The 115,343-nt window shown below is 66.6% G+C and carries 108 protein-coding genes and 1 pseudogene (2 of these 109 cut by a window edge); 64 read left to right on the plus strand and 45 right to left on the minus strand.

Annotation, left to right across the window (positions count from 1 at the left end):
* The 3 genes from OG874_RS00830 to OG874_RS00840 all read left to right on the plus strand — a co-directional run.
* Positions 1–525 carry the 3' portion of an ATP-dependent Clp protease proteolytic subunit gene (locus OG874_RS00830; protein WP_330253195.1) on the plus strand. The gene continues 144 nt to the left of window position 1, outside the view, so only the last 525 of its 669 coding nucleotides appear in the window; its start codon lies beyond the left edge, outside the window; the stop codon is at positions 523–525.
* Between the two features lie 432 nt (positions 526–957).
* Positions 958–2,238 (plus strand): ATP-dependent Clp protease ATP-binding subunit ClpX, encoded by a 1,281-nt coding sequence (gene clpX / locus OG874_RS00835; RefSeq protein ID WP_330253196.1) that lies wholly within the window; start codon positions 958–960, stop codon positions 2,236–2,238.
* A 194-nt stretch (positions 2,239–2,432) separates the two neighbouring features.
* Positions 2,433–2,879 (plus strand): STAS domain-containing protein, encoded by a 447-nt coding sequence (locus OG874_RS00840; RefSeq protein ID WP_330253197.1) that lies wholly within the window; start codon positions 2,433–2,435, stop codon positions 2,877–2,879.
* 60 nt (positions 2,880–2,939) lie between these two features.
* Here OG874_RS00840 and OG874_RS00845 read toward each other — a convergent pair whose 3' ends face one another.
* Positions 2,940–3,317, minus strand: coding sequence for a nuclear transport factor 2 family protein (locus tag OG874_RS00845; protein ID WP_330253198.1), 378 nt, complete (start codon positions 3,315–3,317; stop codon positions 2,940–2,942).
* 427 nt (positions 3,318–3,744) lie between these two features.
* Complete coding sequence (locus tag OG874_RS00850) at positions 3,745–4,041, minus strand: hypothetical protein (RefSeq protein WP_330253199.1); 297 nt, start codon at positions 4,039–4,041, stop codon at positions 3,745–3,747.
* Between the two features lie 112 nt (positions 4,042–4,153).
* On the opposite strand from OG874_RS00850, the gene mihF reads away from it, so the two are divergent.
* Positions 4,154–4,468 (plus strand): integration host factor, actinobacterial type, encoded by a 315-nt coding sequence (mihF, locus tag OG874_RS00855; protein WP_330253200.1) that lies wholly within the window; start codon positions 4,154–4,156, stop codon positions 4,466–4,468.
* A gap of 20 nt (positions 4,469–4,488) precedes the next feature.
* Positions 4,489–4,899, plus strand: a complete 411-nt coding sequence (locus tag OG874_RS00860; RefSeq protein WP_330253201.1) for an NUDIX hydrolase — start codon at positions 4,489–4,491, stop codon at positions 4,897–4,899.
* A 69-nt stretch (positions 4,900–4,968) separates the two neighbouring features.
* On the opposite strand, the gene OG874_RS00865 is transcribed toward OG874_RS00860, so the two are convergent.
* From OG874_RS00865 to OG874_RS00880, 4 genes are all read right to left on the minus strand, one after another.
* Positions 4,969–5,502 carry a hypothetical protein gene (locus OG874_RS00865; RefSeq protein WP_330253202.1) on the minus strand — a complete coding sequence of 178 codons (534 nt, stop codon included), beginning with the start codon at positions 5,500–5,502 and terminating at the stop codon, positions 4,969–4,971.
* Positions 5,503–5,569: 67 nt separating this feature from the next.
* Complete coding sequence (gene fdhD / locus OG874_RS00870) at positions 5,570–6,403, minus strand: formate dehydrogenase accessory sulfurtransferase FdhD (RefSeq protein WP_330253203.1); 834 nt, start codon at positions 6,401–6,403, stop codon at positions 5,570–5,572.
* A 64-nt stretch (positions 6,404–6,467) separates the two neighbouring features.
* Positions 6,468–8,777 (minus strand): FdhF/YdeP family oxidoreductase, encoded by a 2,310-nt coding sequence (locus OG874_RS00875; protein WP_330253204.1) that lies wholly within the window; start codon positions 8,775–8,777, stop codon positions 6,468–6,470.
* A 299-nt stretch (positions 8,778–9,076) separates the two neighbouring features.
* The gene (locus OG874_RS00880) at positions 9,077–9,712 is read right to left on the minus strand and encodes an FHA domain-containing protein (RefSeq protein WP_330253205.1); all 636 of its coding nucleotides are present in this window, start codon (positions 9,710–9,712) and stop codon (positions 9,077–9,079) included.
* A 1,228-nt stretch (positions 9,713–10,940) separates the two neighbouring features.
* On the opposite strand from OG874_RS00880, the gene OG874_RS00885 reads away from it, so the two are divergent.
* Positions 10,941–11,294: a hypothetical protein gene (locus tag OG874_RS00885; RefSeq protein WP_330253206.1), complete on the plus strand. Its 354-nt coding sequence runs from the start codon at positions 10,941–10,943 to the stop codon at positions 11,292–11,294.
* Positions 11,295–11,714: 420 nt separating this feature from the next.
* On the opposite strand, the gene OG874_RS00890 is transcribed toward OG874_RS00885, so the two are convergent.
* The gene (locus OG874_RS00890; protein WP_330253207.1) at positions 11,715–13,130 is read right to left on the minus strand and encodes a DHA2 family efflux MFS transporter permease subunit; all 1,416 of its coding nucleotides are present in this window, start codon (positions 13,128–13,130) and stop codon (positions 11,715–11,717) included.
* 120 nt (positions 13,131–13,250) lie between these two features.
* On the opposite strand from OG874_RS00890, the gene OG874_RS00895 reads away from it, so the two are divergent.
* Together OG874_RS00895 and OG874_RS00900 are read left to right on the plus strand one after the other, a co-directional pair.
* Positions 13,251–13,919 carry a TetR/AcrR family transcriptional regulator gene (locus OG874_RS00895; protein ID WP_330253208.1) on the plus strand — a complete coding sequence of 223 codons (669 nt, stop codon included), beginning with the start codon at positions 13,251–13,253 and terminating at the stop codon, positions 13,917–13,919.
* A gap of 20 nt (positions 13,920–13,939) precedes the next feature.
* A complete protein-coding gene (locus OG874_RS00900) occupies positions 13,940–14,467 on the plus strand; it encodes a GNAT family N-acetyltransferase (RefSeq protein ID WP_330253209.1) in 528 nt (175 codons plus the stop codon).
* Between the two features lie 6 nt (positions 14,468–14,473).
* On the opposite strand, the gene OG874_RS00905 is transcribed toward OG874_RS00900, so the two are convergent.
* Positions 14,474–16,033, minus strand: coding sequence for a glycerol-3-phosphate dehydrogenase/oxidase (locus OG874_RS00905; RefSeq protein WP_330253210.1), 1,560 nt, complete (start codon positions 16,031–16,033; stop codon positions 14,474–14,476).
* A gap of 58 nt (positions 16,034–16,091) precedes the next feature.
* Positions 16,092–16,739 (minus strand): TetR/AcrR family transcriptional regulator, encoded by a 648-nt coding sequence (locus OG874_RS00910; protein ID WP_330253211.1) that lies wholly within the window; start codon positions 16,737–16,739, stop codon positions 16,092–16,094.
* 196 nt (positions 16,740–16,935) lie between these two features.
* Here OG874_RS00910 and OG874_RS00915 point away from each other — a divergent pair, with 196 nt between their 5' ends.
* Entirely contained in the window at positions 16,936–18,513 is a 1,578-nt protein-coding gene (locus OG874_RS00915; RefSeq protein WP_330257680.1) for an FAD-binding oxidoreductase, read from the plus strand.
* Positions 18,510–19,469, plus strand: a complete 960-nt coding sequence (locus OG874_RS00920; protein WP_330253212.1) for a YegS/Rv2252/BmrU family lipid kinase — start codon at positions 18,510–18,512, stop codon at positions 19,467–19,469. The genes OG874_RS00915 and OG874_RS00920 overlap by 4 nt, the downstream gene beginning before the upstream one ends.
* Before the next feature lie 21 nt (positions 19,470–19,490).
* Here OG874_RS00920 and OG874_RS00925 read toward each other — a convergent pair whose 3' ends face one another.
* Positions 19,491–20,174 carry an AAA family ATPase gene (locus tag OG874_RS00925; RefSeq protein WP_330253213.1) on the minus strand — a complete coding sequence of 228 codons (684 nt, stop codon included), beginning with the start codon at positions 20,172–20,174 and terminating at the stop codon, positions 19,491–19,493.
* A 264-nt stretch (positions 20,175–20,438) separates the two neighbouring features.
* Between OG874_RS00925 and OG874_RS00930 the strand changes: the two genes are divergently transcribed.
* The 9 genes from OG874_RS00930 to proB all read left to right on the plus strand — a co-directional run bounded on the left by OG874_RS00930 (position 20,439) and on the right by proB (position 33,047).
* Positions 20,439–23,111 carry a valine--tRNA ligase gene (locus OG874_RS00930; protein WP_330253214.1) on the plus strand — a complete coding sequence of 891 codons (2,673 nt, stop codon included), beginning with the start codon at positions 20,439–20,441 and terminating at the stop codon, positions 23,109–23,111.
* Positions 23,108–24,568 carry a bifunctional tetrahydrofolate synthase/dihydrofolate synthase gene (gene folC, locus OG874_RS00935; RefSeq protein WP_442943253.1) on the plus strand — a complete coding sequence of 487 codons (1,461 nt, stop codon included), beginning with the start codon at positions 23,108–23,110 and terminating at the stop codon, positions 24,566–24,568. The genes OG874_RS00930 and folC overlap by 4 nt, the downstream gene beginning before the upstream one ends.
* 170 nt (positions 24,569–24,738) lie before the next feature.
* Positions 24,739–25,080 carry a DUF4233 domain-containing protein gene (locus OG874_RS00940; RefSeq protein WP_330257682.1) on the plus strand — a complete coding sequence of 114 codons (342 nt, stop codon included), beginning with the start codon at positions 24,739–24,741 and terminating at the stop codon, positions 25,078–25,080.
* Between the two features lie 44 nt (positions 25,081–25,124).
* A complete protein-coding gene (gene ndk / locus OG874_RS00945) occupies positions 25,125–25,541 on the plus strand; it encodes a nucleoside-diphosphate kinase (protein WP_228002254.1) in 417 nt (138 codons plus the stop codon).
* A gap of 485 nt (positions 25,542–26,026) precedes the next feature.
* Positions 26,027–29,188 carry a translation initiation factor IF-2 N-terminal domain-containing protein gene (locus tag OG874_RS00950; RefSeq protein ID WP_330253215.1) on the plus strand — a complete coding sequence of 1,054 codons (3,162 nt, stop codon included), beginning with the start codon at positions 26,027–26,029 and terminating at the stop codon, positions 29,186–29,188.
* A gap of 396 nt (positions 29,189–29,584) precedes the next feature.
* On the plus strand, positions 29,585–29,896 hold the full coding sequence (gene rplU / locus OG874_RS00955) for a 50S ribosomal protein L21 (protein ID WP_330253216.1): 312 nt from the start codon (positions 29,585–29,587) through the stop codon (positions 29,894–29,896).
* A 40-nt stretch (positions 29,897–29,936) separates the two neighbouring features.
* Entirely contained in the window at positions 29,937–30,203 is a 267-nt protein-coding gene (gene rpmA / locus OG874_RS00960) for a 50S ribosomal protein L27 (protein WP_330253217.1), read from the plus strand.
* A gap of 188 nt (positions 30,204–30,391) precedes the next feature.
* The gene (gene obgE / locus OG874_RS00965) at positions 30,392–31,846 is read left to right on the plus strand and encodes a GTPase ObgE (protein WP_330253218.1); all 1,455 of its coding nucleotides are present in this window, start codon (positions 30,392–30,394) and stop codon (positions 31,844–31,846) included.
* An 85-nt stretch (positions 31,847–31,931) separates the two neighbouring features.
* On the plus strand, positions 31,932–33,047 hold the full coding sequence (gene proB, locus OG874_RS00970; protein WP_330257683.1) for a glutamate 5-kinase: 1,116 nt from the start codon (positions 31,932–31,934) through the stop codon (positions 33,045–33,047).
* Positions 33,048–33,410: 363 nt separating this feature from the next.
* On the opposite strand, the gene OG874_RS00975 is transcribed toward proB, so the two are convergent.
* The 3 genes from OG874_RS00975 to OG874_RS00985 form a co-directional block, all read right to left on the minus strand.
* Positions 33,411–34,637 (minus strand): hypothetical protein, encoded by a 1,227-nt coding sequence (locus tag OG874_RS00975; RefSeq protein ID WP_330253219.1) that lies wholly within the window; start codon positions 34,635–34,637, stop codon positions 33,411–33,413.
* Between the two features lie 146 nt (positions 34,638–34,783).
* Positions 34,784–35,158: a hypothetical protein gene (locus OG874_RS00980; protein WP_330253220.1), complete on the minus strand. Its 375-nt coding sequence runs from the start codon at positions 35,156–35,158 to the stop codon at positions 34,784–34,786.
* Between the two features lie 84 nt (positions 35,159–35,242).
* The gene (locus OG874_RS00985) at positions 35,243–35,956 is read right to left on the minus strand and encodes an ESX secretion-associated protein EspG (protein ID WP_330253221.1); all 714 of its coding nucleotides are present in this window, start codon (positions 35,954–35,956) and stop codon (positions 35,243–35,245) included.
* Positions 35,957–36,175: 219 nt separating this feature from the next.
* On the opposite strand from OG874_RS00985, the gene OG874_RS00990 reads away from it, so the two are divergent.
* From OG874_RS00990 to OG874_RS01030, 9 genes are all read left to right on the plus strand, one after another.
* A complete protein-coding gene (locus OG874_RS00990) occupies positions 36,176–38,941 on the plus strand; it encodes a phosphoenolpyruvate synthase (protein WP_330253222.1) in 2,766 nt (921 codons plus the stop codon).
* Positions 38,931–42,410: an AMP-binding protein gene (locus tag OG874_RS00995; RefSeq protein WP_330253223.1), complete on the plus strand. Its 3,480-nt coding sequence runs from the start codon at positions 38,931–38,933 to the stop codon at positions 42,408–42,410. Before OG874_RS00990 ends, OG874_RS00995 begins: the two co-directional genes overlap by 11 nt.
* Positions 42,407–42,739: an acyl carrier protein gene (locus OG874_RS01000; protein WP_330253224.1), complete on the plus strand. Its 333-nt coding sequence runs from the start codon at positions 42,407–42,409 to the stop codon at positions 42,737–42,739. Before OG874_RS00995 ends, OG874_RS01000 begins: the two co-directional genes overlap by 4 nt.
* The gene (locus OG874_RS01005; RefSeq protein WP_330253225.1) at positions 42,736–43,827 is read left to right on the plus strand and encodes an SDR family oxidoreductase; all 1,092 of its coding nucleotides are present in this window, start codon (positions 42,736–42,738) and stop codon (positions 43,825–43,827) included. Before OG874_RS01000 ends, OG874_RS01005 begins: the two co-directional genes overlap by 4 nt.
* Positions 43,824–44,753 (plus strand): nucleoside-diphosphate kinase, encoded by a 930-nt coding sequence (locus OG874_RS01010; RefSeq protein WP_330253226.1) that lies wholly within the window; start codon positions 43,824–43,826, stop codon positions 44,751–44,753. The genes OG874_RS01005 and OG874_RS01010 overlap by 4 nt, the downstream gene beginning before the upstream one ends.
* Positions 44,750–45,739: a ScbA/BarX family gamma-butyrolactone biosynthesis protein gene (locus tag OG874_RS01015; protein WP_330253227.1), complete on the plus strand. Its 990-nt coding sequence runs from the start codon at positions 44,750–44,752 to the stop codon at positions 45,737–45,739. The genes OG874_RS01010 and OG874_RS01015 overlap by 4 nt, the downstream gene beginning before the upstream one ends.
* Positions 45,739–46,371, plus strand: a complete 633-nt coding sequence (locus tag OG874_RS01020) for a nitroreductase family protein (protein ID WP_330253228.1) — start codon at positions 45,739–45,741, stop codon at positions 46,369–46,371. The genes OG874_RS01015 and OG874_RS01020 overlap by 1 nt, the downstream gene beginning before the upstream one ends.
* A 31-nt stretch (positions 46,372–46,402) precedes the next feature.
* The gene (locus OG874_RS01025) at positions 46,403–47,341 is read left to right on the plus strand and encodes a hypothetical protein (protein WP_330253229.1); all 939 of its coding nucleotides are present in this window, start codon (positions 46,403–46,405) and stop codon (positions 47,339–47,341) included.
* A 554-nt stretch (positions 47,342–47,895) separates the two neighbouring features.
* Positions 47,896–48,063: a hypothetical protein gene (locus OG874_RS01030; RefSeq protein WP_330253230.1), complete on the plus strand. Its 168-nt coding sequence runs from the start codon at positions 47,896–47,898 to the stop codon at positions 48,061–48,063.
* A 10-nt stretch (positions 48,064–48,073) separates the two neighbouring features.
* Here the strand turns inward: OG874_RS01030 and OG874_RS01035 are convergent, their stop codons facing one another.
* The 7 genes from OG874_RS01035 to ligD (OG874_RS01065) all read right to left on the minus strand — a co-directional run bounded on the left by OG874_RS01035 (position 48,074) and on the right by ligD (OG874_RS01065) (position 55,386).
* Positions 48,074–48,838: a MerR family transcriptional regulator gene (locus OG874_RS01035; protein ID WP_330253231.1), complete on the minus strand. Its 765-nt coding sequence runs from the start codon at positions 48,836–48,838 to the stop codon at positions 48,074–48,076.
* A gap of 135 nt (positions 48,839–48,973) precedes the next feature.
* Positions 48,974–50,476, minus strand: coding sequence for a flavin-containing monooxygenase (locus OG874_RS01040; RefSeq protein WP_330253232.1), 1,503 nt, complete (start codon positions 50,474–50,476; stop codon positions 48,974–48,976).
* An 11-nt stretch (positions 50,477–50,487) separates the two neighbouring features.
* On the minus strand, positions 50,488–51,414 hold the full coding sequence (locus OG874_RS01045; RefSeq protein ID WP_330253233.1) for a ferritin-like domain-containing protein: 927 nt from the start codon (positions 51,412–51,414) through the stop codon (positions 50,488–50,490).
* Between the two features lies 1 nt (position 51,415).
* Positions 51,416–52,321, minus strand: coding sequence for an SDR family NAD(P)-dependent oxidoreductase (locus OG874_RS01050; protein ID WP_330253234.1), 906 nt, complete (start codon positions 52,319–52,321; stop codon positions 51,416–51,418).
* 1 nt (position 52,322) lies between these two features.
* Positions 52,323–53,312 carry an alpha/beta hydrolase gene (locus tag OG874_RS01055; protein ID WP_330253235.1) on the minus strand — a complete coding sequence of 330 codons (990 nt, stop codon included), beginning with the start codon at positions 53,310–53,312 and terminating at the stop codon, positions 52,323–52,325.
* A 90-nt stretch (positions 53,313–53,402) separates the two neighbouring features.
* Positions 53,403–54,359, minus strand: a complete 957-nt coding sequence (locus OG874_RS01060; RefSeq protein WP_330253236.1) for a D-isomer specific 2-hydroxyacid dehydrogenase family protein — start codon at positions 54,357–54,359, stop codon at positions 53,403–53,405.
* Between the two features lie 70 nt (positions 54,360–54,429).
* Positions 54,430–55,386, minus strand: a complete 957-nt coding sequence (gene ligD / locus OG874_RS01065; protein ID WP_330253237.1) for a non-homologous end-joining DNA ligase — start codon at positions 55,384–55,386, stop codon at positions 54,430–54,432.
* A gap of 113 nt (positions 55,387–55,499) precedes the next feature.
* On the opposite strand from ligD (OG874_RS01065), the gene OG874_RS01070 reads away from it, so the two are divergent.
* From OG874_RS01070 to OG874_RS01085, 4 genes are all read left to right on the plus strand, one after another.
* Positions 55,500–55,940, plus strand: a complete 441-nt coding sequence (locus OG874_RS01070; RefSeq protein WP_330253238.1) for a MarR family winged helix-turn-helix transcriptional regulator — start codon at positions 55,500–55,502, stop codon at positions 55,938–55,940.
* 14 nt (positions 55,941–55,954) lie between these two features.
* Positions 55,955–57,337 (plus strand): MFS transporter, encoded by a 1,383-nt coding sequence (locus tag OG874_RS01075; RefSeq protein WP_330253239.1) that lies wholly within the window; start codon positions 55,955–55,957, stop codon positions 57,335–57,337.
* Between the two features lie 44 nt (positions 57,338–57,381).
* Positions 57,382–57,963, plus strand: coding sequence for a hydrolase (locus OG874_RS01080; RefSeq protein ID WP_330253240.1), 582 nt, complete (start codon positions 57,382–57,384; stop codon positions 57,961–57,963).
* Positions 57,964–58,026: 63 nt separating this feature from the next.
* Positions 58,027–58,236, plus strand: a complete 210-nt coding sequence (locus tag OG874_RS01085) for a hypothetical protein (RefSeq protein WP_330253241.1) — start codon at positions 58,027–58,029, stop codon at positions 58,234–58,236.
* Between the two features lie 28 nt (positions 58,237–58,264).
* On the opposite strand, the gene OG874_RS01090 is transcribed toward OG874_RS01085, so the two are convergent.
* The gene (locus OG874_RS01090; protein ID WP_330253242.1) at positions 58,265–58,423 is read right to left on the minus strand and encodes a hypothetical protein; all 159 of its coding nucleotides are present in this window, start codon (positions 58,421–58,423) and stop codon (positions 58,265–58,267) included.
* 675 nt (positions 58,424–59,098) lie between these two features.
* A complete protein-coding gene (locus OG874_RS01095; protein ID WP_330253243.1) occupies positions 59,099–59,725 on the minus strand; it encodes an isochorismatase family cysteine hydrolase in 627 nt (208 codons plus the stop codon).
* Positions 59,726–60,021: 296 nt separating this feature from the next.
* Between OG874_RS01095 and OG874_RS01100 the strand changes: the two genes are divergently transcribed.
* A complete protein-coding gene (locus OG874_RS01100) occupies positions 60,022–61,038 on the plus strand; it encodes an alcohol dehydrogenase catalytic domain-containing protein (RefSeq protein ID WP_330253244.1) in 1,017 nt (338 codons plus the stop codon).
* Positions 61,039–61,103: 65 nt separating this feature from the next.
* Here the strand turns inward: OG874_RS01100 and OG874_RS01105 are convergent, their stop codons facing one another.
* The 6 genes from OG874_RS01105 to OG874_RS01130 form a co-directional block, all read right to left on the minus strand.
* A complete protein-coding gene (locus tag OG874_RS01105; protein ID WP_330253245.1) occupies positions 61,104–62,363 on the minus strand; it encodes a metallophosphoesterase in 1,260 nt (419 codons plus the stop codon).
* Positions 62,364–62,820: 457 nt separating this feature from the next.
* Complete coding sequence (locus OG874_RS01110; RefSeq protein WP_442943254.1) at positions 62,821–63,423, minus strand: hypothetical protein; 603 nt, start codon at positions 63,421–63,423, stop codon at positions 62,821–62,823.
* 120 nt (positions 63,424–63,543) lie between these two features.
* A complete protein-coding gene (locus tag OG874_RS01115) occupies positions 63,544–63,687 on the minus strand; it encodes a hypothetical protein (protein WP_330253247.1) in 144 nt (47 codons plus the stop codon).
* Between the two features lie 143 nt (positions 63,688–63,830).
* Positions 63,831–64,766 carry a phytanoyl-CoA dioxygenase family protein gene (locus OG874_RS01120; protein WP_330253248.1) on the minus strand — a complete coding sequence of 312 codons (936 nt, stop codon included), beginning with the start codon at positions 64,764–64,766 and terminating at the stop codon, positions 63,831–63,833.
* 463 nt (positions 64,767–65,229) lie between these two features.
* Complete coding sequence (locus OG874_RS01125; protein ID WP_442943482.1) at positions 65,230–66,408, minus strand: IS701 family transposase; 1,179 nt, start codon at positions 66,406–66,408, stop codon at positions 65,230–65,232.
* A 74-nt stretch (positions 66,409–66,482) separates the two neighbouring features.
* On the minus strand, positions 66,483–67,154 hold the full coding sequence (locus OG874_RS01130; RefSeq protein WP_330253249.1) for a DsbA family protein: 672 nt from the start codon (positions 67,152–67,154) through the stop codon (positions 66,483–66,485).
* Between the two features lie 271 nt (positions 67,155–67,425).
* Between OG874_RS01130 and OG874_RS01135 the strand changes: the two genes are divergently transcribed.
* Positions 67,426–68,664, plus strand: a complete 1,239-nt coding sequence (locus tag OG874_RS01135) for an RtcB family protein (protein ID WP_330253250.1) — start codon at positions 67,426–67,428, stop codon at positions 68,662–68,664.
* A 25-nt stretch (positions 68,665–68,689) separates the two neighbouring features.
* Here OG874_RS01135 and OG874_RS01140 read toward each other — a convergent pair whose 3' ends face one another.
* A complete protein-coding gene (locus tag OG874_RS01140) occupies positions 68,690–69,889 on the minus strand; it encodes an RNA-guided endonuclease InsQ/TnpB family protein (RefSeq protein WP_330253251.1) in 1,200 nt (399 codons plus the stop codon).
* Between OG874_RS01140 and OG874_RS44585 the strand changes: the two genes are divergently transcribed.
* The gene (locus OG874_RS44585; RefSeq protein WP_442943256.1) at positions 69,842–70,285 is read left to right on the plus strand and encodes an IS200/IS605 family transposase; all 444 of its coding nucleotides are present in this window, start codon (positions 69,842–69,844) and stop codon (positions 70,283–70,285) included. The two genes, OG874_RS01140 and OG874_RS44585, sit on opposite strands and share 48 nt — an antisense overlap.
* Before the next feature lie 106 nt (positions 70,286–70,391).
* Here OG874_RS44585 and OG874_RS01145 read toward each other — a convergent pair whose 3' ends face one another.
* A complete protein-coding gene (locus tag OG874_RS01145; protein ID WP_330253252.1) occupies positions 70,392–70,874 on the minus strand; it encodes a hypothetical protein in 483 nt (160 codons plus the stop codon).
* A gap of 163 nt (positions 70,875–71,037) precedes the next feature.
* On the opposite strand from OG874_RS01145, the gene OG874_RS01150 reads away from it, so the two are divergent.
* Positions 71,038–73,161 carry a RecQ family ATP-dependent DNA helicase gene (locus OG874_RS01150; RefSeq protein ID WP_330253253.1) on the plus strand — a complete coding sequence of 708 codons (2,124 nt, stop codon included), beginning with the start codon at positions 71,038–71,040 and terminating at the stop codon, positions 73,159–73,161.
* A gap of 7 nt (positions 73,162–73,168) precedes the next feature.
* Here the strand turns inward: OG874_RS01150 and OG874_RS01155 are convergent, their stop codons facing one another.
* Complete coding sequence (locus tag OG874_RS01155) at positions 73,169–73,828, minus strand: TauD/TfdA family dioxygenase (protein ID WP_330253254.1); 660 nt, start codon at positions 73,826–73,828, stop codon at positions 73,169–73,171.
* Entirely contained in the window at positions 73,825–74,034 is a 210-nt protein-coding gene (locus OG874_RS01160; protein WP_330253255.1) for a hypothetical protein, read from the minus strand. The genes OG874_RS01155 and OG874_RS01160 overlap by 4 nt, the downstream gene beginning before the upstream one ends.
* Positions 74,035–74,398: 364 nt before the next feature.
* On the opposite strand from OG874_RS01160, the gene OG874_RS01165 reads away from it, so the two are divergent.
* On the plus strand, positions 74,399–74,683 hold the full coding sequence (locus tag OG874_RS01165; RefSeq protein ID WP_330253256.1) for a DNA gyrase subunit A: 285 nt from the start codon (positions 74,399–74,401) through the stop codon (positions 74,681–74,683).
* Here OG874_RS01165 and OG874_RS01170 read toward each other — a convergent pair.
* Both OG874_RS01170 and OG874_RS01175 read right to left on the minus strand, forming a co-directional pair.
* Positions 74,671–75,726, minus strand: a complete 1,056-nt coding sequence (locus OG874_RS01170; protein ID WP_330253257.1) for an amidohydrolase family protein — start codon at positions 75,724–75,726, stop codon at positions 74,671–74,673. The genes OG874_RS01165 and OG874_RS01170 overlap by 13 nt on opposite strands.
* 1 nt (position 75,727) lies before the next feature.
* A complete protein-coding gene (locus OG874_RS01175) occupies positions 75,728–77,101 on the minus strand; it encodes a glutamine synthetase family protein (protein WP_330253258.1) in 1,374 nt (457 codons plus the stop codon).
* 124 nt (positions 77,102–77,225) lie between these two features.
* Here OG874_RS01175 and OG874_RS01180 point away from each other — a divergent pair, with 124 nt between their 5' ends.
* The 14 genes from OG874_RS01180 to OG874_RS01245 all read left to right on the plus strand — a co-directional run bounded on the left by OG874_RS01180 (position 77,226) and on the right by OG874_RS01245 (position 91,582).
* Positions 77,226–78,491 (plus strand): glutamate-5-semialdehyde dehydrogenase, encoded by a 1,266-nt coding sequence (locus OG874_RS01180; protein WP_330253259.1) that lies wholly within the window; start codon positions 77,226–77,228, stop codon positions 78,489–78,491.
* Between the two features lie 94 nt (positions 78,492–78,585).
* Positions 78,586–79,467 (plus strand): AAA family ATPase, encoded by an 882-nt coding sequence (locus OG874_RS01185; protein WP_330253260.1) that lies wholly within the window; start codon positions 78,586–78,588, stop codon positions 79,465–79,467.
* A gap of 3 nt (positions 79,468–79,470) precedes the next feature.
* Positions 79,471–80,889: a vWA domain-containing protein gene (locus OG874_RS01190; protein ID WP_330253261.1), complete on the plus strand. Its 1,419-nt coding sequence runs from the start codon at positions 79,471–79,473 to the stop codon at positions 80,887–80,889.
* A gap of 10 nt (positions 80,890–80,899) precedes the next feature.
* Positions 80,900–81,241, plus strand: a complete 342-nt coding sequence (locus tag OG874_RS01195; RefSeq protein WP_330253262.1) for an MmcQ/YjbR family DNA-binding protein — start codon at positions 80,900–80,902, stop codon at positions 81,239–81,241.
* 70 nt (positions 81,242–81,311) lie between these two features.
* The gene (locus OG874_RS01200; protein ID WP_330253263.1) at positions 81,312–83,201 is read left to right on the plus strand and encodes an HSP90 family protein; all 1,890 of its coding nucleotides are present in this window, start codon (positions 81,312–81,314) and stop codon (positions 83,199–83,201) included.
* Position 83,202: 1 nt separating this feature from the next.
* Positions 83,203–85,158: a hypothetical protein gene (locus tag OG874_RS01205; RefSeq protein ID WP_330253264.1), complete on the plus strand. Its 1,956-nt coding sequence runs from the start codon at positions 83,203–83,205 to the stop codon at positions 85,156–85,158.
* Between the two features lie 98 nt (positions 85,159–85,256).
* Positions 85,257–86,027 carry an RsiV family protein gene (locus OG874_RS01210; RefSeq protein WP_330253265.1) on the plus strand — a complete coding sequence of 257 codons (771 nt, stop codon included), beginning with the start codon at positions 85,257–85,259 and terminating at the stop codon, positions 86,025–86,027.
* A 52-nt stretch (positions 86,028–86,079) separates the two neighbouring features.
* The gene (locus OG874_RS01215) at positions 86,080–86,760 is read left to right on the plus strand and encodes an RsiV family protein (protein ID WP_330253266.1); all 681 of its coding nucleotides are present in this window, start codon (positions 86,080–86,082) and stop codon (positions 86,758–86,760) included.
* A 60-nt stretch (positions 86,761–86,820) separates the two neighbouring features.
* Positions 86,821–87,462 carry a nicotinate-nucleotide adenylyltransferase gene (nadD, locus tag OG874_RS01220; RefSeq protein WP_330253267.1) on the plus strand — a complete coding sequence of 214 codons (642 nt, stop codon included), beginning with the start codon at positions 86,821–86,823 and terminating at the stop codon, positions 87,460–87,462.
* Positions 87,463–87,906: a ribosome silencing factor gene (rsfS, locus tag OG874_RS01225; protein ID WP_330253268.1), complete on the plus strand. Its 444-nt coding sequence runs from the start codon at positions 87,463–87,465 to the stop codon at positions 87,904–87,906.
* On the plus strand, positions 87,903–88,562 hold the full coding sequence (locus tag OG874_RS01230) for a histidine phosphatase family protein (RefSeq protein ID WP_330253269.1): 660 nt from the start codon (positions 87,903–87,905) through the stop codon (positions 88,560–88,562). Before rsfS ends, OG874_RS01230 begins: the two co-directional genes overlap by 4 nt.
* Before the next feature lie 673 nt (positions 88,563–89,235).
* A complete protein-coding gene (gene octT / locus OG874_RS01235) occupies positions 89,236–89,985 on the plus strand; it encodes a diglucosylglycerate octanoyltransferase (RefSeq protein ID WP_330257684.1) in 750 nt (249 codons plus the stop codon).
* A gap of 3 nt (positions 89,986–89,988) precedes the next feature.
* Positions 89,989–90,831, plus strand: a complete 843-nt coding sequence (locus OG874_RS01240; protein ID WP_330253270.1) for a DegV family protein — start codon at positions 89,989–89,991, stop codon at positions 90,829–90,831.
* Between the two features lie 253 nt (positions 90,832–91,084).
* Positions 91,085–91,582, plus strand: coding sequence for an HIT family protein (locus tag OG874_RS01245; RefSeq protein ID WP_330253271.1), 498 nt, complete (start codon positions 91,085–91,087; stop codon positions 91,580–91,582).
* Positions 91,583–91,588: 6 nt separating this feature from the next.
* On the opposite strand, the gene thrS is transcribed toward OG874_RS01245, so the two are convergent.
* Entirely contained in the window at positions 91,589–92,890 is a 1,302-nt protein-coding gene (gene thrS / locus OG874_RS01250) for a threonine--tRNA ligase (protein WP_330253272.1), read from the minus strand.
* 114 nt (positions 92,891–93,004) lie between these two features.
* Positions 93,005–93,763: an SDR family oxidoreductase gene (locus tag OG874_RS01255; protein WP_330253273.1), complete on the minus strand. Its 759-nt coding sequence runs from the start codon at positions 93,761–93,763 to the stop codon at positions 93,005–93,007.
* A 110-nt stretch (positions 93,764–93,873) separates the two neighbouring features.
* Between OG874_RS01255 and lexA the strand changes: the two genes are divergently transcribed.
* Complete coding sequence (gene lexA / locus OG874_RS01260; RefSeq protein ID WP_330253274.1) at positions 93,874–94,566, plus strand: transcriptional repressor LexA; 693 nt, start codon at positions 93,874–93,876, stop codon at positions 94,564–94,566.
* A 99-nt stretch (positions 94,567–94,665) separates the two neighbouring features.
* Positions 94,666–95,157 (plus strand): FBP domain-containing protein, encoded by a 492-nt coding sequence (locus OG874_RS01265; RefSeq protein ID WP_330253275.1) that lies wholly within the window; start codon positions 94,666–94,668, stop codon positions 95,155–95,157.
* Between the two features lie 265 nt (positions 95,158–95,422).
* On the opposite strand, the gene OG874_RS01270 is transcribed toward OG874_RS01265, so the two are convergent.
* A complete protein-coding gene (locus OG874_RS01270) occupies positions 95,423–95,794 on the minus strand; it encodes a nuclear transport factor 2 family protein (protein WP_330253276.1) in 372 nt (123 codons plus the stop codon).
* 176 nt (positions 95,795–95,970) lie between these two features.
* On the minus strand, positions 95,971–96,897 hold the full coding sequence (locus OG874_RS01275) for a HEAT repeat domain-containing protein (RefSeq protein WP_330253277.1): 927 nt from the start codon (positions 96,895–96,897) through the stop codon (positions 95,971–95,973).
* 545 nt (positions 96,898–97,442) lie between these two features.
* Between OG874_RS01275 and OG874_RS01280 the strand changes: the two genes are divergently transcribed.
* Positions 97,443–97,883, plus strand: a complete 441-nt coding sequence (locus tag OG874_RS01280) for a VOC family protein (RefSeq protein WP_330253278.1) — start codon at positions 97,443–97,445, stop codon at positions 97,881–97,883.
* Between the two features lie 131 nt (positions 97,884–98,014).
* Here the strand turns inward: OG874_RS01280 and ligD (OG874_RS01285) are convergent.
* Both ligD (OG874_RS01285) and OG874_RS01290 read right to left on the minus strand, forming a co-directional pair.
* A pseudogene (gene ligD, locus OG874_RS01285) lies at positions 98,015–98,764 on the minus strand (non-homologous end-joining DNA ligase); the annotation flags it as partial.
* A 33-nt stretch (positions 98,765–98,797) separates the two neighbouring features.
* Positions 98,798–99,361 carry a TetR/AcrR family transcriptional regulator gene (locus tag OG874_RS01290; RefSeq protein WP_330253279.1) on the minus strand — a complete coding sequence of 188 codons (564 nt, stop codon included), beginning with the start codon at positions 99,359–99,361 and terminating at the stop codon, positions 98,798–98,800.
* A 247-nt stretch (positions 99,362–99,608) separates the two neighbouring features.
* Here OG874_RS01290 and OG874_RS01295 point away from each other — a divergent pair, with 247 nt between their 5' ends.
* Genes OG874_RS01295 through OG874_RS01310 form a run of 4 tightly spaced genes read left to right on the plus strand, consistent with a single transcriptional unit; the run spans position 99,609 to position 102,043 of the window.
* A complete protein-coding gene (locus OG874_RS01295) occupies positions 99,609–100,352 on the plus strand; it encodes a hypothetical protein (protein ID WP_330253280.1) in 744 nt (247 codons plus the stop codon).
* Positions 100,349–101,128: a hypothetical protein gene (locus OG874_RS01300; RefSeq protein WP_330253281.1), complete on the plus strand. Its 780-nt coding sequence runs from the start codon at positions 100,349–100,351 to the stop codon at positions 101,126–101,128. Before OG874_RS01295 ends, OG874_RS01300 begins: the two co-directional genes overlap by 4 nt.
* Complete coding sequence (locus OG874_RS01305) at positions 101,125–101,733, plus strand: cytochrome c oxidase subunit 3 (protein ID WP_330253282.1); 609 nt, start codon at positions 101,125–101,127, stop codon at positions 101,731–101,733. The genes OG874_RS01300 and OG874_RS01305 overlap by 4 nt, the downstream gene beginning before the upstream one ends.
* 4 nt (positions 101,734–101,737) lie before the next feature.
* Positions 101,738–102,043 carry a cytochrome C oxidase subunit IV family protein gene (locus tag OG874_RS01310; protein WP_330253283.1) on the plus strand — a complete coding sequence of 102 codons (306 nt, stop codon included), beginning with the start codon at positions 101,738–101,740 and terminating at the stop codon, positions 102,041–102,043.
* Positions 102,044–102,134: 91 nt separating this feature from the next.
* On the opposite strand, the gene OG874_RS01315 is transcribed toward OG874_RS01310, so the two are convergent.
* The 3 genes from OG874_RS01315 to OG874_RS01325 are packed head-to-tail and all read right to left on the minus strand — an operon-like array spanning position 102,135 to position 106,173.
* On the minus strand, positions 102,135–105,395 hold the full coding sequence (locus OG874_RS01315; protein ID WP_330253284.1) for a protein kinase domain-containing protein: 3,261 nt from the start codon (positions 105,393–105,395) through the stop codon (positions 102,135–102,137).
* Positions 105,361–105,561 (minus strand): hypothetical protein, encoded by a 201-nt coding sequence (locus OG874_RS01320; RefSeq protein ID WP_330253285.1) that lies wholly within the window; start codon positions 105,559–105,561, stop codon positions 105,361–105,363. Before OG874_RS01320 ends, OG874_RS01315 begins: the two co-directional genes overlap by 35 nt.
* A 12-nt stretch (positions 105,562–105,573) precedes the next feature.
* Entirely contained in the window at positions 105,574–106,173 is a 600-nt protein-coding gene (locus OG874_RS01325) for a TetR/AcrR family transcriptional regulator (RefSeq protein ID WP_330253286.1), read from the minus strand.
* 62 nt (positions 106,174–106,235) lie between these two features.
* On the opposite strand from OG874_RS01325, the gene OG874_RS01330 reads away from it, so the two are divergent.
* From OG874_RS01330 to holA, 5 genes are all read left to right on the plus strand, one after another.
* Entirely contained in the window at positions 106,236–107,057 is an 822-nt protein-coding gene (locus tag OG874_RS01330; protein WP_330253287.1) for a class I SAM-dependent methyltransferase, read from the plus strand.
* A gap of 571 nt (positions 107,058–107,628) precedes the next feature.
* The gene (locus tag OG874_RS01335; protein WP_442943486.1) at positions 107,629–108,510 is read left to right on the plus strand and encodes a helix-hairpin-helix domain-containing protein; all 882 of its coding nucleotides are present in this window, start codon (positions 107,629–107,631) and stop codon (positions 108,508–108,510) included.
* 27 nt (positions 108,511–108,537) lie between these two features.
* Positions 108,538–108,975 (plus strand): hypothetical protein, encoded by a 438-nt coding sequence (locus OG874_RS01340; RefSeq protein ID WP_330253289.1) that lies wholly within the window; start codon positions 108,538–108,540, stop codon positions 108,973–108,975.
* Positions 108,972–111,425 carry a ComEC/Rec2 family competence protein gene (locus OG874_RS01345; RefSeq protein WP_330253290.1) on the plus strand — a complete coding sequence of 818 codons (2,454 nt, stop codon included), beginning with the start codon at positions 108,972–108,974 and terminating at the stop codon, positions 111,423–111,425. Before OG874_RS01340 ends, OG874_RS01345 begins: the two co-directional genes overlap by 4 nt.
* A gap of 445 nt (positions 111,426–111,870) precedes the next feature.
* Positions 111,871–112,842, plus strand: a complete 972-nt coding sequence (holA, locus tag OG874_RS01350; RefSeq protein ID WP_330253291.1) for a DNA polymerase III subunit delta — start codon at positions 111,871–111,873, stop codon at positions 112,840–112,842.
* Positions 112,843–113,095: 253 nt separating this feature from the next.
* Here holA and OG874_RS01355 read toward each other — a convergent pair whose 3' ends face one another.
* Positions 113,096–114,166, minus strand: coding sequence for an aldo/keto reductase (locus tag OG874_RS01355; RefSeq protein ID WP_330253292.1), 1,071 nt, complete (start codon positions 114,164–114,166; stop codon positions 113,096–113,098).
* Positions 114,167–114,288: 122 nt separating this feature from the next.
* On the opposite strand from OG874_RS01355, the gene OG874_RS01360 reads away from it, so the two are divergent.
* Positions 114,289–115,128 carry a helix-turn-helix domain-containing protein gene (locus tag OG874_RS01360; protein WP_330253293.1) on the plus strand — a complete coding sequence of 280 codons (840 nt, stop codon included), beginning with the start codon at positions 114,289–114,291 and terminating at the stop codon, positions 115,126–115,128.
* Positions 115,129–115,186: 58 nt separating this feature from the next.
* Here the strand turns inward: OG874_RS01360 and OG874_RS01365 are convergent, their stop codons facing one another.
* On the minus strand, positions 115,187–115,343 hold the 3' portion of the coding sequence (locus tag OG874_RS01365; protein WP_330253294.1) for a hypothetical protein. 89 nt of this gene lie beyond the right edge of the window; only the last 157 of its 246 coding nucleotides appear in the window; its start codon lies beyond the right edge, outside the window; its stop codon occupies positions 115,187–115,189.

Here is a 115,343-nt window from a genome sequence, read left to right on the forward strand (position 1 = left end):
CGCATCATCTTCCTCGGCGTGCAGGTGGACGACGCCTCGGCCAACGACATCATGGCGCAGCTGCTGGTGCTGGAGTCGCTGGATCCCGATCGCGACATCACCATGTACATCAACTCGCCCGGTGGCTCGTTCACCTCGCTGATGGCCATCTACGACACCATGCAGTACGTGCGTGCCGATGTGGCCACGGTTTGCCTGGGTCAGGCCGCCTCGGCCGCGGCCGTGCTGCTCGCCGCCGGTAGCCCTGGCAAGCGCGCCTGTCTGCCCAACGCCCGGGTGCTGATCCACCAGCCGTCGCTGGAGGGTGGCATTCAGGGGCAGGTCTCGGACCTGGAGATCCAGGCCGCCGAGATCGAGCGCATGCGTCGCCTGATGGAGACCACGCTGGCCCGCCACACCGGCAAGGATGCGGACACCATCCGCAAGGACACCGACCGCGACAAGATCCTGACGGCCCAGGATGCCAAGGAATACGGGATCATCGACACGGTGTTCGACTACCGCAAGCTCAGCGCGCAGAAGTGATCGCGCCGCGCCGGACGGCGCGGTGCATTGATCGCTCGTAAGTTGCTTAGCGTCAGGAAAACCCGGCCGGGACAGATGCCACTCGGCAGATGGCCCGGCCGGACTGCTTCGGGGAAGCCGACCGGCCGGAAGGGTGTCCGGCGGAAGGATTTCCGGAGCGGGCGGCCAGGGCGTGTCGGATGGCCGTCGATCGGGGTGAACGTGTTCCATAGTGGTAAGAACTCGTGTGACCCCGACGAGAAACATGCTCGAGTTGTCGACCTCCGTCGCGCACACCGGGTACGGTCGACCTAGGGACCATTGCTCCCGGTTGACGGCAGTGCTCGAACCGTCGGAATCGCTCGAGGTGTTCGTGATTACACCCGAGGGTGGCGGATTGCTGGCAACCTGGATAGACGGTTGCACGCGGACAAGGAAGTAGGGACCCACGAGATGGCGCGCATCGGAGATGGCGGCGATCTGCTGAAGTGCTCGTTCTGCGGAAAGAGCCAGAAGCAGGTCAAGAAGCTCATTGCGGGACCAGGGGTGTACATCTGCGACGAGTGCATCGATCTATGCAACGAGATCATCGAGGAAGAGCTGGCCGAGTCCAGCGAGGTCAAACTCGATGAGCTGCCCAAGCCCACCGAGATCCGGGACTTCCTGGAGAACTACGTGATCGGGCAGGACACCGCCAAGCGCACGCTCGCGGTGGCCGTCTACAACCACTACAAGCGGATCCAGGCCGGTGACAAGGGTCGCGACAGCCGCGGCGAGGCCGTTGAGCTGGCCAAGTCGAACATCCTGATGCTCGGCCCCACCGGCTGCGGTAAGACCTACCTGGCACAGACGCTGGCCAAGATGCTCAACGTCCCGTTCGCCATCGCCGACGCGACGGCGCTGACCGAGGCCGGATACGTCGGTGAGGATGTGGAGAACATCCTGCTCAAGCTGATCCAGGCCGCGGACTACGACGTCAAGCGAGCCGAGACCGGCATCATCTACATCGATGAGGTCGACAAGATCGCGCGCAAGAGCGAGAACCCCTCGATCACCCGCGACGTCTCCGGTGAGGGCGTGCAGCAGGCGCTGCTGAAGATCCTGGAGGGCACCCAGGCCAGCGTCCCGCCGCAGGGCGGGCGCAAGCATCCGCACCAGGAGTTCATCCAGATCGACACCACCAACGTGCTGTTCATCGTCGCCGGCGCCTTCGCTGGGCTGGAGAAGATCATCTCCGACCGCACCGGTCACCGCGGCATCGGCTTCGGCGCCGAGGTGCGCTCCAAGGCCGAGATCGACACCGATGACCACTTCGCCGAGGTAATGCCCGAGGATCTGATCAAGTTCGGTCTGATCCCGGAGTTCATCGGTCGTCTCCCGGTCGTCGCCTCGGTGACGAATCTGGACAAGGAGTCGCTGGTCAAGATCCTCTCCGAACCGAAGAACGCGCTGGTGAAGCAGTACGTGCGCCTGTTCGAGATGGACGGCGTCGACCTCGAGTTCACCGATGACGCGCTCGAGGCCATCGCCGATCAGGCGATCCTGCGGGGCACCGGCGCTCGTGGCCTGCGCGCCATCATGGAGGAAGTCCTGCAGCTGGCGATGTTCGACATCCCCAGCCGCGACGACGTCGCCAAGGTGGTCGTCAACGCCGACACTGTCAACGACAACGTGCTCCCGACCATCGTGCCGCGCAAGGCGCAGCGCGCGGAGCGCCGGGAGAAGTCGGCCTAGTAACGACGCATCGCACAAGCTCACGAGCGGGCCGGAGACTATCTCCGGCCCGCTCGATGTGTATCGGCCGCGCCGTTGGGGTACTCGTAGGTCACGGTTGAGTAACCAGCCCAGTCCCGGGCGCTACGGCCCGGGGCGAATCGTGTTCGCAGGCAAGGGTTTCGCTTGCCGTGCGCGACCGGACCGAGGTCCCCATGTCGACAGTTCTCGCTCCTTCGGATCATGTCACCGCTGCCGCCCCGCACACGGGATCCAGGCGGCGCGGGCCCACCGACCGCTTGTATATATCCGTATCGTCACCCCGGGATTCGATCACGCTCTGCACGGTCGCCGGTGAACTGGATTACCGGACCGCCGATATTGTGCGGCAGGCGCTGGTCGGGTCACTGCCCTCTGCTGCCGCGACGGTAGTGGTCGACCTATCGATGGTGACGTTCTTCGGCGTCGCCGGACTGCGCGTGCTGATGGAAGCGCGATCCTGGATCGGGCACACCGGCCGCAGGCTGCAGTTGATCACGGGTCCGCGCTGCGTCGATCGATTGCTCGAGGTCGCGGGGCACGGCGCGGTATTCGAGATCGTGCCGAGTCTGGCCGATGTCGTGGCGAATGAGTCGCGAGTAGCCGTTCGGGTCACCGCCTGATACCGAAAACGTGGGTGCGGCAGTCGAATTCGACTGCCGCACCCACGTTTTGGTCTGGCTTCAGAGTGCTTCGTTGCGCATATCGTCCTGGCTCCAGTACGCGCGCATGCTGACGATCTTGCCCTCGTCGTCGAATTCCATCGCGTCGATGGGCGAGAGCGTGAAGCGCTGCTCGCCGAACTTGGTGACCAGGGTGAACATGAAGGCGGCGTGGTTGCCCGCGATTCGAACCGTCTCGGGCCGCAGCTCGGTCTCCCGATCGAGGTTGGCGATTACGTCGTAGAACTCGCGAATGGCGTCGTGGCCGCGGCGAGGCTCGGTGCCGATGGGATCCTCCACCACCGCATCGGGCGCGTAGAGGTTGACGATCTCTTCGGTCGGCCCGGAGCCGACCAGTTTGACGTACTGCTCGACCACATCGCGGATCTGCTGTGCCATGAAAACCCCTGTTGCTTCGAGCGACCTGCGAGCGGTCACGAATTGGAACATGTTCTAATTCGGAGCGTAGCAGTGCCCGCCGCGAGCAATGCGGGGAATCCCGATCGTCGGGAGGGTGGTGACGTACTGGCGCAGATCGCCCCCCGCGCCAGTACCCGTCGAGCAAATAATGCACCGAACGGGCCGATCTGCGCCCCCTCGGCTATCTTGTGGCGCCCCCGCGCGCTGGGATCCGGTAACGATCGCTTGCCACATCGCCGTGGTGCCCGATCGCGCCCGCTGCCGAGAATCGCCGTTGACTCTCCTGGTTCGCCGTTGAACCTTCTATCCCGCGCAAGTGCGTCTGCTTGTGGTGTCGGTTTCGCGCCTTTCGCTGTTACCGCCCCCTACATCTATTACTTCGCATCGACCCGGTCTGCGGCTTGGTCTACGTCTCGTCGGCGTAGTCGCCGTACTCCGGCGCACCCGCGTTGCGGTAGGTGGCAATGAGCACGCCGCTGGCGGTGGTGCGGGAATCGGTGAGGCGCAAGCCGGTGGGCCCTACATCCGGGGTGAACAGGCGCTTGCTGGGATCCTCCTTCGGCCCGCCGGGGGCCTGGTAGACACCGTCGAGGGTGATGAACTCGGTGAGTGACAGCTCCATGAGCGGGATTCCTTTCGCCCTTTTCGCCCGCTCCGCACGGGCCTGTTGCTCGATAAGACGGCGGCGGTCCAGAAGATTCATCGCTATTTCCCGCTGGTCGACCCCGGTGTGTCGAGCTTGTGTGGTGCGCGTCGTGCTGTTTACTCGGTCCGGTCAACCAGATGTTCGAGTGACGAGTGAAAGCGGAGGAGACATGGCACTGCCTACCATGACCGCGGAACAGCGCACTGAGGCGTTGGCCAAAGCGGCTGCGGTCCGCAAGGCGCGCTCCGAACTGATCGGCAAGGTGAAGGCCGGCAAGGTCAGCGTTGCAGAACTGCTGAAGAAGGCCGACACCGATGACCTGGTCAAGAAGACCAAGGTCGCTGCCGTGATCAAGGCTTTGCCCGGCGTCGGTCCGGTCAAGGCCGCCAAGCTGATGGATACGGCGGAGATCCCCGAGGACCGCCGCATCGGCGGACTCGGCGCGCGCCAGCGTGCGGCGTTGCTCGACGCGCTCAAGGACTGACAACCTAATAGGGTCGGACCATGATCGGGGAACGAACGCTCACGTCGGTGGCGTGGCTGTGCGTCGAGAACGGCCGCTTACTCGCGGTCCGGACCGAAGGACGCGACGCCTTCTATCTACCGGGCGGCAAGCCCGAGCCCGGGGAAACCCTGGCGGGAGCGCTCGTTCGCGAGGTTCGCGAGGAAGTGGGCGTCGAGTTGGCGGCGCACCGGATCACGCCCGTGGTGACGATTACGGCTCCTGCCCACGGGCGTCCCGGAATGCTGGTCGAGATGCACTGCTTCCGCGCACCGGGGCATGGCACACCCGCTCCGGCCGCGGAGATCGCCGAGATGGCATGGCTCGGACCGGACGACGCGCACCGGTGTGCGCCCGCCGTGGTGCGGGCCCTGCACCATCTGACCGAGGTCGGTGGCTGGGACGCGTCCTGAACGTCGGACGCTGCGGATCAGGACAGACCAAACGCCCCACAGCACGCGCTGTGGGGCGTTGACTTTTGGCTAGCGGGGTGTCCGGCGGCGCGGGAACCGGAAGGTGATCGGATCGGGGTCGCGCAACTGCGGCCCACGCGGGGTGACCAGGAGCAGTGCCAGCCCCAGGGCGACGATCAGCGCCGCACCGACGATGCTGAGGGTGAAGCTGCCCGCGCCCATGTCGGCGGGCTTGTGGAAGGCGTGATAGATCAGGTGCGGCACACCGAAGACCAGCCAGCCCAGGCCCGCGACCTGGGCCAGCGCGCTGCCGCCGAGGAACAGCGCGGCCAGCGTCACCGCCGTCAGGGCGAGAAAGAACGAGCCGACATCCGAGGCGAGATGGTGGTTGAAGGGTCCGTCCGCCGAGATCCACCCCATTCCGAAGCCGGGGAAACTGGTGTACCAGGAGTGCGGTGCGAAGACCGCCCAGAGCCCTACGATCGCGCCCTGGAATGCCAATACCCCCAATATGATTCGCACTGCCAGCCAGCGGTTGCGCTGCTGCTCGAACCGCATTCGCACGCGTAGTCCGCCGGACTTGCCATCGACCGTGATCCGCATCGGTCTCTCCGTTCATCGCCGAACTATGGACCTGATGCTGTCACCGTAAGTTGGACATCGGCCGCGATCAATAGGCGGCCACCTCGTCGGTGACGGTCAGGCGGTCGGAGCGGGTGTAGATGTTCATGGTGTCGCCGCGCAGGAAGCCGACCAGGGTGAGGCCGGATTCGTCGGCGAGGTCGACGGCCAGTGAGCTGGGGGCCGAGACTGCCCCGAGTATCGGGATGCCCGCCATGACCGCCTTCTGGACCAGTTCGAAGGAGGCGCGGCCGCTGACGATCAATACGAGATCGTTTGCGGGGATACGGTTTTCGAGCAGAGCCCAGCCGATGACCTTGTCGACGGCATTGTGCCGGCCGATGTCCTCGCGCACCGCGAGTGCGGTGCCGTCGGCGGTGAACAGCCCGGCGGCGTGCAGGCCGCCGGTGGCGTCGAAAACCGTTTGACGGGTGCGCAATTGGTCTGGCATGGCGGCAAGGGTGGCGGTATCGACGGTGATCGAGGTGGCCGGGAGCGGGAATCTGGTGCGGGCGCGGACATCGTCGAGCGCGGTTTTGCCGCAGAGGCCGCAGGCGCTGGTGGTGAGGAAATTGCGACCGCGCACCGGGATCGGGGTGCGCAGCTGGACGTCTAGCACGTTGTAGGTGTTCTGGCCGTTCTCGTCGGTGCCCGCGCAGTAGCGGGCGCTCACCACGTCCTCGGGGTCGCCGATGATGCCCTCGCCCAACAGGAATCCGTGTACCAGCTCGATATCGCTGCCGGGGGTGCGCATGGTGACGGTGAGTGATTGCCCGTCCAGGCGCAGCTCCAGTGGTTCTTCGACGGCGAGCGAATCCGGGCGCTCGACAATGCCATTGGGGGAGATACGGCGCATCCGTCTGCGGGCGGTAACTCTACTCATGCTTGCGCCTCGCTGTCGCTCGGTTCCGGCATGAGCAGAGCACGCTGTGGCATGATTCGCTCGCTCATGTGGGTTGACCCGTATGGATGTGCGGCTGCACCCGGATCGTGACCGCTTTGGAAACCGGTGTATTCGACCGTGCCGCAACGTGATCGAGTGGCACCAGCGGATTGGTTTCGGGGTAGTAGGCGGCGGCGTTGCCGCGCGGGGTCGAGTATTCGACGATGCGGAAGCCGGTCACCTTGCGTTCGGTGCCGTCGGTCCATTCGGAGACCAGATCCACCAGATCGCCGTCCACGAAACCGAATTCGGTGATGTCGTCGATATTCATCAGGATTACTTTGCGGCCGCCGTGTACGCCGCGGTAGCGGTCGTCGAGGCCGTAAATGGTGGTGTTGTACTGGTCGTGGCTGCGCAGTGTCTGCAGGATCAACCGGCCCTCGGGGACCGGGACCCAGGTCAGCTCGTTCGCCGCGAAGTTGGCTTTGCCAGTGGTGGTGCGGAATTCGCGGGAGTCGCGCGGTGGGTGCGGCAGTACGAAGCCGTTGCGGTCGCGCACGCGCTGGTTGTAGTCCGCGCAGCCGGGCACCACGCGGGCGATCGCGTCGCGGATCTTGTCGTAGTCGCGCTGGTACTGTGCCCACGGCACCGGGTGATCGGCGCCGAAGAGGGTCTGGGCGAGTTCGCAGACGATGGCGACCTCGCTGCGCAGCTGATCGCTCACCGGCTCTAGTCGACCGGTGGAGAGATGCACCATCGACATCGAATCCTCTACCGATACCTGCTGTTTCACCCCGGCCTGGGTGTCCTTGTCGGTGCGGCCGAGGGTGGGCAGGATCAGTGCGGTCTGCCCGTGTACGAGGTGGCTGCGGTTGAGTTTGGTCGAGACCTGCACGGTGAGTGCGCAGCCGCGCAGTGCGGCCTCGGTGACCTCGGTGTCGGGGGTGGCGGAGACGAAATTGCCGCCCATGCCGAAGAAGACCTTGGCGGTGCCCGCGCGCATGGCGCGGATCGCGTCGACGGTGTCGTAGCCGTGTTTGCGCGGGCTGGTTATGCCGAATTCGCGGTCCAGTGCGTCGAGGAAGGCATCGGGCATCTTCTCCCAGATACCCATGGTGCGGTCGCCTTGGACGTTGGAGTGGCCGCGCACCGGGCATACGCCGGCGCCGGGCTTGCCGATCATGCCGCGCAGCAACAGCAGGTTGGTGGCCTCCTCGATGGTGGCCACGCCGTGGCGCTGCTGGGTCAGGCCCATCGCCCAGCAGATGATGATGCTCTTGGATTCGGCCATCAGCGTCGCGGTGCGCTGGAGATCGTCGTCGGACAGGCCGGTCGCTTCGCGGACGGTGGCGAGATCGACTGCGCGCACGTTCTTTTCGTATTCGGCGAAGCCAGCGCAGTGGGCGTCGACGAATTCGCGGTCGACCACCGTGCCCGGCGCGCGGTCCTCGGTCTCGAACAGCAGCTTGCCCAGGCCCTGGAACAGCGCCATATCGCCGCCGAGGCGGATCTGCAGGAAGTCGTCGGCGATCGCGACGCCGCTGGTGAAGCCCTGCACGGTCTGCGGGTCGCGGAAGCCGAGCAGTCCGGTCTCGGGCAGCGGGTTGACCGCGATCACCTTGGCGCCGTTGGCCTTCGCGCCCGCCAGTGCGCTGAGCATGCGCGGATGGTTGGTGCCCGGATTCTGGCCCGCGACGATGATCAGGTCGGCAAGGGCGAAGTCGTCGATCGAAACCGAGCCCTTGCCGATGCCGATGGAACCGGTCAGCGCGGTACCGGAGGATTCGTGGCACATATTGGAACAGTCCGGCAGGTTGTTGGTGCCGAAGCTGCGGACCAGCAGTTGATAGAGGAACGCGGTCTCGTTGGCGGTGCGACCCGAGGTGTAGAAGAGGGCCTCGTCGGGGGAAGCCAGCGCGTGCAGGTGGGTGGCGATGAGCTGGTAGGCATCGGCCCATTCGATGGGCGAGTAGTGGGTGTCGCCGGGATGCCGCACCATCGGATGGGTGAGCCTGCCCTGCTGGCCGAGCCAATAGCCGGTTTTGCCCGCGAGTTCCTCGATCGAGTGCGCGGCGAAGAATTCGGGCGTGACGGTGCGCAGCGTCGCCTCCTCGGCGACAGCCTTCGCGCCGTTCTCACAGAACTCGGCGGGGCGGCGATGGCCCGTGGGCTCCGGCCAGGCGCAACCCGGGCAGTCGAACCCGTGCACCTGGTTGACCCGGGCCAGCGTGCGGGTGGTGCGGATGACGCCCATCTCCTCGACCGCGCGTTTCAACGCCACGGCCACGGCGGTGACGCCCGCGGCCTGCTCCTTCGGCGGGGTCACGCTCAGCGCGGACTCGTCGATGTCCTGTGTCGGCCCATTGCGGTGCATGCTGGATATTGTCCTCTTCGCACGAATATTGTCCCCGGGCAGGATCCGGGGTCACCGCGTTGTCGCGTGCCGCGGTCGGGTCGCTCCCGGATGCCGTTCGTTTCGGATCGTAGGCACTCGCGGCGTTGTCGGCAGGGGTTTGCTCACAGCGGGGTGAATGGGCTATGCCACCTGGTAGCCAGCTGTTTTCATCGAGAGTGGGGTAAGCGAGAAGGCTCCGTCGAGTCGGCAAGCGCCACCGCTACCTCCGCCGTCCCCGCCGCGATAACCGCTGACCGCGCTCGCCTTCCGCGAACGGTTCAGGAGCGGCGGCGTTTGCGGCTGGTTTCAGTCGGGTGTTTCGGCTGGTCGTCGGTGCGGTAGGTGAGGATTCGTTGCCCTATTCGGATGCTCCAGCCGGGTGGGAGTTCGGTGCGGGCGTCGCCGATGCGGGTCCATTCGGCGGCGCCGGGCGCGGCGATGAAAGTGCCTGCGGGGGTTGAGGCGTCGCGGATGAAGACCTTGCCGTTGGCGACCGAGACATAGGCGTGGACCCGGGAGACGTGGCGGTCGCGGGGCACCGCGAGCGGTGCCGCGGTGGCGGTGCGCACTGCTTCGTCGACCTGGGGGCTGCGGCCGATGACGTACGGCCGGTCCAACGGATACGTCGAACCGTCCGCGAGGAGCAACGCACCCACGAACCGCCTCGGCCCCGAGGTCGCCGAGTTGGCCGCACCGGCAACCGGTCGCGCCGGTCGCGGTCGCGCACCCTGCAGCGCCGGGATCTTGTGCAGCGCAATAGGTTCCGCCCGCGTTGCGGCTTCCGCTCGCGTTCCGGAACCTGCCCGCGTTCGTGCCTCTGCCTGCATTCCTGCTTGCGCCCGGGTTTCTTCCTTCGCCGGGGTTTCCTCCGCCGCGGGCGATTCACCGGACTCCGCCAGCTCGGCAGCCGACATGGCCTGAGTACTGATGTCCGCGGCCGCCGACCTTCCGGGATCCTCAGCTTGCGCCGACCCACCTGGCCGCGCTTTCTCGGACGCCGCCGACTGCGCAGAGACGGCCGGTTGTGCCGATCCAGTGGTCCGGGCCTTCTCGGTCGGTTCGTCGGATATGGCGGACTCGATAGCGGCACGTTCTGTGTCCTCGGGCGAGCGTCCCGACCCGCTGGGTTGCGCCGAACCGGTGGACCGCGCCTTCTCAGTGGGCTCGTTGGATCCGCCGGACTGCCGCGGGGCTCCAGACTGCACTGCCCCTTTGGGACGTGCCGATCCACCGAGCGGAGCGGTGGCCGGTTGCGCGGAGCCACCGGGTTGCGCCGATCCGGCGGCCTGTGCAGACCCCATGGGATGCGCTGATCCAGCAGGCCGAGCCGCAGCGGATCGCGTGGCGTCTCCGCGTTGCACCGATCGGGCGGCGAGTGTGGATCCCGTCGGTTGAGGTGAGCCAGCGGGCGCCGCGTCGGCGGATTGCGCAGATGCTCGGGGTTGCCCCGGTTCCGCTGGCATGGCTTTTTCGGTGGGCTCGTCGGATGTCGCGGACCGAGTAGACGAATACTGTCCGGCCTCTGTCGGTTGTGCTGAGCCGGCGGACTGAGCCCCGAGTTGCGTCGATCCAGTTGGCCGGGTGCTCTCGATCGGCTCCTCGGATGTTGTGGGCTGTGCAGGGAGATGTTGTGGAGACCCGGCTGAGTGCGGCGGGCGAGCTGCGGTCGCGGGTTGTATTGAGCCAGCGGACTGAGCCCCGGGTCGCGTCGATCCGGTTGGTCTGGATTTCTCGGTGGATTCTTCGGATGTGGGCTGTGCGCAGGGATGGTGTGGCGATCCGGCAGTGCGTGTGTCGGATCGGTGTGGGGGTCGAGCGAAGGTCGAGGGCTGTGCGGAGCCTGTGGGTCGGCCTTGGGGGGCGGTCTGGGGATTCGCGGTCGGTTCGAGGAGCGGATCGAATGCGGCGGGTGCGGTTGGTGGGGGTTCTGAGATTGCGGCGGAGGGTGTGGCGGTAGCGGCGGAGCGGGCCTGAGCGGCTGCGGGTTTTGCGGCGCGGCGGGCCGCGACGCGCAGGACGAAGCCGCCGCCGGGGACGATTCCGGCGCGCAGGTCCGTGCGGGGCAGATCGCGGATCGGGAACGCGTGGTCCGCGCCGACGGTGATTCGGCGCACCGGTTCGCGCACGATTTCGTCTACCCAGGTGAACGCGCGCGCCCCGGACAGTCGCCGGGTTCCTTCCGCGCCTTGGATTTCCGCGGTCACCTGGCCGCGCAGCAGAATCACGGTGCCGTCGGCGGTGGGTGCGACCACACCGAACGGCGGCGGCTCGGAATTGCCGCCGAAAACCACCGTGGCCAGCCGCTGCGCGATCGCCGCACCCGGATACCGCGCATCGGCGACGGCCTCGATCGCGCCGAGTATCCGATCCGTGGAAGTGGTTTCGCCCGCGAGGTATACGACCACCGCGCCGAAGCGTGCGATCAAACCATCGCCCGGCGCGATACCTACGGTCGACGGGCTGCTCCGCACCCACGCCTCCTTCCCGTACCACTAACGGCGTCCAGCATAAGGCGTGCCGAGCACTCGATTCCGGCCCTCGACGGACAGCACACGAGCCCCCGGCCAACCCATACCCCGTCCGCATCGGCGTAGTGTCGCGTGTCACCCGAGGTCACACACCGATTGCCCGCCGCACACAAGTGCACCCTGTGCGCGGAAGCCGAACCCTATGCGGCAGCACTACACCCCGGCCCGCGCTGTCCGCGGCGAGTAGTCCTACCGCCTCACTCGACGGACCGAACCGGGCGGGCTCGGGAATCTCCATACCCGGCCGCATCGTTTGGTGTTGTGCGTCACCCGAGTGCGCACACTCTGTGGCTACCGCGCACGGCCCGTGGTTCGCCCATATCGATCGGGTGTACTCCGAGGTCGAAATCGGCGGCTGTGAGCATTTCACGATCACAACCCGAAAGGGTCAGTGCTGCTGTTCGGTCTGAGCGTGGCGCGGCAGCAATCGAACCAGTCCGAGGCTGACCACTGTGATGGCGACGACGAGCATCAGGCTGACGGTCAGCGCGTGCGCCTGACCGGGTCCGGCGGTGTGGAAGTACACCGTGGTGACGGCGGCGGCGCCGACCGCATTGGCCAGCTGTTGCACCGCGGACAGGGATCCGCTGGCACTGCCGGTTTCGGACGGGTCGATATCGCCGAGGGTGACCACGAAGACGCTGCCGAAGCAGGTGCCCATGCCGAGCCCGACCAGCAGGATCGCCGCCGCGAGAGCCCAAGGGGCAACACCGGTTCCGACTGCGAGCGCCAGGCCGAGCACCAGGCCGGTGCCGGCCAGAGTGATCAGCAGACCGATCAGGATCAGGTTCCGGCCGAGCTTGCCCAGTAATTGGTGAGCGGCGATCGACGCGATGATGATGCCGACGGCGAGCGGGGCGAGGCCGAGCGCGGTATCGGTGGGTGTATAGCCGAGCCCGTTCTGCATGAACAGCGACAGCACATACAGCAGTCCGGAGACCGCGGCGAAGAAGACGAGGCCGAGGATCAGACCGGAGCGGAAGCCACGGTTCTGGAACAGGGTCGGCTTGATCAATGGGTCGGCCGCCGTGACCTGACGACGGGCGAACAGTGCGAAGCAGACGGCTCCGGCCACCATGGCCGTACGGGAGGTGGCGGTCCAATCATTCGACGACCCGTCGATGAGGCCGAACAGCATGCCGAACATAGCCGCGGCCAACAGGATCGCACCGAGCGCGTCGATGCTGACGCTGCGGTCACCGTGCTCGGCGGGCAACAGCCGGTATGCGGCAACGAAGGCGAGCCCGCCGAGCGCGATATTGATCAGGAACATGGCGCGCCAGCCGAGGCCGAACAGGTCGGCGTCTACGAGGAAACCGGCCAGGATCGGGCCGCAGACGCCGGACAGGCCGAGGGCCGGGCCGAAGACACTGAACGCCCTGCCGAGCTGCTCGCGGGGAAAGACGCTGGTGAGGATGCCGAAACTCTGTGGGATCAGCATCGCGCCGAAGGCGCCCTGCAGGAGCCGGGCGGCGATGAGTGAGGTCGGATCGAAGGCGAGCCCGCAGGCGACCGAGGCGAGGGTGAACCCGGCCAAGCCGATCAGGAACAGGCGGCGTTTGCCGAAGCGATCGCCGAGCCGGCCGCCGACGACGAGCAACACGCCGAGGGACAGGGCATATCCAGCGCCGAGCCACTGGATCAGCGACGGCCCGCCGAGCAGGTCTCGCGCGATGGTCGGTGCGGCGATATTGGTGATGGTCGAGTCGAGCAGGTCGAGGATGTCGGCCGCGAGGGTCACGGCCAGGATCGCCCACATTCGTGCGGTGACCTTGGTATCTGGTGGGGCGGTGCGGATGGTCATGTCTAGCTCCTAAAGTGGGGCGAACGTCGATCGTGACGAACGATGTTCGGTCAACTCGAACGGTAGGACACGAACGATGTTCGTGTCAAACGCTGTTCGTCGCGGCGTATGCTCCCGGCTATGAGTAGCGCACCCGTCAGTCGTCGGGCCCGTCCCGCCAAGGCCCCCCTCAGCCGCGATGTCATCGTCGAGACCGGCTTGCGCATCCTCGACCGCGACGGCCTGGCCGCCCTCACCATGCGCCGCGTCGCCCAGGACCTCGATACCGGCGCGGCCTCGCTCTATGTCTACGTCGCCAACCGGGACGATCTGATGGCCGCCATGCTCGACCACGTGCTCGGCACCGTGCCGGAGCCGACAGGCGGCAACTGGCGCGATCGGCTCACCGCGCTGATCGACGCGACGATTGCGGTGATGAGCAAGCACGAGGGTCTCGCGCTCGTGGCCCTCGGGGCGGTACCCACCAGCCCGAATACGCTGCTGTTGATCGAGCGGATGCTCGGCCTGCTCGCCGAGGGCGGACTGGACGAACGGACCAACTCCTGGGCCGTCGACCTGATCTACCTCTACATCACGGCGCAGGCCGCCGAGCAGAGCGCGTATACGGTCAAGGGCGACGTCGAGGAGGAGTACATCGCCGACATCGAGCGGAAATTCGCCGCACTGCCCACCGATCGATACCCCATGATTGTGGCCATGCGCGAACATATCTTGGGTGGCGGTGACGCCCGCGAAGTTTGGGCGTTGCGCGCCTTGATCAATGGCATCCTCGCCACCCCGGTCGAATGAGTACGGCGGAAAGGGGTCCGATGTCGTCGATCCGTACGGCGAACGAAGCCGATCTGCCGGTGCTGCAGGAGATCGAGCGGGTGGCCGGAAAACCGTTCGCCGATATCGGCATGACGGTCGTCGCCGATGACGACCCGCCGCCGCTGGAAACGCTGCGCGAATTCCAGCAGGCCGGCCGGGCGTGGATCTACCCCGACGCCGCGGGCCACCCGATCGGCTACCTGATCCTCGGGATCGTCGACGGCAACGCACACATCGACCAGGTGTCGGTGGACCCCGACCACGCCGGTCGGCGGATCGGCAAGCAACTCATCGACCATGCGGTGAAATGGTCGAAAGCTCAAGGGCTGCAAGCCATCACGCTGACCACCTTCATCGACGTGGCCTGGAACGGGCCATATTACGAACGTCTCGGCTTCCGCTACCTCACGCCGGCCGAAGAAACTCCGCAACTGCGCGAAATCCGCGCCGACGAGGCCGCCCACGGCCTCGATCTCTGGCCGCGCGCCAGCATGCGCGCCGAACTCGACACCTGGAAGCTGGACTGATTTCGGCTAGTGCTGGTGGGCGAAGGCGGCTTCTGCGGCGGCGCCGGCGGCGGCACGGTCTTCGGGGACCAGGCCGATGCGGGTGCGGCGGTCGAGGAGATCGTTGGTGTCGAGCGCGCCCTCGTGCGTGATCGCGAAGGCGAATTCGGCGGCGGTGACGTCGATTCCGGGTGCGACCCGTGCGGCGAGAGCAGGGTTCTGCTCGGCTGCCGCGAGCACGATCGCCGCCTCGCTGCCGAAGCGTTCGACCAATAGCGGTGGGGCGGCGATGCGGTCGCGGGCGGCGCCGGAGACCGCGCCCACCAACGGAAGTCGCTTGGTGCGGCACGGGCCGGCGGTGAGGTTGCCGTGGGCGATGGCCGCGTCGACGGCGTCCTCGGCCATCTGACGGTAGGTGGTGAGTTTGCCGCCGACGATGGTGATCACGCCGGTGGGGGAGTGCAGTACCGCGTGCTTGCGGGAGATATCGGCGGTGCTGTTGTCGGCGGTTTTGAGCAGCGGGCGCAGTCCGGCATAGCTGCCGCGAATATCGGTGCGGGTCAACGGCTCTCGGAGTGCGGTGTTGATGGTGTCGAGCAGGAAGTCGATCTCGGTGTCGGTGGGCTCGGGCTCGTCGGGGACCGGGCCGGGGGCGTCCTCGTCGGTCAGGCCGAGGTAGACCCGGCCGTGCGCGGCCGGGAAGGCGAAGACGAAGCGGCTGGTGCTGCCGGGCACGGGGACGGTCAGCGAGGCGGTGAGCCCGCCGAACGACACGGCGTCGAAGACCAGGTGGGTGCCGCGACTGGGTCGCAGTTCGATGCTCGGGTCGACCTGATCGGCCCAGACCCCGGTGGCATTGACCACGGTGCGGGCCCGGATGGCCATGGTCTCGCCGGTCAGCGTGTCGCGGAGGGTGGCCGAATCTCCGGTTACGTCAAGGGCTTCCACGCGGGTCAGGACGGTCGCGCTCGCGGTGGCCGCAGTGCGAGCCAGTGCCACGACGAGTCGCGCGTCGTCCACCAGTTGGCCATCCCAGGCCTGCAGGCCGCCGCGCAATCCTTCGCGGCGCACGGTCGGCGCCAACCGCAGCGCCTCGGCGGTGGCGACCCGGCGCGAGCGCGGCAGGATCGCGGGCGACGTCCCCGCGCTGCGTCGCAACACATCTCCCGCGACGAATCCCGCACGGATCAAAGCACGTTGTGTGACACCGATTTCCGGCAACAACGGCACCAGCTGCGGTAACGGCCGCACCAGATGCGGGGCCGTGGTCTTGATCAAGATCCCACGCTCGACAGCACTTTCATGCGCGATGCCGACCTGCCCGCTGGCCAGATACCGCAACCCGCCGTGCACCAGCTTCGAACTCCACCGGCTCGTGCCGAACGCCAGATCGTGCCGCTCCACCAGTACCGTCCGCAGCCCACGGGCCGCGGCGTCGAGTGCGGCACCGGTGCCGGTGACACCGCCTCCGATGATCAGCAGGTCGATCTCGCCGCCCTCGCCCAACTCTTGAAGCTCGCGGGCGCGGCGCTCGGCGTTCAGTGCGGAATTCCCAGCAGCCCAGGCGTTCGCTGAATTCGCAGTCATCGGGGGTGTGGCGCGGATACTCCCTTGTTCGCGGGGGAGAGGAAGCGCCATCCTCCTTTCAGAGTTTGGGTCGTGGGGATTTGTCGGTGGCGTTGGTTAGGTTGCCGGGCGCGAGGTAGCCGTCGATCGCGCGGGACAATTCGGCGTCCAGGGCGGATCCGGACAGGAGGGGCGCGATCGTACCCGCCGACTGCACCGCGGACTGTGCGATCAGCAGCAGCATCGTCGCCATCTGTTCCGGCTCGCCCGCGCGAATGGAGCCGTCCTGATGACCGTCTCGAATGCCCGCGGTGAACAGCTCGATGAGCGCGCGCTGGTTGCGGCCGAGACGGCCGAAGACGTAGGTCAGCATGAGGTCGGTATCGGTGCGGAAGATCTTGCCGAACAACGGATTCGAGCGAATCGTCGCCGCGCCCGCGACCACGCCCTCGACCAATCGGGTGCGCGCGCTGCCCGCGGTCGGCATGGTGGCGGCGACGATCGCGCGTAGTTCGCGGACCAGCAATTCGGCCACCAGCGAACCGGTATCGGGCCAGCGGCGATAGACGGTTGGCCGACTGACTCCGGCGCGGCGCGCCACCTCGGTGAGGGTGGTCCGGCGCACCCCGAATTCCTGCACGCAGGCTCTCGCCGCATCGAGGATCGCGAGATCGATCGCCGAGAGCGCGTCGGATTCGTCGGGGGCAGGTGCCGCGGAGGCAGTCATCAGGTATTCACCACCGGGGTGTCGGCGGCACCGTGGGATCGCCAGGTGCCGAAAATGGGCGTCAGTTCGTTACTGCTTGACAGTCTATGTCAAACTGTAACGCGTGGTCGAGACGCAGCAGCACACCGACAAGACCGGGCCGTCCGCCACCGGTCGGCCCGCCGCAAACCCGGGCGAAGGGGCGCCTGCGGCGGGTATGGTTTGGGACGCCTGGGGCATACCCGCCGGACACAAGCCGCTTTCGGCATCGATCCGGACCCTGCTGACACAGGTTTTCGGAGTCTCCGGCGACCCGGTGGCGCGCCGCGATGAGGGCGATGTGCCGCTACGCGAGTCGGCGTTGACGTCGGCTCAACGGGACGGGTTGGTCGCGGTGGTCGGCGTGGGCAGCGTCTCGGTCGGCCACCACGATCGTTTGCTGCACGCGGGCGGTAAGAGCACCCCCGATCTGCTGCGCCGCCGCGTCGACGGTCCGCAGGACGCACCCGATGCCATCATCTTCCCGGCCGACCACGAGCAGGTGCTCGCCGTCCTGGCCTACTGCGCCGACAATGCCATCGCGGTCGTGCCGTTCGGCGGCGGCACCAGTGTGGTCGGCGGCGTCGATCCGATCCGCGGCCACTTCGACACCGTCATCGCGCTGGATCTGCGCCGCCTCGACGGTGTTTCGGAGATCGACCCGATCAGCGGCACCGCCACCCTCGGCGCGGGACTCACCGGTCCCGGGGCCGAGGAACTTCTCGCCGCCCACGGACTTTCGCTGGGCCACTTCCCGCAGAGCTTCGAATTCGCCAGCATCGGCGGTTTCGCCGCCACCCGATCCTCCGGTCAAGCCTCGGCGGGCTACGGCCGCTTCGACGATATGGTCCAGCGGCTGAAGATCGCCACACCCGGCGGCACCATCGAACTCGGTCGCGCCCCCGCGTCGGCGGCGGGCCCGGATCTGCGGGAACTGTTCGTCGGCTCGGAGGGTGCGCTCGGTGTGATCACCGAGGTCACGCTGCGCGTGCATCCGGTGCCCGAAACCATTGGCTACCAGGCCTGGTCGTTCCCGGATTTCGAAACAGGCGCCGCCGCACTGCGTTCGGTGGTGCAGGCGGGCGCGGCACCCACGGTGCTTCGGCTCTCCGACGAGGTCGAGACCGGTGTCAACCTGGCTCGCTCGGCCGATATCGGCGGAGCAGCGGTCGCGGGCTGCCTGGCCATTACCACCTTCGAAGGCACCCAGGCGCATGTCGCGGCCCGCAGCGCCGAGGCGGGCGCGCTGCTCGCGGCGGCGGGCGGGAACGCGCTGGGGCCGACTCCGGCCCACGAGTGGGAGCACGGGCGTTTCGCCGCGCCTTATATGCGCGACGCCTTGTTGGACGTCGGCGTGCTCTGTGAGACTCTGGAGACCGCGACAACCTGGTCCAACCTGGCCGACCTCAAAGCGAAGGTGACTGCGGCACTGACGGATTCGCTGGCAGGACAGGGCACTCCGCCGCTGGTGATGTGCCATATCTCGCACACCTACCCGACCGGCGCGTCACTGTATTTCACCGTTATCGCAAAGCAACTGGACGACCCGATCGCCCAGTGGCACATCGCGAAACGAGCCGTCGGGGACGCGATCGTGGCCGCCGGCGGCACCATCACCCACCACCACGCGGTCGGCATCGACCACCGCCCGTGGCTTCCCGACGAGATCGGCGACCTCGGCGTGCGCGTGCTGCGCGCGGTGAAGCGGGAATTGGACCCCGCGGGCATCCTCAATCCTGGAAAGCTGGTTCCATGACACCGGATTCGCTCCGTCCGGTACGCACGATCACCGTGGTGACCAACCCGCGGTCCGGGGTCGGGAAGGGACAGGATGTGGCGGGGGCGGCGCTGGCCCGCTTCGCCGCACAAGGTGTCGAGGTCATCGAGGTGCGCGCGCCTTCAGCCGCCGAATCCATACGCCTGGTACGGGATTCGATCGCGGGCAGTGTCAAGCCGGACGCCGTGGTCTGCATCGGCGGCGACGGTTTGATGAATGTCGTGCTCGAAGCGATCGCGCGGACCGATGTGCCGCTCGGGCTGATCCCCGCGGGCACCGGCAACGACCTCGCGCGGGAAATCGGTGTGCCCACCGACGATCCCGTCGCGGCCGCCGACCTAGTGCTCGGCGGGCGCACCCGCACCATCGATCTGGGCCTGATCGAATCGCCGTCGCCCGGATACTCGCCCAAGTGGTTCGCCACCGTCACCGGCACCGGATTCGACGCGCGAGTCACCCTGCGCGCCAACGATATGCGCTGGCCCAAGGGGCCACTGCGCTACACCGTCGCCGCACTGGCCGAGATCTCCGGCCGCTTCACGGTGCCCTACCGGATCGAGTTGTCCGGCGTAGTGCCCGGTGCGCTCGACAATCCGGACGCCGACACAGTGATCGAGACCGAGGCGGTCATGGTGGCGATCGGCAATACCCGCACCTACGGCGGCGGCATGCTGGTTTGTCCCGATGCGGTGATGGACGACGGATTATTGGATCTCACGGTCGTCGGCGCGGTTTCGCGACGGGATATGCTGCGCCTGCTGCCCGCGCTGTCGGCGGGTAAGCGGATCGATCATCCGAAGTCCAAGCAGTATCGCGTCGCGCAGGTGACGCTCGCCGCCGCCGGCGCTCCCGCGACCGCCGACGGTGAACCCGCGGGCATGCTGCCGATCACTCTGCGTGCGGTTCCGGGCGCGCTCACCGTACTGGTTCCATGATCAGCGGCACATCGTGTGCCCTCAAACCGCGAAGCTGACGCGGCTCAGCCGGTCGATGCTCGTCCGATCGACGATCACCATCGACGCTGCCGCCGGACGCGGGGGCTGTCCCGCGGCGATGGCGTGGATGAGGCGCTGCCACCGACGGCAGTGCAGCGTGAAGAAGTACGGGCTGACCCGCCGCCCGCGCGCGTACTGACCGGCACGCGCCAACTCCGCGGGCACGTCGAGCAGGATCACGTGCAGCTCCCGGCCGTAGCGCGCCGCCCACCGGCCGATCATGCGTCGGGCCCACCCGAAGGTGGCGCAATCGTGAATGACCACCGGCCCCGCGCCGTCCCGCAGCGCGGCTCGGACTCCGGCGTAATGCGTGATATGCACCACCGGCCGCCACAGCCCGTACGGCAGCCGACCGAACCTGCGCCGCCAGCGATTTCGCGAATGCTGTGAATCGAGTACCACCGAACCAGCGGGCCCACGCGGCGGCTGCTCGGCATCGGCGTCCGCTCCGAAGAACCGGTGCAGCGCCGTACTCTTGCCCGCTCCCGGCACCCCGGCCACCACCAGGGCCGCCGTCGCCGGATACCGCAGTTCCTCGATCGTGCCTCCCCGCAGATCGTGTACGGAACTCGGCGCGACGACCCGCATATCGGGTAGCTGTGGTTGCGAGCCTGGATCGGGCGGCGAATCGAGCGGAGGGTTCACCTCTTCCAGGCTCCCTAGCCCAATTGCTTTCGGCAACAGGGAAAACCCTGATTTCCGGTGAGTTTTTCCGCCGCGCCGGGGACGGCATTTGGAAAGTGTCAAGAAGCTGAGAATTCCATATGGATTCCGGGTTCGCCCCGATTTGGGCGGTAAGCTCAGTCCCGTAGGCGGAGTCTTCGGTGTCCCTCATCCACCGAAGACTCCGCCTTCTCTATGCCCTGCCCCTTTTAGGAGCTCAGCGGGCACCACCACTAGAATGCCTGGGTGACCAGCGCAGCCTCTGACAACCCAGGTAATCGTGCCGATGCCCTCCCCAAGAGCTGGAACCCCAGCGAGGTGGAGGCCGAGCTGTACGAGCGCTGGGTAGCGGCTGGTTACTTCGCCGCCGATGCCACCAGTGCCAAGCCCGGTTACTCGATCGTGCTGCCGCCGCCGAATGTCACCGGCAGCCTGCACATGGGTCACGCGCTCGACCACACCCTGATGGACACCCTCTCGCGCCGCAAGCGTATGCAGGGCTACGAGGTGCTGTGGCTGCCGGGCATGGACCACGCGGGCATCGCCACCCAGACCATCGTGGAGAAGCAACTCGCGGTGGACGGCAAGACCAAGGAAGATTTCGGCCGCGAACTGTTCATCGACAAGGTCTGGGACTGGAAGCGCGAATCCGGCGGTTCCATCCAGTGGCAGATGCGCGCGCTCGGCGACGGCGTCGATTGGAGCCGGGACCGCTTCACCATGGACGACGGCCTGTCGCGCGCCGTGCAGACCATTTTCAAGCGGCTCTTCGACGCGGGCCTGATCTACCGCGCCGAGCGGCTGGTCAACTGGTCGCCGGAACTGCGCACCGCCATCTCCGATATCGAGGTCAAGTTCGAGGACGTCGAGGGCGAGTTGGTGTCGTTGCGCTACGGCTCGCTGAACGACAATGAGCCGCATGTGATCGTGGCCACCACCCGGGTGGAGACCACGCTCGGTGATACCGCTGTCGCGGTGCACTCGGAGGATCCGCGCTATAAGGATCTGATCGGCACAACCCTGGAACATCCGATCACCGGACGTCAGATCCCGATCGTCGCCGACGACTACGTCGACCCCGAATTCGGTACCGGCGCAGTGAAGATCACGCCCGCGCACGATCCCAATGACTTCGAGATGGGCCTGCGGCACAACCTGCCGATGCCGAGCATCATGGACGAGCGCGGCCGGATCATCGGCACCGGAACCGAATTCGACGGCATGGACCGCTTCGAGGCGCGGGTCAAGGTGCGCGAACGGCTCGCCGCCGAGGGGCGGATCGCCGCCGAGAAGCGGCCGTACCTGCACAGCGTCGGGCACTCCGAGCGCAGCGGCGAGGCGATCGAGCCGCGCTTGTCCATGCAGTGGTGGGTCAAGGTGGAGTCGCTGGCCAAGGCCGCCGGTGACGCGGTGCGCAACGGCGACACCGTGATCCACCCGACCAGCCAGGAGCCGCGCTGGTTCGAGTGGGTCGACAATATGCACGACTGGTGCATCTCCCGGCAGCTGTGGTGGGGCCACCGGATCCCGATCTGGTACGGCCCCGAAGGCGAAGTGGTGTGCGTCGGTCCGGACGAGACCGCGCCCGAAGGCTGGGTGCAGGATCCGGACGTGCTCGACACCTGGTTCTCCTCGGGCCTGTGGCCGTTCTCCACCATGGGCTGGCCGGACTCCACCACCGAACTCCAGAAGTTCTATCCGACAAGCGTTCTCGTCACCGGCTACGACATCCTGTTCTTCTGGGTGGCCCGGATGATGATGTTCGGCACCTTCGTCGCCGACGATCACGTGCTCACCGCGGGTAAGGACGGCGCGAAGCAGGTGCCGTTCAAGGATGTGTTCCTGCACGGCCTGATTCGCGATCAGTACGGCAAGAAGATGTCGAAGTCGCGCGGCAACGGCATCGACCCGCTGGACTGGATCAATTCCTACGGCGCGGACGCGCTGCGCTTCACCCTGGCGCGCGGCGCGCAGCCCGGCGGTGACCTCTCGGTCGGCGAATCGCATGCGCTCGCCGCACGCAGCTTTGTGACGAAGCTGTTCAACGCCACCAAGTTCGCCCTCATGAACGGGGCAGAGCCGGGTGTGCTGCCCGATCGCACCGAACTCACCGACGCCGACCGCTGGATCATCGATCGGCTCGAAGAGGTTCGCGCCGAGGTGGATTCGGCGTTCGACGCCTACGAGTTCGGCAAGGCCTGCGAGGCGCTGTACCACTTCGCCTGGGACGAGTTGTGCGACTGGTACCTGGAGCTGTCCAAGGTGCAATTCGCCGGTCCGCGCGCCGAGTCGACCAGGATCGTGCTCGGCAATGTGCTCGACGCGGTGCTGCGCCTGCTACATCCGGTCATTCCGTTCGTCACCGAATCGCTGTGGCGGGCGCTGACCGGCGGCGCGTCCGTGGTCATCGCCGACTGGCCGCAGGCCACCGGGATCGCGACGGATGACACTGCCGCGCAACATATTTCGGACGCACAGCGGTTGATCACCGAAATTCGGCGGTTCCGCAGCGATCAGGGCCTCGCCGATAAGCAGAAGGTGGCGGCCAAGCTGATCGGTCTGGACACCGCTGGTCTGACCGAACTGCACGATTCGGTGGCCAACCTGGCCCGGCTCACCGAGCCCGGCGCGGAGTTCGCCGCGACCGCCTCGGTCGAGGTCCGCCTGAGCGGATCCACCGTGACCGTGGAACTCGACACCTCCGGCGCGGTCGACCTGGATGCCGAACGCCGCCGCCTGGAGAAGGATTTCGCCGCGGCGGAGAAGGAATTGGTGACCACCACCGCCAAACTCGGCAACGAGGCCTTCCTGGCCAAGGCACCGGATCAGGTGGTCGACAAGATCAAGGGCCGCCGCGGTATCGCCGAGGCCGAGGTCGCCCGAATCGGCGCCCGCCTCGCGGAATTGAGCGGCAAATGAACGCCGAACCGGAGCCGCAGTACGCCGGCGACGAGCACCCCGACGCGCGGCTCGGCTCCGGGCCGTCCCCGGTGGATCTGGCCGAAATGGCGCTGGTCGAGGCGGAATTGGACCGGCGCTGGCCGGAGACCAAGATCGAGCCCTCGCTCGCCCGCATCGCCACGCTGATGGATCTGCTCGGCTCCCCGCAGCAGAACTACCCGGCCATCCACATCGCGGGCACCAATGGCAAGACCTCGGTGACCCGGATCATCGACGCGCTGCTCACCGCGCTGCACCGGCGCACCGGCCGGATCACCAGCCCGCATCTGCAGCTGGCGACCGAGCGGATCAGCATCGACAACGCGCCGATCACCCCGGCGCAGTACGTCGCGACCTACCGCGAACTGCTGCCGTATATCGAGATGATCGATAAGCAGTCAGCCGCCGCGGACGGTCCGGCGATGAGCAAGTTCGAGGTGCTCACCGGCATGGCCTACGCCGCCTTCGCGGAGGCGCCGGTGGATGTCGCGGTCGTCGAGACCGGCATGGGCGGCAGCTGGGACGCGACCAATGTCATCGACGGACAGGTCGCGGTGATCACCCCGATCGGCTTGGACCACACCGACTTCCTCGGCGACGATCTCGCGTCCATAGCCGGAGAGAAGGCCGGGATCATCAAACGTGCGCCGGACAGCCTGGTCCCGCGCGATACCGTCGCGGTCATCGCCGAGCAGGAACCCGAGGCCATGGAGGTGCTGCTGCGGCGCGCCGTCGAGGTCGACGCCGCGGTGGCCCGCGAGGGTTCGGAGTTCCGGGTGCTCGCCCGCCAGATCGCGGTCGGCGGCCAGCAGCTCGAATTGCAAGGTCTCGGCGGGGTCTACGACGAGATCTTCCTTCCGCTGCACGGTGAGCACCAGGCCCGCAACGCTGTGCTCGCGCTGGCTGCGGTCGAAGCGTTCTTCGGTGCGGGCGCGGATCGTCAGCTCGATATCGACGCGGTTCGTGCGGGTTTCGCGAGCGTCACCAGTCCGGGCCGGTTGGAGCGCATGCGCAGTGCCCCGACCATCTTCATCGACGCGGCGCACAATCCGGCGGGCGCGCGGGCGCTGGCCACCACGCTCACCGCGGAGTTCGACTTCCGCAAGCTGGTCGGCGTTGTCGCGGTGCTCGCCGACAAGGACGTCGCGGGCATCCTCGAGGCGCTGGAGCCGGTCCTCGACGAGATCGTCGTCACCAACAACGGTTCGCCGCGCGCCATGGATATCGACAGCCTCGCCAACCTCGCCGTGCAGCGCTTCGGCGACGAGCGAGTGGTCACCGCCGAAACCCTGCCCGACGCCCTCGAAACGGCGATCGCCATCGCCGAGGAGGTCGGCGACGCGAGCGAAATGGTCTCCGGTGCAGGGGTTGTGGTGACCGGCTCGGTCGTGACGGCGGGCGCGGCACGGGCGCTGTTCGGGAAGGCCCCGGCGTGAGTGCTTGGGCCGTAGTGCGGCAGCATGCATAAGCACGTGGGGCCCGCGAACGCCGAGAAGGAGACAGCGTGACTGAGGCAACCGGCGACGCCGCCGAGCCCGAGGGGACCGACGACCAGCCGCAGGTCCCCCCGCCCGCGACCGATCCGTGGAAAGGCCTGCGCGGTGTCATGGCGGGCACGTTGATCCTCGAGGCGATCACGGTGCTGCTCGCGCTGCCGGTCGTCGCGGCCGTCGGCGGTGGCATCGGCTGGTTCTCCGGTAGCTATCTGGTGATCCTGGCGCTGGTCATGATTCTCGGCGCCGGACTCCAGCGTCGCCCATGGGCCATCCCGTTCAATCTGGCCCTGCAGGTGCTGCTGATCCTCGGTATCTTCGTCCATCTGTCCATTGGCGTGATGGGCATCTTCTTCGCCGTGGTGTGGGGCTTCATCCTGGTCTTGCGCGCCGACGTCAAGCGTCGGATGGAACTCGGCTTACTGCCGAGTCAGCGCATCCCGGGCTCTTCTTAACGCCGGTTCGGTAACTGGCGGTAGTGCCCATTAGGCTGTGCGCCGTGACTGAGCAGACGTTGGTACTCATCAAGCCGGACGGTGTGGCCCGTGGCCTCGTCGGTGAGGTGCTGGCCCGGATCGAGCGCAAGGGGCTGAAGATCGCCGCCCTGGAGCTGAAGCAGGTATCCGAGGAGGTAGCGCGCGGCCACTACGCCGAGCATGCCGAGAAGCCGTTCTTCGGTTCCTTGATCGAGTTCATCACCTCCGGCCCGGTCGTCGCGGCCATTCTGGAGGGCCCGCGCGCCATTGCGGCATTCCGTCAGATCGCCGGCGGCACCGATCCGGTCGAGAAGGCCGTGCCCGGCAGTATTCGCGGTGACTTCGCGCTGGAGACCCAGGAGAACCTGGTGCACGGCTCCGATTCGCCGGAATCGGCCAAGCGGGAAATCGCGCTCTGGTTCCCCGAGTTCCCCGCCTGATCCGAGGCCTGGACGTGAGCTGCGCGAACCGATGGCACAGCCGGCATCACCGCGGGACGTAGCCGAGCGCAGCGAGGCGAAGTCGTGCGGTGATGGTGAGACGTCACCACACTGTGTGGGATACTGGTATCGGTTATCGACGATATCGACTGTTCGCGCAGGTACGCGAATGATCGGTGACGGACGGTAACCGGATGACACTGCGGTTCGATGCCGATCATCGCTGCTACGAACAGCTGGCCCGTTGCTGGGGTCGGGGGTTCGCGTCGGCACGCTGGATGAGCGCTCGCGCCGTGGAGTTCAGCCAACAGCCAGGCGCCGCGTGACCAGTTAGCCCGATCGACGAACAACCATGGTGTTAACCGGGCATGCGGGGCGAGACCACACGACCTTGCGCCAACCGCGTGAGGCGAACGGACAGTGCCCCCGCGTCGGCCGCGTCACTCCTGCCAGGAGGGACGCGCCCGGGGAACCGAGGAGACTTCGTGGCCGATCAAGAGCCGCTGGAAACAACATCACAGGATGCCGAACAATTGCCGGATCGAATCCGAGTTCACGCGCTTGCCAAGCGGCTGGGAGTAACCAGCAAACGCATCCTGGCCAAGCTCACCGAGTTGGGTGCCGATGCGCGTAGTGCGCAGTCGAACGTCGATCGAGCCGTAGCGGAGTCAGTCCGCGACGCGCTCGTCACGCCGGAGCCGGACGCCGCGGCGTCATCGGCTCCCGAGGTCGCGGCGCCCGCCGAGGAGCAACCTCCCGCCGAGGTGCAACCGCCTGCCGTCAAGGAGCCGGGCCCCATCTTTTCCGCGCCGGACCCGGTGATCGACCAGTCCGGGTCGCGGCCCGTGGGGGAGCAGCCTGCGGCGCATCAGCCGTCGGTGCAGCTGTTCACCCACTTGGTCACGCAGGAGCCGCACGTCGCGGCGCCGGTCGTCTTCGAGGCCCCCGCCGCGGTGTCGGCGCCGCTGTTCCTGCCGCCGGATGCGGCGGCCGCGGAGCAGGCGCGCAGGCAGCGCCGGGCCGAGCGCGATACCCGCCGCACCGAGGAGCCGCCGGTCGAGGCGGTCGAGGCGGTCGAGGAAGAAGCCGAGACCACCGAGGACGAGCCGGACTCGACCGAACAGCAGGGCGACGCGGATCAGCCGCGCCGCCGCCGCCGTGGCCGTCGTGGTCGTGGTCGTGGGCGTGGCGAGCAGCACAGCGAGTCCGACTCCGACGGTGACGACAGCGACGAGAGCACCGAGGACGAGCAGCCCGCCGAGCGTTCGAAGGCGGCCCGCAACGGCACCGCCGGCGATACCGCCGAGTCGACCGATACCGCGGCCGACTCCGATAACGAGGACGACGAATCCGATCTGCCGGAGGGCTCGAGCCGCCGTCGCCGTCGCCGCCGTCGCCGCAAGGTAGCGGGCGATGGCGCCGAGGCCGAGGCCGCCTCCGAGGACGATCCGCCGAACACCGTCGTGCACGAGCGCGAGCCGCGCAACAAGAGTCGCAGCCGGGCCACGGTCGACGAGGTGCAGGGCATCACCGGCTCCACCCGGCTCGAGGCCAAGCGGCAGCGTCGGCGTGACGGTCGCGAGGCCGGTCGGCGTCGCCCGCCGATCCTGACCGAGTCGGAGTTCCTGGCCCGCCGTGAAGCGGTGGACCGGGTCATGGTGGTGCGCGAGAAGACCTTCGCCGATCACCCGACCGCCACTCAGGTCGCGGTGCTCGAGGACAACATCCTGGTCGAGCACTTCGTCACCAACACCGGCTCCGCGTCGATGGTCGGCAACGTCTACCTCGGCAAGGTGCAGAACGTGCTGCCCAGTATGGAGGCGGCGTTCGTCGATATCGGCCGCGGCCGCAATGGCGTGCTCTACGCCGGTGAGGTGAACTGGGAGGCCGCCGGACTCGGCGGCAAGGAGCGCAAGATCGAGCAGGCGCTCAAGCCGGGCGATCAGGTGCTGGTCCAGGTCTCCAAGGATCCGGTCGGGCACAAGGGCGCTCGACTGACCACCCAGATCAGCCTGGCCGGACGCTTCCTGGTGTACGTGCCGGGTGGTTCGTCCACCGGTATCAGTCGCAAGCTGCCCGATACCGAGCGCAAGCGGCTCAAGGAGATCCTGCGCGATATCGTGCCCGCCGACGCGGGCGTGATCATCCGCACCGCCTCGGAGGGCGTCGCCGAAGACGAGCTGGCCCGCGATGTCGAGCGGCTACAGGCGACCTGGCGCACCATCGAGAAGGCCGCCGAGTCCAAGGACAACGGCTCGCCCAAGACGCTGTACGAAGAGCCGGACCTGTTGGTCAAGGTCATTCGCGACCTGTTCAACGAGGACTTCTCCAAGCTGGTCATCGAGGGCGAACGCTCCTGGACGACCGTCGAGAACTACATCCGCACGGTCGCGCCGGATATGCTCGCCCGGGTCTCCCGGCACGAGAACAACGGTGTCGACGTCTTCGAGACCTATCGGATCGATGAACAGCTCGCCAAGGCGCTGGATCGCAAGGTGTGGCTGCCCTCGGGCGGCACCCTGGTGATCGACCGCACCGAGGCGATGACGGTCATCGACGTCAACACCGGCAAGTTCACCGGCGCGGGCGGCAGCAACCTGGAGGAGACGGTCACCAGGAACAACCTGGAGGCCGCCGAGGAAATCGTGCGCCAGATGCGGCTGCGCGATATCGGCGGCATGATCGTGGTCGACTTCATCGATATGGTGCTCGAGTCGAACCGGGATCTGGTGCTGCGGCGGCTGACCGAGGCCCTGGGACGTGACCGCACCCGTCATCAGGTCTCCGAGGTGACCTCGCTGGGTCTGGTGCAGATGACCCGCAAGAAGCTGGGCACCGGTCTGGTCGAGGCGTTCTCCACGACCTGTGAGCACTGCCATGGGCGCGGCATCCTGGTGCACACCTATCCGGTGGAGCTCACGGCGTCCGAAGACAGCACGCGCGGCACTCGGGAGACCGGATCGCGGCGGCGCCGTGGTCGGGACAAGGGTGCCGCCGCTCCCGCACCCGCCGCGAGCAATGGCATTGCGCCGGTGGTCGAGGACGAGGCGGATATCGCCGTCAAGCGGGCCCATCCGGTCGCGTTGGCGATGGCGGCGCATCAGTCCGAGGATGCCGGGCATGACGAGGATGTCGCGTTCGGGGCGGAGAGTGCTGCCGCCGAGACCGCCGAGGACATCGTGGTCGACGAAGCTGTCGCGGTGGTGGCCGAGGCGGCTGCTGACGCGGTGGCCGAGGAAGTCTCGGATGTCGAGAGCGCGGCCGACAAGGCCGTGCGGCCCGCGGTCGACGAGGCCGCTGCGGTGACCGAAGCCGCTGTGGTCGAGGCGGTCGCCGCGGCATCCAGTGACACCGTGGCGGTCGAGCAGACTGTGACATCGGACGCACCCGCCGATCGCGCGGCAGCCAACGGCACCCCGGAATCCGAGCCACGTTCGACCGGGCGCAGGCGCCGAGTCGCCCGTTCGGCCGCCGCACCGGCCGTGGACAGTGCGGGTGCGGTGTTCGTGGTGCCGACGGTGGAACAGGCGTCGACAGCGCCCGTGGTGGACTACACGGCGGATGCGCCGGTCGTGGTGCCCACACGCAAGCCGCGTCGCCGGGCCGTCGGCCGTCCCGCCGGACCGCCGGTGGACGACGCCAGCTGATCGCAAGACCTCGAAGCGGACCCCCGGCGCAAGCGGTGCGCCGGGGGTTCCTTCGTCCGGTGCGGGGGATCTGCCCGTGCCCGAGATTCGTCTCGGACAAGGGATACCGGCCAGGGAGGCTGACCTGGACCAGGGCGGCTGCTGACGACTGCTCGAAAGGGTCGGTTTGGTCGGCGTGGTATCCGTCCTGTAATCTGGGACAGTCGCTGCCCGGTGACAGCGCTCGTCTGCGCTGTGTTTGTGACTCGGCTCGAAGCCGAGAGCCATCAGGTTGCTGTGGCGGCGGTGACTACCAGACCAGAGTGCTGTGGTTTCCCAACGGAGTCATCCGGGCGGGAGCACGCAGCCGCGTGAGCATCGAGCCGCGCGCATTACAGGAAGAAGGGCAGCCGACCGATGGCAACGTACGCGATCGTCAAGACCGGCGGAAAGCAGTACAAGGTCGCGGTCGGTGACCTGGTGAAGGTCGAGAAAATCGAGGGTAAGCCCGGTTCGTCCGTGGCGCTGGCCCCGGTTCTCGTCGTCGATGGCGCCGAGCTGACCACCGATGCGGCCAAGCTGGCCAAGGTCTCCGTGGCCGCCGAGGTCGTCGAGCACACCAAGGGCCCGAAGATCCGCATCCACAAGTTCAAGAACAAGACCGGCTACCACAAGCGTCAGGGTCACCGTCAGCCGCTGACGGTCCTCAAGGTCACCGGCATCAAGTAAGCCTCCGCGCTTCCTCGAGTTACTTCACAGGAGTTCAGAAATGGCACATAAGAAGGGTGCATCCAGCTCCCGCAACGGTCGCGACTCGAACGCCCAGCGACTCGGCGTCAAGCGTTTCGGCGGCCAGGCCGTTTCGGCCGGCGAGATCCTGGTTCGTCAGCGCGGCACACACTTCCACCCCGGCGTTCTCGTCGGCCGTGGCGGTGACGACACCCTGTTCGCCCTGGCGGCGGGCAAGGTCGAGTTCGGCACCAAGCGTGGACGCAAGACCGTCAACATCGTCGTTCCGGAGCCGGTCGAGGCCTGAGGCCTAAACCAACTCCGAGCAGCATCGAGCGGGTCAGGGTCGCGAACCCTGGCCCGCTTTTCGCGTTCTCGCAAGATCGCGTTCCACTGAACTGACCTTTTCGAGCGACCTGCAAGCAATCGCTACTGACCTTTTCGAGCGACCTGCAAGCAATCGCTACGGATACCACCAAGGAGGATGATTCGGCTATGTCCAAATTCATCGACCGTGTCGTACTGCACGTGCGTGCGGGCAAAGGTGGTCACGGCTGCGCCTCCGTGCGCCGCGAGAAGTTCATGCCGCTCGGCGGACCCGATGGCGGCAATGGCGGAGGCGGCGGGGATGTGATCCTCGAGGTCGATCCGAATGTGCACACCCTGCTGGACTTCCACTTCCATCCGCACGCCAAAGCGAGTAGCGGCAAGCCGGGCGAGGGCAACAACCGCGACGGTAAGCAGGGCACCGATCTGCTGCTGAAGGTGCCCGACGGCACCGTGGTGCTCGATAACGACGGCAAGGTGCTCGTCGACCTGGTCGGTGCGGGCAACAAGTTCATCGTGGCCCGTGGCGGCCGCGGCGGGCTCGGCAATGCCGCGCTGGCCTCCAAGGCGCGCAAGGCGCCCGGTTTCGCGCTGCTCGGTGAGGAGGGTGAGGAGGGCGATCTCGTCCTCGAGCTGAAGTCGGTGGCCGATGTCGGTCTGGTCGGGTTCCCGTCGGCGGGTAAGTCATCGTTGGTGTCGGTGCTCTCGGCGGCCAAGCCGAAGATCGCGGACTACCCGTTCACCACCCTGGTGCCGAATCTCGGTGTGGTCTCCAGTGGTGATACGACCTTCACCATCGCCGATGTACCCGGGCTGATTCCGGGTGCGAGCGACGGTCGCGGGCTGGGGCTCGACTTCCTGCGGCATCTGGAGCGCTGTGCGGTGCTCGCGCATGTCGTCGACTGCGCGACCCTGGAGCCGGGCCGCGATCCGGTCTCCGATGTGGATGCACTGGAGGCGGAGTTGGCGGCCTACCAGCCGGCTTTGGACGCCGATACCGGACTCGGTGATCTGGCCGATCGGCCGCGCGTGGTGATCCTGAACAAGGTCGATGTGCCCGATGCCGCCGAACTGGCGGAGATGGTGATGGCCGAGTTCGCCGCACGTGGCTGGCCGGTCTTCGAGATTTCGGCGGTGAGCCGAGCCGGCTTGCGCCCCTTGACATTCGCGCTCGCGGAAATGGTGGAGCAGTACCGGGCGGCGCATCCGAAGGCCGCGCCGAAGCGTCCGGTGATCCGTCCGATCGCGGTGAACGAGTCCGGCTTCAGTGTGATCGCCGATCCGGAGGAGCCGGGCGGGTTCATCGTGCGCGGTCCGCAGCCGGAGCGCTGGGTGCGCCAGACCCAGTTCGACAACGACGAAGCCGTCGGCTACCTCGCCGACCGTTTGGCCCGTCTCGGTGTCGAGGAGGAACTGGTGAAGCAGGGCGCCGAGCCCGGCGCGCCGGTCACTATCGGCAATGTCACCTTCGAGTGGGAGCCGCAGATCTCGGCCGGCATCGATATGGTGCCAACGGGCCGCGGCACCGACATTCGACTGGAGCAGAACGACCGGATCAGCGCGGCCGAGCGCAAGCACGCGTCGCGGGTGCGGCGTGGTCTGGTCAAAGAGGACGAGGAATAGACGTGAACCCCTGCGGCGCGGTGGGTTCTGTTGCGGTACCGGGAGTTCGGTTGCGATGCAGGTGAGTTCGGGGATCGCGGAGGCGATGTCGCAGTCCGGGCTGAGTGAGGCCAGGACGGCGATCGCCTCGGCGCGCAGTGTGGTGGTGAAAATCGGGTCGTCGGCGTTGACCAGTCTGAAGGGTGGGCTGGATACCGCGCGGCTGGACCGGCTGGCGGATGCAGTGGAAGCGCGGATGCGCGCCGGATCCGATGTGGTCGTGGTGTCCTCCGGTGCGATCGGCGCTGGGATCGCGCCGCTCGGATTGACCACTCGGCCAAGGGATTTGGCTACGAAACAGGCGGCGGCCAGTGTCGGCCAGTTGGCGCTCGCGCATGCGTGGGGTACCTCGTTCGCGCGCTACGGGCGCACGGTCGGGCAGGTGCTGTTGAGCGCCGACGACTTCTCCCGTCGCGAACACCACCGCAATGCCCAGCGCACGCTGGATCGGTTGCGCTCGCTCGGCGCGGTCGCCGTGGTGAACGAAAACGATACTGTCGCAACGGAAGAGATCCGGTTCGGCGATAATGATCGACTCGCCGCGCTGGTCGCGCACCTGGTCGGTGCGGACGCGCTGGTGTTGCTCTCCGATGTCGAAGGCCTCTACGACGGCGATCCGCGCAAGGGTGCGGCCAAGTTCATTCCCGAGGTTCGCAGCAGTGCCGACCTCGACGGTGTCATCGCGGGCAGCGGCGGCGCGCTCGGCACCGGCGGTATGGCCTCGAAACTCTCCGCGGCCCGCTTGGCCGCCGATGCGGGCGTTCCCGTACTGCTCGCCGCCGCCACCGAGGCGGAGATCGCGCTCGGCGCGGGCACCGTCGGCACTGCCTTCGCCGCGCGCCCGGTGCGTCTGTCCGCCCGCAAGTTCTGGGTCCGGCACGCCGCCGACAGTCGCGGCGCGATCCTCATCGACGAGGGTGCCGTCCAAGCCGTGGCCCACCGCCGCCGTTCCCTGCTGGCCGCCGGCATCACCGGCGTGCGCGGCCGCTTCCACGGCGGCGACGTCGTCGACCTGATCGCTCCCGACAATCGCATCGTCGCCCGCGGCGTAGTCGAATACGACAGCACCGAACTCTCCGGCATGCTCGGCCGCTCCACCACCGAACTCCCGGACACCATGCAGCGCCCGGTAATCCACGCAGACGACCTCGTCAAGGTCTGAACGCGCCCGTCGCACGCCCGGATCAATACGTCGTGGCGTGGTCCGCAGCGGCACCCGGTCCTACGGCCATCGGCTGACGCGTACCCTCCTCGAAATCAGCACCCTAATGGGGTTGGCGGGCCTGCGGTTCCGGCAGACTTGTCCGGTAGGGGCCGGTGGATGAGCACTCTCGCACCCTGCACTTCGACTGCTGGACAGAGATCGTGCCTTCACCGGATTGCCGGGGGGAATCGCTGATGGGATGTCGTGCCGGGCCCTTGGTAGGGGCGAAGGATGACAAGGGGTGCGGCTGCGTCCCGCATTCGGGGTTCGGCCGGAAGCTGTCGACGTTGGGCGCTGCGATCCGTTGTCGGGCAGGGGGTTTCAGCGGGTTCCTTCTGGGGTTGGGATGACGCCGGGTTGGTTGCCGGTCGGTGGGGGTTGGGATTGGCCGGTTTCGTCCGGGATGGGGCCGGTGATGCCGGGTTGGCCGCCTGGGTCGGGGAGGGGTGGGCCGGGAGCTGGGGGCGGTGGAACGGGTGCTTGTGGCTCCGGTGTGGGCGGGGGTGCCTGTTGGGTCGGGGGTGCGGGCGCGGGGGGAGGAGGTTGGGTTTCCTGCGTTGGGGGTGGTGCCTGCTGTGGTGGCGGTGCGGGTGTGGGGGACTGCGGCTCTGGTGTGGGTGCCTGCTGGGTCGGCGGTGCTGGGGCAGGTGTCTGCTGTTGGTCCGGGACCGGCTGCGGCGCTGGAGTTGGTTGTGGTGCTTGGGATTCGGGTGTCGGGGTCGGTTGTGGTGCTTGGGATTCCGGAGTCGGAGTTGGTTGTGGTGGTTGGGGCTCGGGTGTCGGGGTCGGTTGTGGTGCTTGGGATTCGGGTGTCGGGGTCGGTTGTGGTGCTTGGGATTCGGGTGTCGGGGTCGGTTGTGGTGCTTGGGATTCGGGTGTCGGAGTTGGTTGTGGTGCTTGGGGCTCCGGTATCGGAGTTGGTTGTGGTGCTTGGGATTCCGGGGTGGAAGGTGATGGTGTACCGGGCTGGGTGGGTTGCTGATCCTGTTGCAGGGCTTCGGGTGCCGGGTATTCGGGCTGCCGTGAGCGCGGCTGGGGGGCTGACGGGGCGGGTGCGCCGGGCAGGGGTGGGGGTGTGGGGAGGGCGGGGACGGCGGTGCCTGCCATTTGGTAGGCGGGCTTGTAGATCATGTTCATGGCCAGGACGGCTTCTTGGCGCAGTGCCTCTTCCGCCATCTGCGCGTTGATCACGTTGGCTGCCTCGAGGAGGGCGGCAATGGTGCCGATCGGGCCCGAATTGCCCGGTGGCACAACGGCTATCTTGACGGCTTCGGCGGCCGCGGCAACCGCGCCGAGGCGTGCACCGACCTGGCCCATGATCGCGGCGAGTTCGTCGACGGAGTCGGCGTAGCTGCGGGCGCTGGCGTATGCGGCGTCGGCCGCGGCGCCCTCCCAGGCCATGGAGTTCATCGCTCGGTCCGACCCGGCCCGGGTCAGCGGGAACGAACTGGCCAGTGTGCCTGCGACTTCCAGCCAGGTGACCGACGCGTTGAGGATCTGTGCGGCGTCGATCTGCTGGGTTTTGGCGTAGATCTCTGCGTGCTTCATCGACTCGAAATGCTCCATCGAGCTGATGTAGTCGGGATCATGCCCACCCGTCGCCCGACCACCACCCCCCACGGAATCGCTACGCGATGCTGCACCACCCGTCGCCCGACCACCACCCCCCACGGAATCGGCACCCAATGCTGGGCTCATCGCGGCACCCGCGATTCGATCGCCCGCAGCGCCGCGGCGTTCGCGGCGTCGGCTTCCTCGAACAGCCCGCCGCTGATCAGGAACGCCTCCTTCATCCGATAGGCGGCCTCGATGTAGTGGTCCAGCAACGTGGCGGCATCGCGCGCCTTGTGCGCGAACCCGGCCTGTAACTGCTGTGCGGAGATGAATCCGCCGAATCCATTCAGGTCGGCCGCGGACCCGAGCCGCTGGCGTAGATAGAGGAGCCGGTCGGCCTGATGGTCGTACATTTCCGCACACCGCCGCGCCGCGGCCGGATCGAACTTGACGGTGCCTGCCTGCGCCTCCTGTTTGAAGCGGGCAATATCGGCTCGGCTGGTCTCGATCGTCATGCACACCCCCGGGGATCGGTCGGTCCGCCCTCAGACTAACGGTTGGCCATGGGTCCGGTTGACATAGTTCCGTTCGAACAAGGGTCATCCTGCCTGGGCGGGAATGCGTTTCTGCAGCTGCGTGGCGAGTTGCTCGGCCGAGGCGGGCACGATGTGCACGGTGTCGCCGGCTTTGATCAGATAGCGCCCGTCACCTTTGACATCGATCCACGTGTAGTGGACCGGCGGCTGTGGTGTCGGCTGGTTCAGCCGACTCTCGATCCGGATATGCCCCTCGGCGGTATGCGGCTTGAGTAGCAGCCGCCGGATCGATGGCACCGAACGCTGCGACGAGACAACGACCTCGTCGTCGCGGATCGCATCGGCGGCCGCCGCGCGGGCCGGTTCATGACCGGCGGGGACGGCGGGCAGCAACGACGCGATCCGCGCGCCGAGCTTGGCGCTCAGCCCGATCGAAAGACGCACGCGCCCACCGATATCCGGTCCTGGTCCGGGTTCCTGGATGGCGAGTACGGCGCGGTCGTAGATCGCGCAGGCCAGCAGTCGGATCTCGGTGCCGGGACCATGCCCACCGCCGATCGCCACGATCCTGGTCTGCGGTGTGGCCATGATCCGCAAGCACGCGGATAGGTCCGGGTCGCTGCGCGGTGGTAGTCGCTCGTTCAACTGGGCGCGCAGTTTGTCGGCCTCGGTCTCGGTCCGCGGCGTCTCGAGGATGCGCAGCGGATACGGGTGGCGATCGAGTTCGGTCTCGCGCCAGATATGGGCGAACTCGTCCGGGGTGAAGGTCCAACTCACGCCGAAATCACTCCTCACGACCCGCGGACGTCGTGTTGCAGCTTAGCGGTGCCTCGAGGCGTGCGAACCAAAGTCTTTTGGAAGCAGTCCCCAAGGATTGCGGGCTAACGTCAGAGTGGAAAGTCGGATATATCCAGACAGCCCCTTCGGTTTGCTCTGCCTTGTTGTGCCGGAGCGCCTGCTCCGGTGCGGTGAACGGGGGGTGATGGGAGAGATGGCGTGGAGGTTATCGGACCGTGGACCGACTCAGCGACGTTTGCCGCGCTGGCCGGGGGTAAAGCACGCGGGTTGTACACCTTGCACAACGGCGGCTTCCGCGTCCCTGACTGGACGGTGCTCGGCACCGACGTGTTCAACCAGTTCCTTATCGAGACCGCCGTTGGTGGCGATCTCGCCGACATTGTGTCGGATGTCACATCAGCGGATGAATTGGGTCGAGCGCTGGCCGCCGCCGCGGCACTGCGCTCCGCGATCGGCGCGGCTGCGCTGCCGCCGACGATCGTCGAGCTGATCGCCGACGCCTACGCCCGGCTCGGTGCGGGCGCGATCGCGGTCCGATCGTCGGCGGTCGTCGAGGACGGTCCGGGGCATTCGTACGCGGGCCAGTTCGACTCCTTCCTCAACGTCAACGGCGTCGATGCGGTGGCGACCCGGGTGCGTGACTGCTGGGCATCGGCCTTCTCGGAACGATCCATCCGCTACGCCTTCGCCCACGGTCAGCCGCGGGCCGGCGCCATTGCCGTTGTCCTGCAACGTCTTGTCGCGGCTGACGCCAGCGGGGTGATGTTCACCGCGAACCCGATCACCGGCGCTACTGACGAATTGGTCGTCAGTGCGGTGTACGGACTCGGCGAGGGACTGGTGTCGGGCGCGGTGGACGCCGACTCGGTGGTGGTCGACAAGTCCTCCGGCGCGGTGCTGGAAACGACTGTGGGAGACAAGGATCGGTCCTATGCGCCCGCGGGGGAGCAAGGCTGTGCGGTTCTCGAAGTCGAGCAGCAGCGACGCGGGGCAACGGTGCTCTCGGATGCCGAGCTGGCCGAATTGGTGGAGTGGGGACGCAAGCTGGAGGCCGATGTCGGTGTGCCGCAGGACATCGAATGGGCCATCGATGCCGACGGCCTCTGGTTCCTGCAGTCGCGGCCGATCACCACAGCGGTCGCCGGCACCGCGGCGCGCGGCGCGGTGCTCCGTGGTGCGGGTGAGATCGTCGCCGACGATGAGCGGCGAATCTGGGACAACTCCAACATCATCGAGAGTTTCAGCGGCCTCACCTCCCCGCTGACCTATACGACGGCGGCCGACATCTACGGTCGGGTGTACCACGGCTACGCGAAGTCGCTGCGGGTGCCCGCCGAGCAACTGCGCCAGACCGAGCGCTGGACTCCGGTGCTGCTCGGCTACTTTCACGGCCGGGTCTACTACAACCTGCTGCACTGGTACCGGATGGTGGGGATCGCGCCCGGGTATCCGTTGAACCGGAAGGTGCTCGAGGCCGCGCTCGGCGTCGACGAGCCGCTGCCCGATGAGATCGCGAAGACCTTGCGGCCGTTCACTTTCCGCACACCGCTGGCTCGTCTGCGTTCGCGCGTGAGCACCACGGCCACCTATGTGCGGCGGCTGTTCGGCATCGATGACATGGTCGAGCGCTTCATGACCGACTTCTACCGTGTCTACGACGAATACGACGCGCTCGACTACTCGGCATTGACCGGCGAACAGGCCGATGCGGCCTATCGCAAGGTCGACCGGGATCTGGTCGAACGCTGGGGTCCGCTGATGGTCCTGGACGCCATCCTGCTGACCTGCACCGGTCTGATGTACCTGCTGACGAAGCTGCTGCTGCCGAAGGCGCCGGAGTGGTTCCTTTACGCCGTGGTCGGGCCCGGCGCGGATGTCGAATCCGCGGAACCGGCGCGCGCCATGACCGAGCTGGCACAGTTCGTTCGCACTGATCCCGAGCTGGTGTCGTTGATCAATTCGACCGCACCGGAACATATTTACGATGCGCTGCACGACCGCACCGAATTCCTGGGTCGGGTCAAGGATTACATCGACCGCTACGGCTATCGCAGTCTGGACGAGCTGAAGCTGGAGACGCCGGACCTGCGCGAGGATCCCGCGAGCCTGTTCATCATGTTGCGCAGTGCGATCGGACGCGTCGGCGAGCAGGCCCAGCACAGTCGCAGCCAGGAGGCCGACGACTACCTCGACGCGCACCTGCGCGGGTTCCGGCGGCGGATCTATGAACGGTTGCGCGGCAAGGTGAATCGGTGCGCCGCACATCGGGAGCGGCTGCGGTTCTGTCGCACCAGGGCTTTCGGCATGGTCAAGCGCATGATCCGGGTGATGGGCCGAGATCTGGTCGCGCGCGGCGTGATCGATGAATTCGATGACGTGTTCGCGCTGACCGTCCAGGAGTTGCGCGGCTGCTACGAGGATGCCGACAGCAGTGCCGTTTCGAGCGACCTGCAAGCAGTCGCTAGCGGCGGTCTGCGCGAATTGGTCGCCGCACGGAAAGCCCAGCGCGCCAGGGACGCCGAGTTGGTTGCCCCGGCACGCTTCGTCACCACCGGCTCCGCCTTCGGTCGCGCCGAGCTCGCGCGTCAGGGCTGGGTGCCGGTTACCGACACCCCGGCCGCGACGGTCGGCACCGTACTGCCCGGTACGCCGTCGGCATCCGGGATCGTCGAGGGCAATGCCGTCGTCGTCGACGAGCCGCGCGACGTGGCGGGCGGCATCCTGGTGGCATACCGCACCGATCCCGGCTGGGTGGCCGCGCTGCCCTCGGCGTCGGCGCTGGTGATCGAGCGCGGCAGCCCCCTCACCCATGTCGCGATCGTGGCGCGGGAGTTGGGAGTTCCGACGGTGGTGCAAGTCAGAGACCTGACCAAGAAGATACGGACCGGTATGCGAATTCGGGTCGATGGTACGAATGGAACCGTTACTGTGCTGTCCGGAGGGGAGCAGCGCCATGAAACCTGACAAAGACGTTGCCGCAGTTCGCGATTGGCTGGCCGACCCGGCGCGGGACGCCGGCATCCACCTGGCCGATGAGGCCGACGGCTGGGAGTACCGCAGCTATCACGATCTCGCCGAGATGACCTGGTCGATCGCGGCGCGCATGCGCGAACACGGTATGGGCAGCGGCGACGGTGCGTGCGTGATCATGCCGACCGGATTCCCCTGTGCCGCCGCATTTTACGCGGTCTGGGCGTGCGGCGGAGTCTGCACTCCGGTCGCGCCGCCGATGTTCGGCGACCTGGACCAGATCATCGCCCATATCGCGGCCATCCTGGGGCAGGCGCGGCCGCGACTGGTGGTGACCTCGACCGAGTTCGAACAGTTGGTGCGCCAGGCCGCAGCGGCGGCGGGCCGGACCGATGAACCACTGGTGCTCGATGCCGCGATGCTCGGGCCCGCGCCGCAGGACCGCGAATTCGGGACGCCCGACGAATGCGCGCTGCTGCAGTTCACCTCCGGCTCCACCGGGACGCCGCGCGGGGTGCGGGTCAGCTGGCACAACCTGGCCAACAACATCGCGATGATCTCCACGCTGGTCGACTGGCGAACCGGCGAGGCGATGGTTTCGTGGCTGCCGCTCTATCACGATATGGGCCTGGTCGGTGCGTTCCTCACCACCGTGACCAATCAGGGCGATTTATATCTCATGCGCCCGGACCAGTTCGTGCGCGATCCCGCGCGCTGGCTGCGCGCGATGACACACGCGCAGCACTCGCCCTCGCCGTCATTCGCGCTCGGCTATGTGGCGCACCGGGTCGCGCCCGCGGAGATCGCGGACCTGGACCTGTCCGGCTGGCGCACGCTGGCCGTCGGTTCCGAACCGGTCGAGGTGGCCGATCTGCAGTCGTTTGCGAATCTCGCAGGTAGGCAGGGCTTTTCGACCAACGCGTATACCCTCGCCTACGGGTTGGCCGAGGCGACGCTGATGGTGAGCTCCTCCGCGCGCAATCGACCCGTCACCGCGCTGCGGCTGGACAATCCGAATCTGCGCTTCGGCCAACCGATTACGATCCTGGCCGAGGAATCGATCGACGACACCCACCGCGTCGAGGGTTCGGGGTGGATCACCGGACTCGGGTATTCGACGCCCGAATCGACGGTGCGGGTGGTGGACGAGCAAGGCCGGGAACTTCCGGACGGCACCCTCGGCGAGATGGTGGTGGTCGGTGATTCGGTCGCACTCGGCTACTCCGGGGAGCCCACCGCCGGTTCGTCCACGCGGATCGTCGAGCGGGTGCTGTTCAGCGGTGATGCGGGATTCCTGCACAACGGTGAGGTTTTCGTGCTCGGCCGGATGGGGTCGAGTCTGAAGGTCCGTGGTCGATCGGTGTTCATGGAGGACATCGAATCCCGGGTGGCCCAGGAAACCGGCATCACCAAGGGCAAACTAGCCGCCGTCGCGATCACCGCGGCCGGTGCGCAGGGGATCGCATTGTTCGCGGAATCCGCTCCGGGTGCGTGGATCACGGAGGCGCGCAAGATCATTCGTGGAGAACTCGGGCCGGCGCAGACGGCGACCATCGTGACCGGGCCGCGCGGCATTATCCGCCGCACATCCAGTGGCAAACCGCGACGTCGGCACATGTGGCAGCTGTTCGTGGACGGTGAGTTGGCGGGGGCGGTCGCTCATGAGGCCGAGGGCGCCGCTGAAACCGGCCGCGATGCAACGGCCCACGCACCGGCACTGAGCGCCGACGACGCGGTGCCCGAGCCCGCCCTCCCCGCGGAACGGGTGCGGCAGTTGCTCGATCGCGCGCTGGAAAGTGTTGTGGTGTCGCGAGATTCGACCGTGCTCTTCGAAGGTTCGCTGGCGGAGGGTTTCGGTAACGCCGGGTCCGATGTCGACTTCCTGGTCGTCGCACCCGGTGATGAGGACCTGCCCACCTTGCCGACGGTGTTGTTCATCGATGGTCGTCGGGTGGAGGTGCGGACTCGGTCCGAGGCCCAGTTGCGCAATCAGTTGGAGCGGGTCGCGGCCGGTACCGTGACGGATCTGGACGAGGATCTGCTCAATCGGTGTCAACGGTTCCTGCGGGCGACAGTGGTCCGGGCCGGTGTGCCGGATATCGTGGAATTGCGTGCGCTACTGCCGCATTCGAACTTCACGGCGCTGATGGCGGATTGGTGGACCCGGCGCGCGACACAGGCGCTGCGCTACGCGGTCGCGCTGCGGGCACTGCATGTGCGGGCCGAGGCCGGCGAGTGGGCCCGCGATGGACTGCTGCAGGCGATGAAGGCCTGGGCGGCCGGGCGCGGCGAAAGCTACCTGGAGACCAAATGGCTGCCGCACCAACTCGACCGGATCGGTCACGATGAGCTGATCGATCGCTATCTTGATATCAGCGATCCCGCCGTCTGGGCGTCCGATGAGTCTTACGGCGCGCTCGGGGATGCGCAGGCGCGCAAGCTCGCTGAACAGGCGATGTGGGAACAGGTGTGGGAGTTGGCCGCGGCGCTCGGTGTGCACGCTGTCGCGGACGATCCGCACGAGATCCTGTTCGCGCGCAGACCAGGCGTCACGACCTGGACGATCGGTGGTCGGGTGCATGTGATCCGCGACGACCGGGACGTGTTCGCCTTATCGGACCGTGCCGCCCGTGCCTGGCGTTCGGTGGTGTTCCGGCATTCCCTGCGCGACGTACTCGCCCGCGCCGGGCACGACATCACCGCGGACCTGATGGAGTTCCTCCGGCTCGGCCTGGTCGGATTGCATTGGCGCGGTGGCGAACTCATCGAACCCGCGCTGGCCATGTGCAAGCCGGTCAAGCCGTATACGCCGGTCCCGAGCGCGGCCGCCCCGGCGCTCGGCCTGACCGGTGCGGCGCGCGACGAGGTGATCGCGACGTTGTCACCCTTGCCGGCAACCAGATTCACCGAATGCGGGCTGAATGTGGTGTGGTCCAACATCGTCCTGGAGAATGCCAGGGAGGATCTCGCGGGTGCGGTCAAGAACTCCCAGGGCGCGGTCGCCGATATCGCCGCGCACCGGCTGATCGCGATGGTGGTGCGCGTGCTGTTGTCCGCGTTCGGTATTCACCCACTGCCCGCCGATGTCGCCCCCGCGGCGACGATGCGGCGGTTGTTGCCGCCGCAGGCGCCGCGGCGTGACGATCTGCTGGTGCAGCTGGAATCGGCACGGCGGGTGCGCTTCTCGGAGATCATCGGCGCGGATGGCGATACCCTCGCGGGTCTGGCGGTCCTCGATGATTTCGTTACCCTGGTCCGCTGGGTCGCCGCGGGTTCCGAGACGACAATGGGGTTCCCGGCCTCCTTCGATTCGCGTGAGCAATGGCGTCGCACCCTGGCGATCGGCTACGACTGGCTTCGCGTCGCCGGATATCTGAATACCGACCTGCCCCTCGACGAGGCTCGCGACCTGCTGGCCTCTGGTGGCCAACAACCTCATCTGCGGGAAGGAGAGCCAACATGATGGCAGCATCGCGCAGCGATTCGATGGGGGGTGGTGGCCAGGTGACGGGCGGGCTCGTCGAAAACATCACGACCGCTGCGAAGGTGCGTCGACTTGTCCTCGCCATGGCTCCCGAACCACCGGCCGAACTCGCCGACGACCACCGGCTCGTGGAGGACCTCGGCTTCGATTCGCTACGCCTGATGGAGCTCACGGTTGTCCTCGAGCGGGCTTTCGCCCTTCCGCGTTATCGGCCGGAGCAATTGGTGGGTGTGCGCCGGGTCGACGCGGTGATCGCCCTCGTCTCCGGCACCTTGGCGGGCGACGCTACCGGCGAGGGACGACTATGAGTCCGGGCGACACCGTGCTGGTGACCGGCGCGGCCGGCTTGGTCGGCGCCGAGGTCGTCGCGCGGCTGGCGGCCGCGAGTCGACCGGTTGCCGCTGTGCTGCACAGCAATTCGACCATCGTGTGCAACGACGGGACCGTCCTGGAAGCGGGGACCGCCGTCGCGGGCGATGTCCGTGTGCCCGGATTCGGCCTCGCCGAGCGCGATGTCGAGGATCTGTCCGAGCGCGTCGGCGCGATCGTGCACTGCGCCGCGACAACGGCTTTCGACGCCGCGGCCGCGGATTACGAGGAACTCAACGTGCGCGGCACCGCGAACGCCATCGCACTTGCCAGTCAATGGGATGTGCCGCTGGTGCATGTCAGCACCGCGTACGTTTGCGGTATGCGCGGCGGCACCGTCACCGAGGATGAGCTCGACGCGGGTCAGACGTTCGGAAACGGCTACGAGGAGAGCAAGTTTCGCGCCGAGCAGCTGGTGCGGGCGGCGGGGGCACGGGGGATGCCGTGGGTGATCGTGCGCCCCGGCATTGTGACCGGGGCCAGTGATACGGGGGCGATACGCGAATACAAGAATCTCTACACCGTGCTGAAGCTCATGGTCGAGGGCAAGCTGCGGTCGCTGCCCGGCCGCTACGACGCGACGCTGTCGCTGTCGCCGGTCGACCATGTCGCCGACGTGATCGCCGCGGCGGTACTGGATTTCGACTCCGCGCACAGCCGCACGCTGCACGCACTCGGCCGTGACACGCTCTCCTTGCGCGAGGTCTCCGATGTGCTCGCGGAGTATCCGTCGTTCGAGGTCGCCACCTTCGTGCCGGAGACGACTTTCGCCGAGGACGACCTGGAGCCGATCGAGCGGGAGTACTACCGCCGCATCGGATCGCTGTACACCAGCTACTTCCGGCGGCGGCTGGTCTTCGACACCACGCGCGCCGATGTCCTGCTCGGTAAGCTGTCGCCGCCGAGCGGCAAGGAGTATCTGCGGCTGCTGCTGGACTACTGCCTGGAATCGGGCTATCTGGGGATGCCACTGCCGTCCATCGAGGATGTGCTGGCGAGCAACGATTTCGACGGAGCCGCGCAATGAGTGCGATAACGCCAGAGCCATTGCGGCAGTTGCTGAACGCGCTGACGCCATCGCCGGAGAAGGTCGACGCCTACGTCGCCGATACCTACGTGCAGGAGTCGGTGGACCAACTCGACCGGCTCGGTGTCGATGCGGCGAAATTTGCCGGGCAGCACTCACTGCTGCTGCTCAAGCCGGACGCCATCGTGGCCCGGGCGGTCGAGCCGACACTGAAGTGGCTCGCCGACAACGATTTTCGTGTCGTCGGCGCATGCCGCATTCCGGTGGATCGGCATCTGGCGCGCGCGCTGTGGTATTTCGCCTGGAATATCGCCTCACCCGAACGCCGACGCCTGGCCGATCTGCTGGTCGGCATCTCGGATGTGCTGGTGCTCGTCGTGCACGGCCCCGACGGGGACTTGCCCGTTCCGGTCCGGCTCACCGAGGCGAAGGGCGCCACCGATCCGCGCAAACGGCGACCGGGTGAGTTGCGTTATCTGCTCGGCCGCCACAACTACCTGCTCAATCTCGTGCATTCGCCCGACGATCCCGCCGATGTCCTGCGGGAACTCGCGATCTATCTGGACGAGTGGAGTCGGGCGACGGTGATCGCGCAGGCCTGCACGGGCGAGGACCGCTCGGCAGCCGCGGCCGCGATCGCGCGAGACCTGTACGCGCACACACCGGCGCGCAGCTTCGATCGGGCCGACGCGCTCGACCGGGTGCTCGCCGACCTGGAGCGGGGCGGCCGAACCGCCCCACCCGGCTTCGATCGGGAGTCGGACGCGGACTGCGCACAGCTGCTGTACCTGGCCTGGGCCGACGGCCGGGAGCTGGATCCGTGGTCGGCGATCGTGCTCGGGTCCTACGTACTTCCCATGCGGACCGGCACCGCGCCGCAGGCGTTGCGGCCGGTGTCCGCTGAAGAATGGTTGGAGGGTCGATGATGACCACAGACGCGGCTGCCGTGACAACGGCAAGCCATACCCGCACGATCTCCCGGGAACTCGCACATCGATGCGCCGTCTCGGAGGTATTCGTCACCTCGCTGGATACCGTGGCCGAACACGCCTTTATCGCCGGGGCCCAGCTACCCAGGATGCACGCGTACTACGGTGACCACGCCGGATCGCTTGCGGTGCGCCATGATCCGCTGGTGCTGATGGAGGCGGCGCGGCAGGCGGCGATCGCGTTGACGCACAAGTTCTATGGGGTGCCGCCCGATATGGCATTTGTGGTGCGCACCTTCAACGGCACCGGCTCCGACACCGCGGCTTGGGAAGTCCGCACCGCGCCAGCGGATCTGGTGATGAATGTGCGAGTTCCGCAGCGGCACCACCGTGGTGGCGTGCTGCAGGGCGTCGATATGGTGCTCGAGATCGAATCCGGCGGCGAGCCGATGATGACAGTCGACGGCTCCTTCTCCTGGGTGACCGCACGGCAGTGGTCGGCGCTGCGCGCCGGTTTCCGGGAAAGCCTGGGGCTCGGCGCGTTTCGCGGCGCCTCGGCACTCACCGAACGCGCCGCACCGGATGCGGTCGGGCGGGAGAACTGGCGCAATGTGGTGATCGGCCCGCCGATGCGCGCCGGTGCGATCGCGCGGGCGCGGCTTGTCCCCGACCTCGGCCACCCCTTCCTGTTCGATCACCAACTCGACCATGTGCCCGGCAGCCTGCTCATCGAGGCCTGCCGCCAGACCGCGCTGTCTATGGTTGTCCGTGATCTGCCCGAACTCGAATGTGTGGCAAGCACTTTCGACCAATTCGTGGAACTCGACCTACCCGCCGAATGCACCTCGGAGATCACCGATCAAGGCGCGGGCAGCATCGTGATCCACTGCGAGATCCATCAGGCCGATGCCGTGGCCGCCCGGATCGATCTCGAATTCGACGAGGACGCACTGGTTTCCGAGTCCGATCCGGAAGGAACCTGATGGGTGCGGAATTCCCGGGCCGGGAGCTGCTGACCACCACCCGTGCCTTCCGCCGTCGCCTCGACCTGACCCGACCGGTCGCGCGCCAGGATCTGCTGGACTGCCTCGACATCGCGGTGCACGCCCCGAGCGGGACCAACCGCCAGCCGTGGCGCTTCCTCGTGGTCGAGGATCCCGCGCGCAAACAGCAGATCGCCGAGTACTACCGAAAGGGTTTCGCCGCTTACCTTTCCGCCCGCACACCTCGGCCCGACCAACTCGGCGACCTCGCGTCCGGTCAGCACCTCGCCGCCCACCTGCACGACGTTCCCGCGCTGGTCGTCGTCTGCTCCCTCGGCCGTCCACCCGCGAACGCGTCGCCGCTGCTGCTGGCCAGCTTCTACGGCTCCATCTACCCGGCCGTCTGGAACTTCATGCTCGCCCTGCACGAACGCGGGCTCGGCTCGACCATGACCACCGCCCACCTCGCTTATGAACGCGAGATCGCCGAACTGCTCGGGATTCCGTTCGACCAGGTCACCCAGGTCGCCATGCTGCCGGTCGCACATCTGCTCCCCGGCACGCGAGGGCCGGGTCCGCGCCGGATTCCGGCCGCGGAGGTAACCATGTGGGACCGCTGGAGTGACGCATGACATGGGCCGTGGGGCTGAGCGGGGCCCGGATATGAGCGATGTCGCGGGCGCATCGTCGCCGAACCTCGTCGACTCCGTCATTCGCATCGGCCGCTTCACCGCGGTGATGTACAAACCGCACTACGTTCTGTACGGAGTGCTGTGGGTGCTGGCCCTGGAGGGCACCGCAGCCCTGGTGTCGCAACCGGATTCACCTTGGCACCCGACCGGGTCCACGGTTCTGCGCATCGTCGTGGTCGCGTTCGTCCTGCTGTATCTGCGCATGGTCGACGAACAGAAGGACCTCGACTACGACCGAATCCACAATCCGGACCGCCCCCTGGTCACCGGCGCGATCACCGCCACCGAACTGCGCGCCGCGATGGCGGTCATCGCCATCGGAGCGGTGATCGTCAGCCTCAGCCTCTCGGTCGTGTCCGCACTCATGATCGCCGCCGTCCTCGCCTACGGCCTGGCCCTCTGGGGCCTCGAGCGTCTATCGGTCACCATCCGAACCGACATCCTGGTGAATCTCGCCGTCACCTACCCGGTACAACTGCTGGTCACGGCCTACATCGTCCTGTCTGCCGCCGACACCGGTGAAGTCCGCGCCACCTGGAGGTCGGCCGCCGTCGCCCTGATCTTCGCGGGCGCCTTCCTCCAGTTCGAGTTCGCCCGCAAGACCTCGCGGGCGTCCCGCCCCACCGAACACCTGTACTCGAACACCCTCGGCCCACTCGGCAGCGCCGCCGTCGCGCTTTTTTGCGCCGCCGTCGCCGCACTCACCGACGTCGCTCTCGTCCAACCGTGGACGTACTCGGTCGGCGAGTCGGTCGTCGCCTGGATTCCCCTGGTGCTCTTGCTACTCCCTATCTGGGGCGCGGTGACGTTCCTGCGCGGCGACCGGCAGGAGTATCCGGTCCTCCCGGCGGTCCTGTTCATCCTGACCCTGTACGTCACGCTGATCGCGCAATCGCTGACGCTGACCTAGCCGTATCGGATGTTCAGCCGCCCGGCCAGGAACGGCAGCGGCGGACCGCGGCGAGGTATCCCGCGACCTACTCCATCCACTACGACGGCGCCGGTCAGGAGTATCGGATCGCTCTCGGCGCCTGATCAAGCGAGATCTTTGTCTCATCCGCGCCACCGCGCGAGTAGTGTCGAGTCGGAGTGGCGCGTGTCGACCGAGCTGATCGGACGGGCAGTCGAACCTGCCGATCTGCTCCACTGGTCGACGCTGCGGTGAACGGAGACCTGCAGCTGGTCGTCTGCTCAGGCGAAGTGGGCATCGGCAAGACTCGTTTGGTGTCCGAGTTGGCCGAGCGTGCGCAGGCGCGGGGTCTGCGCACGCTATGGACTCGGGCTCTCGATAAGTAACGGTTGTGTTGCCATGGGCGCACAGTGCATTGAGTGATCCGCGAAATGGGCACTCTCGAACATACGTCCCGTGAGCGAACGCAGTGAGTGAACCATGCGGCAGCGCGCATCGCGTATGCCGTAGCCGAGCGCCGGCGAGGCGTAGGCATGAGCGGAATGAGGTGCCACATGAACAACGTGGTGTGCGGCGACTGCTGGCGTCGCGAAAACTTGACGTTCGCACAGCGACTCGATCCGGCATTCATCCGGCCCGGATTCGCCTACCTGTGCGCCGAGCACCGCGCCTGTCGGGCCGAACTGCTCGGCCGGACCGAATTCGGGCAAACGGCGGCGTGATACGCGATCGCTATGACGGTTCCGCGCCGGTGCGTTTGCGCTCGCGTTCGGCGGCGGTGGCGAGGTAATCACCCAGCTCCTGCCGCAGCGTGACATCGAGTGACCGGGCCAGGGTGGAGTGCACCGAGGCGACGGCCAGTTCCCGCATCTTGTTGAGCATCGTTGTGGTGTCGGCGATTTCGCCGCTGGTCTCGGGCAGCCAGCCGGGTCCGTGTTCGTCGACGATGTGCTGTTTGGCGGCCGTGATCATGATGTGGGTGATGTCATCGATGCGGTCGGCGACCTTGGCGTAGATCTCGATCAGCGTGCGCAGTTCCAGGCCGTACTCGTGCAATTCGGCGAATGAGGTGAGCAGCGCGGTGTCGGTGAACGCGACGGTATCGCCGTCGATTCGCACCAGTTTCATCTCGGCCAGCCGGTCGACGAGTTCGTCGGTGTCGGTGCCGAGGATGGTGCCGATGAGTTCGCGGGGGACCTCGAAGGTTTCGTCCTTGGCCCACGTGGCCGTCACCGCGTGCTGCAGGCCGAGCACCTCGGTGAGGTCCTTGCCGGTCTCCCAGCTGGTGATGAAATCGGCGATATGGGCGGTGGTGAATCCGCGCTGCAGCAGTGCGTCGATCAGGCGCAGCCGCTCCAGGTGCGACTCGTCATAGATGCTCGCCCGCCCGTCCTTGCCGACCGGGGGCGGCAGGAGCCCGCGTTCCTGGTAGGCGCGCACATTCCGGGACGTGGTGCCCGCGGCGCGGGCGAGATCATCGATCCGGTACTCCGGCACCGATATCACCTCCCATGGCGACTAGGCAGGCCGCACCGGCGGCCGGGACGCGGTCTTCGAACCGACAGAGTCTAGCGTCCCGGCCGCCGCCGGCGATTGCTTGCAGGTCGCTCGAAACAATCAGCTGGCCATCACCTAGGAAACCGCCGCGATCCGCGGCTTCGTGGTGCTCGCACCGGCGGGCACGACGGTGTAGTCGCCGAGGTCCAGCGTCCGCAGTTGACCCACGTACTGCGTGGCGAAGCCCGGATACATGGTCGCGTTGAACCCGTCCTCGGTGAGGTACCAACTGCGGCAGCCGGAGTTCCAGGTGGTGCTGCCCAGCCGCCGCTGGATCGCCGCGTTGTACCGGTCCTGGCGGTCCCGGCGCACGTCGAGCATGCGCAGATTCCGGTCCAGGATGGTGCCGATCGCGCCGACCAGATAGTCGATCTGGGCTTCCATGTACACCAGCGCCGAATTGTGTCCCGGCCCCGAATTCGGTCCGAAGGTGAAGAACAGATTCGGGTACCCGGAGACCGCGATGCTCTTGTACGCGTAGGCGCCGCGCTGCCATTCCTCGGCCAGCACCCGCCCGTTCCGGCCGACGATCGGGATGGGCGTGCCGGTCTTGGAGACATCGAATCCGGTGGCGAAGACGATGCAATCGGCTTGGTGCTCAACACCTTCCGCGGTGCGGATGCCGTGTTCGGCGATGCGGGCGATCGGCCAGGTGATCAGCTTGCAATTGTCCCGCTGCAATGCCGGGTAGTAGTCGTCGGTCATCAGCAGCCGCTTGCATCCGGCGCGGAAATCCGGGGTGAGCTGGCGGCGCAACCACGGGTCCTTAACCTGCCTGCGCAGCTGTGCGCGTCCGACCAGTTCGACCACCCTGGTCAGCGGGGTATTCCAGACGACACCGAGCGCCACCGATTCGTGCCCGTAGAACCACGCTCGGCGCGAGAGGGATTCGGCCGCGGGCACCCGGCGGTAGAGCTCCTTGGTCAGCGGGTTGGTGCGCCGATTGACTCGGGGCAGCACCCATCCCGGTGTCCGCTGGAACACCTTGACCGCGGCGGCCCGCTCGACCAGTTCCGGAATGATCTGCACCGCACTGGCCCCGGTGCCGATCACGGCGACCCGTTTACCGGTGAAGTCGTAGTCGTGATCCCAACGGGCACTGTGGATCTTGTATCCCCGGTAATCCTCGATGCCGGGGATGTTCGGCAGACTCGCATTGGCCAGCGGTCCGGACGCCAGCACCACGGCGCGGGCTCGAACGGCATCCGCGCGACCCTCGATGGTGATGTTCCAGACCCCGGCGGTCTCGTCGAACGCGATGCCGGTGACATTGCTGCTGAAGCGAAAGTGCTCATGCAGCCCGAACTGCGCGGCCATCGACTCGATATAGCCGAGGATCTCGCCGCTCCCGGAATAGGTATGCGACCAATTCGGGTTCGGCGCGAAACTGTAGGAGTACAGCCGCGACGGAATATCGCACGCCGCACCGGGATAGGTGTTGTCGCGCCAGGTGCCGCCGATCGCGGTGCCGCGTTCGAAGATGGCGAAATCGCCGATCCCCCTTTGTTTCAAGCGAATCGCCGCGCCGATGCCGGCGAACCCGCCGCCGATGACGGCGACGTCGAGCGTGTCGGTCATGGTTTCCCTCGTCATGCCGCGGGCCGGTAGGTGATTTCCTTGGACCAGGTCGGGTCCTTGCGCAGCAATACCTTCGGCACCCGCGCGGTGACCTTCACCAGCGTGTCGGCCAGCAGGTGGTAGGGGTGGCCGCGATTGATCACCCAGCCGCCGTGCATCTTGACGATCTGATACATCGGCAGCCGTCGTGCGAATTCGCTGCGCTCACCGACATTCGCGTAGCGCTTGAGCGCGGCGTACAGCTTCTCCTCGTCGACGCCCATCGCGACGATATTGTCGCGCATCTTGTTCAGCAGCGGCACATAGCTCAGCACGCCGATGATCAACGATGGCTTGGCCCAGCCGCCGACCAGATCGACGAGCAGCTTGCGCATCTGCGCGTGCCCGAGCAGATCCATTACCGCGAAATCCACGGCCAGATGCCGGGATTCGTCGGCATTGATCTTCTTGAAGGCCTCCTGGCAGATCGGATCCTCGATCTCATCCATGATGAACTTGATCAGCGCACCGTCCAGCGTGACCTCGAGCATCGGAATCACCGTGCCGAGGAACGACATCGACATATCGTCGGCGTATTGGTCCAGGAAGTCGATGACCAGTTTGACGTTCACATTCGGCTGCGGGATCTCATCGCCGTCGAGCATGCCCCAGCGTCGCATCAGCGCGAGTTCGGCATTGGCGTGCTTCTGCTCCTCGGCGTGGAAGTAGCGATAGATCTCGCGCAGCGTCTCGGTGGGCGCCTTCTTCGCCATGGCCGCGAAGCCACGCGCGCCGACGTTCTCGATCCACATCAGATCGGCCATGAACGGCTTGAGTTTGGCGTGCAGTTCGGGCGAGATCGTCTCCGCGCCGGGGGCGTCCCAGTCGATATCGGCCAGCGCCCACTGGCGATCCTTGATCTTGCGGAGCATATCGTCGAAGTCCATAACGTTGGCCATGTCAGACTCCCGTCTTGTCGGAGACCGAGGACCGGTCTGTGGTGGTCGAGTTCTCCTGTGGCAGTAGCCGATCCAGGAGCCCGAGGGCATAGGTGTACTGGGCGGGGAAGTAGCGCTTGAGCCGCCAGATGACGTGCGCGTCCAGCTGCGGCAGCACGTAGAGCTGGCCGCGGTCGTGGGCGTCGAGGGTGGTGCGCGCGACGCGGTCGGGGGAGAAGCCGGTCAGGCGCATGAGGGTGTCGGCCAGCCGGGCCGACTGCTGGGTGATGCGGCCGTCGCGGGCCACATTGGTCTTGACGAAGGTCGGGCACAGCACGGTGACCGCGACTCCGGTGCCGCTCAGTTCGGCGGCCATGGTCTCCGACAGCGACAGCACCGCCGCCTTGGACGCGTTGTAGACCGCCATCGACGGTGCGGCGGCGAAGCCGGCCGCCGAGGCGACATTGATGATCCCGCCCCGGCGCGCGGTCCGCAGTTGCGGTGCGAAGATCTCACAGCCGTGTACGACACCCCAGAGGTTGATGCCGAGTGCCCACTCCCAGTCGTCGAAACCGATCTCGCCGACATGTTTTCCGCCGATGCCGACGCCGGCGTTGTTGACCACCAGCGTCACCGGGCGCTCGAAGAGCGATTCAGCAAAGCGCGCAAGGACTTCCACGTCCTCGCGCCGGGACACATCGCAGCGGAAGGCATGCGCGGCGCCGGGGTGGTCGCGTTCGATCAGGGCGACGGTCTCGTCGGCGCGGGATTCATCGATATCGGCGCAGATCACCTGCCCACCGCGGGCGGCGATTTCGAGCGCGAAGGCCCGGCCGATGCCGCTGCCCGCGCCGGTCACCACCGCGCGGGCGCCGTGCGTGCGGCGCGGCCGGATCCCCACCGGGATGAGCCTTTCCAGTCCGAACATGTCAGCTCACCTTCTCCGAGACGGTGTTGCGGGAAATCACTGCGGCGCAAAGAAAATCGGCGGCCCGATCCAGTGCCGGGTCGGCCTCCGGCACCAGCAGGGGCAGTGCTTGGAAGACGTGGACCTGGCCCGGCCAGACCTCGAGTGCGCAGTCACCACCCGCACCGAGGACCATCTCGTGCAGGTGTCGAGCGTCGGCACTGAGCATTTCGGCGCCGCCCACCTGGATCAGGATCGGCGGCAAGGCCATACCCGGTGTGACGCGCAGTCGCAGGCGCGGCGCGTCGGCGGGCAGGCCGCGCGTGTAGGCGTGTGGGAGTCGGCCGGCCGCGCGGGCGGAGATGACCGGATCCCGGTGCCGCCGTTCCTGTTCGGTGGCCAGCCCGAGGGTGAGATCGAGCAGTGGGGAGAACATGGCGACGGCGGCGGGCTGCGGCCGGGCATGGTGTTCGTTCTCGATCAGCAGATCCAGAGCGAGGTGCCCGCCCGCCGAATCGCAGGCGATGACCAGGTCCTGCGCGGCGAAACCGCGGTCGAGCAGCCAGCGGTATCCGGCCTCGACGTCATCGGCGGCGGCCGGAAACCGATGCTCCGGCGCGAGCCGGTAGTCGGTGAGGAAGACCGGCAGTCCGGTCTTCTGCGACAGCCGCGCGGCCAGTCCGCGGTGCGTGCGGGCCGAGCACAGCACATAGCCGCTGCCGTGGATGTAGTAGATGGCGCGCTGACCGAAATCCACACCGGGTGCGCGGACCCATTCGCCCCGGACCGCGCCGGACCTGACCTGGGTGACGGCCGTGCCGCGCGGTGGTGGCCCCGCCGTGGCCATGATCGTCGCGATCAGCTTGCGTGCGAACCAGACTCCCGGTGCGTTCATGGGTACCGCGTTGTTGAGCGGCCGCAGCCCGATCTCACATGCCGTGGCAGCGAGCCGGGACCGTGCCGAGGGCACCGTCGAAACGCCGGGGACCGAGGTCCTCGTTGACCTTGTCATGAGCTAAGCGTCAGGTATGAATGTGCCAGTTGTCAATGGCACATTCAGAACAGGCTGGCTACGAGGGGGGCGTGACCAGTGATCGACGGGTCAGTAACCGCGTTCGGTGTCGATGGGTGCCAGCAGGTCGCGGCCGCCGACGAAGCGGAGCACATTCTCGCCGACATGATCGGCGAAGGCGGCCAGCCGCAGCTGTGGGGGATTCGAATCATGCGGTGTGACAATGGCATTCGGCAGCACCCAGAACGGGTGACCGTCCGGCAGCGGTTCCGGATCGGTGACATCGAGGCCGGCGCCGCCGATCGCGCCCACGGCCAGTGCGGCGACCAGGGCGTCGGTGTCGATGAGACTGCCGCGCGCCACATTGATCACCCAGGACGACGGCTTCAGCCGAGCCAGCTCGTCTGCTCCGACCAGGTGTTTCGTCGCGGGCGTCGCGGGGGCGGCGATCACCACGTGATCGGTGCGCGGCCAGACGCGGGCGAGATGGTCCGCCGAGATCGTCTCGATGGTGTCCGGAATGCCGGGTCCGGTCACCGCGCGGCCGGACCGGTTGACCGCGATGATGTGCGCGCCCAGCGGGACGAGCATGGGAATCAGTGCCCGCCCGATGCCGCCCGCGCCGACGATGGTCACGGTCTTGCCGCGCAATGTGCCGACGTGCGGGAAGAAATCCTGCTGTCGCCAACTGCCCGCCCGCAGATGTTCGGGCAGGTAGCGCACCCCGGCGAGCAGCAGCATCAGCGCGTGCTCGGCCACGCTGGCGGCGAAAGCGCCCGCGGCGGAGGTGAATCGAATATTCGGATGCCTGGCGAAGATCCCCGCGGTGAACCAGTCCTCGATACCGGCCGCGGGCAGCTGCACCCATTCGACGGATTCGGGCAGTTCCTCGGGGAACTCGCCGGGACCACCGACCCAGATCAACGCTCTGGCCTGATCCAGATCGGCGACGGTCGCGCCGCCTTCGACGACGGCCTTGTACAGCAGCGTCGGCGCGGGCGTGGACGGGCCGATCGCGACCGGAACCGGAACCTCGGCGGGGCTCATGAACGACCTCCTGACGCAGGCAACACCACTCGCGAACCGTAGCACCGGCGGGTGCGGCGGCCGTTGACTGCTAGTCCTCGTCGAGGTCGACCTCGAGTTTGTCGCGCTCGGCCCATTCGAGCAGTTGGTCGATGCGGAACACCGCCTCGTCGATGCCCGCGTGCAGATCGCCGAATTCGGCGAAGCGGGCGGGGACGGTCTTCATGGTGAAGTCGCGCGGGTCGGCATCCGGGATCTCGTCCCGGTGGATGGGCGTGGACACCGTCGCCTCCGGCACACCGCGCACCGAGTAGGCGGCAGCGATGGTGTGATCGCGGGCGTTCTGGTTGTAGTCGACGAACAGCAGCTTCGGATCGCGGTCCTTGCGCCACCAGGTGGTGGTCACATCGTCGGGCGCACGCCGCTCGACCTCGTGTGCGAAGGCGAGTGCGGCGCGGCGCACCTCGGTGAAACCCCATTCCGGCGCGATGCGCACATAGATGTGCAGGCCCTTGCCGCCGGAAGTCTTCGGCCAGCCCACCGCGCCCAACTCGTCGAGCACCTCGTGCGCCACGCCCGCCACCCGCTGCACCCGCGACCACGGGCAGTCCGGCATCGGATCCAGATCGATCCGCCATTCGTCCGGTCGCTCGGTGTCCGCGCGGCGCGAGTTCCACGGATGGAACTCGACCGTCGACATCTGCACCGCCCAGATGATATCGGCCAACTCGTCGACACAGAGTTCATCGGCGTGCCTGCCGTAGCGCGGGAAAAAGACCCGCACCGTGGGAATCCAGTCCGGCGCACCGGCGGGCAGCCGCTTCTGATGCACCTTGTCACCCGCCAGGCCCTTCGGGAACCGGTGCAGCATGCACGGCCGATCCCGCAGCGCGCGGACGATGCCGTCGCCGACGCTCAGGTAGTACTGCACCAGATCGAGCTTGGTCGCGCCGGACTCCGGGAAGTAGATCCGGTCCGGGTTGGAGATGCGGACGGTGCGGTCGCCGACATCGAGTTCGATGGCGGACGACGCGGACTTGCTGGCCACCTGTCCGACGATAACGGCTGCGCGGGCCCGCCGCCCGCATCCCGAGTGATGTGCAGTTCAAACTGTGCAGCCAAAACTGTACAGTTTGGACTGCATAAATTAGAGTCGATGGCATGGACGAGAAGATCTCCGAATCCGCCGTCCGAGCCGCCAGTGAGGTGCGGGTCGTCATCGGCAGGTTGCGCCGCCGCCTGCGCGAACTGGCCACCGAAGACGACCTCACCCCGTCGCAGACCGCGGTGCTCAGCCGTTTGGACAAGGACGGCGCGGCATCAACCAGTGATCTGGCGGTCGGAGAGCGGGTGCGCCAGCAGTCGATGGCGATGACCGTCTCGGCGCTGGAGCGCTGCGGTTTCGTCGAGCGCCGTCCGGACCCCGCGGACGGGCGCAGGCAGTTGCTGTCGCTGACCGTCGCGGGACGCGAGCGACTACAGGGTGATCGGCAGGCGCGCCAGGAGTGGTTGGCGCGGACGCTGCAGCGCTGTTGCACCGAGGCGCAACGGCGCACCATCCTCGAAGCGCTCGCGCTGCTCGACGACGTCGCGCAATCGTGACGGCGGTCGAGCAGGTGCGATTATCCACTGGCACACCGGGATTCGACCGCAAGCTGATCGCGCCGATGATCCTCGGTTCGATCCTGAATCCGATCAACTCCTCGATGCTGGCGGTGGCATTGGTGCCCATCGGGAAGGCGTTCGGTGCGCCGCCGTCGGAAACCATCTGGCTGGTTTCCGCGCTGTACCTCGCCACTGCGGTCGGGCAGCCGGTCGTCGGGCGGCTGGTCGACCGATTCGGGCCGCGCGTGCTCTATCTGATCGGCACCGGGCTGGTCGGAGTCGCGGGCGTGCTCGGTGCGCTCGCGCCCGGTCTAGGGGTGCTGGTTCTGTCCAGGGTGCTGCTGGGATTCGGTACCTCGGCCGCGTATCCGGCCTCGATGTTCTTGTTGCGCAGCGAATCCGAGCGCACCGGCTTGCAGAGCCCGGCTGGTGTGCTTGCGATGTTGTCGATCGTCAATCAGGTGATGGTGGTGGTCGGGCCGACGCTGGGCGGCGCGCTGATCGGTGTCGGCGGTTGGCATCTGATCTTCACCATCAATGTGCCGCTGTCGCTGGCCTGCTTGGTGCTCGGGCGGATGAGCTTGCCCAAGTTGGCCGCGTTGCCCGCGGCCGTGCGGGCCGGGCAGGTCGGCGGGGTGGATATCGCGGGCATGGTCTTGTTCGCGGGAGCGCTCGTCTCCTCGATGCTGTTTCTGATGAAACCTGCTGTCGCACATTGGTATCTGCTGGTGATCGCCGGTGTGGTCGGGCTGCTGTTCGTGCTGCGGGAGTTGCGCGCCGCCGCGCCGTTCATCGATCTGCGGGTGCTCGGTGGTAATGCGCCGCTGCTGGCGACCTATGGTCGTCAGGTGCTCGCGTTCGTCACGGTTTATGCCTTCCTCTATGGCTTTACGCAATGGCTGGAGGAGGGGCGGTCGCTGAGCGCGTCGGTGGCCGGGCTGGTGCTGTTGCCGATGTCGTTGAGCGCCATCGCGATTACCGCGATCACCGGACGGCGCAGTCAGGTGCGCGGCAAGCTCATCGCCGGTGCGCTGCTGCAAGTCGCGGCGTGTTCGTGCCTGTTGCTACTCGGTCCGCACACCGGGATCTGGCTGCTCGTGGCGCTCGGCGCGCTGGTCGGCCTGCCACAGGGACTCAACGGCCTGGCCAATCAGAACGCGCTGTACCACCAGGCCGATCCGGCGCGGATGGCCTCCTCCGCCGGATTGCTGCGCACCGGAACGTATCTCGGCGCGCTGATCGCCGCGGCGGCCAATGCCGCGGTGTTCCCGTACGCCGCGGACAGTGCCGGTGTACACGAGTTGGCGGTGCTGCTGCTCGTTGTCTCGGTACTGCTGGTGATCGTTACCCTCGCGGATCGCTCGCTGGCGCGGGTGGGGCGCGACGCGGTCTGAATCTCCTATACCCCCAAGTGAATTCATCTCAGAAAGGCTTGATCATGCCGGTCACCACACTCGACGATCGCACCGCTCTGGTCCTCATCGACCTGCAGCGCGGCGTCGTCGGTATCTCGTGCCAACCACATTCGGCCGCGGCGGTCGTCGAGAACTCCGCCGCGCTCGCCCACGCGTTCCGTGCGCACGGCCTGCCGGTCGTGCTGGTGCGGGTCTCGTTCGCCGCCGATGGCGCCGATCAGCTGAAGGGGCGCAACGAATTTCGGCGCCCAGGTGGCAATCCACCCGAGGGCTGGGACCGGATCGTGGACGAGCTGACCGATCATCCCGAGGACATCCATGTCACCAAGCGCAACTGGGGCGCCTTCTACGGCACCGACCTCGACCTGCAACTGCGCCGCCGCGGCATTACCCAAATCGTGCTCGCCGGGATCGCCACCAGCATCGGCGTCGAATCCACCGCCCGCGCCGCGCACGAACACGGCTATCACGTCACGCTGGCGGCCGACGCCATGACCGATTCCGATGCCGACGCACACCGGCACAGCATCACCAAGATATTTCCGCGCCTCGGCGAGACCGGCAGCACCGCCGAGATCGTCGAGCTACTGGCCGCGACCCGCTGATCAGCGACTTCGCCGGTTGCGAACTTCGCTGACCAGCGGGGCGAACAGGCGCACACTGGCGAGATGATGACCAAGCTGATGCGCGCGATTCGTCGATTGATCGGCCGTGGTGCCGTGCCCGCCGGGGGTGGGCGCGGCCCCGGCGAGGCCGGTGGCGGCGCGGCGGGTGTGCGCGAGCCACGCAGGCCCATACCGCCGGACGACCAGCTGAGCGCCACCAAACGAATCGAGCCGGATCCGCCCACGCTTCGGCTACCGGACGCGCGCCAGTAGCGCGGGACCGGTAGCCATCGACGCGGGTTCAGTCGTGCCCGTGCAGTTCCGGCATGGGCGGTAGCTCGATGGTGTCGGCGATCGGGTCGATGCGCAGTTTGTCCAAGGTTTCGAAGAACGCCTCGGCCGAGCCATACCGCGCGGTGACCTCCTCGAGAAGTCTGTGAGCTGGCGTGTTCGAGTCCATGTGCATATCGTGACTCATGCGGCCGGGTTCGAAACGGTTGTTAGCCAAATATTCGCTATGTGTCTTTATTTTCGATAGCGAATCGACCGTGTGGCCGCCATCTGCACAACGTGCGTTCCGGAAACGCAGGCTGACCTATCCCGATCGTGGTGGTCGGTCGCCGCACGCCCTGCGGCGTTCTCGGCCGCGGGCCGCTTCGCGCTCCCGCCCGGCTGTGGTGTCCTCGCCGGTGGGCTCTAGGACCGCCAGTGGCAACCCCTGAGCCGTTGATCCGGTAGCCCGCACGACCTCCGGCGCGATCCCCGCGTGCTCACTCTGTTCGCGTGGATGATCGCACTCGCACCGGCCTCGTGTACTCAGAGCTTTCTGGGCTTCGCGTACCGGCCGTTGTCCTCGCCATGGAGCGTGGAATTCCACAAGATCGTGGCGTCGCTCGCGCTACCGTTCGGGCCACGGCCTTCCCTCTGACATTGGTGACAACGTCTTACCAATCTCGTTGTCCGGCAGGAGTTTTGGGTCGACCGCTGGACTGATGAATCCGAGGCTGACGAGGTCGGCGATGTCGCGGGCCAGCCGCGCCCGGTCCTCAGGACTCAGCGCGCTCATCCAGGACCATCCGCTTCGGTGTCCACCAAGGCTTGTCGGCTCGTCGCCGGGTGCGGGCAGGGACTGCAACTAGAGAGAAGAGATCGAGCCGATGACTTCATTCGTGGTCACAATGGCATCAGCGTAGTTTGGGATATTGATGTCGATAGCGGCGTGCATTTCCTCATCCGAGTAACTTGCGGTAGCGTCTTTTACCATTGTGACTCCGTAGCCGAGCTCCGCGGCAAAGCGAATGGTTGATTCTATGCAGGTATTGGCTTTGAGTCCGATGACGATGACTTCATGAATGCTATGTTTTTTGAGCTGCACATCCAAATCTGTGTTGGCGAATCCGCTGGAACACCAATGCTCGAGTGCCACGATATCGCCCGGTCGAGGTTGGAATTCGCGGCGGATCTCGCCACCCCACGTGCCGTTTTCGAAGGTCTTTCGCCGCCAAGCCGCCTGCTGCGTGGGGGCGATGTACTTCCAGGTCTCGTAATCTCCGGGCCGGTATCTATGATGCAGCGCATAGAAAACACGAAGTTCCGCCTCGCGTGCAGCATTCAGGACTTGTAACATATGAGGAACGCAATTATTTGCTTCCGCAACATCTCGCACCCGATCCCACAATTTTCCGCCCTCGGAAATGAAATCATTGTACGGATCGATCACCAGAAGTGCAGTGCTCTCCTGGTCATATGTCACTTTTGCCATGCTCTTTCTCCAATCTATAAGGTCTGCTATGCAAGCCCTCGATGGAGCGGTGTGGTCGTGGCGAGTCCGGTGCCGAAGATGATCGAGTAATGCGAGCCAGGAGGGAAGTGAAGCTACGGTCACGCCGGGGACAGATTTTCGCGGTCCGTGAACAATACTGACGGCGATGTAGCGAATTTCTCGCTACCATATAACACGGTGGATCTGGGGTCGGCCAGTGTGTTCGACGGGTGCACCGCCGCGCTGTAGCGCGGCGGTGCACGACCGATGAAACGCCAGCACGGACGGGAGGCGAAGTGTCTACCTATCGCGCGTTCGAGGTAACTGGTGAGCGGCAGTTCCGGCAGGTCGAACGGGAGAGCAGGGAACCGCTGCCTGGTGCGGCGCGGCTGCGGGTACAGGCCTGCGGCGTTTGCCACACCGACGTCAATGCCGTGGAAGGCCTGCGCGCCGACGCGTCGAAACCTCTTGTTCCGGGTCACGAAATCGTCGGCGTCGTCGACGCCGTCGGGCCGGGAGTGACCGCTTGGCGGATCGGCGATCGGGTCGGTGTGGGCTTCCTCAACGGCCCCTGCTACGCGTGTGAGCCGTGCCGCCGCGGCGACTTCGTCAACTGTGCCGATCAGCCGCTGACCGGTACCACCATCGACGGTGGATACGCCGAGGTTGCCTATGCGCGCGCCAGCGGTCTTGTCCGCATCCCCGACAACATGGAGCCGCTCGATGTCGCGCCGCTGCTGTGCGCCGGGCTCACGGTGTACAGCGCGTTGCTGCGTGCAGGCGCCCGGCCTGGCGCCCTGGTCGCCATCCAGGGCATCGGCGGACTGGGCCACCTCGGCATTCAATACGCCGCCACGCTCGGGTACCGAGTCGCGGCCATCGCGCGCGGCAGCGCGAAAGCCGGTCTTGCCACCCAGCTCGGCGCGGACCATTACATCGACAGCGTGGCGACCGATCCCGCCGCCGCGCTGCGCGGCCTCGGCGGCGCGGCAGCCATCGTCGCGACCGCGGCCAACGGTGCTTCGATGTCGCCGCTGGTTGCCGGGTTGGCCCCCAACGGGCGCATGGTCGTTGTCGGCGCAGGCCCGGAGCCCATCGAGACTCCGACCGCAGACCTTATTTTCGGCACCCGCTCCATCGTCGGCTCGCTCACCGGCAGCTCCATCGAGAACGAGGACAACCTTCAGTTGGCGCACCGCCGCGGCATCCGCTCCATGAACGAGGTCATGCCGCTCTCGGAGGCACCGAGGGCGTACGAGCGCATGCTGTCCGGCCAGGCCCGCTTTCGCGTTGTCCTCGACACTCGGGCCTGACACGTTCCGCAGCTGCGCTGCACCCCGATTACCGCGCCAACCTTCCTTGATGAGGCACTACCGGCTCACGCCTGTTTCGACGCGAGCTCGATCACGGTGATGTCGGACGGGGCGCCGACACGGACTGGAGGTCCCCATGCGCCCGCGCCACGGGTGACGTAGAGCTGGGTGTCGCCGTAGCGTTCCAGGCCTGCGACGGTCGGACTGGCAAGGCCCGCAAGGTAATTGCCCGGCCATAACTGACCGCCGTGGGTGTGGCCGGACAGTTGCAGATCGACGCCGAACTCGACCGCGTCGTGGATCTGCACGGGCTGGTGCGCCAGCAGTATCGCGGTACGCGCGAGATCACGGTCTCCGAGCGCCGCGGCGAAATTCGGCCCCTGCCCGAGCCGTACACCCTGAAGATCGTTGACGCCCGCGAGGTCGAAATGTGGCAGTTCGGTGTGGCTGTTCGCCAGCAGATGCAGTCCGAGTTCTTGCACATGCTCGATCCACTGCTCGGCGCCGGAGAAGTATTCGTGGTTGCCGGTGACGAAGTAGGCACCGTGACGGGCGTGTAGCCGCGACAGCGGTTCGACCGCTGAGCGCAGGTGTTCGACGCTGCCGTCGACCAGATCACCCACCACGGCAATGAGATCCGGCTGGGTGCCGTTGATCGTCTCGACCACCCGCTCGGCGAACCCGCGGCCCAGAATCGGACCGAGATGAATATCGCTGACCACGGCGATCCGGAATCCGTGTGCGGCGCGCGGCAGACTGGCCAGCGGCACCGTCAACTGCTTCACCCGCGGGCCGGTCAACACTCCATAGGTGCCATGGCCGACTGTGGTCACCGCCGCCAGTGCCGCCGCACCGCTCACCGCACGAGAAACGAAGAGCCGCCGCGAAACCGGCGCGGGCTGTTGCCGCTGCTCCTGTTCCCGCGTCGCGGCGTCGGATACTTCGGTCGCGGGAACCAGTACGTCCTCGGGGACCATCGTCGCGGGACTGTTCGCGCGGGCGATCCATCGTCGGAAAAGCGGCCGGACCAGCTCACCCACCAGCAGCCACAGCACGAGATAGATCAACAGCGCGCCCCACATGAAGCCGGGCCAGGCGATGATCTGGATGATCAGGAACGGAATCCCAGCCGATTCGGCCACGAACGCACCGATCAACAGCACCGGCCCCGCGAAGACCACCCCGGTACCCACTCGACGGGCGATCGACCCCGGAGCCGTCGTATCCCGCACGAGCCGCCGCCACAGATACCAATGCAGCCCGCCGAACGCCCCCACAACGACGAGTCCCCCGACAACAAACCCCACGGCAACAAGCACCACCACGGCATCACCCTATGTCGAGTCGAAGTTCCACACGCCTGCCTCGCGTGAGATGGCATCGAGCGATCGTCCCGATGTATACCGCTACCGCCCAGCCGATCTCATCCTCTGTCATCGACCAGGCATCGCGTCGCGGCGCCATCCTCGGTTGAACTGCTGCCCGCCGTCCGTCTGAGCCTGCCCAGCCGCATGAATTCCGTGGTGGACCAGCGCTGCGCTGGCATTCGGTCTCCACTGTGTTCAGGAAAACTCTGGTTCCTCCATCCGTGGACCTATGGGGCTGGCAGAGAGCTACAGATCAGACGCAGAGCCAGTTCCGTTCTGATGCTGGGGATCCCACGAGCCAAACTATTGAGACGGTGCACGGTCCGCGGCAGCGTTCGGCTGCTGCGGACCGCACACGACGCCACGCACGGGACCGACGAACATAGGTGGCGTTTGGTTCAGCGTGCGGTGGCGGTCAGCACTGTAGGTCCACATCAGGGGCATTCGCGGCGAAGGATACGTGCACGTGGTCGTAGTGATTTGCGGTCGGGCTCCCATTGTCTTCCATGTACGACCAGCCGTTGCCGTCGTTGTATCGCTGCTGCCAGATCACGTAGGTCACACCGAAACGCTGCTGATTGGCCAGCACGAATTCGGCGATCGCATCGCCGTGTGCGGAATCAGATGTCATCAAATCGACTGCCAGGCCGGCGCCGTGATCGTCGTTGCCACGGCCCAAAGCACCGCCGATGTCGGTGATCCCGAACATCTTTCCGAGGAAGTGGCCCACCTGTGCCACATGCGGTCGGGTGCCGGCGAGTTCGGTCGAACACGGGACGCGTAGGTGTTTGATGTATTCCTCGTCCGACGGTCGTAGTTGCTCGGCCGCAGCTGCCGGTGCCGGCCGTACCGTCGACGGCGCGGCGGCAGGGGCTGCTTGGACCGCGGCATGCTGAGCGGTCGGGCTCGCCACCCACAGCACGACTGCGACAATGGCAGCGATGCCACACGCAGCCACAACCACAGCTAGCGGAGTGCGCTTGCGGCCTACCGGACGTTTGCGGTGTTGACCAGGCATAATGTTGATTACTGGCTATCGTTGGGGACACGTCACCGATACATTACGAAATGATCTCGGAAATGTCACGCAGACGGAGCGGACCCTGCGACCAGCTGTACTGCGCCGACCTCGCATCCGTCAGGCGGCGTCGAGGGCCGCGGTGATCTTGCGGGCCATCGCCAGACGGTTGACGATGTTCGACTTCGAGTGCGCCGCAAGGTTTGTGCGGGCGATGCCGGGGTGGGCGAGCACCGAGCGGACCGGACTGGCGGCGGCCGTCAATGGCTGGGCACGGAAACCTTTCCTGCCAGCGCACCCTGACAAAGGCTGGGCATCCACCCGCCCGGCAGCTGACCGAGGAGTCCGTCCGACCATAGCGGCAGTGGTGTTTCGATCACGGCATTCGGCTCGGCACCATGTGCGGCTCACCGGTGGCGGACATCGGTGTCTCGTTGGGGCGAGCTGGTGGAACGAACGTGGTCGGCCGAATCTGGGGTTTCGAGAAGCCTTTTCGGATGCATGCCGTCGACAGCGCCCATGAATGGCGGGTGGATGCTGTAGCCGAGCATACGGCGGATGTCTTCGGAGACTGTTCGTGCCGTGTTTCGGCTGGTCGACAGTGTGTACGGTTCCTGGGGCCGCAACCAGGGCTCGCAATACTGTGCGGTCACGGCGAGCCGCGGAGTTGTCGTATCGTTCGCGCCGCCACCGTGCCAGAGCGTTCCGAGATAGAACACACACGAGCCCGCGGGCATCTGTGTGACTACCCGGGCATCGGATTCGGCCGGCTGGCGCGCGGAATCCCACTGGTGGCTGCCGGGCAATATCACTGTGCCGCCATTGATATCGGTGAACGGGTCTATTGCCCACATCGTCGCGGCGCTCAGTGGGGGGCGGGGTCTCGGTATCGGATAGAAGCCATCGTCGTGGTGCAGCAGTTGTGCCTGCTCACCGGGGAGGATATTGATCACTTGGAGTTGTGAGAGCAGGTAGTTCGGGAAGAACAGCCGGTCGAGCAGCGCCAGAACGCGAGGATGGTCGAGCAGTCGGTCGCAGGCACGAGTCTTCTCGAGCAGGCTGTACACCCGCTGGGTCCGCTTGCCTTCGAATGTATTACGACCGGTTCGGCCGAGCAGGGCCGTAGTCGCCACGCGTATGCGTTCGCATTCCTCGGGTGTGATCAGGTTCGGCAGAATGGCGTACCCGTCGCGGTCGAGGGCGTTCATATCGGCATCGACCACCGTGGAGTCGACGGTCGCTCCGGCGCTGGCGGTAGCTCGGTGGCGTCCGGCCAGATCGACACGCAGATCGTCCAGCTCGGTAATGATGTCGTCGGCATGCGGCGCATGTTCTCGGTCCATCACTGGCTCCTCGCAGGTCCTCGCGGGTATGGGGGTAATCCTAGCGCCGACCGGACAGGTCGGTCACCGGTGCCGCGGCGACGAAATACCAACTACACCACCATGACTCCGCGTTCGACGGTGTGCGCGTCGCCTGAGTATGTGACGGCGCCCAGCCGTGACGGTGGCGGCCCGCACCCACCCCTCCTACTCCGGCCGTTCAACGGTCCTCGGTTTCATCACCTGACATACCGGCTTCCTGACCGACCATCCGAGCGAGTTGGGCCTGTCTCCCCTGGATGGAGACTCGAGCCGACGCTCCCAGAGCGCCACGAAATCGGGCTGGCGTACTAGCACGACAGTTGTATTTCGTTGTGTCACAGTCGTTGTCGATGGTATCTGGTTTGTCGGACGCGGGTTTGGTGGCGTCGGCGCCAGCGGGAGGCGGCGAGTGCGTGGGTGAGGGTGCGGGCTGGGTGGAGCACTATCGCCAGGAGACGGCGGATTTCGGCGACTGTGATCGGGCCCAGCCCGCGTGGGCTTTTGGGTCGGTGGCGGCGGTGACTGCGAGGAAGGCGTGGGCGAGCATGGCCAGGGTGATGTGGCGGTACCAGGGGTCCCATCGGCGTACCTGGTAGTGGTCGAGGCCGCATTGGTCTTTGGCGGCTTGGAAGCATTCCTCGATCGCCCACCGGGCTCCAGCGACGGCGACGATCTGCTCACGAGTCACGGTGTCGGGGTGAAAGCACAGGTAGTAGGCAATATCGGCGGGGTCCTCGACCGATCGCCGGGCGAGTAGGGTGCGCACGAACCCGGCCGGGAGGTCACCGAAGCCGGGCAGCGTGGCCCACGCGAAGTCGTAGACGCGCTCGCCTCGAACCCCAGGTCCGCACGAAACCCGGTGCCATGCCTCGGCGGGAGCACGGCCGATGAGAGTGTCGACCCGACGACGCCCGTCGATATCGGTGACGGTCTGTTTGACCGGCACCTCGAGGACATAGGACATCCGACGAGCCTCCAGGAATGCCCGGAACTTCCCGTCACGGCCGTAGGCGGAGTCAGCGGCCACCCACCCCGCGACCACCCCGGCCCTCAGTGTCCGCTCGATCATGGCCTCGGCCAGTCGCGGCTTGGTCAAAACACCTTCACTGCAACGCTTTTCGGGTATTCCCGCTTCGCTACAGCGGTCTCGGTCGCTGATCCATGATTCGGGTATATACAGCTCCCGGTCGATCAACGCACGCCCAGCGCGGCCGGAGTAGGCCAAAAACACCCCCAGCTGACTGTTCTCCACCCTGCCCGCGGTGCCGGAATACTGGCGTTGAACCCCGGCCGACTTCGTGCCCTTCTTGACGAACCCGGTCTCATCCGGCACCAGGACACCGTCCGGGCAGGCCAATGACTCGGCCACATACGAGCGCACATGATCACGCAGATCATCAGCACTCCACCTGGACCTGTTCAGGAAATGCTGCAAACCGTCCGGCTCCACCACGCCGGCGGCATCGGCCAACTGCCAGGAGTTCTTGCGCTCCACCGGCGCCAACAACCCCGTCAGATACGCCCGCGCCCACCGCCGCGGCTCAGTCCGATAGAACACCCCCGCTACCCGCGCGAACACCTCATCGAAACCCACTCGCCAAGCCGAAACATCCTCGGCCACAACATCATCCAGCACCCGCGCCAAACTACCCCAGAACCAACTCGCTTGCAGCACAACGAAATACAACTGTCGTGCTAGCGCGCGGCGGCGATGGCCGCGCCGAGTCCGTTGGACAACTGGCTGGAGTCGAGTTTCTTGCCGTTGACGAAGACTGTCGGGGTCGCGTTGACGTCGCCGCTGAGGACCTGCTCGGTCTTGTCACGGAGATAGGTGTCGTATTTGCGGTCAGTAATGCATTGGGCGACAGACGGGTCGGTGTAGCCCGCACTCTTGGCGATCTCGATGAGTTTGCTATCCGGCAGGCCACTACCACCCTCGGCGGGCTGCTGTTCGAACATCGCGGCGAACCAGCCCTGGTATTTCGAATGGTCTTGTCCAGCAACGCAATACGATGCGTTCGCGGCGCGCGAGGAGTACTGGGTGCTGGAGGTGCGATCCAGAAATGAGATGACGTCGTACTCGATTGCCGTGCCGTTCCCGGCGGCGTCTTCGAGCACCTTGGCGTTGCGTTTCTCGAATTGTTTACATGCGGGGCATTGCAGGTCCGCGACCACGCGAACGACGACCTTCGCATTCGAATCGCCGACGCGGACCGCGCCGGCGGCGGTGACGCCGGCCGGAGTCGTGCCCGAGCTCGCGGTCACCGCCGTGGCGACACCCGAAATGACGTTCGTGCGACTCTTCTGCACCACAACGACGCCGACCACGCCAACGACAGCGAACAGCAGCGCGGCGACTACCGCCACAATGACAACAGTCCGGTTGGTGGACTGGGGCGCCGCTGGCGGACCTGGCCACCCACCCTGAGGGGTGCTCACGTAGCTTCACCATGCTTTCATTCGCCGAACAGTTCCGCCCCGCACGATAGCGGTTGCCGAACCCGGCAAGATCGTCCGGTCGCGTCCCCGACGGCGCGATTTCTCGCAGCCATGACGTCGCGAATATTTAAGTGCGCATAGCCCGGCCGGGTAACTAGCGTTGAGGGGGAACAGACCAACACCGAGGAAGGACATTCCCATGTTTCCCGTCGAGCTGCGCGGCACCAGGGCGCAGACGCTCATGTGGGCCAACGAGCACGACATCGAGCAGGCTGCGCTGCGGCAACTGCGAAATATCGCGCAACTGCGGTGGGTCCACGGCGTCCGCGTCATGCCCGACGTGCACCTCGGCAAGGGTGCCACGGTCGGCTCAGTGATCGCGATGCGCGATGCCGTCGCGCCCGCGGCCGTCGGCGTCGATATCGGCTGCGGCATGGAGAGCGTCAAGACCGATCTCACCGCCGCCGACCTGCCGGACAACCTGCATTCGTTGCGCTCGCGCATCGAAGCGGCGGTGCCGGTCGGGTTCCAGGCGCATAAGGACGAGGTGAACGTCGTGAGGTTGGGCGCGGAATTCGCCGCCTCGCACGGTGAGCTGGCCCGGCACAACAGCGGCTGGGAGCGCTTCTGGTCCGCGTTCGGTTCGCTGAATCCGGGCGTGCAGGCACTGGAGTCCAAGGCGCACAAGCAGATCGGCTCGCTCGGCTCCGGCAACCACTTCATCGAGGTCTGCCTGGACGAGCACGACACGGTCTGGATCCTGCTGCACTCCGGTAGCCGCAATATCGGCAAGGAACTCGCCGAGCGGCATATGACCGTCGCGCGGGCCCTACCGCACAACCAGGATCTGCCCGATCGCGATCTGGCCGTATTCCTTTCCGGCACACCGGAAATGGATGCCTACCGGCGCGATCTGACCTGGGCACAGGAATACGCCGCGCGCAACCGCGCGGTCATGCTGGGCCTGGTATGCCGTGCGGTGCGCGACGAATTCGCCGGGCGCGAGGTGCGTTTCGACGAGCCGATATCGTGCCATCACAACTATGTGGCGGAGGAACTGATCGACGGCGTGCCGATGCTGGTGACCCGCAAGGGTGCGGTGCGCGCGGGCGCGGGGGACCTGGCGTTGATCCCGGGTTCGATGGGCACCCGCTCATATGTGGTGCGTGGCAAGGGAAATCCGGCCTCGTTCCAGTCGGCGTCGCACGGTGCGGGGCGGCGGATGAGCCGGAACGCGGCGAAGAAGCAGTTCACCGTCGCCGATCTGATCGCGCAGACCGAAGGGGTGGAGTCGCGTAAGGACGCGGGCGTGGTCGATGAGATCCCGGCCGCGTACAAGGACATCGATGAAGTGATCGCGGCACAGAGCGATCTGGTGGATATCGTCGCGACGCTGCATCAGGTGCTGTGCGTCAAGGGATCAACTACCCGGTCCTGAAGGACGCGGGTTTGCTGCTCACGCTCTAACTGGCTGTTAGAGGGGTGGCTGCTTTAGGCACGGTTGATTGGGCGGCCCGATAACTGTGATGTCCGAGTTCGGCGATGTTGAGGGCGGCGTTGTGGTCGGCGTGACCGCTCCACCCACAATTACGGCACCGGAACACTGCCTGGGTGGGTCTGTTCGCCCGGTTGCAGTGCCCGCAGCGGTGACAGGTTCTGCTGGTGTTACGCGGGTCGATCACCTGTACGGGCAGTCCCGCGGCTTGGGCCTTGTAGGTGATCTGGTCACGCAGTTGCGCGAACGCCCAGGAATGTAGTTGCTGCCGCTGCGCTTTGGCGAGCCGTATCCGGTCCCGGATACCCGATAGATCTTCTACCGCGATCCCCTGACCGGTGCGTTGTGCCTGGGCAACAACAGATTTCGAGAGTTGATGGTTGACGTCGGTGACGTACCGGGCTTCCTTCCTTCGCCGGGCCTTCAGTTTCCGTTTCGCGGACTTGGTCCCCACCTTCTGCAAAGCGGCCCGCAAGGTTTGGTTCCTCTTGCGGCGTGCGGTGACCGCACCACCGGACCAGCGGGCATCGAGGTTCGTGGGGTCATCGGCACTGGTCACCGCGAGGTTCACGATCCCCAGATCCACACCCAGCCACCCGGCGGGATCATCCGCCGGGACCAGCGGGGCCGGTGTATCGGTGTCGACGGTTGCGTGCAGGTAGAAGTGACCGTCGCGGAAGACCAAATCCGACTCACCCTTACGGGCGGTCAGCAGTTTCAACTGCCATGGCGCGCACACGAACCCGACCCTCCGCAGTCGCCCTGCCGTGGTCCAGATCGACACCGTCGACTGATCGATCTGCCACGACAGGCAGCGGTCGTCGAACGGTTGGCCCGCATCCTCACGGAACTTGATCGGCTTACCAACGACTTTCGCATACCGTTTCGATCCCGGCGGGCCGTAGTTCCCGCTGGTCAGGTTCGCTTGCCGGGTCGCATACGCGTCGGCGACCTTCTTGATGACCCGGATCGCCGGTTGCGCCGACAACCCGGATGCTTTGAGTTGGGCGTACACGTGTTTCTGCAGCGCGAACGGGCGATGATCGGTAACGGTGTGTGCGAGCCGCGCGACCATGTTAGCCCCCGCATTACACAACTTCAGTGTCGCTTTCAACGCCACATGCTGCTCCGGGGTGGGAGTGAGCTTGACGACAACGATCCGCTTCACAACCCACCCTCCCCGACCCGATACTCACCCGCTGCAAAACAGATCATGACAGAGGTGTGTGACAAGTTCGGCGCGACGTTGACCGAGTTCAACAGAGAAACCGACAACCTCCACCCATTGATCCACCACCCGCCGACCATGCAACTGTCCACCCTGGTCAACAGCCTCAAGAGCGTCTCCACCCGAAACCTACGGCAAGAGTTCCCCGACCACACCCAAAATACTTGTGGGGCAACCACTTCTGGTCAATGTCCTACTTCGCCGCCGCCGCAGGAGCAGCGCCCTCGCCATCATCGCCGAATACATCACCAACCAGAAACAACCCGAGCCCACGAAAGAAAGCGACCCCACCAGACACGCTCACGCAACACAGAATCAGCTTCCTCCCCGCCCTAAAGAGCCAGGCATCCACTGATCAATCCGGTGAACTTCCCCGACCGAACTGCGCCGATCGGGCAGGGCCGAATTGCAGTGAGCCCCACCGCAATTCGTCCCGAAGTATTCAGCGCCGCCGCATCGTACCCGCGACGCCCGCGCCGAGCAGGAGTAGCCCGAGAATGAATGCGTATCCGTTCGCCACCCAGGTGATCAGCGCTAACCGCATCTCATCGGACAACATCGGCAGATCGTCGTGAATGGTCCGCCAGATGTCGTCCGGGGACAGGAAGTACACGAATCCCGGCACCACACCCCAGACCAGCCCGGCCAGTACCGTCCCGGCCGGTGCGTACGCGGCCAGCGCGGCCACGAAGAACAACAGCAGCGCCCCGCCGACAATCTGGAAAGTCGACTCGGCCCGATTGACCGCGGACCCGAGGATGACCCACTGCCGGGTATCCAGCGCCGCATGCGCGGCCAGCCCGATCCCGACCGGTGTCACCACCAGACCGACCAGAACGCCGAAGAGGGTCCTTCCGAACCCGCCGGTACTGCGGAATTGGGAACCGGGCGGAGACCAACCCGGGGGCGGATCGTAGTTGGTCACGGTTACCTCCTGCGCGGTCCCACGGTGCGGAGCAATGATCTCACTCCCTTGGCCGTTACCCAGGGGTATTTCGCCATTTCCACCGACGTGGCGGCCACGGCTTCCATGACCTCGGCCAAGGTAGTTCGGATCGATGTCGGTGGTATCGGGCACGATGGAGCCCATGACCACGGCGGCCGGTACGTCAGCGATCGACCTCACCGCTCCCGACCTGCGCGAGCGGGCCGAGGAGCTACTGCGCGACCTGGCAGGACCGCGAGCGACGCTGCGGGAGGACCAGTGGACCGCGATCGAGGCACTGATCGTGCAGCGCAGGCGGGCGCTGGTGGTGCAGCGCACCGGCTGGGGCAAATCGGCGGTGTACTTCATCGCGGCCAAGCTGTTGCGGCGCGCTGGGCGTGGGCCGACGGTGATCGTGTCGCCGCTGCTCGCGCTGATGCGCAACCAGGTCGCGGCGGCCGAGCGCGCGGGCGTCGTCGCGGCGACCATCAACTCCGGCAATGTCACCGAATGGGATGAGATTCACGATCGGGTGGCGGCGGGCGATGTGGACGTGCTGCTGGTCAGCCCCGAGCGGCTGAACAATCCGGATTTCCGCGACCAGGTATTGCCCAAGCTGGCCGCCGACGCTGGACTGGTCGTGATCGACGAGGCGCACTGTGTCTCGGACTGGGGCCACGATTTCCGGCCCGACTACCGCCGCATTCGCACCCTGATCGCCGATCTCGGCTCCGACGTGCCGGTGCTCGCCACTACCGCGACCGCCAACGACCGGGTGGTCACCGATGTCGCGACCCAGATCGGCACGGACACGCTGGTGTTGCGCGGCACCCTGGATCGCGAATCGCTGCACCTGTCGGTGGTGCGCTTCGACGACGCGGTCGAACGCACCGCCTGGCTGAGCGGGCACCTCGGCAATCTGGCGGGCTCCGGCATCGTCTACACCCTCACCGTCGCCGCCGCGCACGACCTCGCCGACGTGCTGAATTCGCACGGCCACAATGTCGCCGCCTATACCGGGCAGACCGATACCGCCGAACGTGAGGTGTTGGAGGCGGCGCTGTTGAACAACGAGGTGAAGGCGCTGATCGCCACCTCGGCGCTCGGCATGGGCTTCGACAAGCCGGATCTGGGTTTCGTGGTGCACGTCGGCGCGCCGTCCTCGCCCATCGCCTACTACCAGCAGGTGGGTCGCGCGGGTCGCGGCACCGACCGCGCCGAAGTGGTGCTGCTGCCGGGACCCGAAGACGCCAGGATCTGGAGTTACTTCGCCTCCGTCGCCTTTCCGCGCGAACACATCGTGCGCGCGGTGCTCGACGCGCTGGATTTCGACCGGGCGATGTCGACCGTCGCGTTGGAGCCGCTGGTCGAGCTGAACCGCTCGCGGCTGGAGATGGTGCTCAAGGTGCTCGATGTGGACGGCGCGGTGCGGCGGGTCCGCGGCGGCTGGATCGCCACCGGGCAGCCGTGGACCTACGACACCGAACGCTACGAACGCCTCGCCGCGGCCCGCGAGGTCGAACAGCAGGCGATGATCGACTACCAGCGCACCACCGGCTGCCGCATGCAGTTCCTGCGCCGCCAGCTCGACGACCCGGGACTGCCCGCACTGGAAGGCGACGCACCCGGCTGCGGCCGCTGCGACAACTGCACCGGCACCCGGCTCGACACCACCGTCGACGCGACAGCGATCGCCACGACCCGCGCCCGCCTCGACCGGCCCGGTCTCGATCTGGCCGCGCGCAAACAATGGCCGACCGGAATGTCGAAACTCGGTATCCCGCTGTCCGGCAAGATCACCGGCGGCGCGGAGACCGGCCGCGCACTCGGCAGGCTCACCGACCTCGGCTGGGGCCAACGCCTGCGCACCCTCCTCGACGCCCCCGACGATCCGGTCCCGGATGCGGTCTTCGACGCCTGCATCGCCGTGCTGCGCGAATGGAACTGGACGACCCGCCCGACCTCGGTGCTGGCCCTCGAATCGCACCGCTACCCGGTGCTCACCGCCACCCTGGCCGCCCGTCTCGCCGAAGTCGGCCGGCTGCGCGACCTCGGCACCTTACAACTGCGCCCCGACCAGCCGCCGGTTTCCGCCGCGAACTCCGCTCATCGCGTCGCGGGCCTGTTCGACTCCTGGCTCATCCCGGACCTGAGCTCGGTCGACGGCCCCATCCTGCTCGTCGACGCCCTGTCCGATACCGGCTGGACGCTCACCGTCGCCGCCCACGCGCTACGACAGGCAGGGGCGACAGCAGTGCTGCCGTTCGTATTGGCCACCCAGACCTAGCCGCGAGTCAGCGCGTGATGATGTAGCCATCGTGGGTGTGGTGATCGCGGGAGCGACGCAGGTCGGCGACGGCGAAGGTGCGTTGCAACCAGCGGTCTGCGCCATCGTAGCGGGGCCGAAAGGCGGTGCGGCCGTGAACTGTCACGCGATTGTCGACGATGGCCAGGTCGCCTGGAGTGAGCTTGGTGGTATGGGCGACGGTGTCGCAGACTCGGCCGAATTCGGCGAGCGCGGCTTCGGCGCGGGGGGTGAGTGCCGTTGTCGCGATGGTCGCCATCCTGATGTCGGGATCCTCGGGCGCACCGGAGAGTAACGGTTTCGGCGTGCATGCCGTGTTGTCCGAGCCGAAGGAAGGCGGTGGCGCAGTGCGGAACTCCGCCGCGAACAGCGCGTCCAGGCCGGCGGCGCTCAGCAGTGGCAGCACCTCGCGCAAGCAGGCGGTGCGTAGACCAGCGGTCCGGTCGTGATCGGCGCGCAGGCACAGCAGCAGCACGTAGTCGGGTTCGTGTTGGTGAAAGGCATTCTCGTTGTGGAAGGTCAGCAGCACCGACCCGGCGTTGCCCGAGAAGGCCTCCTTTCCCCGCACCGGCACGACATCCTGCACCAGCGCACCGGACTTCTCCGCCAGATACGCGATGGGATCACCGAGCCCGCACGCGATCATCATGAGTACCGCCGCCGCGACGCCACTGCCCGCCGCAACGCCGAGGTGCGCTCGACCGGACCGGCGTGGGTCGGTACCGCGGCCAACAGCGAAGCGGCCCCCTGCGCCGCGGCCCGGATCCGATCGTTCAGCTCCGGAACCGTGCCTGCGTGCCGTACTCCCCGGAAAACAGCCACTGGCGGGTTCGGGACTGCCGCCGAGGTATCCATACCACAAGCGTATCCCGGAACAAGACCTCCCACCTGCGCTTCACTCGTATCACTGTTCGCGAATCCTCCTGCCCTGTAGGCCATCTCACTGAAACGTGCATCCCGAACCCACCACCGGTCGCCGATACCATTCCGAGCGGAACTACCGAAAGACGGCGGCGCGGAAGTAGCGGAAAACAATCGTTGCCGAGACCTGTTCCGGTTCGATCGTGCCCCTTAGCGGCGGTCGGTTCGGCGAGTCACACCGAATTGCTGGCTGGTGCGGCGCGAACGGGTTCTGGGTCGCGGACGGCGTAGTCTGAGAGTTCTCGGCTGGTACTTGTCTGAAGGTGGTTTCTGAGGCTCCGGAGGAGATGAGACGCTGGTGACGCAGGGTGTATCACGCGCGGTTGCGAAGGATCGCGAACGCCTGGAGTTGCTGACGGCTCTTGCGACGGCGTTGGACCGCCGCGACGAACTGGTCGCGCTCGTCGCTGGCTGCACCGATCAGCGGCAGGCCGAGCGTGATCTTGTGGCCAGGTTCGGGTTCACCCAGTCGCAGACGACCGTGGTGCTCGATATGCAGATTCGCCGCCTGACGCAGTTCGATCGCGAACGAATCGCCGAGGAGCTTGCTGCCGTGCGGGCACGACTGCATCACTCGGGGTAGGCCCTCGCCGCATTCCCGTGGGCGATCGCGATCACGAGTCGTTCGGCGTCGGCGGGGGTGATGACATCCTCGCCGATCCACTCGTCGAGTAGGCGGCCGAGCCCGCGTCGCCAGAGGAGTGCGCCGAGGTAGTGCAGCTCAGGAAGTCCGTAGCCATCGGAGGAGTAGAGCATCGAGTCGAAGGGGGCCAGTTCGAGTGTCTCGGCGAGTACGGCCGTGGATCGTTGTCCCACATAGGGAATCGTGAGGCCGAGGTCGAGCCGGACGTGCTCGAAGGCGTGTGCGAGGTAGGCGGCGTTGCGGTGGAAAGGCCAGCAGTGCAACAACATTACCGATAGACCGGAGCCGGCGGTGGTGCGCAGGAAATCGGTGAGCAGTAGTGGATCGGCGCGGTGCAGCCGCAGGTCGGTGTCACCGAAACCGGTGTGAAATTGCAGTGGCAGGCCGAATTCGACGCCGATGCGGACGCCGAGTCCGACCAACCACCCCAGGATGTCGGGGTCGGTCAGGCGCGACTGCGCGACGATTGCCGGGGGAGAGTCGCGTAGCGGGAAGTCCAGTCCGCATCGATACGCGACGATTGTCTTGAGGCCGACGGCATTTCGGGCGCGTTCGCGCAGCGCGGCTTCGATCTCCTCGAACGGCAGTGTTGTCGTGCCGTTCTCGGCGATGACCTGTTCGGCGACCTGTTCGAGCCGGACGATCTCGCGTACCTCGCCACCGGCCGAGGCCGCGAATTCCGATGTCCCGCCGCCGAATCCGGTATCGAGGAACCAGCGGGTCGTGCCCGCGGCCCGTAGCAGCCGCGTGGAAACCTCGCGCCAGCCGAGTTCGGCCCGCCGCGTCAGGTACTCCGCCGGATCGGCATGTGGCGCGAGGTCGAGAACTGGTGCGCACCAACGCCTTACCGCGAGACCGATCGTCGAATCGAACGTGCCGCGCTGCCCTTCGCTGAGCAGCCGCTCGAAACCGGGCCGGTCCAGATCCGCCGCTACGACGCCGTGACAGTGGTGATCGGTGAGCGCGACCCCATCGGTCAGCACGCTAGAACCGCCAGCGGGTCAGCTCGACCAGCTTGGCGGGGCTGATATCCCGATAGCGTTCGGCCTCGGCGCGGCGCACGGTGAGCAGGGCGTCGTGCATTTCGACGCCCAGGGCCTCGGCGAGCACCTTGGAGTCCGCGAGTGCGTCGGCAGCCTCGAGCGGGTTGGTGGGCAGTCGACGCACACCGGACAGCATGAGTCGTTCGGCGTCGAATCCCATCGGATCACCAATGATTTCGGCTGGTAGCCGCAGTTCTTCGGCGACACCCGCGAGTCCGGCGGCGATGACCGTGCCGACGATCAGATACGGGTTACCGGTCGCGTCGAAACATTTGATCTCCGCATTGGCCGCCCACTCCTCGGTGCCCTGCACACCGGTGATGAAGCGCAGGGCCGCTTCCCGCGTCTCCCGGCCCCAGCATTGCCAGACCCCGGCCCACCGCGAGGGTTGCAGTCGAAGGAAACTCGCCGGATTGCCCGCACCGACCGCGACCAGCGCGGGCAGTTCACGCAGCACACCGGCCAGGAACGCCTCGCCGACGCGGCGCATGCCGTAGGGGCCTTCGCCCTTGGCCAGCAGCGGTCCCTGCTCGTCGTGCAGCGAAAGATGCAGGTGCGCACCGGAACCCGCGCCGCCGGGCTCGATACACGGCGCGAGCAGCGCGCGCCAGCCGTATTGCGCGCTCATCTGCCGGATCGTGTGCCGGACCAGGACCGCGTCGTCGGCGGCCGCGACCGGATCATTGGGCGCGACCGACAACTCCAGTTGCGAGAGTGCGTATTCGGGATGGAACTGATCGACGGCGATCTCCTGGCGCTCCAAGGCCGCGACGAGATCGCTGGCGTATTCGGCCACCTGGCTCAGCCGGATCATGCTGTAGGCGGGTCCGTACATGGCTGGAACGAAATCGTGCTCGGCATCGGCGCGGCCGACCGCCCACTCCGTCTCGAACGCCATCGACAGCCGCAGACCGGACTCCTGCGCCGCCTCGGCCTGCCGGGTCGCGAAGGCGCGCTGGCAGGCGACGAAGCGGGTGCCGTCCTGGGTGAACTTATCGGCGGGCGCCCACGCCCAGCCCGGCTGACAGGCGAGTTCGGTCAACCGGGACAGGTCGGGGATCAGGCGCAGATCGCCATCGGGTCCGCCGAGGTATCGGCCGACGGACATCAGATCGTCGAAGGTGAACGTCTCGAAACAAGGCGAAACGCCGATGCCGTATCTGGCGGCGTGCGCCAGCCGCCCCTTCGGCACGGTCTTCACTCTGGTTATCCCGGCGTTGTCCACGAAGGACAGGGCAACCATATGGGCCTCGAGGTGCCCGATCAACGCATCGTGGGCACCTTCGGCCGGGATCCGATCCGGCATGTTGGGCATGAATCCCAAGATAATCCGCGTACGCCCGCCGCGGTACGGACTCGGCCGATGGACCGCCGGATGGCGGGAATTGGGCGCTCAGGCCAGTCCGGCCTGCTGCCGGGCTGGTCAGTAAGCTGTACCCATGACGGTAGGAACGGCGACCGGCCAGGATGTCCGCGAGATCGTGCACGATGCCGCGCGGAGGGCGCGCGTCGCCTCGCGTGTCCTCGCGCAGCTGACCACAGCGCAGAAGAACGAGGCGCTGCATGCGGCCGCCGACGCGTTGCTCGCGGCGGCCGATTCCGTGCTCGATGCCAATGTCGAGGATCAACTGGCCGCCAAGTCGGCGGGGATCGAGGAGTCGCTGCTGGATCGGCTGCGGCTGAACAAGCCGCGCATCGATGGCATCGCCTCCGGGCTGCGCCAGGTGGCCGGACTGCCCGATCCGATCGGGGTGGTCCTGCGCGGCTCGACGCTGCCGAACGGGCTGGAGATCCGGCAGGTCCGGGTGCCGCTCGGCGTGGTCGGCATGGTCTACGAGGCCCGGCCGAACGTCACCGTCGACGCCTTCGGGCTGACGCTCAAATCCGGCAATGCCGCACTGCTGCGCGGGTCCTCCTCGGCCGCGCACTCCAATGCCGCGCTGGTCGCGGTGTTGCGGGAAGCGCTTGTCGCGCAGGATCTTCCGGCCGATGCCGTGCAGCTGCTGCCCAGCTTCGACCGCTCCAGCGTGATCCACCTGATCCAGGCCCGCGGCCTGGTCGACGTGGTGATCCCGCGCGGCGGCGCCGGGCTGATCAACGCGGTGGTCCGCGACGCGCAGGTGCCGACCATCGAGACCGGCACCGGCAACTGCCACGTCTACGTGCATGCCGCCGCCGATCTGGAGATGGCCGAGCAGATCCTGATCAACGCCAAGACCCGCCGTCCCAGCGTCTGCAATGCCGCCGAGACGGTGCTCATCGACGATGCCATCGCCACCACCGCGGTGCCGCGGCTGATCCAGGCGCTGGAGCGCCACGGCGTCACCGTGCACGGTGACCTGCCAGGCCTGGTACCCGCCAACGATCAGGACTGGGGCGAGGAGTACCTCACGCTCGATATCGCGCTGAAGGTCGTCGCCGATCTGGACGCGGCCGTCGAGCACATCAACACCTGGGGTACCGGCCACACCGAGGCCATTGTCACCGGTGAGCTGGCCGCGGCCAACGAATTCACCAGCCGCGTCGACGCCGCCGCCGTCATGGTGAACGCCTCCACCGCCTTCACCGACGGCGAGCAGTTCGGCTTCGGCGCCGAAATCGGCATCTCCACCCAGAAGCTGCACGCCCGCGGCCCGATGGCGCTGCCCGAGCTGACCTCCACCAAGTGGATCGTCTGGGGCGACGGTCAGATCCGCCCGGTCTAGCGGGGAGCCGAATTCTTTCGGCGTAAGAACCGCTGATCACTTGCTTCGGACCGTCCCGTAGCGTGAGGGGTGAGTTTGGAAGGAAGGACGCCACGTGGCTACCGATAGCGCAGTGCAGGAGCCGATTTTTACATCGGTCGACGATGTGATCGAGCAGCTGGCCACGACCGGGTACCTGGCCGATAAGGCCACGGCGACCTCGGTGTTCCTGGCCGACCGTCTCGGTAAGCCGCTGCTCATCGAGGGCCCGGCCGGTGTCGGCAAGACCGAACTGGCCAGGGCGGTCGCGCAGACGGCAGGCGCGGAACTGGTTCGCCTGCAGTGTTATGAGGGCGTCGACGAGGCCCGCGCGCTGTACGAGTGGAATCACGCCAAGCAGATTCTGCGCATCCAGGCCTCCAGCGAAAACGACTGGGAGGAAACCAAGGCAGACGTCTTCACCGAGGAGTTCCTGCTGTCGCGGCCGCTGCTGACCGCGATCCGGCGCACCGATCCGACCGTGCTGCTCATCGACGAGACCGATAAGGCCGACGTCGAGATCGAGGGTCTGCTGCTCGAGGTGCTCAGCGATTTCGCCGTCACCGTCCCGGAGCTCGGCACCATCATCGCGGCCCGCAAACCGTTCGTCGTGCTGACCTCCAACGCCACCCGCGAACTGTCCGAGGCGCTCAAGCGTCGCTGCCTCTACCTGCACCTGGACTTCCCGGACGAGGAACTCGAGCGCCGCATCCTGGCCAGCCGGGTGCCGGAGCTGTCCGCCGCGGTCGCCGCCCAGCTGGTGCGGATCGTGCACGTGCTGCGCGGTATGCAGCTGAAGAAGCTGCCGAGTGTCGCCGAATCCATCGACTGGGGCCGCACGCTGCTCGCACTTGGCCTGCAGGATCTCGATGACACCACGGTGCGCGCCACCCTCGGTGTCGTGCTCAAACACCAGGCCGACCACCAGCGCGCGCTGGCCGAGCTGAAGCTGGCCTGAGCCATGACGCCGGGATCGGTGCCCACGGACTTCAGTGCGCCGCACGGGATTCCGGGGCATCTGGTGAGTTTCGTCGAGGCGTTGCGGGCCCGTGGTATTCCGGTGGGGCCGTCGGAGACCGTGGACGCGGGCCGGGTGGTGACCGTACTGGATCTGCTGGACCGCGACGTGTTGCGCGAGGGCTTGGCATGTGCGCTGTTGCGCCGCACCACCCATCGCAGCACCTTCGACGGGCTGTTCGATCTGTGGTTCCCGGCCGCGCTCGGTGATCGTGGCGGTGACATCGATGATATCGAGATCCCGCGCACGCCAACGGGTGAGGTCGATATCCAGGCACTGCGCGAATTGCTCGCCGAGTTGCTGACCGACGAACATGCGGGGCGGCGGCTGGAACTGCTCGCGGCACAGATCGTCGAACAGCTGGGGCAGTACCAATCTGCGCGCGGCCCATCGTATTCGGCGTACCAGGCGCTGAAAGACGTACAGCCGCAAACACTGCTGGCCAAGATCCTGGCCGGGCTCGGCGCCGGGCCTGATACCAGCGATTTCGATACCGAGGTCGCGCGAAGGACAGCCCGGCAGCGTATCGATGATTTCCGCGAGAGCGTGGAGTCGGAGACGCGCAGGCGGGTCGCCGAGCGGATCGGCCGGGAACGCGTGGCGAGCTACAGCGTCAAGCGGCAGGTGGAGGATGTCGACTTCCTGCGTGCCTCGGAGACCGAGTTGGCCGAGATGCGGCGCAGCACCCAACGACTGGCCCGGATCCTCGCATCCCGGCTTGCCGTGCGGCGCAGGCATGCTCGCCGTGGCGAGATCGATATGCGCAAGACGCTGCGCAAGTCCATGTCGACTGGCGGTGTGCCGATCGACCTGGTGAACCGCAAGCCGCGGCCCGGCCGTCCGGAGCTGGTCCTGCTCTGCGATGTGTCCGGTTCGGTGGCCGGGTTCAGCAACTTCACGCTGCTGCTGGTCAACGCGCTGCGCGAACAGTTCTCGCGGGTGCGCATCTTCGCCTTCGTGGACCGGACCGATGAGGTGACCCGGTTCTTCGATCCGAACACCCAGCTGGACAAGTCGATGGCCCGGATCTTCGCTGAGGCGGATGTCGTCGGCCTGGACGGACATTCCGACTACGGCAGCGCACTGGCCGGATTCGCGCAGGACTTCCCCGATGCGGTCACCGCCCGCAGCTCGCTGCTGATTCTGGGGGACGCGCGCACGAATTACCGTGATCCGGAACTGGATACGCTGCGCTCACTGGTGCGTACCGCCAAGCACGCACACTGGCTCAACCCCGAGATGCGCACCAATTGGGGTTCGGGTGATTCCGCCGCCGACAAGTATCAGCAAGTGATCGAGATGCACGAATGCCGCTCGGCCAAACAACTGACCGCGGTGGTGTCCCGACTACTTCCGGTGTGAGGAGCGAGCTTTGAACGAGGCCGACCTGCTGAAGTACTGTCTCGCCAAACCCGGTGCCTGGCAGGATGAGCCGTGGGAAGGCGATATCGTCGCGAAGGTCGCCGATAAGATCTTCGCCTTCCTCGGGTCGGCGTCGGTCGGGCTCAAATGCGGTGCCAATCGGGCCGAGGCCGATGAACTGGTGCTGATCTACCCCGAAGATGTCGCGGCATCGGCGTATATCGGCCGCTATGGCTGGAACACCATCAAGCTGGACGGGGCGGTGCCCGCGGACGAACTGCGCGAACTGATCGATCAGTCCTATGACGTGGTGGTGCGCAAGCTCCCCAAATCCAAGCGTCCGACCGGTTAACAAAACCGATGGTCGCGGCCATCAGCTTTCCTTAAGCGGATCGTTGGCGCTGGACACCAAGATTCGTCGCATGGTGAAGAGCACGCCGGATGGTGCACGGGCCGGGTCGGGCCAGGGTGGTGGGTCGGGTCAGGGGAGTGGGCCGGACCAGAGTTATTCGTTCCAGGTCGATTTACGCGGGATAGTGGACCTGCTGTCGCATCACCTGTACTCGAGCCCGCGGGTCTACATTCGTGAGCTGTTGCAGAACGCGGTCGACGCCGTTACCGCGCGCAAGCAGCTCGATCCCTTGGCCCCCACCGCGATTCGTTTCGTCATCGACGAATCCGGTCTGCGGATATCTGATCCGGGCATCGGTCTCACCGAGTCGGATGTGCACCGCTTTCTCGCGACTATCGGACATTCGTCGAAGCGTGACGATATCGAGGGCGCCCGGCGAGAGTTCCTCGGGCAGTTCGGCATCGGGCTGCTGGCTTGCTTCACCGTCGCCGAGACCGTCCGGGTGGTCACCCGCTCGGCCGGCGATCCGGCCGCACCACCCGTCGAATGGCTGGCCGCCGCCGACGGCACCTACTCGCTTCGCTCGCTCGACCCGGAAGACCATCAAAACCCCGGCACCACAGTGCATCTCACGCCGCGTGCCGGTGCGGAACCCTGGTTCGCGCCGGGACGGGTGCTGGAACTGGTCCGCGATTACGGGTCGCTGCTGCCCTATGAGGTGACGGTCGAGGCGAACGGCGCGGGACTACGCGCCACCGACAGGCGGCCGGTATGGCAGCGTAACTACGCGTCTCCGGCTCAGCGTCGCGCCGCGCTGTTCGAATATGGCGAGCGAGTACTCGGCTTCACTCCGCTGGATGTGATCGATCTCGATGCCGAATTGGCGGGACTCAGCGGCGTCGCCTTCGTCCTGTCGCAGCCGGGCAATCCGGCCGAAAGCAGCGCGCACCGGGTGTATCTCAAGGGCATGCTGCTCGGTGACGCGGTGCGCGGATTGCTGCCGGACTGGGCCTTTTTCGTGCGCTGCGTGATCGACACCGACAGCCTGCGGCCGACCGCCTCGCGGGAGGGACTCTACGAGGACGAACGTCTCGCCATCGTCCGCGACAGCCTCGGCGACCGAATGCGCGACTGGCTCACCGAAATCGCCGCCGAACAGCCCGAGCGACTGGCCACCTTCCTGTCCGTGCACGCGCTCGGGGTCAAGGCGATGGCCCGGCATTCCCCGGACATGCTGCGGATCATGTTGCCGCACTTGTTGTTCGAGACGACCGATGGCCGGGTTCCGCTGACCGAATTCGCGCGCAACCATCCGGCGGTGCGGGTGACGGCGACGGTGGAGGAGTTCCGCCAGGTGGCCGCGACGGCGGCCGCGCAGGGCATCGGCGTCGTCAATGGCGGCTACACCTATGACGCGGAACTGCTCGCCCTGCTGCCCTCGATCCTGCCCGGCGTGACGGTGACCGAATTGGACGCGGACGCGGTCACCGCCGCCTTGGACCTGGTCGACCCGGCCGATGAACTGGCGCTGGCCCCAGTGCTCGCCGCCGCCCGCATCGCACTGGATCCGCTGTCCTGCGATGTGATTCTGCGTGCGTTCCATCCGGTTTCGGTGCCCGCGCTACATCTGGACAGTCGCGGTGCCCGCAATGAACGAACGCGGGTCGACACCGCGGCCGACGCGGCCGAGCTCTGGGGCGAAATCCTCGGCGCCCTCGAGGCCAGCGCACCGCGCGCCCAGTTGGTACTGAACCACCACAGTCCGGTGGTGCGCCGACTGAGTCGGATCGGCGATCCCGCCTTCCTGAAGACCGCGCTCGAATCGCTGTACGGCCAGGCGTTATTGATGACGCACCGGCCGCTGCGCCCGGCCGACACCGCGCTGCTCAACCGCGCGTTCGGTGAATTCCTCAGCTGGGCGACCCGGCACGCGGCGGGCGAGTCCGCGGGGGAGGCCTGAGATGGACACCTCCGAGATCCAGACGGCACTGGTGCAGAGCCGTTCGCTGCCGCACGGACGCGGCCGCACCGAACGCCTGGAAACCCTTGCCGCCGCAGCGAAATCGGCTCCCGACCGGGCACTGGAGGGGAGTGTCCTGTTGGAGCTGGCGAAGGCCTATGCCTATGCGGGCGAACGCGATCTGGCCCCGGTCGCCTACGGCAGGCTGCTGCGGATCTACGACGAATTCCCCGCCGAACTCGGTCCGATGACGCATTCGGTGCACTGGTACCTGAAATGGCTGACCTGGGGCCTGATCGAGAACCCAGCGGTGCCACTGCGGACCACCTATCGCTGGCTCGACGAACTCGAAAGCCGTTACCGGCAGCGCGGATACAGTGCTCGGCCGGTGCTCGCGCTGCGCTCGGACCTGGCCCGCGAACTGGGTGAGCACGACGCGGCGGCGAAGCTGCTCGACGCGGCCCGTGCCGCGCCGCGCGACAGTATGTCCGACTGCGACGCCTGCGAACGCGACCAATGGGGCGCGAACTACGCGCAGGCCGGCGATGACGAGGCCGCGCTGGAGTGCTGGGGTCCGGTCATCGACGGCGCGCGCAGCTGTGCCGAGCAGCCGCACCGGGTGCTCGGGCAGGCGTTGCTGCCGATGCTGCGTACCGGTCGCGCCGCCGAGGCGCGCAGCGCGTATTTGACGGGTTATCCACTGGTACGCCACCTTCCGGATCTGCGCCGCTCGGTGGGCGAGCACATCGAGTTCTGTGCGTTGACCGGGAACGAGGCACGCGGGCTCGAAATCCTGGCCGAACATACGGCGTGGCTCACCGACCCCGGCGCCGACGTCGCCATCCGGCTCGCCTTCATCACGGGTGTCTGGGTGCTGCTGCGGCGATTGACCGAGCTCGGTCACGGTGGTCTCGAAGTCGGTGCGGGAACGGTGGATTCGGTGCGCGCGGACCTGACCGTCGAAATCGACGAGCTGACCGCACGATACGACGCCCGCAACGGCAGTACGGTGGTCGGCGATCGGATCGCAGCCCGGCTCGCTCAGCGGCCGCTGGTCGACCAGCTCCCGCTCGGTGTGCGAAACACCTTGCCGCGCAAGGTTGCTGCCATCGAGCCAGTCGCCAACACGTCCGCGGAGCAGGCCGAGGACGCACAGCAACTGGCCGAATTGGCCGCCCAGCGACTCGTCGACGATCCGGAGGACGCCGAACAGTATCTGCGGCAGGCACTCTCGATCGGCGCGACTGTTCTACCCGCCGAACATATCGCGCGCCTCAGTTCCCAGCTCGTCATGGCGCTGTCCGGGCAGCCGGGCCGGGAATTCGAATTGGCCGACGCGGCATTGACCGCGGCCGCGCGCTGGGAGCCGATCTCGACCGCGGACGCGGAACACCTCACCTTTGTCGCCGCACGGGCGCTGCACCGGGCCGGGCGGTACGGCGAAGCGGCCGCGCTGTTCGAACAGCCGCTCGCGGCCGGTGCGATGCCCTATCCGCCCGCCGAGATGGCGATCCTGCGCCGCCAGTACGGCGAATCCCTGCGCAAGCTCAACCGCTACCGTGACGCGGCGCGGCAATTCGTCGAGGGCGCTCGATTGGTCGACAACGATCCCGATCGCGTCGAGTTGGCGGCCGAGCTGGCCTGGTCGGCGGCGTCGGTCCTGGATTTCTGCGGTGAGGACGAACAAGCGGTCGCCGCCTTCCTACGCGCGGCCCGACTGTGGGGCGAGCTCGGCCGCATCGGCTCGCGCGCCAGATGCCTGCGCTCGGCCGCCTGGCTGCAGCTCTACGGCAACGGCATGGCGCCGGATCGGCCATGGCTGGCGACGATGCGTGGACTGCTCGCGGAACTGGAGGAGCTGGCGCAGACTTCTCCGTCGGCCGAGGTCAACACCGAACTCCTGAACACCCGCAGTCAACTCGCGGATATGCAGAGCGACGTCAGCGAGGCGGACTGACGGCCGTTTGTGGACTGTAAGGGAATTGATAGGCCGGATCGGCATCGTTGTCGATGACACCGGGATCGCCTCGGTGTGATGTCGATTCGGAGTTCCAGATGAAAAAGACCGCTGCCGCACTCGGTGCGCTGGCCACCGCCGCTGTGCTGACGGCCTGTGGGCCGGACGGATCGCCCACGACCGGCGCCGGATCGCCGTCGGCGACCTCGACCGTGGCGGGTACGCCGTCGACCAGCACGCCGACGTCCGTCGCCGGATCTCCTCAGGCCGATCCCACCGCGCCCTTCACCGCGACCACCCTGCATCTCGAAGGTGACGGCTACAAACTCGACGTACCGCAGGTCGCCGGTGGAAACGCCGACGCGCGAACCGAATTCAACGTGGCCATGCAGGACGCGGCGCGGGTGTGGATCGGGCGCATCAGCTCACCAGGCGATTCGGTCACCGGCGGTGACAGCCAGGTCGTGCATATCGGCGCGCATGTACTCAGCGGGCACTTGGTCACCATCATGTACAGCGCGCATGCGGCACACCCGAACAGTTTCGATTCCGCACACGTCACCGATATCGAAACCGGTAAGGCGATCGGCCTGCCCGAACTGTTCACCGATCTGCAGCAGGGGCTGAACGCGCTCTCGACGGCGGCCGAAACCCTCGTCGAGCAGAACCCGAGGGCGACGGGCTACGACCGCGGCCAGCTCACCCCCGTGGCCGAGCACTTCCAGACCTGGGTCGCCACGCCGGAGGGCATGCGCATCTACCTCGGTGAGATCGCCTCGCACGCCGCGGGCAATATCGACGTCACCGTGCCGTGGGCCGCGCTGGACAGTGTGCTGAAGCCGGGGATGCGAGCGGTGGTGAGCAGCTGACGATCAGGTCGCGGTGGTAGCTTCTCGGGCACGGACGAGCTAGGGAGGCTGAATGAGGAAGACCGCTGCCGCTGTCCTGCTCAGCGTGCTGATGGTCGTGCTCACGGCCTGCGGGTCCGACGATCGGGCCGACTCGTCCGCGGCATCGGGCTTCACCGCGACCTCGATCCGGCTCGAAGGCCCGTTTTATAGCGTCGATCTGCCGCAGGTGGACGGCGGAAAGGCCGACGCGCGTACCGATTTCAATGACGGTATGCGCGCCGAGGTGGATCCGTTCGTGCGGAGCGCGGCGGAGAAACAGAAGGTCAAGGGGTTCAACAGCGAGGTCGCCCATATCGGCGGCCATGTGCTCAGCGGTGTGCTCGGCATCGAAGTCGACGACGGCTGGACGCATCCGACCACCTATAAGCGCACCCATGTGACAGATATCGACACCGGGAAGGCACTCACCCTGCCGGACCTGTTCACCGATCTCGACAAGGGCCTGGAGGTGCTGTCGACGCAGGCGGCGGCGCAGCTCCCGAAGACGCGTGTCGGCACGAACGCCTACGACGAGCAGCGCATCGCCCCGACCGTGCAGAACTTCCAGGACTGGCTTGCCACGCCCGACGGCCTGCGCGTCTACGTCGGGGAGATCGCCTCGCACGCGCTGGGCTATATCGACCTCACCATCCCGTGGTCCGAACTCGACGCGGTGCTGAAGCCGGGTTTGCGGGCGGTCGTCAGCAGTTGACCGCCCGGGCGACGGCGTCGACCCAGGTCGGGCCGAACCGACCGGTTAAGCTCGGCACTCATGCAGGAGAACGGTCGGCGTCGACGCAAGCTGGGGGTGATGGGTGGCACCTTCGACCCCATCCACCACGGCCACCTCGTCGCGGCCAGTGAGGTCGCGAACCGGTTCGAGCTGGACGAAGTGATCTTCGTCCCTACCGGACAGCCGTGGCAGAAGGCCGATAAGCAGGTCAGCCCGGCCGAGGATCGCTACCTGATGACCGTGATCGCGACCGCCTCCAACCCCCGATTCTCGGTCAGCCGGGCCGATATCGACCGGGGCAAGGTCACCTACACCGTGGACACGCTGCGCGAGATGCGTACCAAGCATCCCGACGCCGAGCTGTACTTCATCACCGGAGCTGACGCACTCGCCAACATCTTGACGTGGCAGGATTGGGCGGAGTTGTTCGAACTGGCGAAGTTCGTCGGGGTGAGCCGACCGGGGTATGAGCTGAACACCGATCATCTCGAGGAGCATCTGCGTGACCTGCCGGTCGACGCGGTGACCATGATCGAGATCCCGGCGTTGGCGATCTCATCGAGTGAATGCCGTCGTCGAGCCGCGGAGAACCGGCCGGTGTGGTACCTCGTGCCCGACGGCGTAGTGCAGTACATATCGAAACGGCATTTATACGTGCCCGTAGGAGTGGAAGGTAAGTAATTGAGCGCATCTATCGAGTCGGTGGAGATGGCGCAGGTCGCCGCCCGTGCGGCGGACGAGAAGCTGGCCTCCGACGTCGTGGTGCTCGACGTGTCCGAGCAGTTGGTGATCACCGACTGCTTCGTGATCGCTTCCGCGCCGAACGAGCGTCAGGTCAACGCCATCGTCGACAACGTCGAGGAGAAGCTGCGTGAGGCCGGGCACAAGCCGGTCCGCCGCGAGGGCACCCGGGAGGGCCGCTGGGCGCTGCTGGACTATGTCGATGTAGTCGTGCACATCCAGCACAATGACGAACGCAATTTCTATGCGCTGGAGCGGCTTTGGAAGGACTGCCCGGTGGTTCCGGTGGACGGGATCTCGGCGGGTAGTGATGTGTTCAAACATGCTGCGGCAGAACACGACACCGTGGCGGTGAACGGCGAGGCGGAGGAAGACTCCGAGTGAACAAGTATGCCGGCGTCCGCACGCTGATCCTGTTGCGGCACGGGCAGACCGAATGGAACGCCGCGGACCGGATGCAGGGGCAGATCGACACCGATCTCACCGAACTCGGCCGTCGTCAGGCGAAAGAGGCTGCGCGCGAACTGGTTTCGCGCAACGCGATCGCCATCGTCTCCTCCGATCTGCGGCGTGCGTTCGATACCGCCTCGGCACTGGCCGAGCACGCCGATGTCCCGGTGGTCCTGGATCCGCGGCTGCGCGAAACCAACCTCGGCGACTGGGAGGGATTGACCCATCTGGAGGTCGACGCCGACTATCCGGGCGCGCGGGTGGCCTGGCGGTTGGACGCGGCCTATACCCCGCCGGGCGGCGAGAGCAAGCTCGAAGTCGGCGCGCGGTCGCTGCCCGTCGTTCGAGAATTGTTCGCCGAGCGGCAGGATTGGCCCGGCCGGTCTATCATCCTGGTGGCGCACGGCGGGCTGATCGCCGCCCTCACGGCCGCGCTGCTCGACCTGCCGCCGCGGAATTGGCCTGCCCTTGGGGGATTGGCCAATACCAGTTGGGTGCAGCTGAGTAGCCATGGCCCGAGCATCGATCAACCTGGTTGGCGCCTAGATGTGTGGAACGCATTGGCGAAGGTGGCCCCGGATGTCCTCTGAAGAACCGGTTCGTCAGGTACCGGACGAAATGTTTCGTCGGGTTTCGGCGAAGCCCGAACGGGCGATTCCGGATGCCCTATTCGGACCTCCCCCGGCGAAGAAGCCGGAGCCGGCCGAACCGGCCGAATCGGACACGTCCGAGACCGAGGACGATGATTCGGTGTCGGCCGAGTCCGGCGAAGGGGCCGACGAGCCTGTCATGCCTGCCGCCGAGTCCGGTTCCGGTGCGGAGCCCGCGGCGCCGGCGGATGAGCCACCGGAAGGTGTTGCGGCGGCATCCGATACGGGCGAGTCCGTGGCTGTTGAAACCGTGGCTGTCGAAACTGTGGCTGTCGAAACTGTGGCTGTCGAAACTGTGGCTGTCGAAACTGTGGCTGTCGAAACTGTGGCTGTTGAAACCGTGGTCGTCGAAACTGTGGTCGTCGAAACTGTGGTCGTCGAAACTGTGGTCGTCGAAACTGTGGCCGAGTCCGTGACCGGCGGTGCAGCGCCTGCGGGCGAGGCAGTCACCGCCGCAGTGGAATCCGTAGCCGACGCGTCTGCGGTGTTATCTGCCAGCGGTGACGAGGCCGCGTCTGCTATAGCGGATTCCGCAGTCATCGCCGAACCCGTGCTGGCTGGCGTCGCGCCGAGCGCGGCCGATTCCGCGGCACCGGTTGTCGGCGATGGCGTTGTGCCCGTTGAGGAATCCGCGTCGACCGACGAACCGCAGAAGTCGGATCGGCCGGTGCTGCTGGTGATCGCGGACTCGCTATCCTACTTCGGCCCGAAGGGCGGTCTGCCCGCGGACCATCCGAAGATCTGGCCGAACCTGGTTGGCGCCGAACTCGATTGGGATGTCGAGCTGATCGGGCGGATCGGCTGGACCTGCCGCGACGCCTACTGGGCGCTGATCGGCGACCCCCGCGTGTGGGCCGCGGTGCCGCGCGCGGGTGCGGTCGTCTTCGCCGTCGGCGGGATGGACACCTTGCCCTCGCCGCTGCCGACCGCGTTGCGCGAGCTGATCCGCTATGTGCGCCCGCCCGTGCTGCGTCGCGCTGTGCGCGCCACCTACAACTGGCTGCAGCCGAAGCTGTCGAAACTCGGTCGGCCCGTGGCGTTACCGCCGAAGGTGAGCGTGGACTACCTCGAGCAGTCGCGGGAAGCGCTGGCCCAATTGCGTCCCGATCTGCCGGTCGTCGCGGTGCTGCCGTCGGTGCACGACTGCGCTGCCTACGGGCGCGTGCACAGCGGCCGCGAGCGTGCGGTGCAAGCGCTGCGCGCCTGGTCGTCGAAGACCTCGGTACCGCTGGTCGATCTCGGTGACGCGGTGCGCGACAACATCTTTTCCGGTGAGGCGAATCCGGACGGCATCCACTGGGGTTGGGCCGGGCATACCGCGGTCGCGAATTCGATGGTGAAGACCCTGCAGGAAGTTCGGTAGTCCGTGGCCGTTGTGGTCGTCACCGATTCGTCCGCCAGCCTCCCTGCCGAACTCGTCGGTGAGTTGGACATTGCCGTTGTCCCGCTGCACGTTCTGGTCGGCGACCGCGCCATCCGCGAAGGCGTCGACGCCATCGATATCGATTACGCCTCCGAGACCGTGACGACCTCGGCGGCCTCACCCGGCGAACTGCGCGCCGCCTACGAGCGGGCGCTCGAGCTGAGCAATGGGGATGGCGTTGTCGCGGTGCACATTTCGCGCCAACTCTCCGGCACCTGGGAGGCGGGCCGGCAGGCGGTCCGCGATATGGATGCCGCCGACCGGGTTCGGCTGGTCGACTCGCTCGGCGCGGGCCTGGCCACCGGCCTGCCGGTGCTGGCCGCCGCCCGCCGCGCGCACGACGGTGCGGCCTTGAATGTCGTCTACGACACCGCTGTCGCCGCGTCGAGCCGATCGCGCACCTTCATCCTGGTGAACCGGACCGAGCAATTGCGCCGCGGCGGCCGATTGAGCAGCGCCGCAGCCTTTTTCGGCAGTGAGCTGGTGAGCAAACCGCTGTTGCAGATCGTCGAGGGCCGCCTCGAACTGCGGGAGAAGGTCCGCACCCGCTCCAAGGCCTACGCCAAACTCGTTGCGGCAGCGCTCGATGCGGCGGGCGAGGACGGTGCCGCCGTCGCCGTCCAACACCTCGGCGCGGCGGACGCGGCGAATACCGTCGCCACCCAACTCCGCGATCTGGTTCCCGGAATCCGCGAAATGATCGTCGCTGAATTCGGGCCCACCCTCGGCGTGCATCTGGGCGTCGGCGCGGTCGGCGTGCTGGTCGTGCCCGGCGGCTGCGCCTAGTCATTGGTATTAATTCTCACTGATCGCAACCCCTTGTGTGGACGCCGGCGGTGACTAGCGTCGCGGCATGACGAGTTCCGCAACTCCGATCAAACCGCCGCCCCTATCCGACTGTGTCGCGAAGAGCCCGCACTGATCGATGCCACGAACCCCAATGTGCGGCGGGGCCGCGGGGCGTCCGCGCCCGGTCCGACCTCGTCAACGGGATATCACGAAGTGCAGGAGGAGTTCTCGCCGATATGCGAGGCGGTGGGTGACGCTCGACATCGAAGTGGCGGCGGTACGCGCCAACTATGGTGATGGTGTGGGGAGCGAATGCCGGATCTGCGATAAGCATCGGGGGATCGGTGGGCTGGTGGGCCCGGTGATCTATGAAGACGACCTGGTGCTGGTGACGCATCGGCCACTGACCGAGGGCATGCCGGTGCCGGGCTATCTGTTCGTGGAGACCCGGCGGCATGCCCCGACGTTATCCACCCTGACCGACGCCGAGGCGCGGGCGGTGGGCTGGGCGGCCCGCCGCGCCGCGCGGGCGTTGCAGCGTGAGCTGGCACCGGAATTCGTGTTCTCGGCGATCACCGGTCTGAGTGTGGCGCATTTCCACCAACACGTCTTCGCCCGCCCACACGGCACGCCCGCGTCGGTGCCGTGGACGAACGCCGATGCGTGGCCGGATGCGCCACGCATCGATCCGCCCGGCCTCGCGGCGTTGTGCGACCGCCTGGCCGGCCATTTCACCACTGAGCGTTGAAGGGTCTCAATCGATCTCGGTGCTCGGCCACAGCATGGTGCTGTGTGCCGCGATGAGTTCGGTTACGGGGGAAAGGAATTCGTCGACGGGCAGCGGGTCGATGCGGCGGCCGTCCCGAAGTCGCACCGCGACATGGTCGTTCGCGACCTCCTTCGGGCCGATCACGACCTGATAGGGGACCAGGCGGGCTTGGCGGATGCGCGCGCCTAGGCTGCCGAGCTCATGGTCGGCGATTTCGGCGCGCAGACCCAGGTCGCGGCAGCGCCGGGCGAGTTCCTCGGCGGGTGGTACCTCGGCCGCCGAGACCGGCAGGATGGCCAGTTGGGTCGGGGCCAGCCAGGCCGGGAAGGCGCCGCCGTGTACTTCGATGAGGTGCGCGACGGCGCGTTCGACACTGCCGATAATGCTGCGGTGCACCATGACCGGGCGATGCTTCGCGCCGTCCGCGCCGATGTAGTGCAGGTCGAACTGTGCCGGCTGGTGGAAGTCGACCTGCACGGTGGAGAGGGTGAATTCGCGGCCCGCGCCGTCGGTGAACTGGATATCGATCTTGGGACCGTAGAACGCGGCCTCACCCTCGGCCGATTCGTAGGGCAAGCCGGAACGGTCGAGGACCTCGGTCAGCATGGCGCTGGATCGCTGCCAGAGTTCCGGTGCCGCAACATATTTCCCGCCGGGACCGGGCAGCGAGAGCCGGTAGCGGGTCGGGTTGATGCCCAGAGCCGCGTGCGCCTGACGGATCAGTTCCAGCGCGCCCGCGACCTCGTCGGCGACCTGATCCACGGTGCAGAAGATGTGCGCGTCATTGAGCTGGATGGCGCGGACCCGGGTCAGACCGCCGAGTACACCGGAGAGTTCGGAGCGATACATTCCGCCCAATTCGGCCATCCGCAACGGCAATTCGCGATAGCTGTGCGAGCGCGAGCGGAACATGATCGCGTGGTGTGGGCACAGGCTCGGGCGCAGTACCATCTGCTCGCCGCCCAACTCCATGGGCGGGAACATATCGTCGCGGTAATGCGACCAGTGCCCGGATATTTCGTAGAGTTCTCGTTTCCCGAGTACCGGCGAATATACGTGCCGGTATCCGGCCCGCCGTTCCGCGGTGCGGATGTACTCCTCCAGGGCGTGGCGCACGGTGGCGCCGTCAGGCAGCCAGTACGGCAGCCCGGATCCGATCAGCGGGTCGGTGTCGAAGAGGCCGAGTTCGCGGCCGAGTTTGCGGTGGTCGTGCATGGTTCTCCTCGCGGACAGGGCGAGTAACCACAAGACGAAGCCCCGGGCACTCGCCCGGGGCTTGTCGATCAAGACATCAATCAGCGCGCCGGGACAGGTTCCGGCGTCGTCGTCACAGCAGCGCGCTTCATGCTCGCGACCCTACCAGGTCCGTCGCGGCGCACGCACGCGATTATTCCGACGGTGCTATCCGACCTGCTCAGCGAGGAAATCCTCCCAGGTGAGCTCGCCGACAGTCGCGCCTTCGAGGGTCAGGTTCTCCTTGGCGCGATACGCGCGGCCGACCTTGCCGGGCACCGGTACCGGCAGGAACAACCGTCGCTTGCCCTCGGCCTTCAGATAGTCGCGGACCAGCTCGGCCATCGGGTACACGGTCGGCCCCACCAGATCGGGCACACGCCCCGCCGGTGCGTCGCGAGTCAGCTCCACGAGCCGCGCGGCGACCTCCCGCGCATCGACCGGCTGCCACAGGACCGCGCCGGGAGCCGGGACGATCGGGCTCTTGGCCATGCCCCGCGCGGTCTTCAGTGCCAGATCGTGGAACTGGGCCGCGCGCAGAATGGTGAACGGAACACCCGACTCGATAATGGCTTGCTCGGCCGCGAACTTGGCCTTGAAGTAACCGATCGGCAGCTTATCGGCGCCGATGACTCCGATGTAGACGATGTGCCGCACCCCGGCCTTGGCCGCGGCGTCAACCAGATGCTGGGTCGCCACATCATCGCCCTTGGGGCCACCCGCGAGGTGCAGGATGATGTCCGCGCCGTCGACCGCCGCCTCGATACCCCTGCCCTGCACCAGATCACCGGTTACGAACTCGATGCCGTCGGTCGATTCGTGGGCGTTGCGGCTGAGCATCCGGATCTTGAAACCGGCATCCACCAGCAGTGGCGTGACGTGGCGGCCCAGCGTGCCGGTGCCGCCGGTCAGCAGGATGGTGGTCATGGTTCCTCCAAAGCTCGATCGGCCGATGGCCGCGTCAGTAGGTCTTCGTAGGTATGACGACGCTGCTGGGCGCGGTGTGACAAAGCTGGAGAACACGCAGGTACCAGCCGATGTGCGAAGGTGCCTGCCTCTACGATTCCCGAGTGACCGGATACGACAACGATGCCTTCGAGCACCTCGACACCTCGACCCTGCCGCCGCGCCAGCAGCGGATCCTGGCCACCATTCGCGATTGGGTGGTGCGGCACGGGTATGCGCCGAACACCCGCGAGATCGGCGACGCCGTCGGATTGCGCTCCTCATCCTCGGTCTCCAGACATCTGAAGTCTTTGGAGGACAGGGGATTTCTGCGTCGCAGTGAGACGATGTCGCGGCCGATCGACGTGCGAATGTTCCTGCAGGCCGCCGCGCCGCGGGAGCAGTCGCAGGATTCGGTGGCGGTGCCGGTTGTCGGTGATATCGCGGCAGGTACGCCCATCCTCGCCGAACAGCACACCGACGACATGATGACGCTGCCGCGCGAACTCGTCGGGCGCGGAACGGTTTTCGGCCTGCGCGTGCGCGGCGATTCGATGATCGAGGCGGCGATCTGCGACGGCGACCTCGTGGTGATCCGCAAACAGCACGAAGCGCATTCGGGTGACATCGTCGCCGCGATGATCGACGGCGAGGCGACGGTCAAGGTCTACCGCCGTCGCAATGGGCACGTCTATCTGGAGCCGCGCAATCCGGCCTATGACGTCATCGATGGTGACGAGGCCGTGGTTCTCGGGAAGGTCGTCTCGGTGATGCGTCGCGTGTGAGTTCGGCCGCGGCGACGGAAAATCCTTTGCCCGAGCTAATGACCATCGGTAGCGTCGCTTCGGTTTGTCCACCGATCGATCGAAGGAGTCGATGCCGTCATGAAAGTCGTCACCGAACGCGACATCAGGTCGTCGTTCATCAACTGTTCCAAGACCACCGCCAAGAAGTTGCCCGTACCCCGGGATCTGGACGGGCAGCCGTGGGATGACCTGGACTTCCTCGGCTGGAGCGATCCGTCGCTCCCCGGCCGCGGCTATCTCGTCGTCCCGCGCGAGGATCGCCTCGTCGGCGTCGCGCTGCGCTACGAAACTGGCGGATCCGGTCGGACCCAGATGTGCGCGGTCTGCCTGACCACGCATACCGGGCGCGGCGTCTCGCTGATGACCGCGCACAAGGCGGGTGAATCCGGTCGTCGAGGCAATTCGATCGGCACCTATATGTGTACCGATCTCGCCTGCTCGCTCTACGCGCGTGGCAAGCGAACGCCCGCACTGGGCAATCGGTATCGCGAAGACCTCATCACCGTGGAGACGAAGGTCGAGCGAGTCCGGGACAACATGAACGCCTTCATCACGAGGCTCTTCAGCTAGACCCAGCCCCTCCGGCTGCATCCGAAAGGGAGGTAGATGCCATGCGCCGACACTCAGGAACCGCGCACCGGTGCGCCCCGAGTTCCGCGAGCACCAGAACTCGGGGTGCATCGGATTCCGCTCCGGTCGAGACGGCCCGGACCTGGACCGGACCATCTCGACCGGAGCGGAATCCACACCGGCTCAGTTGGACGCATATTTTTTCGCTTTTCTTGATCTCTGCCCACCCGGAAAGACGGTCCCGTCTGGCTATCTCGGCATCAAGCTAGGACGGCTGACGGATCTCGGTGACGATGGTGTAGAGCTCGATGATGACGCCGTCTTTGGTACGAGCGATGTCCATGCCGCTGACCACCGGCGGTTGGTCGACGGGGCCGTATCGGAAGCCGAGGTGGCCGATGTCGTCGAGCGCCGACACGGGGCCTGCGGGTCGGAAGACCCAGTCCGGGTTTTCGGCACGCAACTCTTCGGCGCGGCGTTCGAGATCCTTGCGCCCGTGCACAATTCGGTCCGATTCGTGCCACACCACATCTTCGGTATAGGTCTCGGCGATGGCTGCGGCCCGGCGAGCCGGGTCGGGTTCGTTGAAGACGTCGAGAAGGTTGCGTCGCATCAGGTCGGCGGGGGAACTGGTCATGGCGAGTCCTTCCATGCGGGGTAGTCGCTGTAGCTCGACATTGAAGGTACTGCTCGCGTGGAAGGATCCAACGACATTCTGGATTGGTCGTCGTGGGTCGTGTTGTCGCCGCTGCGAGCAGAGGGCTGCTGGGCCGAGTTCATCAGCGCGGCCGCTGGCCTGCCGCAGCTGGACTTTCAGGATTCGCGGGCTGCGATTGCGGCTTGGATTCGTCGTAGCGTGCGCAGGCCTTTCTTTGCGGCGACGCTCACCATTCCGTCGAAGACTGTTGAGCCCCGGTCGTGGGCCATCATCCGTTCCAGCATCGGCACGGCACGATCGTCGCCGGTCGAACCGAGCGCGACAGCCGCCCAGTATCGCTGGTCCGGGTCGTCGCTGTCGGCCGCCTCGCACAGCCTCGGGATGACGTCCGGAGCGAATTTGGCCAGCGCGCTGGCGATATAGCCGATGCGGTAGTACCGGCGGTTCTCGAGTTCGTCCCATAGTGCAGCCAGCGCTGCATCGCCGCCGATCATGCCGAGGGCCTCGGCGGCACGTTCGCGCATTCCTCCGATCGAGTCCCGCAGCACGGGCGTGAGCGCCGGGACAACCGATTCGTCGCCGAGCGCGCCCAGCGCGATCACCGCTTGCTCTCGAGCCATCTCCTGTGGGTGGTCGAGCATCGCGACCAAGCCGGGAACCGCGTCGCGGAAGCCAAGCGCCGCGCAGCCCATCGCCGCCCATGCCTGGCAGTTGTACCGAGTGTCGGCAAGTGACGCGAGCAGCGGTGCCTTCAGAGTTTCGTCGCCGAAGACCACCGCCCGGTTCAACGCCCGGCTGTAGAGCGACCGGTGGTAGTCGGGATAGTCGCGGACGAGCGCGCACAGTGCTTCCTTGGCGGATGTGTCGCCCTCAGCAGCCCGCACGAGCAGGAGCCGCAGATTTTCCTCGCGGGTCTCGAGATCACCGTCTTTGAGGCGTCGCGCATCAGCTGGGTTCACCGCCCAACGGTACCTGGCGATAATCTCGTCCCCCCGACCACGTTTTGCGTGGTCAGCGCCGCCCGAAACGCACGTGAACCTGGACGGTGACTTGCATCGGCAATCTGACAGAAAACCAGCCATCACGATCTGCCACCTACCTGACACACTGCAGGTCACCGCGCTGGATCTGCGTCACGTCATCTGGCATCGGACAGCATTTCAGTGTGTTGCCGATGCCGAGATGGTCTCAGCCCGTTGATCTTCGGGCGTGCCCCGTAGCCGGTTCGATCAGTGCGGGAAGCGGCTATGTGCGGACGTTCAGACAGCCATCCAATCCAGCTGACGATTGCTGGACCGTACGAGAACGCCCGACAGGACTTGTTGAACACCGCTCCTGCGCGGTCGTCTTCGCGATTCCGGCCGACCGGGTTGGTGTTCAACAAGCGATCCATTCCCGCCGACTCGTGGTCTGATCCACTGTGGGCGCGCGGCGGTCTTGTGTCGAGGCCCGCGTGGTTCTGCTTCTTCGTCGCACGGCCAAGTGGCCGCATCTGCCCTGGGAACGGAGCCGGCAGGCAGTTCTCGACATCCTTGGCCAGGCGATGAGTTTCCGTGTCGCCGTAGGTCACTACTGTCGTGCGCACCAAAGCCCACGTTGGGGCCTACTAACAAAAGAGATTAGGGCTATGGCGATTCAGCGGATGGACAACGTTCTCATCGTTGTCGAGGACCTCGACGCTACTGTTGCGTTCTTCGTCGAACTCGGTATGGAGTTGGAGGGTAAGGGGCCTGTCGAGGGACGTTGGGTGGAACGTGTGATCGGGGTCGACGACGTCCGGCAGGACGTCGCAATGCTGCGGACTCCGGACGGCCACGGCCGGGTCGAGTTGGCGATGTTCCACACGCCGAAGGCGATCAGCGCTGAGCCGAAAAACGCACCGGCGAACACGCTGGGCATTCGTCGCATCATGTTCGCCGTCGATGACATTGAGGACGTCGTTGCCCGCCTACGCGCCCACGGCGCCGAACTCGTCGGCGAGATCGAGCAGTACGAGCAGAGCTATCGGCTCTGCTACGTCCGTGGCCCCGAAGACATCATCGTCGGGCTAGCCGAGCAGCTGAGCTGAAGGGGTGCCGCTTCGTCCCGTTCGGGACCCAGCACACACATCGGCACGTGCGAATGTCCTGAGCCGCAGTGGATCTCATCCGCCAACCGCGCGCTCCGCGGCATTCCCGGATGTCTGTTCGGCCGTCGCATCTAGGACGGTGCCGTGCGGGTGACTTCACGTGGTGTTTTGTCGGGGCGTAGTCCGCGCCAGGACGGGTGCCGGAGCCGACCCTCACCTGTCCACTCCGTGAAGGTCACTTCACCGACAAGTTCGGGCTCGACCCAGATGGCGTCGGCGACCAGGGCGTCGACAGGGGCCGTGTTGCGTTGCAGCGGTCGGAGTTTCGCGAATAGGTCGGTGAGCATCACCTGAGCGAATCCGGTGCCGACGTTGCCGATGTAGGTCAGTTTCCCGGTGTCGTCGTATACGGCCATCAGCAGTGAGCCGATGTGCCCGGCCCGCCGGCCGGTGCCCGGTTTCCAGCCGACGATCACCACCTCCTGATCGCGGGTGTTCTTCACTTTGATCCAGGCGGGACTGCGTCTTCCGGGGAGGTATGGGCTGTCGAGGCGTTTGCAGACGATGCCTTCGAGTCCGAGTCGGCGTGATTCGGCCAGCACGTCGGCACCGTATCCATGCAGTTGCGAGGAGATCCGCCAATGGGGACCGTGCGGGCTGATGCGATCGAGTAGCTCCCGTCTCTGCTGGTAGGCCAGGTCGACCAGCGGTCGGTCACCTATGTGCAACAGGTCGAAGATCATGTAGATCGCGGGGACGGCCGCGGCCAGGGTGCGGATGGCAGCCGGGCCGCGCTGATGAATGCGTGGCTGCAGCGCTTCGAACGAGGGCCGTCCGGCGGCATCGAACACGACGATCTCCCCGTCGAGCACGAACTCGCCGAGACCTGCCTTCGCGTGCGGCTGCCGCGCTGCTCACACGCGCGTGGTGGTGTGGGCCGCAGTGAGCAGGGTGCTGATCTCGGCGGCGAGGGTTTTGGTGAGGTCGGGGTCGTCGAAGCCTGCGGCGGCCCAGCAGCGGATACCGTCGGCCACCAGCATCTGCGCGATGCGGGCCGCGCGCACGACATCGACCTCGACGGGGATGCGGCCGTCGCGGTGGGCTTGCCGGAAGGGTTCGAGAAAAAGGTAGGCGATGTCGGCCTGGGTGGCGCCCTCGGCGAGGGCCCGTCGTTCGAGCCGGTACGTTTCCAAAACCGCTTCGAAGATCAGCTCTGGGGGGTAGTGACGGGCACGCTGTTCGAGGGTGCCGATGACCGCGGTGATCACGTCGACCAGTTCGTAAGGGCCCGAGACGACGGCTTCGGCGGCCAGATGCGCGTCGCGCATGGTGAACACCTCCACTTCGAGGAGTACGTCCTCTCGGCGTGAGAAGTACACGTAAAAAAGCGCTTTCGACACACCGGCGGCTTTGCAGATGTCGGTGACCGTGGTATCGGCGAAACCCTTGGTGCGCCACAACGCCATGGCCGCCTGCATGATCGCTTCCCGGCTGGCATGGGATCGAGCCCGGACCGGCGCCGCCCTTTTCTGACGATCGTCACCTCTTGGCCTGTGTGAATCTATCGCCATAGCAGGGATTCTACCGCACCACAATTATTGACCATAGTCAGAAAACTTGCGATGCTCCTCCCCATGAGCCCCAGCGGCGCAATCATCCGCCGGCGTCGCCGCACGGTGGCCGGTCCGACCTCGACAACCCATTCATCCGACGGGAGTCAACGACATGCAGACACTCACCGAGGACGAGGAGCAATCGACTGCCACGAATCTGAGAGCCCAGCAGGTGATCCTGTGGTCGACCCCGGTGGTCGCACTGGTGCTGCTCGTGCTGTTCGTGGGGTTTCCCGGCTTTTTCCCGCCGATGTCGCCGAATATGACAGCGACGGAGGTAGCGCAGTTCTACGCCGACAACACACCGCTGATCCGATTCAGCATGGTCGGTTTCAACCTGTGCGGGGTCATGATCGTGCCGTTCTTCGTGCTGATCATGGGTCAGATGCTGCGCATGCGCGGCCAGAGCCACATCTTCGCCTTCTCCTACCTCACCGCGATCGTCGCCGGAGTGACCTTGTTCGCGTTGTCGAACATCTTCTTCGCCGTCGCCGCTTTCCGCCCCGACCGGGGTGCGGAACTGGTTCAGGTACTCAACGACCTCGCCTGGATCATCTTCATCGCGCCGATCGGCATGCTGGTCGCCCAGTTCGTATTGCTCGCTCTGGCAGTGTATTTCGATGAACAACCGCAACCGATCTTCCCGAAATGGGTCTCGCCCTACTCACTTCTGACAGCGCTGGCCATGGCCCCCTCGGCCGGTGCCGCGGTGTTCCGGGACGGGCCGCTGGCGTGGGACGGCTTCGTGTCGTTCTGGCTCCGCAACGGCGCCTTCGCTCTGTTCGTCGCGGTGATGTTCTTCCTCGTGCGATCCGCGCTCCGACGCCAGATCCAGCAGGAGGGGATCACGTCATGACCGCCGTGACCACCACCTCACCCGACAGCGGTGCAGCAAGAAACGCCACCCCGAAAAGCAGAGCGGGGCTCGATGTCTGGATCACCTACTGGCTGTTCGCCGCCTTCTACACCGCCCTGTCGGTAGGGGTCGTATTCTTCGGCAGGGCAACACCACCACCGCGCCCGGACGTGACCGATCTGCAAGTGGCGCAGTGGTTCGACAAGCATCAGTGGGGAATCCAGGCCGGTTTCGCCGTGCTACTGGTCCTCGCGGGCGGAGCGGCGGTCTCCAACGGCATCATCGGCTACTTCATGAAACGCATGTCCTCGGGATCGCTGCTGGCCTACGCCTACATCGCTGGAATGGGAGTTGGCGCAATCCCCGGGTTCCAAGTGCTGCTCATCTGCTGGCTCACCGCGACTTTCCGCCCCGACCGCGATCCCGCGATCCAACACCTGCTCTACGACCTGGGCATGCTGTCCTACAACGGATCCCTGGGCTGCTTCACCGCTGCCTACACCGTGCTGGCGATCGCGATCCTCTACGACCGCAACCACATCTTCCCCAAATGGTTCGCCTACATCTCCATCTGGCAGATCGTCACCGAAGTCCTCGCCACCCAGATGTGGGTCTTCCGCTCCGGGGCGTTCTCCTGGAACGGAATGATCACCTTCTACATCGCGGTAGTCGTCTTCGGACTGTGGGTCGTGTGCCTGCTACCGATCATGCGCAACGCCACAAAAGCCGAGACCACAAACACCCCGCCCCGCTATCCCGCCGAGGTCACGCGATGACCATCTCCGATCAAGGCATCTCCCCCGAGACCGAACCACTCTCGGCCAAAGCTGAACGCGCACGACACATGCCCGGCGATATCGACATGTGGGTGATGATCCTGGGCGACCTGTTCTTCTTCGGCTGCTACTTCGTCGTCTACATGGTCTTCCGCGCGAGATCGGCCCAAGAGTTCTCCACCGCCCAGCAACATCTCAACATCGACATCGGTGTCACCAACACCGTCGTGCTGCTCACCAGCTCCATGTTCGTCGCCCTGGCCGTCATCTCGACCCGACAGGGAGCAATCCGGACAGCGCGACGACTCGTATTCGCCGCAGGCGCATGCGGACTGGTATTCATCGTCCTGAAAATCTATGAATGGCACCACGAGGTAACCAATGGCTACACCGTCGCCAACGAATTCTTCAGCTTCTACTACGTCCTCACCGGCATCCACCTCGCACATCTACTACTCGGCATGCTCATCCTCGGAATCGTCGTCCAAGAGCTACGCAACCCCCGCAAACAACGCGTGAGCATCGTCGAACAAGGCGCCCTGTTCTGGCACATGATCGACCTGCTCTGGGTCGTCATCTTCGCCATCATCTACCTCATGAGGTAACCCAATGACGACCCGAACCGCCACCGACAAAACACGAATCCGACACGACAAACGCATCATCATCTACGCGTGGATCGCACTCACAGCGATCACCCTCCTCGCCTGGCAACTCGCCCCCGGCCACGCCGACACCACCACCAGGCTCGACACCGGACTCATCATCGCCGTGGTCGTCCTCGGACTGATCAAATGCCGCCTGATCATCCGCTACTTCATGGAAATCCGACACGCCCCGACCTGGCTGAAAATCACCACCGACACTTGGCTGGCTGTCATCTGGATAACCGTGCTCGCCATCTACCTCTACTGAATAGTGGCTGCCCGTCACGAAGCTCGTTCAACAATCACACGCCCAACCCGCTGTGGCGACGCACGTGCACGATCTTCACGACAGTGACGAACTAGGCCGAGGTGCCCGGTTGCGGGCTGTGGTGGTCGGCGGCCCATGCGGCGATCTGTGCGCGCGAGGTGAAGCCCAGTTTGGTCAGGATATGTTCCACGTGTCCCTCGGCGGTGCGCTGTGAAATCACCAGCCGGGCGGCGATCGCCTTGTTGGTCAGACCTCGGGCAACGAGATCGGCGACCTGGCGCTCGCGCTTGGTCAGGTTTTCTGCTGAACGGGAGGCCGGCTCGGTGGCTTCGGCTCGCTCGCCGAGCGCGAAGCCCACCGCGGTATCGAAACTCATCGCGGCGCCTTGCTGGCGGGCCGCCTCGAATGCTCGTTCGCCGAGTGCGTTTCGGATGGACCGGACGCATTCGTCACGATAGACGTGCAAATCGCGAAACATGAGTGCGGAGCCGCCGGTAACACGGCCCAGCGAATCGGCGGCACCCATGAGGACAGCGGCGCGCCGGGCATGGTGCTGGTCGGCCGCGATCCAGGCCAGCGTCTCCAAACAGGCCCCGGCGACGAGCGGATCTGCCACCAGCCGGGACGATCGAATCCCCTGCTGCAGCAGGTGCACGGCGCGCTCAGGTTCATCCCTTCGCCATACGGTAAACCCCGCTGCCCACGACAACCATGCACGAAGCATCGTCTCACCGGCGGATTCGGTGATTGCGAGCCCCTTGTCGAGGTCCGCGAGAGCCCGCTCGGTATCCCCGTGCAATGCGTAGGCCCATCCGAGCGAAATCCGGGCGTCCAGCTGCAGTTTGAGGTTTCCTGATGCTTCGTAGGTGTCGACGGCATGGGCGAGGAGGGCGCCTGCGCGAGCCAGATCACCGTTACCGCCGGCAAGACACATATTTCCCTCGGCGTGCGCGAGCAGGGCTGTGACCAGCGGCTCGGCAGTCTGCTCGGCCAGGGTCCGGAGCTGTGTCATGGTGTCGGTGACGACCGGGAGGTCACCCTGCATCGCGGCCGTAACACCAGCTACGTGGAGTGCCTTTGCCCGGTCGGTGGTCGGCGCACCGGTCGTGTGGCCGAGCGCGCGCTCGCACCAGTGGCGGCCCTCGCTGAGCCGTCCACGCAGGGTCCAGAACATGTGGAGGGCGGCGGTCATCCGCAACGTGCAATCGTTGGACTCGGCCAGGCTGAATTCCAGCGCTTTGCGCAGATTGGGCAGTTCCCGCTCCAGCCGGGCAACCAATTGCAGCTGGTGCGGCCCGACCCATTCGGTCTCCGCCTGGGTCGCGAGCCGTTCGCACCACTGTCGGTGCCGCCGCGCGTATTCGAGGTACTTCCCACTCTCTTCGGCCTTCTCCTTGCCGTATTCCTGGACGGTCTCGAGCATCCGGAAGCGGATCGTGCCGTCGGTTTCTTCGCGGATCAGGATCGACTTGTCCACCAGCGCGGACAGCGCATCGAGCAATTCCGGCTCGGTCAGGTCGGTGCCGCACACCTGTTCGGCGGCGTCGAGCTCGAAACCGCCGGCGAATACCGACAGCTGATTCCACAGCAGCTGTTCGACCGGCGTGCACAGGTCATAGCTCCAGCCGATGCACCACCGTAGGGTCTGCTGCCGCATCGGGGCACCGCGATGCCCGCGAGTCAGCAGGTCGTAACGGTCGTCGAGCCGGGACAGGATCTGCTCGGGCGACATCGTCCGCAATCGGGCCGCGGCCAGCTCGATCGCCAGCGGTAACCCATCCAGGCGGGCGCAGATCCGGGCCACGGTGAGCCTGGTGTCGTCGGTGAGCTCGAAGCCCGGCACGGCTGCGGCGCCACGTTCGGCGAACAAGGTCACCGCGTCGTAGCGTGCCGCCGCGTGCAGCGCCGACTTGTCCGTCGGATCGGGAATTCCCAACGGGGGCACCGCGAACAATGATTCCCCGCCCACGCTCAGGGCCTCGCGGCTGGTCGCCAGAATCCGCAGCTGCGGACAGGTCCGCAGCAGCGATTCGGTCAGCGTCGCGACCGCATCGATCACCTGCTCGCAGTTGTCGAGCACCAGCAGCAGATTGCGCGAGGCCAACGATTCCGCCATCACCTCGAGCTTGGGCCGGGCACTCTGGTTCCGCAGACCGAGAGCGGCGGCCACGACGTCGACCACCAATGTCGCATCCCGCAGATCCCCCAACTCGACCAGCCACACGCCATCGGCGAAATCCCCCTTCACCATCTGGGCGACGCGCAGTGCGAGCCGGGTCTTGCCGACCCCGCCCATTCCGGTCATCGTCACCAGACGCGACCCCGCCAGCAGATTCTTGACCTCGGCCACCTGGATCCGCCGATCGACGAAGCTGGTGAGTTCGAGGGGAAGGTTCCCGATGCCGCTCCCTACCACCGACACCGACGTCACCGCCGATACCCGGTCGGCCCCTGCTTCACCGCGCAGGGCCATCTCGTCGACGGCGAAACCATGATTGTGTTCCACCTGCTGCAGTTGCCGGCCCAATTCCGCAGCGGTCGGGCGGTCCCGCGAGTCGCGCGACATCGCCGCCTCGATCACCGCGCACACGTCGTCGGGCATGCCGCTCTTGCGCAGATCGGGGACCGGTTGCTTCGTTATCCGCAGAAATTGCGCGACCACCTGCTCACCGCTGCGGCGTTCGAAGGCCGCGTGGCCGGTCAGCGCACAGAACAGCGTGGCTCCCAGCCCGTACACATCCGAGGCCCGGCTCGGGGCGTCGCCACCGAGGACCTCCGGAGCGGTGAACGCCGGTGAACCGGTGACCGTGCCGGTCGCCGTCTCGAATCCACCGGCGATGTGGGCGATCCCGAAGTCGGTCAACGCGGGTTCGCCGTAGTCGGTGAGCAGAATGTTTCCCGGCTTGATATCGCGGTGCAGAATCTCTGCCCGATGCGCCGTTTCCAGCGCACCCGCGATCTTCACCCCTAGGTGCAGCACTTCTGCGACCGACAACGGACCGTCGCGGCGAATGCGCGCATCGAGGGAGCCGTGGGAGTGGTATCGCATCACCAGGTAGGGCAGACCGCTCGCGGTCTCACCGACCTCGAGCACATCGACGATATTGGGATGCCCCGTCAGCCGCCCCATCGCACGTTGCTCGCGAAAGAAACGCTCCCGATTCTCGTCGACCTCGCCGGTCAGCACCTTCACCGCCACCGTGCGATCCACAGCCCGCTGGATACACCGATACACCTCGCCGAAACCGCCCCGCCCGATCTCCTGCGCATCCTCGAAACCGGCAGCACTCAACTCCGTGACGACATCAACACCGACATCACGCTGTGTCTGGAACGGATCGCTCTTGACCATCGGCTACTCGTGACCCTAACCCAGCCAGAATATCCCCGCCGTCCATGCCGGACCATGACGCCACCGTGGCCAGCGCGGCAGCCTGGTCGAACGACAGCCCGGCCGGTTTGGGCTGGTCGCGCAGCAGCGACCGCGCCAGTCCCTCGTCGAAATCAACGTTGCCCATCAGCGGAAACTGCTATCGCGGCGGTTCACGTAGTACGCCCGCGATGACCGAGGTCACGAGCTTGTGGGTGGCGGTGGGCTCGGGCGGGGTGTCTTTTCGGTCGGCGAAGAGTAGGTGTCCGCTGCCGATGAGGGTGAGTGCGAGGGTGTCGACGTCGGCGTCCGCGGCGATGCGGCCCAGGCCGCGTTCGGCGGTGAGGTAGGTGGCGAGCATGGCCGTTGCTTCGGTGAGCAGGGGGACGCCGGGTGGTCTGACTTGGCGGAGGCGGGTGCGCAGTTCGTCGCGGAAGGTGACGAGGCTGACGATGGCCACGGCGACCGATTCGAAGATGTCGGTCAGCGCGTCGGTGAGGTTGTCGGCAACCGTGCGGGTCCCGGCGGATTCGCGCAGCGCGGTGGACTGCTGATCGATGCGGCCGATGCGGTCCAAGACCAGTTCGGTGAGAAAGGCGTCGAAGTCGGCGAAGTGCCGGTGCAGGACGCCTTTGGCGCAACCGGCCTCGGTGGTGACCGCGCGGCTGGTCAGCGCGTTGGGTCCGTCCCGGAGCAGGATTCGCTCGGCGGCGTCGAACAATTGCTCGCGCGGATCGCGGATGGCCACGCCTGTCGGCACGGTGCCTCCTTCGCTGTACTTGATCGGTTGGCAAGTGGGCGTGTGCCCACTATGGTGGGCGCATGCCCACTCTACCTCCGGAGCGCATGCCCGGCTCCCCACGCGAATCCCATCAAGCCCGTGAGCTGGCCGAATCCTTCGGCTCGGACCCCGAACGCTATGACCGAGCCCGGCCCCGATACCCCGACGCCATGGTCGACGCGATCGTCGCCGCGAGCCCCGGTCGCGATGTGGTCGATGTCGGCATCGGTACCGGCATCGCCGCCCGCAAATTCCAGGCGGCGGGGTGCCGGGTACTCGGGGTCGAAGTCGATGCCCGGATGGGTGACTGGGCACGACAGCAAGGATTCGAGGTCGAGGTGGCGGCCTTCGAAGCCTGGGACGCCGCGGGCCGAACCTTCGACGCCGTCATCTCCGGACAGACCTGGCACTGGGTGGAACCGGTCGCCGGAGCCGCGAAGGCAGCCGATGTACTACGACCGGGCGGGCGGCTGGCCGCGTTCTGGAACGCCGGCCAGCCACCGACCGAATTGGCGCAGGCCTTCGCCGCGGTCTATCGCCAGGTCGCGCCCGACTCGCTCGCCGCCCGCTGGTCGGCCGCCGCGGCGACGAGCGCGTACTCGGCGCCGTACGCCAAGGTGACCGACGGCATAAGAGCCGCTGGTGGTTTCGGTGATCCGGAGCAGTGGAGCTTCACCTGGGAGCGGCCCTACACCCGAGATGAGTGGTTGGACCAACTGCCCACCACCGGAGGCCATGCGCAGTTCTCGGCGGCCACACAGGACGAGGCGCTGGCTGGGATCGGGGCCGCCATCGACGCGGCGGGCGGTTCCTTCACGGTGCAATTCACCACGACAGTGGTCACCGCGGTGCGCTCCCGCTGAGTACTAGGAGCGTGTCACCTCCGCGCGGTGAACGAGTTCGGCAATGTGGTCCGCGAATGTGGACCACAGCTCTGGGGGCAATCGCTCGCTCGGATAGATTCGAAGGTGGGGAGGACCTCATCGTGGCTGGTCAGCGCCGCTCGATGGGATTGCGCCGCAGCTCTTGTCGGCCGCGAATCCGCGCACCGGGAGCGCGGGGTTATCCACAGGCCGAAAGTTATCAACAGACTTTTTATTTCGCCTGTTCAGCATCCATGCCCGTCCCTGACCCGGGATTAGCGTCGCCGCCATGTCACGACATGACGAGCGCGAGCGGGTTCGGCGGCGATTGAGCGCGTTGACCGAACGAGTCGGTGCCAGCCGAACGATCGGCGGCGGGGGTTCGGTGCGTGCCGAGCGCGGGGCTACTGGGGTTTATGGCCCGGTGTTGCCGCAATCGTCGAGAACCGGTCGGTTGCCGCGGCTCCGACAACCGAGTGGAGAACGATCGGGTGCCGGAAACCGGTCGGGGCGCGGAAAGCCGTTCGCCGGTGTGGGCAGTGGGCGGTGGGATGACGAGCAGCTGCCCGAGGTGGAGTCCGACCCTGAGGATGCGCGGACCGCGGACCGTGGGTCCGACTCAGGGGATCCGAGCGTCGAGTCGGATGAGGACTGGGTGGACGCGGCTGAAGAGGTGCGCGCTCCGGGTTGGCTGGATGAGCCCGAGGCCGGCTCGCGGTGGCGGGATCGGCTTGTGCCGGAACGCTTTCGGGGAAGTCGGGTGGATCCTGGGTGGCGGGGATTGGTGACGCTGGCCGCGGTCGGGCTGGCGGCGGTGATCGTCGCGGCAGTTGTGGTGTTGCGCGAGCGTCCGGTCGCGCAGGCGGTGCCGCCACTGGCGGTGCGAACCAGTACGGCCACGGTCTCCGCGGGTCTGTCGATGGCGGCACCGCCTGGCTCGGTTCCGTCAGCGACATCGGTAAGCGACTCTCCCGCAACGGAATTGGTTGTGAGTGTGGTCGGGCTCGTGCGCCGTGGGGGTCTGGTGCGGTTACCCCCTGGATCGCGCGTCGCCGACGCGCTGACCGCCGCGGGCGGGGCGAAGGACGGCGCGGATCTCAACGGCCTCAACCTGGCGCAGCGCTTGCAGGACGGCGATCAAGTACTCGTCGGCCCGAGCGGTCCCAACTCGGGCCCGCAGCTCGGCAGCGCAACGATCAACGCGGGCGGACGAGCGCCGACCGCTTCGGCGCCGAACGCCGCCGCATCGCCCCGCTCATCCAGCAAAGTCGATCTCAACACTGCGACCGAAGCCGAACTCGACGCCCTCCCCGGCATCGGCCCGGTCACCGCCCGCGCAATTGTCGCCTGGCGCACCACCAATGGCCGATTCACCGACATCACCCAACTCGGCGACGTCGACGGCATCGGCCCCGCCCGCCTCGCCCGCCTGCGCGACCTGGTGACGACATGACCGTGCCCGGGAGCGTATCGGGATCGGATGAGTTCGATCGACTGCCTGAGCGCGGTGATCGGCAGACCGTGGGCGATCATGCCGACTCGGCTGCTGAGGGCGATAGTCGCTGGGGCACTCGGGATCACGGTCGTCGGGTGCGTGGCCGCGCTGCGCGGGGCGGTGGTCGGCGAACCGTTGGCGGCCCTGTCGGCCGCGATGTGGGGAGCAGTGGTCGGCGTCCCGTTGAGGACTATGACGGTCGGGGTGCGCGGGGTGGTGGTCGCCGAGTTGTTGGGGACCATGACGGTCGACGGTCGGCGTGCGGGGGCCGTCGGGCTGTGGGGAAGGCCGGTCGTCGGATTGCTGGGGAGGTCGATTCTGGGGCAGGCGCGGGTTCCGATTCGATCTCGGGGGAGGAGGTGCTGGATGCTCGGTTGTTGCCTGCGGCGTTGTGTTGTTGGGGGGCAACGATTGTCGCGTTGACGGCGGGGTGGATGGCGGGGTTGGTGCTGGCGGCGGCGCTCGTCATGTTGGCGATCGGGTTGTGGGTGGTGCTCTTGCGTGCGTTGGCGCATCCGAGTGAACGGTGGCGGGTGGTCGCGGTGGCGGCTCTTGCGGCGATGCTGCTCGGTGCCGGGTTCGCGGCGGCCGGGGCGTGGCGTGAGCACCGGGTGGTGACACATCCGTTGCGCAATACCGCGGCCGGGGTTTCGGTGCGGGTGGTGGTTGTGCCGACCGATGATCCGAAACCGGTGCGGTCCAGTGCATTCGGTGGTGAGCGGCAGTGGACGGTGCGGGCTCGGCTGCGGGAGTACCGGCAAGGCGCGTCGACCGTGCGGGCGGGCGGTGCGGTGGTCGTTCTGGCGTCCGGTGCGGACTGGGGTGAGCTGCTGCCCGGTCGTGCGGTGGAGTTTCGCGCTAAGTCGGAGCAGCCGTGGCATCGCGATCTCACCGCCGCCACGTTGCGCGCGCAAGGGCCACCGGTCGCGGTCGGCGCGTTGCCCTGGTGGCAGCGGGTGGCCGCGGTGGTGCGCGCCGACCTTGCCACCGCGGCCGCGCGGGTACTGCCCGAACGGCAGGCGGGGCTGTTGCCCGCGCTGGTCGTCGGGGATACCTCCGCGTTGCCCGACGAGGTGCGCGAGGAGTTCGAAATCGCTGGGCTGGAACATCTTTGTGTAGTCAGCGGGGCCAACTTCACGATTCTGTTGGCGGTTGTGCTCGGCGCGGTGCGGCTGCTCACCCTCGGCCCGCGCATCGGGGCCGTGATCGCGGCGGCGGCGCTGGTGATGTTCATTGTCCTCGCGCGGCCGGACCCGAGTGTGCTGCGGGCGGGCGCGATGGGCGCGATCACGTTGCTCGCATTGCTGACCGGACGTCGCAAACAAGCGCTGCCCGCACTCTGCGCGGCGGTCATCGGACTGCTCGCGGTATCGCCGGAACTGGCGGTGCGGGCTGGTTTCGGGCTGTCGGTACTGGCGACCGCCGGGCTGATCCTCTTGGCTCCGAGCTGGGCGGACTGGTTGCGTGCCCGTGGCTGGTGGCGGGTGCCGGCCGAGATCGTCGCGGTATCAGCCGCCGCATTCGTCGTGACGACACCACTCGTGGTCGCGTTGACCGGACACCTCAGCCTGGTCGCGATCTTCGCGAATATCCTGGTCGAACCGGTGATCGCACCGGTCACGGTGCTCGGCGCGATCGGCACCGCGCTCGCGGCGGCCTGGCCGCCACTGGCCGAACTGGTACTGCGCTGCGCCGAACCGCCACTGTGGTGGCTGCTGTTCGTCGCCGAGCACGCGGCGAACATACCGGGCGCGGAGATATCGGTGCCCGACGGCACCATCGGCGGGCTGATCGCCTGTGCCGCAGTAGTTCTCGTGGTACTGGCCCTGCGATTCGCGCTGCTGCGCCGCCTTGCCGCTGCCGTACTGCTCGGCGTCGCGGTGGTGCTGATTCCGGTCCGTGTCTGGCATCCGGGTTGGCCTCCCGCAGGCTGGGTATTGGCCGCCTGCGATGTCGGCCAGGGCGACGGACTGGCCATATCCGTCGGTGACCACGCAGCGGTGGTCATCGATGTCGGCCCCGACCCGCGAACCATCCGCACCTGCCTGGATCGCCTGCGTATCAACCGAATAGCGCTCCTCGTCCTCACCCACCCGCATGCCGACCACATCGCCGGTCTCGCCGGCGCCCTACAAGGCCGCTCTGTCGACGCCCTGGCGGTTGGCCCCGGCGAACTCCCCGCATCGGCACTCGCGAGTCATATCGGAGAGCGGGAGACCGCGAATACATCCAGATCCGAGTTGGATTCAGGCGAGTCGACCGGAACCAGCCGAGCTCCCACACCGGTGCCGAATCCGAAATCGCCAGGGCCGGTGGGAGATCCGCGCGCACAAGTCAGCGGGCCGGAACAAGTCGCAAGTCTCGCGGCACACGCACATATCCCAGTGCTCGAGCTTTCCGCCGGACAGGTATTGCGTTTCGGCACTGTCGAATTGGACGTACTCGCGCCCGCGCCACTCGAACGCCGCCCGACCAGCACCCCCAGCGCTGACGATGCCAACGACCGCTCGATCGTCATCGCCGCCACCACACCCGCGGGCCGCATCCTGTTCACCGGCGATATCGAAGCTCCGGCGCAACAGCGGCTGCTGCATTCCGGAGCCTCCGTCCAGGCGGACATTCTGAAAGTCCCGCACCACGGGTCGCGAACCACTACAAGGGAATTCCTCGCCGCTGTCCGGCCTCGTCTCGCGCTGGTGAGTGTCGGCGCCGACAACACCTTCGGTCACCCGAATCCGGGGGTACTCGCGGATCTGGCCGCTCTGGGGGTCGTCGTAGCGCGCACCGACCGACAGGGCGATGTACTGGTCCTGGGCGAGGGTCGGCAGTTACGAACCGTGACCGCCCAGCCGGTCGGATCTGTATCCCGTTAGTCCGAAAGAACTAGAGGAGTTTGCTGTCAGTCGGGGCGTGAGCATGGCAAACAGAAATGTGACGACTGTCCGAGCACCCGCAGGCTACCTGGACCAGTAGGCGGAGCAGTTGGGCTTTGCAACCGAGCAGCCGATGTTGTTCGGGCTGGTCACCCCAGCCTTGATGTAAGAGTGGCAGGGGAACGAGCATCCCGAGGCAACCTGGACCAGGCGGCGGAGGAGCTGGGTTCGGCAACTGAGCAGGACATGGCGCCGGCTGGTCAACCTAGTCTTCGATGCGGGAGCGGCAGCGGAACGAATGGGTCGCAGAGCGGGGAGGTTTGTGAGGCCCAATGGGTCTGTCGGAAGCGGACCGTAAGATGCCTCGCGTGAGCGAGCGCAGCGAGCGAACCAAAGACACAACGCCATCGAGCACGACGGAGCCGAGCATCAGCGAGGCCCAGTCGTGAGCGAACGGACTGCGGCAGTGCACCTGGTGCTAGGTGATGAAGAGCTGTTGGTCGAGCGGGCGATCGCGGGGATTACGGCGCAGGTGCGGGGGAATGCGCCGGATCCCGATGCGGTGCCCGTTGATCGGCTGCGGGCGGGGGATGCCAATACCGCGGAACTAGCGGAGCTGTTGAGTCCCTCGCTGTTCGCCGAGGATCGGGTGATCGTGCTCGAGTCGGCGGCGGAGGCGGGCAAGGACGCCGTCGCGGTGATCACCGATGCCGCCACGGATCCGCCCGAGGGCGTCGTGCTGGTGGTGCTGCACTCCGGGGGTGGCCGGGCCAAGGCGCTGGCGCCCGCGCTGCAGAAGATGGGGGCGCAGGTACACGATTGCGCCAAGCTAACCAAGGCAACCGAACGGGTGGAGTTCGTGCGCGGCGAATTCCGGACCGCCGGAGTACGCGTTTCGAGCGATGTCGTGCAGGTGATGCTGGAGGCCGTCGGCTCGGACCTGCGGGAGTTGGCCGCCGCCTGTTCGCAGTTGGCCTCCGATACCGGCGGCAAGATCGATATCGCCGCGGTGCGCCGCTACTACTCCGGCAAGGCCGAGATCTCCGGCTTCGATGTCGCCGAACTCGCGGTGGCGGGGGATCGGCCCGGTGCCATGGAAGCCTTGCGCTGGGCCAATGACCGCGGCGTGCCGCACGTACTGCTCGCCGACGCGCTCGCCGACTCCGTACACACCATCGCCCGTGTCGGTTCCGCGGGCCGCGGCGACCCGTTCAAGCTGGCCCAGCAGTTGGGCATGCCGCCGTGGAAGGTGAAGAAGGCCCAAGCCCAGGCCCGCGGCTGGAACCAGGCCAGTATCGGCACCGCCCTCCAGGTCGTCGCCACCCTGAACGCCGACGTCAAGGGCGGTGCCGCCGACGCCAACTACGCGCTGGAACATGCGCTGATGCAGATCCTGGACCTGCACACGGCTGGCTGAACCACCCCGATCATCGCGCTGCTGGAGATGGAATCCCAAGATCCTGCAGCACGCGGGTCGTGCGGCGGGTCGCGCGTCCATCGTTCAGGCGGTGCGCAATCTGACCGGCCCGGCGACCACGGACTCGGGCAACCCGTCGAGAGCACCATCTCCGGCGATAGCGTCCCCTGCGTGAACTGACGACGGCACCAACGGATTTCGACTGAACTACGGTGCGGCGATCAGTCCCACCGCACCAGCGACCCATCGGAACTCAGTCGCGCCCTTCGATCTTCAGCTCGCCGAAGACCACCCCGCGAGTCATCGGCCGAGCCAGCATGTCGTGCGGGAAGCCCAACTCCACCGCGCTGGCCTGTTCCAACCGGGCCACCTGCGCCGCATCGAACTCCACCTCGAGCGCCCCGAGGTTGTCCTCCAACTGCGCGGCCGTGCGCGCACCGATGATCGGCGCGGTCACGCCCGGATTGCGCAGCGTCCAGGCAAGCGCCACCTGCGAGGGTGTCTTACCCAGTTGTGCCGCAACATCTTTCACCACATCGGCGATGGCGAGCCCGCGTTCGGTGAGTGAACCGTTGGCCGCCGCCACGTTCTTACGGGTGCCCTCCGGTGCGCCCGCCGCGTCGTGATCGAGATCGGCGCGGCGGTATTTGCCGGTGAGCACACCGCTGGCCAGCGGCGACCACGGCACCACCCCGAGGCCCATTTCCTGCGCCATCGGAATGAGGTCGCGCTCGACGGTCCGCTCGATCAGGCTGTATTCGATCTGCAGCGCGATCAGCGGCGACCAGCCGCGCAGGTCGGCGATGGTCTGCATGCGCGAGATCTGCCAGGCCGGTGCGTCGGAGATGCCGACGTAGAGCACCTTGCCCGCGCGCACCAGATCGTCCATACCGCGCAGGATTTCCTCGACCGGGGTCAGGAAGTCCCAGGCGTGCAGGTACAGCAGGTCGATGTAGTCGGTGTTCAGCCGACGCAGGCTGGCCTCCACCGAACCGGTCATGCTCTTGCGGCTGTTACCGCCGGAGTTCGGGTCGTCCGGTCGCCGCAGCATCGTGTATTTCGTTGCCAGCACCAGACTTTCGCGATTGTCGGCGCTGAACTCACCGAGCAGCTGCTCGGAGGTGCCATTGGTGTACTGGCTGGCGGTGTCGATGAAGTTGCCGCCGCGCTCGACGTAGGTGTCGAAGATCTTGCGGGCCTCGTCCTTATCGGCGCCCCAACCCCAATCGGCGCCGAACGTCATGGTCCCCAGGGACAGCGGAGACACCCGAAGACCCGAGCGGCCGAGCTGCCGGTAGGTATCGAGGGTGCGGGCTCCGGACATGTCGTGCTCCTGTCGTCGTGCTTCGTTTCCGATGCCACCGAGTCTGGAGCGGTGCGACCACTTCGGTAAGGGAAGGTTCTTCCTGGGAAAGCCAGTCCTATTCACCCGTAGGATCTGAAGCGATGACTGGCACGGTGAACGCGACACAGGAACTTGCGGCTTTCCTGCGCGCTCGGCGCGAACGACTGACTCCCGGCGATCTTGGTTTGCCCGCGCGCAGGCAGGCTCGGCGCACCCCGGGCCTGCGCCGCGAAGAGGTCGCCGAACTCGCCGGTGTGAGTACCGACTACATCGTCCGGCTGGAGCAGGGCCGCGGCCTGCGCCCGTCCGCGGATGTACTGGAGGCGATCTCGCGCGCCCTGCGCCTGGACACCGACGAGCGCGCGTATCTGTTCGACCTGGCCCAGCAGCGCCAGCCGAACGCCGGGAAGCCGAGTACGGTCCCCGCACCCGCGCTGGCCATGCTGGTGCGGGATCTGTCGCCGCTGCCCGCGATGCTGGTCAACCACCGCTACGACATCCTGGCGTGGAATCGGGAGATGGCCAGGTTGATCGTCGATTTCGGCACCCTGCCGCCCCGGCAGCGCAACTCCATGTGGCTGTGCCTGATGGATCCCGCAATGCGTGACTTCTACGGTGAACGCGAACGCATTATTCGCGAGGGTATCGCCGACTTGCGCGCCGCGTGGGCCGCCCACCCCGACGATCAGGAACTGGCCGATCTGGTCGCCGAGTTCACCGCTCGCAGCGAGGAGTTCGCGCAGGGCTGGGCCAGGCACGACGTCAAGGTGCATGGGCGCGGCAGGAAGCCGCTGCGGCACCCGGAGGTCGGCCCGCTGGTCGTCAACTACGAAGTGCTCATGCCGCTACAAGACCCCGACCAGCGCATCATCATCTATCGCGCGGCCGATGCGGACTCCCAGACCGCGCTGGATCGGCTGTGCGCGGACCTGGAGCCCTGAGCGGCCCGGCGGAGATCCGCACCCGCTCGGTGCGGGTGCGGATACGTCGGGAGGGAGGTTATTCGACCGAGGTGAGGATTAGCTCGACGTCCTCTTCGGACTCGTCGTAGCGGCCTTCCCACTCCTCGTACAGGGGAATTTCGTCGTCCCGGGTGACGATCCACTCCAGCGAGTAGCCGCCGTCCTCATCGGGAACCATGACGTTCTCGATTTTC

Origin of the sequence: Nocardia sp. NBC_00565 (assembly GCF_036345915.1) — a bacterium.
GTDB lineage: Bacteria > Actinomycetota > Actinomycetes > Mycobacteriales > Mycobacteriaceae > Nocardia.

Excerpts from the sequence above, each read along its gene's own strand:
- OG874_RS01190 (WP_330253261.1), top strand. The coding sequence starts at position 79,471 with ATGACGCCGGGATCGGTGCCCACGGACTTCAGTGCGCCGCACGGGATT.
- OG874_RS01020 (WP_330253228.1), top strand. The coding sequence starts at position 45,739 with ATGGGTGCGGAATTCCCGGGCCGGGAGCTGCTGACCACCACCCGTGCC.
- OG874_RS01030 (WP_330253230.1), top strand. The coding sequence starts at position 47,896 with ATGAACAACGTGGTGTGCGGCGACTGCTGGCGTCGCGAAAACTTGACG.
- OG874_RS01295 (WP_330253280.1), top strand. The coding sequence starts at position 99,609 with ATGCAGACACTCACCGAGGACGAGGAGCAATCGACTGCCACGAATCTG.
- OG874_RS00845 (WP_330253198.1), bottom strand. The coding sequence starts at position 3,317 with ATGGCACAGCAGATCCGCGATGTGGTCGAGCAGTACGTCAAACTGGTC.
- OG874_RS00860 (WP_330253201.1), top strand. The coding sequence starts at position 4,489 with ATGATCGGGGAACGAACGCTCACGTCGGTGGCGTGGCTGTGCGTCGAG.
- OG874_RS00865 (WP_330253202.1), bottom strand. The coding sequence starts at position 5,502 with ATGCGGATCACGGTCGATGGCAAGTCCGGCGGACTACGCGTGCGAATG.
- lexA (WP_330253274.1), top strand. The coding sequence starts at position 93,874 with ATGTGCGAAGGTGCCTGCCTCTACGATTCCCGAGTGACCGGATACGAC.
- OG874_RS01120 (WP_330253248.1), bottom strand. The coding sequence starts at position 64,766 with ATGGACCGAGAACATGCGCCGCATGCCGACGACATCATTACCGAGCTG.
- OG874_RS00880 (WP_330253205.1), bottom strand. The coding sequence starts at position 9,712 with ATGTCGGCTGCCGAGCTGGCGGAGTCCGGTGAATCGCCCGCGGCGGAG.
- OG874_RS01095 (WP_330253243.1), bottom strand. The coding sequence starts at position 59,725 with ATGGCAAAAGTGACATATGACCAGGAGAGCACTGCACTTCTGGTGATC.
- OG874_RS00980 (WP_330253220.1), bottom strand. The coding sequence starts at position 35,158 with ATGACGATCGAGACCAGCCGAGCCGATATTGCCCGCTTCAAACAGGAG.
- OG874_RS00850 (WP_330253199.1), bottom strand. The coding sequence starts at position 4,041 with ATGAATCTTCTGGACCGCCGCCGTCTTATCGAGCAACAGGCCCGTGCG.
- folC (WP_442943253.1), top strand. The coding sequence starts at position 23,108 with ATGAACGCCGAACCGGAGCCGCAGTACGCCGGCGACGAGCACCCCGAC.
- OG874_RS00895 (WP_330253208.1), top strand. The coding sequence starts at position 13,251 with ATGAGTAGCGCACCCGTCAGTCGTCGGGCCCGTCCCGCCAAGGCCCCC.
- OG874_RS01060 (WP_330253236.1), bottom strand. The coding sequence starts at position 54,359 with ATGAGCCCCGCCGAGGTTCCGGTTCCGGTCGCGATCGGCCCGTCCACG.
- OG874_RS01300 (WP_330253281.1), top strand. The coding sequence starts at position 100,349 with ATGACCGCCGTGACCACCACCTCACCCGACAGCGGTGCAGCAAGAAAC.
- OG874_RS01015 (WP_330253227.1), top strand. The coding sequence starts at position 44,750 with ATGATGACCACAGACGCGGCTGCCGTGACAACGGCAAGCCATACCCGC.
- OG874_RS00920 (WP_330253212.1), top strand. The coding sequence starts at position 18,510 with ATGACACCGGATTCGCTCCGTCCGGTACGCACGATCACCGTGGTGACC.
- obgE (WP_330253218.1), top strand. The coding sequence starts at position 30,392 with ATGTCCAAATTCATCGACCGTGTCGTACTGCACGTGCGTGCGGGCAAA.
- OG874_RS01010 (WP_330253226.1), top strand. The coding sequence starts at position 43,824 with ATGAGTGCGATAACGCCAGAGCCATTGCGGCAGTTGCTGAACGCGCTG.
- OG874_RS01200 (WP_330253263.1), top strand. The coding sequence starts at position 81,312 with ATGGTGAAGAGCACGCCGGATGGTGCACGGGCCGGGTCGGGCCAGGGT.
- OG874_RS01070 (WP_330253238.1), top strand. The coding sequence starts at position 55,500 with ATGGACGAGAAGATCTCCGAATCCGCCGTCCGAGCCGCCAGTGAGGTG.
- OG874_RS01205 (WP_330253264.1), top strand. The coding sequence starts at position 83,203 with ATGGACACCTCCGAGATCCAGACGGCACTGGTGCAGAGCCGTTCGCTG.
- OG874_RS01180 (WP_330253259.1), top strand. The coding sequence starts at position 77,226 with ATGACGGTAGGAACGGCGACCGGCCAGGATGTCCGCGAGATCGTGCAC.
- OG874_RS01025 (WP_330253229.1), top strand. The coding sequence starts at position 46,403 with ATGAGCGATGTCGCGGGCGCATCGTCGCCGAACCTCGTCGACTCCGTC.
- mihF (WP_330253200.1), top strand. The coding sequence starts at position 4,154 with ATGGCACTGCCTACCATGACCGCGGAACAGCGCACTGAGGCGTTGGCC.
- OG874_RS01040 (WP_330253232.1), bottom strand. The coding sequence starts at position 50,476 with ATGACCGACACGCTCGACGTCGCCGTCATCGGCGGCGGGTTCGCCGGC.
- OG874_RS01210 (WP_330253265.1), top strand. The coding sequence starts at position 85,257 with ATGAAAAAGACCGCTGCCGCACTCGGTGCGCTGGCCACCGCCGCTGTG.
- OG874_RS01280 (WP_330253278.1), top strand. The coding sequence starts at position 97,443 with ATGGCGATTCAGCGGATGGACAACGTTCTCATCGTTGTCGAGGACCTC.
- OG874_RS00905 (WP_330253210.1), bottom strand. The coding sequence starts at position 16,033 with ATGACTGCGAATTCAGCGAACGCCTGGGCTGCTGGGAATTCCGCACTG.
- OG874_RS01340 (WP_330253289.1), top strand. The coding sequence starts at position 108,538 with ATGAGTTCGATCGACTGCCTGAGCGCGGTGATCGGCAGACCGTGGGCG.
- OG874_RS00975 (WP_330253219.1), bottom strand. The coding sequence starts at position 34,637 with ATGAAGCACGCAGAGATCTACGCCAAAACCCAGCAGATCGACGCCGCA.
- OG874_RS01290 (WP_330253279.1), bottom strand. The coding sequence starts at position 99,361 with ATGCAGGCGGCCATGGCGTTGTGGCGCACCAAGGGTTTCGCCGATACC.
- OG874_RS01005 (WP_330253225.1), top strand. The coding sequence starts at position 42,736 with ATGAGTCCGGGCGACACCGTGCTGGTGACCGGCGCGGCCGGCTTGGTC.
- OG874_RS01055 (WP_330253235.1), bottom strand. The coding sequence starts at position 53,312 with ATGACAAGGTCAACGAGGACCTCGGTCCCCGGCGTTTCGACGGTGCCC.
- OG874_RS01255 (WP_330253273.1), bottom strand. The coding sequence starts at position 93,763 with ATGACCACCATCCTGCTGACCGGCGGCACCGGCACGCTGGGCCGCCAC.
- OG874_RS01330 (WP_330253287.1), top strand. The coding sequence starts at position 106,236 with ATGCCCACTCTACCTCCGGAGCGCATGCCCGGCTCCCCACGCGAATCC.
- clpX (WP_330253196.1), top strand. The coding sequence starts at position 958 with ATGGCGCGCATCGGAGATGGCGGCGATCTGCTGAAGTGCTCGTTCTGC.
- fdhD (WP_330253203.1), bottom strand. The coding sequence starts at position 6,403 with ATGAGTAGAGTTACCGCCCGCAGACGGATGCGCCGTATCTCCCCCAAT.
- OG874_RS00995 (WP_330253223.1), top strand. The coding sequence starts at position 38,931 with ATGAAACCTGACAAAGACGTTGCCGCAGTTCGCGATTGGCTGGCCGAC.
- OG874_RS01315 (WP_330253284.1), bottom strand. The coding sequence starts at position 105,395 with ATGGTCAAGAGCGATCCGTTCCAGACACAGCGTGATGTCGGTGTTGAT.
- OG874_RS00910 (WP_330253211.1), bottom strand. The coding sequence starts at position 16,739 with ATGACTGCCTCCGCGGCACCTGCCCCCGACGAATCCGACGCGCTCTCG.
- OG874_RS01355 (WP_330253292.1), bottom strand. The coding sequence starts at position 114,166 with ATGTCCGGAGCCCGCACCCTCGATACCTACCGGCAGCTCGGCCGCTCG.
- OG874_RS00900 (WP_330253209.1), top strand. The coding sequence starts at position 13,940 with ATGTCGTCGATCCGTACGGCGAACGAAGCCGATCTGCCGGTGCTGCAG.
- OG874_RS01305 (WP_330253282.1), top strand. The coding sequence starts at position 101,125 with ATGACCATCTCCGATCAAGGCATCTCCCCCGAGACCGAACCACTCTCG.
- OG874_RS00875 (WP_330253204.1), bottom strand. The coding sequence starts at position 8,777 with ATGCACCGCAATGGGCCGACACAGGACATCGACGAGTCCGCGCTGAGC.
- OG874_RS01310 (WP_330253283.1), top strand. The coding sequence starts at position 101,738 with ATGACGACCCGAACCGCCACCGACAAAACACGAATCCGACACGACAAA.
- OG874_RS01085 (WP_330253241.1), top strand. The coding sequence starts at position 58,027 with ATGATGACCAAGCTGATGCGCGCGATTCGTCGATTGATCGGCCGTGGT.
- rpmA (WP_330253217.1), top strand. The coding sequence starts at position 29,937 with ATGGCACATAAGAAGGGTGCATCCAGCTCCCGCAACGGTCGCGACTCG.
- OG874_RS01110 (WP_442943254.1), bottom strand. The coding sequence starts at position 63,423 with ATGCCTGGTCAACACCGCAAACGTCCGGTAGGCCGCAAGCGCACTCCG.
- OG874_RS01080 (WP_330253240.1), top strand. The coding sequence starts at position 57,382 with ATGCCGGTCACCACACTCGACGATCGCACCGCTCTGGTCCTCATCGAC.
- OG874_RS01265 (WP_330253275.1), top strand. The coding sequence starts at position 94,666 with ATGAAAGTCGTCACCGAACGCGACATCAGGTCGTCGTTCATCAACTGT.
- OG874_RS00940 (WP_330257682.1), top strand. The coding sequence starts at position 24,739 with ATGGCGGGCACGTTGATCCTCGAGGCGATCACGGTGCTGCTCGCGCTG.
- proB (WP_330257683.1), top strand. The coding sequence starts at position 31,932 with ATGTCGCAGTCCGGGCTGAGTGAGGCCAGGACGGCGATCGCCTCGGCG.
- OG874_RS01150 (WP_330253253.1), top strand. The coding sequence starts at position 71,038 with ATGACCACGGCGGCCGGTACGTCAGCGATCGACCTCACCGCTCCCGAC.
- OG874_RS01270 (WP_330253276.1), bottom strand. The coding sequence starts at position 95,794 with ATGACCAGTTCCCCCGCCGACCTGATGCGACGCAACCTTCTCGACGTC.
- OG874_RS01135 (WP_330253250.1), top strand. The coding sequence starts at position 67,426 with ATGTTTCCCGTCGAGCTGCGCGGCACCAGGGCGCAGACGCTCATGTGG.
- OG874_RS01275 (WP_330253277.1), bottom strand. The coding sequence starts at position 96,897 with ATGGCTGGTTTTCTGTCAGATTGCCGATGCAAGTCACCGTCCAGGTTC.
- OG874_RS44585 (WP_442943256.1), top strand. The coding sequence starts at position 69,842 with ATGCTGCTCCGGGGTGGGAGTGAGCTTGACGACAACGATCCGCTTCAC.
- OG874_RS01155 (WP_330253254.1), bottom strand. The coding sequence starts at position 73,828 with ATGATGATCGCGTGCGGGCTCGGTGATCCCATCGCGTATCTGGCGGAG.
- OG874_RS01360 (WP_330253293.1), top strand. The coding sequence starts at position 114,289 with ATGACTGGCACGGTGAACGCGACACAGGAACTTGCGGCTTTCCTGCGC.
- OG874_RS00915 (WP_330257680.1), top strand. The coding sequence starts at position 16,936 with ATGGTTTGGGACGCCTGGGGCATACCCGCCGGACACAAGCCGCTTTCG.
- OG874_RS01320 (WP_330253285.1), bottom strand. The coding sequence starts at position 105,561 with ATGGGCAACGTTGATTTCGACGAGGGACTGGCGCGGTCGCTGCTGCGC.
- OG874_RS01215 (WP_330253266.1), top strand. The coding sequence starts at position 86,080 with ATGAGGAAGACCGCTGCCGCTGTCCTGCTCAGCGTGCTGATGGTCGTG.
- nadD (WP_330253267.1), top strand. The coding sequence starts at position 86,821 with ATGCAGGAGAACGGTCGGCGTCGACGCAAGCTGGGGGTGATGGGTGGC.
- OG874_RS01175 (WP_330253258.1), bottom strand. The coding sequence starts at position 77,101 with ATGCCCAACATGCCGGATCGGATCCCGGCCGAAGGTGCCCACGATGCG.
- OG874_RS01050 (WP_330253234.1), bottom strand. The coding sequence starts at position 52,321 with ATGTTCGGACTGGAAAGGCTCATCCCGGTGGGGATCCGGCCGCGCCGC.
- OG874_RS01045 (WP_330253233.1), bottom strand. The coding sequence starts at position 51,414 with ATGGCCAACGTTATGGACTTCGACGATATGCTCCGCAAGATCAAGGAT.
- OG874_RS01090 (WP_330253242.1), bottom strand. The coding sequence starts at position 58,423 with ATGGACTCGAACACGCCAGCTCACAGACTTCTCGAGGAGGTCACCGCG.
- OG874_RS01160 (WP_330253255.1), bottom strand. The coding sequence starts at position 74,034 with ATGGATACCTCGGCGGCAGTCCCGAACCCGCCAGTGGCTGTTTTCCGG.
- OG874_RS01000 (WP_330253224.1), top strand. The coding sequence starts at position 42,407 with ATGATGGCAGCATCGCGCAGCGATTCGATGGGGGGTGGTGGCCAGGTG.
- OG874_RS00840 (WP_330253197.1), top strand. The coding sequence starts at position 2,433 with ATGTCGACAGTTCTCGCTCCTTCGGATCATGTCACCGCTGCCGCCCCG.
- rplU (WP_330253216.1), top strand. The coding sequence starts at position 29,585 with ATGGCAACGTACGCGATCGTCAAGACCGGCGGAAAGCAGTACAAGGTC.
- OG874_RS00890 (WP_330253207.1), bottom strand. The coding sequence starts at position 13,130 with ATGACCATCCGCACCGCCCCACCAGATACCAAGGTCACCGCACGAATG.